The sequence below is a fragment of the Micromonospora sp. ZG13 genome (assembly GCF_059359355.1).
Window position 1 is genome coordinate 55,788 of sequence record NZ_JCADBQ010000016.1, and the last position, 86,369, is coordinate 142,156.

At 73.7% G+C, this 86,369-nt stretch carries 73 protein-coding genes, 1 pseudogene and 1 riboswitch (1 of these 75 only partly in view); of the genes and pseudogenes, 40 read left to right on the plus strand and 34 right to left on the minus strand.

All coding sequences use genetic code 11. The features are described 5' to 3' along the window. From AC5L34_RS25065 to AC5L34_RS25085, 5 genes are all read right to left on the minus strand, one after another. A protein-coding gene (locus AC5L34_RS25065) for an FAD/NAD(P)-dependent oxidoreductase (RefSeq protein ID WP_494827198.1) crosses the window boundary here: on the minus strand, window positions 1-477 show its 5' portion. Its footprint begins 990 nt before the window's first position; the window shows 477 of its 1,467 coding nt (coding positions 1-477); it begins with the start codon at window positions 475-477; its stop codon lies beyond the left edge, outside the window. After that, on the minus strand, window positions 474-734 hold the full coding sequence (locus AC5L34_RS25070) for a (2Fe-2S)-binding protein (protein ID WP_363626895.1): 261 nt from the start codon (window positions 732-734) through the stop codon (window positions 474-476). The genes AC5L34_RS25065 and AC5L34_RS25070 overlap by 4 nt, the downstream gene beginning before the upstream one ends. Before the next feature lie 43 nt (window positions 735-777). Then, window positions 778-1,965 (minus strand): NAD(P)/FAD-dependent oxidoreductase, encoded by a 1,188-nt coding sequence (locus AC5L34_RS25075; protein ID WP_441177172.1) that lies wholly within the window; start codon window positions 1,963-1,965, stop codon window positions 778-780. Continuing rightward, on the minus strand, window positions 1,962-2,882 hold the full coding sequence (locus AC5L34_RS25080) for a dihydrodipicolinate synthase family protein (RefSeq protein ID WP_441177173.1): 921 nt from the start codon (window positions 2,880-2,882) through the stop codon (window positions 1,962-1,964). The genes AC5L34_RS25075 and AC5L34_RS25080 overlap by 4 nt, the downstream gene beginning before the upstream one ends. 72 nt (window positions 2,883-2,954) lie before the next feature. After that, window positions 2,955-3,491 (minus strand): helix-turn-helix domain-containing protein, encoded by a 537-nt coding sequence (locus AC5L34_RS25085; protein WP_089000224.1) that lies wholly within the window; start codon window positions 3,489-3,491, stop codon window positions 2,955-2,957. Between the two features lie 303 nt (window positions 3,492-3,794). Between AC5L34_RS25085 and AC5L34_RS25090 the strand changes: the two genes are divergently transcribed. From AC5L34_RS25090 to AC5L34_RS25175, 18 genes are all read left to right on the plus strand, one after another. Beyond that, window positions 3,795-5,402 (plus strand): ABC transporter substrate-binding protein, encoded by a 1,608-nt coding sequence (locus AC5L34_RS25090; RefSeq protein ID WP_441177174.1) that lies wholly within the window; start codon window positions 3,795-3,797, stop codon window positions 5,400-5,402. A 7-nt stretch (window positions 5,403-5,409) separates the two neighbouring features. Then, window positions 5,410-6,498, plus strand: a complete 1,089-nt coding sequence (locus AC5L34_RS25095; RefSeq protein WP_197697838.1) for an ABC transporter permease — start codon at window positions 5,410-5,412, stop codon at window positions 6,496-6,498. After that, window positions 6,495-7,412 carry an ABC transporter permease gene (locus tag AC5L34_RS25100; RefSeq protein ID WP_441177175.1) on the plus strand — a complete coding sequence of 306 codons (918 nt, stop codon included), beginning with the start codon at window positions 6,495-6,497 and terminating at the stop codon, window positions 7,410-7,412. Before AC5L34_RS25095 ends, AC5L34_RS25100 begins: the two co-directional genes overlap by 4 nt. A gap of 3 nt (window positions 7,413-7,415) precedes the next feature. Further along, window positions 7,416-8,393 carry an ABC transporter ATP-binding protein gene (locus AC5L34_RS25105; RefSeq protein WP_494827202.1) on the plus strand — a complete coding sequence of 326 codons (978 nt, stop codon included), beginning with the start codon at window positions 7,416-7,418 and terminating at the stop codon, window positions 8,391-8,393. Next, window positions 8,390-9,373: an ABC transporter ATP-binding protein gene (locus tag AC5L34_RS25110; protein ID WP_441177177.1), complete on the plus strand. Its 984-nt coding sequence runs from the start codon at window positions 8,390-8,392 to the stop codon at window positions 9,371-9,373. The genes AC5L34_RS25105 and AC5L34_RS25110 overlap by 4 nt, the downstream gene beginning before the upstream one ends. 10 nt (window positions 9,374-9,383) lie before the next feature. Beyond that, on the plus strand, window positions 9,384-10,622 hold the full coding sequence (locus AC5L34_RS25115) for an amidohydrolase family protein (protein WP_494827204.1): 1,239 nt from the start codon (window positions 9,384-9,386) through the stop codon (window positions 10,620-10,622). Continuing rightward, a complete protein-coding gene (locus AC5L34_RS25120; RefSeq protein ID WP_494827206.1) occupies window positions 10,619-12,265 on the plus strand; it encodes a DUF885 domain-containing protein in 1,647 nt (548 codons plus the stop codon). Before AC5L34_RS25115 ends, AC5L34_RS25120 begins: the two co-directional genes overlap by 4 nt. A 36-nt stretch (window positions 12,266-12,301) precedes the next feature. After that, a complete protein-coding gene (locus tag AC5L34_RS25125; protein ID WP_441177180.1) occupies window positions 12,302-12,679 on the plus strand; it encodes a nuclear transport factor 2 family protein in 378 nt (125 codons plus the stop codon). Then, window positions 12,676-13,002 (plus strand): TIGR04076 family protein, encoded by a 327-nt coding sequence (locus AC5L34_RS25130; RefSeq protein ID WP_363902093.1) that lies wholly within the window; start codon window positions 12,676-12,678, stop codon window positions 13,000-13,002. The genes AC5L34_RS25125 and AC5L34_RS25130 overlap by 4 nt, the downstream gene beginning before the upstream one ends. Beyond that, window positions 12,999-14,003 carry an LLM class flavin-dependent oxidoreductase gene (locus tag AC5L34_RS25135; RefSeq protein WP_441177182.1) on the plus strand — a complete coding sequence of 335 codons (1,005 nt, stop codon included), beginning with the start codon at window positions 12,999-13,001 and terminating at the stop codon, window positions 14,001-14,003. Before AC5L34_RS25130 ends, AC5L34_RS25135 begins: the two co-directional genes overlap by 4 nt. Window positions 14,004-14,176: 173 nt before the next feature. Then, entirely contained in the window at window positions 14,177-16,561 is a 2,385-nt protein-coding gene (locus AC5L34_RS25140; protein WP_494827209.1) for a discoidin domain-containing protein, read from the plus strand. A gap of 57 nt (window positions 16,562-16,618) precedes the next feature. After that, complete coding sequence (locus AC5L34_RS25145) at window positions 16,619-18,664, plus strand: glycosyl hydrolase family 28-related protein (protein WP_494827210.1); 2,046 nt, start codon at window positions 16,619-16,621, stop codon at window positions 18,662-18,664. Window positions 18,665-18,938: 274 nt separating this feature from the next. Next, window positions 18,939-19,613 (plus strand): tryptophan 2,3-dioxygenase family protein, encoded by a 675-nt coding sequence (locus AC5L34_RS25150; protein ID WP_357723029.1) that lies wholly within the window; start codon window positions 18,939-18,941, stop codon window positions 19,611-19,613. A 109-nt stretch (window positions 19,614-19,722) separates the two neighbouring features. Beyond that, window positions 19,723-21,072, plus strand: a complete 1,350-nt coding sequence (locus AC5L34_RS25155; RefSeq protein ID WP_494827212.1) for a tryptophan 2,3-dioxygenase family protein — start codon at window positions 19,723-19,725, stop codon at window positions 21,070-21,072. Then, the gene (locus tag AC5L34_RS25160) at window positions 21,069-22,241 is read left to right on the plus strand and encodes an aminotransferase class V-fold PLP-dependent enzyme (RefSeq protein WP_494827214.1); all 1,173 of its coding nucleotides are present in this window, start codon (window positions 21,069-21,071) and stop codon (window positions 22,239-22,241) included. Before AC5L34_RS25155 ends, AC5L34_RS25160 begins: the two co-directional genes overlap by 4 nt. Next, window positions 22,238-23,269 carry a methyltransferase gene (locus AC5L34_RS25165; RefSeq protein ID WP_494827216.1) on the plus strand — a complete coding sequence of 344 codons (1,032 nt, stop codon included), beginning with the start codon at window positions 22,238-22,240 and terminating at the stop codon, window positions 23,267-23,269. Before AC5L34_RS25160 ends, AC5L34_RS25165 begins: the two co-directional genes overlap by 4 nt. Window positions 23,270-23,377: 108 nt before the next feature. Beyond that, complete coding sequence (locus tag AC5L34_RS25170) at window positions 23,378-23,749, plus strand: hypothetical protein (RefSeq protein WP_441177188.1); 372 nt, start codon at window positions 23,378-23,380, stop codon at window positions 23,747-23,749. A gap of 149 nt (window positions 23,750-23,898) precedes the next feature. Further along, a complete protein-coding gene (locus AC5L34_RS25175; RefSeq protein ID WP_494827218.1) occupies window positions 23,899-24,315 on the plus strand; it encodes a YchJ family protein in 417 nt (138 codons plus the stop codon). A gap of 123 nt (window positions 24,316-24,438) precedes the next feature. Here the strand turns inward: AC5L34_RS25175 and AC5L34_RS25180 are convergent, their stop codons facing one another. The 8 genes from AC5L34_RS25180 to AC5L34_RS25215 all read right to left on the minus strand — a co-directional run bounded on the left by AC5L34_RS25180 (window position 24,439) and on the right by AC5L34_RS25215 (window position 32,117). Further along, complete coding sequence (locus AC5L34_RS25180; protein WP_441177190.1) at window positions 24,439-24,984, minus strand: gluconokinase; 546 nt, start codon at window positions 24,982-24,984, stop codon at window positions 24,439-24,441. Next, window positions 24,974-26,308 carry a D-mannonate dehydratase ManD gene (gene manD, locus AC5L34_RS25185; protein ID WP_494827268.1) on the minus strand — a complete coding sequence of 445 codons (1,335 nt, stop codon included), beginning with the start codon at window positions 26,306-26,308 and terminating at the stop codon, window positions 24,974-24,976. The genes AC5L34_RS25180 and manD overlap by 11 nt, the downstream gene beginning before the upstream one ends. Continuing rightward, the gene (locus tag AC5L34_RS25190) at window positions 26,236-27,189 is read right to left on the minus strand and encodes a sugar kinase (protein WP_494827221.1); all 954 of its coding nucleotides are present in this window, start codon (window positions 27,187-27,189) and stop codon (window positions 26,236-26,238) included. The genes manD and AC5L34_RS25190 overlap by 73 nt, the downstream gene beginning before the upstream one ends. After that, the gene (locus tag AC5L34_RS25195; protein WP_494827223.1) at window positions 27,186-27,824 is read right to left on the minus strand and encodes a bifunctional 4-hydroxy-2-oxoglutarate aldolase/2-dehydro-3-deoxy-phosphogluconate aldolase; all 639 of its coding nucleotides are present in this window, start codon (window positions 27,822-27,824) and stop codon (window positions 27,186-27,188) included. Before AC5L34_RS25195 ends, AC5L34_RS25190 begins: the two co-directional genes overlap by 4 nt. A gap of 4 nt (window positions 27,825-27,828) precedes the next feature. Continuing rightward, window positions 27,829-28,977 (minus strand): galactonate dehydratase, encoded by a 1,149-nt coding sequence (gene dgoD, locus AC5L34_RS25200; protein WP_494827225.1) that lies wholly within the window; start codon window positions 28,975-28,977, stop codon window positions 27,829-27,831. Window positions 28,978-28,984: 7 nt separating this feature from the next. Next, window positions 28,985-29,800, minus strand: coding sequence for a carbohydrate ABC transporter permease (locus tag AC5L34_RS25205; RefSeq protein ID WP_089000204.1), 816 nt, complete (start codon window positions 29,798-29,800; stop codon window positions 28,985-28,987). Beyond that, a complete protein-coding gene (locus tag AC5L34_RS25210; protein WP_441177195.1) occupies window positions 29,797-30,747 on the minus strand; it encodes a carbohydrate ABC transporter permease in 951 nt (316 codons plus the stop codon). Before AC5L34_RS25210 ends, AC5L34_RS25205 begins: the two co-directional genes overlap by 4 nt. A gap of 80 nt (window positions 30,748-30,827) precedes the next feature. Next, window positions 30,828-32,117 carry an ABC transporter substrate-binding protein gene (locus AC5L34_RS25215; protein ID WP_441177196.1) on the minus strand — a complete coding sequence of 430 codons (1,290 nt, stop codon included), beginning with the start codon at window positions 32,115-32,117 and terminating at the stop codon, window positions 30,828-30,830. 145 nt (window positions 32,118-32,262) lie between these two features. Between AC5L34_RS25215 and AC5L34_RS25220 the strand changes: the two genes are divergently transcribed. Further along, complete coding sequence (locus AC5L34_RS25220) at window positions 32,263-33,024, plus strand: FadR/GntR family transcriptional regulator (protein WP_441177197.1); 762 nt, start codon at window positions 32,263-32,265, stop codon at window positions 33,022-33,024. Window positions 33,025-33,249: 225 nt separating this feature from the next. Then, window positions 33,250-33,966, plus strand: coding sequence for a hypothetical protein (locus tag AC5L34_RS25225; RefSeq protein WP_441177198.1), 717 nt, complete (start codon window positions 33,250-33,252; stop codon window positions 33,964-33,966). A 196-nt stretch (window positions 33,967-34,162) separates the two neighbouring features. Here AC5L34_RS25225 and AC5L34_RS25230 read toward each other — a convergent pair whose 3' ends face one another. The 4 genes from AC5L34_RS25230 to AC5L34_RS25245 form a co-directional block, all read right to left on the minus strand. Then, window positions 34,163-35,569 (minus strand): MFS transporter, encoded by a 1,407-nt coding sequence (locus tag AC5L34_RS25230; RefSeq protein ID WP_441177199.1) that lies wholly within the window; start codon window positions 35,567-35,569, stop codon window positions 34,163-34,165. Window positions 35,570-35,762: 193 nt separating this feature from the next. Next, on the minus strand, window positions 35,763-36,734 hold the full coding sequence (locus AC5L34_RS25235) for a mechanosensitive ion channel family protein (protein WP_494827229.1): 972 nt from the start codon (window positions 36,732-36,734) through the stop codon (window positions 35,763-35,765). Window positions 36,735-36,807: 73 nt separating this feature from the next. Further along, a complete protein-coding gene (locus tag AC5L34_RS25240) occupies window positions 36,808-37,728 on the minus strand; it encodes a hypothetical protein (protein ID WP_494827231.1) in 921 nt (306 codons plus the stop codon). Window positions 37,729-37,774: 46 nt separating this feature from the next. Beyond that, window positions 37,775-39,412 carry a serine/threonine-protein kinase gene (locus AC5L34_RS25245; protein WP_494827232.1) on the minus strand — a complete coding sequence of 546 codons (1,638 nt, stop codon included), beginning with the start codon at window positions 39,410-39,412 and terminating at the stop codon, window positions 37,775-37,777. Between the two features lie 303 nt (window positions 39,413-39,715). On the opposite strand from AC5L34_RS25245, the gene AC5L34_RS25250 reads away from it, so the two are divergent. Next, window positions 39,716-41,236 carry a sensor histidine kinase gene (locus AC5L34_RS25250; protein ID WP_441177203.1) on the plus strand — a complete coding sequence of 507 codons (1,521 nt, stop codon included), beginning with the start codon at window positions 39,716-39,718 and terminating at the stop codon, window positions 41,234-41,236. 34 nt (window positions 41,237-41,270) lie between these two features. Here AC5L34_RS25250 and AC5L34_RS25255 read toward each other — a convergent pair whose 3' ends face one another. Beyond that, a complete protein-coding gene (locus AC5L34_RS25255) occupies window positions 41,271-42,509 on the minus strand; it encodes an MFS transporter (protein WP_441177204.1) in 1,239 nt (412 codons plus the stop codon). Between the two features lie 270 nt (window positions 42,510-42,779). On the opposite strand from AC5L34_RS25255, the gene AC5L34_RS25260 reads away from it, so the two are divergent. From AC5L34_RS25260 to AC5L34_RS25275, 4 genes are all read left to right on the plus strand, one after another. Continuing rightward, complete coding sequence (locus tag AC5L34_RS25260; protein ID WP_494827235.1) at window positions 42,780-43,472, plus strand: RraA family protein; 693 nt, start codon at window positions 42,780-42,782, stop codon at window positions 43,470-43,472. Window positions 43,473-43,593: 121 nt separating this feature from the next. Then, window positions 43,594-43,705: riboswitch (SAM riboswitch) on the plus strand. 272 nt (window positions 43,706-43,977) lie between these two features. Then, complete coding sequence (locus AC5L34_RS25265) at window positions 43,978-44,832, plus strand: ABC transporter substrate-binding protein (RefSeq protein WP_494827237.1); 855 nt, start codon at window positions 43,978-43,980, stop codon at window positions 44,830-44,832. Window positions 44,833-44,872: 40 nt separating this feature from the next. After that, window positions 44,873-45,649, plus strand: a complete 777-nt coding sequence (locus AC5L34_RS25270) for an amino acid ABC transporter permease (RefSeq protein WP_101410064.1) — start codon at window positions 44,873-44,875, stop codon at window positions 45,647-45,649. A 2-nt stretch (window positions 45,650-45,651) separates the two neighbouring features. Next, entirely contained in the window at window positions 45,652-46,389 is a 738-nt protein-coding gene (locus AC5L34_RS25275; protein WP_357723034.1) for an amino acid ABC transporter ATP-binding protein, read from the plus strand. A gap of 23 nt (window positions 46,390-46,412) precedes the next feature. Here AC5L34_RS25275 and AC5L34_RS25280 read toward each other — a convergent pair. After that, a pseudogene (locus AC5L34_RS25280) lies at window positions 46,413-46,571 on the minus strand (hotdog domain-containing protein); the annotation flags it as partial. Between the two features lie 74 nt (window positions 46,572-46,645). Here AC5L34_RS25280 and AC5L34_RS25285 point away from each other — a divergent pair. The 6 genes from AC5L34_RS25285 to dinB all read left to right on the plus strand — a co-directional run bounded on the left by AC5L34_RS25285 (window position 46,646) and on the right by dinB (window position 53,331). After that, entirely contained in the window at window positions 46,646-47,776 is a 1,131-nt protein-coding gene (locus AC5L34_RS25285; protein WP_441177207.1) for a peptidoglycan recognition protein family protein, read from the plus strand. A 363-nt stretch (window positions 47,777-48,139) separates the two neighbouring features. Continuing rightward, window positions 48,140-48,481: a hypothetical protein gene (locus tag AC5L34_RS25290; protein ID WP_494827239.1), complete on the plus strand. Its 342-nt coding sequence runs from the start codon at window positions 48,140-48,142 to the stop codon at window positions 48,479-48,481. An 89-nt stretch (window positions 48,482-48,570) separates the two neighbouring features. Then, window positions 48,571-49,791 carry a PP2C family protein-serine/threonine phosphatase gene (locus tag AC5L34_RS25295; protein ID WP_441177209.1) on the plus strand — a complete coding sequence of 407 codons (1,221 nt, stop codon included), beginning with the start codon at window positions 48,571-48,573 and terminating at the stop codon, window positions 49,789-49,791. Between the two features lie 84 nt (window positions 49,792-49,875). Further along, a complete protein-coding gene (locus AC5L34_RS25300; protein WP_441177210.1) occupies window positions 49,876-51,450 on the plus strand; it encodes an FMN-binding glutamate synthase family protein in 1,575 nt (524 codons plus the stop codon). 107 nt (window positions 51,451-51,557) lie between these two features. Then, window positions 51,558-52,082: a GNAT family N-acetyltransferase gene (locus tag AC5L34_RS25305; protein WP_441177211.1), complete on the plus strand. Its 525-nt coding sequence runs from the start codon at window positions 51,558-51,560 to the stop codon at window positions 52,080-52,082. 61 nt (window positions 52,083-52,143) lie between these two features. Beyond that, window positions 52,144-53,331, plus strand: a complete 1,188-nt coding sequence (gene dinB / locus AC5L34_RS25310; protein ID WP_441177212.1) for a DNA polymerase IV — start codon at window positions 52,144-52,146, stop codon at window positions 53,329-53,331. Between the two features lie 70 nt (window positions 53,332-53,401). Here dinB and nhaA read toward each other — a convergent pair whose 3' ends face one another. Beyond that, window positions 53,402-54,721, minus strand: coding sequence for a Na+/H+ antiporter NhaA (gene nhaA / locus AC5L34_RS25315; protein ID WP_494827243.1), 1,320 nt, complete (start codon window positions 54,719-54,721; stop codon window positions 53,402-53,404). Window positions 54,722-55,022: 301 nt separating this feature from the next. Here nhaA and AC5L34_RS25320 point away from each other — a divergent pair, with 301 nt between their 5' ends. Further along, window positions 55,023-55,649: a universal stress protein gene (locus tag AC5L34_RS25320; protein WP_441177214.1), complete on the plus strand. Its 627-nt coding sequence runs from the start codon at window positions 55,023-55,025 to the stop codon at window positions 55,647-55,649. Between the two features lie 81 nt (window positions 55,650-55,730). Here AC5L34_RS25320 and AC5L34_RS25325 read toward each other — a convergent pair whose 3' ends face one another. After that, complete coding sequence (locus tag AC5L34_RS25325; protein WP_494827245.1) at window positions 55,731-58,163, minus strand: M14 family metallopeptidase; 2,433 nt, start codon at window positions 58,161-58,163, stop codon at window positions 55,731-55,733. A gap of 268 nt (window positions 58,164-58,431) precedes the next feature. On the opposite strand from AC5L34_RS25325, the gene AC5L34_RS25330 reads away from it, so the two are divergent. Both AC5L34_RS25330 and AC5L34_RS25335 read left to right on the plus strand, forming a co-directional pair. Further along, window positions 58,432-58,911, plus strand: coding sequence for a hypothetical protein (locus AC5L34_RS25330; protein WP_494827247.1), 480 nt, complete (start codon window positions 58,432-58,434; stop codon window positions 58,909-58,911). A 199-nt stretch (window positions 58,912-59,110) separates the two neighbouring features. After that, window positions 59,111-59,443, plus strand: coding sequence for a hypothetical protein (locus tag AC5L34_RS25335; protein ID WP_441177217.1), 333 nt, complete (start codon window positions 59,111-59,113; stop codon window positions 59,441-59,443). A 148-nt stretch (window positions 59,444-59,591) separates the two neighbouring features. On the opposite strand, the gene AC5L34_RS25340 is transcribed toward AC5L34_RS25335, so the two are convergent. Then, on the minus strand, window positions 59,592-60,152 hold the full coding sequence (locus AC5L34_RS25340) for a dihydrofolate reductase family protein (RefSeq protein WP_441177218.1): 561 nt from the start codon (window positions 60,150-60,152) through the stop codon (window positions 59,592-59,594). An 83-nt stretch (window positions 60,153-60,235) separates the two neighbouring features. After that, a complete protein-coding gene (locus tag AC5L34_RS25345; protein WP_441177219.1) occupies window positions 60,236-60,880 on the minus strand; it encodes a dihydrofolate reductase family protein in 645 nt (214 codons plus the stop codon). Window positions 60,881-61,115: 235 nt separating this feature from the next. On the opposite strand from AC5L34_RS25345, the gene AC5L34_RS25350 reads away from it, so the two are divergent. Continuing rightward, a complete protein-coding gene (locus AC5L34_RS25350; protein ID WP_441177220.1) occupies window positions 61,116-62,069 on the plus strand; it encodes a trypsin-like serine peptidase in 954 nt (317 codons plus the stop codon). 87 nt (window positions 62,070-62,156) lie between these two features. Here the strand turns inward: AC5L34_RS25350 and AC5L34_RS25355 are convergent, their stop codons facing one another. The 10 genes from AC5L34_RS25355 to AC5L34_RS25400 all read right to left on the minus strand — a co-directional run bounded on the left by AC5L34_RS25355 (window position 62,157) and on the right by AC5L34_RS25400 (window position 77,014). Then, entirely contained in the window at window positions 62,157-64,625 is a 2,469-nt protein-coding gene (locus AC5L34_RS25355; RefSeq protein WP_494827250.1) for an ATP-binding protein, read from the minus strand. A gap of 126 nt (window positions 64,626-64,751) precedes the next feature. After that, entirely contained in the window at window positions 64,752-67,172 is a 2,421-nt protein-coding gene (locus tag AC5L34_RS25360; RefSeq protein WP_494827251.1) for a carbohydrate-binding module family 20 domain-containing protein, read from the minus strand. Window positions 67,173-67,434: 262 nt separating this feature from the next. Then, the gene (locus tag AC5L34_RS25365) at window positions 67,435-68,364 is read right to left on the minus strand and encodes an ROK family protein (RefSeq protein WP_494827253.1); all 930 of its coding nucleotides are present in this window, start codon (window positions 68,362-68,364) and stop codon (window positions 67,435-67,437) included. A 40-nt stretch (window positions 68,365-68,404) separates the two neighbouring features. Further along, window positions 68,405-69,862, minus strand: coding sequence for an argininosuccinate lyase (locus AC5L34_RS25370; protein ID WP_494827255.1), 1,458 nt, complete (start codon window positions 69,860-69,862; stop codon window positions 68,405-68,407). Window positions 69,863-69,925: 63 nt separating this feature from the next. Further along, window positions 69,926-70,879 (minus strand): amidohydrolase family protein, encoded by a 954-nt coding sequence (locus AC5L34_RS25375; RefSeq protein WP_494827256.1) that lies wholly within the window; start codon window positions 70,877-70,879, stop codon window positions 69,926-69,928. Continuing rightward, the gene (locus AC5L34_RS25380; RefSeq protein ID WP_494827258.1) at window positions 70,876-71,808 is read right to left on the minus strand and encodes a creatininase family protein; all 933 of its coding nucleotides are present in this window, start codon (window positions 71,806-71,808) and stop codon (window positions 70,876-70,878) included. Before AC5L34_RS25380 ends, AC5L34_RS25375 begins: the two co-directional genes overlap by 4 nt. After that, window positions 71,796-73,586, minus strand: a complete 1,791-nt coding sequence (locus tag AC5L34_RS25385; RefSeq protein WP_494827260.1) for an ABC transporter permease — start codon at window positions 73,584-73,586, stop codon at window positions 71,796-71,798. The genes AC5L34_RS25380 and AC5L34_RS25385 overlap by 13 nt, the downstream gene beginning before the upstream one ends. Further along, window positions 73,583-74,656 carry an ABC transporter ATP-binding protein gene (locus AC5L34_RS25390; protein ID WP_494827262.1) on the minus strand — a complete coding sequence of 358 codons (1,074 nt, stop codon included), beginning with the start codon at window positions 74,654-74,656 and terminating at the stop codon, window positions 73,583-73,585. Before AC5L34_RS25390 ends, AC5L34_RS25385 begins: the two co-directional genes overlap by 4 nt. A gap of 92 nt (window positions 74,657-74,748) precedes the next feature. Continuing rightward, window positions 74,749-75,798, minus strand: a complete 1,050-nt coding sequence (locus AC5L34_RS25395) for an extracellular solute-binding protein (protein ID WP_089000181.1) — start codon at window positions 75,796-75,798, stop codon at window positions 74,749-74,751. Between the two features lie 52 nt (window positions 75,799-75,850). Beyond that, complete coding sequence (locus AC5L34_RS25400; RefSeq protein ID WP_441177230.1) at window positions 75,851-77,014, minus strand: ROK family protein; 1,164 nt, start codon at window positions 77,012-77,014, stop codon at window positions 75,851-75,853. A 417-nt stretch (window positions 77,015-77,431) separates the two neighbouring features. Between AC5L34_RS25400 and AC5L34_RS25405 the strand changes: the two genes are divergently transcribed. Continuing rightward, entirely contained in the window at window positions 77,432-80,128 is a 2,697-nt protein-coding gene (locus tag AC5L34_RS25405; RefSeq protein WP_441177231.1) for a sugar-binding protein, read from the plus strand. 100 nt (window positions 80,129-80,228) lie between these two features. On the opposite strand, the gene AC5L34_RS25410 is transcribed toward AC5L34_RS25405, so the two are convergent. Continuing rightward, entirely contained in the window at window positions 80,229-80,990 is a 762-nt protein-coding gene (locus tag AC5L34_RS25410) for a sulfite exporter TauE/SafE family protein (RefSeq protein ID WP_441177232.1), read from the minus strand. Between the two features lie 194 nt (window positions 80,991-81,184). On the opposite strand from AC5L34_RS25410, the gene AC5L34_RS25415 reads away from it, so the two are divergent. The 4 genes from AC5L34_RS25415 to AC5L34_RS25430 form a co-directional block, all read left to right on the plus strand. Continuing rightward, window positions 81,185-81,562: an SCP2 sterol-binding domain-containing protein gene (locus tag AC5L34_RS25415; protein WP_441177233.1), complete on the plus strand. Its 378-nt coding sequence runs from the start codon at window positions 81,185-81,187 to the stop codon at window positions 81,560-81,562. Continuing rightward, entirely contained in the window at window positions 81,555-83,639 is a 2,085-nt protein-coding gene (locus AC5L34_RS25420; RefSeq protein WP_441177234.1) for an amylo-alpha-1,6-glucosidase, read from the plus strand. The genes AC5L34_RS25415 and AC5L34_RS25420 overlap by 8 nt, the downstream gene beginning before the upstream one ends. Before the next feature lie 11 nt (window positions 83,640-83,650). Continuing rightward, window positions 83,651-84,253 carry a cysteine hydrolase family protein gene (locus tag AC5L34_RS25425; RefSeq protein ID WP_441177235.1) on the plus strand — a complete coding sequence of 201 codons (603 nt, stop codon included), beginning with the start codon at window positions 83,651-83,653 and terminating at the stop codon, window positions 84,251-84,253. A 182-nt stretch (window positions 84,254-84,435) separates the two neighbouring features. Then, the coding region (locus AC5L34_RS25430) for a non-ribosomal peptide synthetase (RefSeq protein WP_494827266.1) at window positions 84,436-86,369 on the plus strand (1,934 nt) is incomplete at its 3' end.

The following is an 86,369-nucleotide window of genomic DNA, read 5'->3' on the forward strand; positions in this document are numbered from 1 at the left end:
CAGCAGGCCCTGCGCCTTGACGAACGTCTGCACCCCGCCCGCGGTGAGCACCCCCGGCAGGGTCCAGCCGGGGAAGGGCACCGGCAGGTCGTACGCGCCGGCGGTCAGCAGCACCGCCCGGGGCTCGAGCAGGCGGACCCCGGCCGGGCCGTGCGTGGCGACCCGGTGGCGGCCCGGCGCGGGCTGCTGGCCCGCGTACCCGTCGAGACCCGCCCGGGTGCCGAGGACGCCCCACACGGTGGTGTCGGCGAGCCACCGGACGCCGGGGGCGGCGGCGGCCTCGGCCAGCAGCGCCCGACCGGCGGCGGCCGGTGCCTTCGGCGGGGTGAACCCCGCCGGCGGCTGGCGGTAGATCTGCCCGCCCGGCTGCTCCTGCTCGTCGACGACGGTGACGGCGGCGCCGTGCCGGCCGAGGACGGCGGCCGCGGCGAGCCCCGCCGGGCCCGCGCCGACCACCACCACGTCGGGGGCGCTCACCGGGGCACCGCCGTGCGGACCCGCATGCCGTCCCGCACCCGGACCAGGCAGGAACGCTGGCAGGGCACGTCGTCCACGGTGACCACGCACTCGAAGCAGATCCCCATGTTGCAGTACGGCCCCCGGCGGGCGCCGCCGCGCGTGGTGCCGACGGCCCGTTCCCCGGCGGCGAGCAGCGCGGTGGCCAGCGACTCGCCCGGGTGGGCGCACACGGGCCGCCCGTCGACCTCGATGGTGACCGGGGCGGGCCGGTCCATCGCGGTGCGCCTCGGCGCTGTCGCCGGCTCCGGCGGGCGGTGTTCAGACAAAGTTCAGCGCTCCGAAGCGGGCGGGTGAGTAGTCCCCGATCGACCGGTCGGCCTCGCCGGAGACGACCATGGCGGCGAGCAGGCGGGCGTACGTGAGGCCGAGGGTGAAGGCCGAGCCGCCGGTGGCGACGTAGAGCCCGGGCCGGCGCGGGACCGCGCCGAGCAGCGGCAGGTGGTCGGGGGTGAGCGTGGTCATACCCGTCCACGTCCGGATCAGCGGCAGGTCGCACACCGCCGGGACCACCCGGGCGGCGTCGGCGTTGCCGACCAGTGACTCGTAACGCAGCTCCGGGTTGGTCTCCAGGTCGACCCGTCCGGCCCGGCTGACCAGCTTGGCCGGCCACCCGCCGCCGATGAGCACGTTGCCGTCCTCGGTCTGCTTCATCGACAGCCGCCGGCCCACGTGTTGGATCAGGTGCGGCAGGAACGGCCGGCTGCGGGCGGTGGCGCTCATCGTCAGCCCGACCGGGAAGACCGGCAGCCGCACGTCGGCCATCGCGGCCAGCTCCGCGGTCCAGACCCCGCCCGCAAGCACCACCGTGTCGGCGAGGTGGGTCTCCCCGGCGGTGTCCCCCGGCCCGCTGCCGGTACGCAGCTCCCAGTGCCGGCCGCGCCGGTGCAGCCCGGTGACCCGGCAGCCGGTGCGCAGCACGGCGCCGTACCGGCCGGCGGCCCGGGCCAGCGCCGGGGTGACCAGCCGGGGGTTGGCCTTGCCCTCGCCGGGCACGTGGCCGGCGGCGAGCACGGTGTCCGCCAGGTACGGCGCGAACCGGCGCAGCTCGGCACCGGAGAGGACCGCGACGTCGAGGCCGTACTCGCGCTCCAGGGCCGCCTTGCGGTCGAGCACGGCGATCTCCGCCGGGGTCTCGGCGAGCATCAGTCCGCCGGTGCGCGAGACCCCGCACCGCTCGCCGAGTTCGTCCTCGATGCCGGCCCAGGCCCGCATGGCGTCGAGGTGCAGCGGGAGCGCGCGGGCCGCCGCGCGGGCCGCGTCGTCGCCGTGCTCGACCATCCGGAACTCCAGCTGGAAGTGCAGGCTGCCCGCGTTCTGCCCGGAGGCGTGCCGGTTGACCTGGTCCTTCTCCACGAGCAGGACCCGGTTGCCGGCACGGGCCAGGTGCCAGGCGGTCGCGCAGCCGAGCAGGCCGCCACCGATGACGGCGGTGTCGTACGCAGTCATGGGAGCAGGTCGAGCTGGGTCATGGTGGCCCGGACGCGGTCCTGCTCGGCGGGGGTCAGCGGGAGCAGCGGCGCGCGGACGTGCCCGGCCGGCACGCCGCGCAGGGTGAGCGCGTACTTCATGATCGCCTGTGCGTTGCCGAACCGGGCGCCGTAGTCCGGCCCGAACCAGTCCTCCATGATCACCCGGTCGCGCGCGCCGAGGACCCGGGCCCGGTCGAGGTCGCCGGCGCGCAGGGCGCGGAAGAAGTCGGGGTGGTCGGCGCCGAGCACGGCGCCGGCCCCCATCAGTCCGTCGCCGCCGATGGTGGTCATCAGCTCGATGCCCACCTCGTTGGTGGGGATGCCGAAGTAGCGCACGCGGTGGCGCAGGGCGACCAGGCCACGGACGAACCCGCCGAAGTCCGGGGTGGAGTTCTTGACCGCCACCACGGTGTCCAGCGCGCTCAGCTCCAGCAGCAGGTCGGCGTCCAGGTCGACGCCGGTGCCGCGGGGCCAGTTGTAGACGCAGAGCGGGATGTCGACCGCCTCGGAGACGGCCCGGTAGAAGGCCACCACCTCCGCCCGGGTGGGCACCACGTACGGCGGCGGGGTGAGCAGGATGCCGTGCAGGCCGGCGTCGCGGGCGGCCTCGGCGTGCCGGATGGCCTCCGCCGGGGTGTACGCGTTACAGCCGCCGAGCACGGTGAGCCGGTCGCCGACCCGCTCGGCGGCCGTCCGGAACAGCGTGGCCCGCTCCTGTTCGCTGAGACTGAACCACTCGCCCGTGGTCCCGCCGACGATCAGCCCGTGCAGCCGCTCGGCGGCGAGCCAGTCCAGTTGCCCGTCCCAGGCGGCGAGGTCCAGCTCGCCCGTGGCGGTGAACGGGGTGGTGACGGCCGGGAGGTAGCCGAACCAGTCGACGCTGTCACGGTCCACTGCGGGTCCTTTCGACGGGCGGCGTCGTACCGCCCACGTGCGCGACGCGGGCCGGGTGACGTGCCGGGTGGGTCAGGGGGTCGGCGGGGTGACCGCGATGATGAGCCGGGCCCGCTGGTCGCTGGCGTTGCGGTAGAGGTGGGGCAACCGGGAGTCGAAGGTGATCGCCTCGCCGGTCTTCAGCACGTACTTCTCGCCGCCGATCTCGGCCACCACCTCGCCGGTGACGGCGATGGCGCACTCGGTCGAGGGGTGCGCCCACGGCTCGGTGGAGCTGGCGTCGCCGGGCGCCAGCTCGGCTTCGAGCACCTCCAGGTCGCCCCGCCCCGGCGTGAGCCGGTCGTAGGCGATCTGCCCGGGAGGCGCGGCGAGCCGGGACCGCGAGCCGGGCCGGCTGATGTGCACCAGCGGGGCGTCCGGCTCGGAGAACAGCGCCGCTATGGAGGTGTCGAAGACCTTGGCGAGCTTACGCAGGGTGGCCAGGCTGGGGTCCGTGGCGCCGTTCTCGATCTGGCTGAGCAGGGCGGGCGACACGTCGGCCGCGGCCGCGAGCTGGCGCAGCGTGAGGGAGTGCTGCTGGCGCAGGTCGCGGAGCTGGTCACCGAGCATGCGTCTTTCCTCGTTCCAAAACAGTGTGGCTAGAAATGTTTGACGTGACTATACGCCGCTGTCTAGGGTGGTCAAACACAAGGTGAACGTGTTCGGCGCTACTAGACAAGCGGCGTCGAGGCACGAACCGGACACGAGTCCCGTCCGGGTACATCCAACCCCATGGCGGCACAACCGCGAAGACCCGCGACAGCCGCTGCGGTTGGCACCAGCGGCCCGGCCGCGGCGTCCCGGCGCCGCCGGGCCCGAACAGCCCCCAGAGCCCGTCCCGCCCGGGCCGGCCCATACGAAGGTAGGAACAGCATGTCGGTGTCCCCTCGCCGGCTCCGCGTCGGAGCGATCGCTCTGGCGGCGCTGGCCATAGCCTCCAGCACCGCGTGCAGCGCGGGCGGCAGCGGAGGAAGCGGTAACGGCGGTTCGGCCAAGACCCTCACCGTCAACACCTCGTTCGTCCTCAAGACCCTCGACCCCGGCCGGATCTACGAGGCGACCGGCCTGACCGCCGTGCACTCCCTCTACGACACCCTGCTGACCTTCGAGGGCTCGGACGTCAGCAAGCCGGTCCCGGCACTGGCCGAGTCGTACGAGGCGTCGCCCGACGCCAAGACCTTCACCTTCAAGCTGCGCGAGGGCGTGAAGTTCTCCGACGGCACCGCGCTCACCGCCGACGACGTGGTCTTCTCCCTCAACCGGCTGAAGAACGTCAAGGCCAGCCCGGCGGTCATGGTCAGCGGCCTCACGTTCGCCAAGACCGACGAGCGGACCGTGGTGGTCACCTCGGCCACCGCCGACCCGAACATCCCCGTGGTGCTCGCGATGCCGTCGACGGGCGTGGTCAACTCCAAGGTCGCCAAGGAGCACGGCGCGACGGACGCCGCCGACGCCGCGAAGAGCGACACCGCGCAGCAGTACCTCGACACGAACTCGGTCGGCAGCGGCCCGTACGTGCTCAAGTCGTACGACCCGTCGGCGCAGGTGGTGCTGGAGGCCAACCCCAACTACTGGGGCACCAAGCCCGAGTTCAGCCGCGTCGTGCTGCGCAACATGGACGTGCAGACGCAGAAGCTGACCATGCAGCGCTCCGGCGGTTCCGAGATCGCGCTGGACATCTCCGGCAAGCTGCTGGAGGGGCTGCCGGGCAGCCTGAAGACCTCCGGCGTGCAGGACACCGTCTACTTCCTCTTCCTCAACGCCGACCCGGCCGTGTCTCCGGTGACCTCGAACGCGAAGTTCAACCAGGCGCTGCGCGCCTCCCTGGACTACGAGGGTCTCGCCGCGCTGTACGGCCAGGGTGCCGCCCCCGGCGCCGGGCTGGTGGCCCCCGCCTTCCCGGGCGCGCTGCCGGCCGCCGAGCAGTCCAAGCGTGACGTGGCGAAGGCCAAGGCGTTGCTCACCGAGGCGGGGCTGAGCAACCCGACGGTCAAGTTCAACTACCCGGCCATCACCTACAAGGGGGTCGACCTGGGCACGGTCGCGACGAAGGTGCAGGGCGACGCCGCCGAGGCCGGCATCAAGCTGGAGCTGACCCCGCAGCCGCTGACCACCTTCCTCGACGAGATGCGTACGGGCAAGATGGCCCTCGGGTTCACCCCGCAGAGCCTGAACTACCCGGTCGCCGACTCGCTGATCAACAACATGTCCCCCGGCCAGGCCACCGCGCTGCGCTCGGGCTGGACCGTCGAGCGGGCCGACCCGGCCGTCGTGGCCGCCGGCAAGAAGGTCACCGAGACCCTCGACCTGGCCGCCCGGGCCGCCGCCATGCAGGAGTGGCAGCGGGCGATGAACGCCGCCAGCCCGTACGTGGTCCTGGCCAGCAACTCCTCCACCGTGGTGGCGAGCGGCGACCTGACCGGCACGGACTACACCGCCGCCGGCTGGCAGGTCGACCTGGCCGCGGTGGGCCGGGGGTAGTCACTCCATGACGACGACAGTCGACGACGCCGAGCCGGGCGCGGTCACCACGACCGTGTCCCGGCCCCGGCCGCACCGGGCCCTGCTGGTCTTCCTCCTCAAGCGGGTGGCCATCACCGCCGGCCTGCTGCTGGGCGTCACGATCGTGACGTTCGGCCTGGTCACCGTGGTTCCCGGCGACCCGGTCACGGCCAACCTCTCCGACCAGGCGCTCAACGATCCCGCGACGGTGGCCGCGTTCCGCGAGAAGTGGGGCCTGGACCAGCCGCTGTACGTGCAGTACCTGCAGTACCTGGGCAACCTGTTCCAGGGTGACCTCGGCATCTCGCAGCAGACCGGCCGGACCGTGGCCGACGACCTGTTGCAGTACGTGCCGGCGACCATGGAACTGGCCATCCCCACCATGGTGCTGGCGCTGCTCATCGGCACCGGGATCGGCATGCTCGCCGCCGTGCGCAACGGCCGGGTCACCGACCAGCTGATCCGCGTCGGCGCGCTGCTCGGCCTGTCCACCCCGCCGTTCTGGCTGTCGCTCGTCGTGCTCTACGTCTTCTTCTACCAACTCGGCCTGGCGCCCAGCGGCGGCCGGCTCTCGACCGACTTCAGCCCGCCGCCGACGGTGACCGGCATGTACACGGTCGACGCCGCCCTCGCCGGCCAGTGGGACGTCGCCTGGGACGCCGCCCAGCACCTGATCCTGCCGGTGCTCGTGCTGACCAGCCTGACGGTGGCGATGCTGGTCCGCTTCGTCCGCTCCTCCATGCTGGAGGTGCTCCAGCAGGACTACATCCGGGCCGCGTACGCCAAGGGCCTGCCCGCCCGGGTGGTGTTCCGCCGGCACCTGCTGCGCGCCGGCCTGGTCCCGGTGATCACCGTGTCCGGGCTGGCCTTCGCCTCACTGCTCTCCGGCACGGTGCTGGTGGAGAACATCTTCGGCTGGCCGGGCCTCGGCCAGTACGCGTACCGCAGCGCGACGGCGCTGGACCTGCCCGCGATCCTCGGCGTCAGCCTCTTCGTCGCGCTGGTCTACACGCTGGTCAACCTCACCGTCGACCTGCTGTACGGACTCATCGACCCGAGGATCCGCCTGTCATGACCACACTCGCACCCGACCCCGTGGCGCCCGACCCGAAGGCGACCGACGCGCTGGCCCGGCGTCGTCTCCTGGGCCGGCTGCGCGGGCGCCGGACCGGGCGGCCTATCTGGCGCCAGCCGATCGCCCTGGCGGCGCTGGTCATCCTCGGCGGGTGGCTGCTGGTGGCGCTGTTCGCCCCGCTCGTGGCACCGTACGACCCGTTGGCGCAGAGCCCCGACGCCTACGCGCCGCCGTCGGGCACGCACTGGTTCGGCACCGACTCCCTCGGCCGGGACGTGTTCAGCCGGGTGCTCCACGGCTCCCGCCTGTCGATCCCCCTCGCGCTCGCCATCGTCTCGCTCGCCCTGCTGATCGGCGGCCTGCTCGGCCTGGTCGCCGGCTACGTGGGCCGGTTCGTCGACGAGGCGCTCATGCGCCTGACGGACCTGGTCTTCGCGTTCCCGCAGATCATCCTGGCGATGGCGGTGACCGCCGCGTTCGGGCCCAGCACCCGCAACGCCGTCCTCGCGCTGGTCATCGTCTCCTGGCCGGTGTACGCCCGGGTCATCCGCAGCGCCGTGCTGACCATGCGCGGGGAGGACTACCTCAGCGCCGCCCGGCTGCTCGGCATCGGGCCGCTGCGCGCGCTGCGCCGCGACGTCCTGCCCAACAGCGTGGGCCCGGCCATCGTGCTGGCCACCCTGGAACTCGGCAACGCCGTGCTGCTGCTGTCGGCGCTGTCCTTCCTCGGCCTCGGCCCCCGCCCGCCGGCCGCCGAGTGGGGCTCGATGGTGGCGCTCGGCTCGCAGGACCTCTCCATGTGGTGGGTCAGCGTGTTCCCCGGTCTGGCCATCCTCACCGTGGTGATGGCCTTCAACGTGCTCGGCGACGCCCTGCGCGACCGGATCGACCCCCGCTACGCGAAGGGACGTTGAGAGATGGCACCCCTGCTCGAGGTCGACTCCCTGGCCGTCACCCTGCCCGGCCCCACGGGGCCGCTGCCGATCCTGCACGACGTGTCGTTCACCGTCGACGAGGGCGAGATGGTCGGCATCGCCGGGGAGAGTGGCTGCGGCAAGAGCCTCACCGCGCAGACCCTGCTCGGGCTGCTGCCCGCCGGCGCCAAGGTCACCGGGTCGGCCCGCTTCGCCGGCACCGAACTGCTCGGCCTGGACACGAAGCGCTGGCAGAAGGTACGCGGCGCCGGCATCGCGATGGTCTTCCAGGACCCCACCGCGGCGCTGCACCCGATGCTCACGATCGGCCGGCAGCTCACCGAGCACATGCAGGTCCACCTGGGCCTGGACCGGCGGGCGGCCGACCGGCGGGCGGTGGAGCTGCTCGAGCAGGTCCGCATCCCCGACCCGCAGCGGGCGGTGCGGGCGTACCCGCACCAGTTCTCCGGCGGCATGCGGCAGCGGGCCGCCATCGCGATCGCCCTCGCCGCCCGCCCCCGGCTGCTGATCGCCGACGAGCCGACCACCGCGCTCGACGTGACGGTGCAGGCCGGCATCCTGGCGCTGCTCGAGCAGTTGCGCGCCGAGACCGGGCTGGCCGTCGCCTTCATCACCCACGACCTCGGGGTGCTCAGCGCGCTGACCACCCGCGGCTACGTCTTCTACGCCGGGCGGGTGGTGGAGACCGGGCCCACCGGGGCGCTGCTCACCGCGCCGCGGCACCCGTACACGGCGGCGCTGCTCGGCGCCCGCCCGCACGGCACCCAGTCCGTCGGCACCCTACGGCCCATCCCGGGCGGTCCGCCGGCGCCGGGGCAGGCGCCGCCCGGGTGTCCGTTCCAGCCCCGGTGCGGATTCGCCGAGCCGTCCTGCCAGACAGCGCCGCCCCCGCTCTCCCCCGCCGGCGACGACCGGTCCGTGGCCTGCGTGGTCCGTCCGCACCTGGAGGTGGCGGCATGAACGAGCCGGTCGACTCGGGCAACCTGCTCGAGATCAGCGACGTCGAGGTCGAGTACAGGGCGCGTGGCCGGGGACCGGTCCGGGCCGTGGCCGGGGTGAGCCTCGACGTGGCGCCCGGGCAGATCGTCGGCCTGGTCGGCGAGTCTGGCTGCGGCAAGTCGTCGCTGGCCCGGGTGGCGGTCGGGCTGGCCGCCCCGAGCGCCGGGGCGATCCGGTTCGCCGGGCGCCCGGTCACCCCACTGGGCTGGCGTCGCCGGCCGGTGCCGCAGGTGGGGCTCCAGATGGTGTTCCAGAATCCGTACGCGTCGCTGAACCCCCGGCGCACCATCGGCGCGCAGCTGCTCGACGGGGTGCCGGACACGGTGACCGGCGCCGCCCGCCGGGCGCGGGTGGCCGAGCTGCTGGACCGCGTCGGCATGCCCGCCTCGGCGGCGGAGCGGTATCCGCACCAGTTCTCCGGCGGCCAGCGGCAGCGGCTCGCCATCGCGCGGGCGCTCGCACCGGAGCCCCGGATGATCATCGCGGACGAGCCGGTCACCGCGCTGGACGCCTCCTCCCAGGCGCAGGTGGTCAACCTGCTCGTCGGGCTGGTCCGCGACCTCGACATGGGCATGCTGTTCATCTCGCACGACCTCTCCCTGGTGCACGAGATCGCCGACGTCACGGCGGTGATGTACCTGGGCCGGATCGTCGAGACCGCGCCCACCCGCGAGCTGTGGCGCGCACCCCGGCACCCGTACAGCCGGGCGCTGATCGACGCGGTGCCGCAGATCGGTCCGCACCCGCAGCTGCCCAGGACCCTCGCCGGCGAGGTGCCCGACCCGGCGCAGGCGCCGACCGGGTGCCGGTTCCGGCCGCGCTGCCCGCACGCCTTCGCTCCGTGCGGCGAGCACCCACCCACGCTCGACCTCGGCGGCCGCAGCGCCGCCTGCTGGCTCAACGACCCCACGGTGGCGCCGACCACCGTGCCCGCCGCGTAGAGGACACCGCATGCACATCCCCACCGAACAGGTCCTGGTCAACCTCGCGCTCTACGACGGCGTACGCGACGACGCGCAGCGCGACAGCGGTGTCTGGATCGGCGCCGACGGCACGATCCGCGCGGTCGGGCCGGTCGACGACGTCCTCGCCGAGGCCGGCGACGCCCGGGTGGTCGACCTGCACGGCGACCACGTCATGCCCGGCCTGACCAACATGCACGTGCACCTCTCGCTCGGGCTGCCCGGCCACTTCGGCGACGAGGTGCACCGGTCGAACCTGGCCGAGCTGGTGCTGCTGATGGCCGACTCGGCGCGCCGGACCCTGCACTCCGGGGTCACCACCGCCCGGCTCGTCGGCGAGAGCCGCTACGCCGACTTCGCCCTGCGCAAGGGCATCGAGCGCGGCGCGGTGGACGGCCCGCGGATCTTCACCGCCGGGCACGCCCTCTGCTGCACCGGCGGGCACGGCTGGGAGGCCGACGCCCTGGAGGCCGACGGGGCGGACGGGTTCCGCCGGCTCACCCGGCAGCAGATCCGGGCCGGTGCCGACCTGATCAAGGTGTGCATCTCCGGCGGCATCGCCGGCGAGTTCGAGTCGATCGACACCCCCCAGCTGCTCGACGACGAGCTGGCGGCCGTGATCCGGGTGGCCCACGACTGGGGCCGCAAGGTGACCGCGCACGCCGGCCCGGCCGAGTCGGTGCGCCGCGCCGTCGAACTCGGCCTGGACTGCGTCGAGCACGGCTACGAGCTGACCGACGAGGTGACCCGGCTGATGGCCGAGCGCGGCGTCTGGTACGTCCCGACCATCGTGGTCAGCCGCTGCGAGCAGTTCTTCCGGGACGCCGGCGTGCCCGGCTGGCTGATGGACCGCGCCCTGTCGGCCGGGCCCCGGCACTGGGAGAGCCTCCAGCACGCCATCCGCAACGGCGTGCCGATCGCGCTGGGCAGCGACATGCCGCCGCACGCCGGCTACGACGAGACGACCGCCACCGTGCGGGAGCTGGAGTTCATGGTGGACGCCGGGATGCCCGTCGCCGACGCGCTGAAGTCCGCCACCATCCGCCCCGCGCAGTGGCTGGGTCAGGCCGACACGCTCGGCAGCGTCGAGGTCGGCAAGCACGCCGACCTGCTGGTCCTGCGCGACGACCCCACCCGTTCGGTGTCCGCGCTGCGCAGCCTGCACGCCGTGCTCAAGGGCGGGGTGTCGTACCGCGACGACCACGGCCGCCTGCGGGACGCGCGATGACCACGATCGTCGAGGTCGCCGACGGGTACCTCGACGCGCTCGCCGAACTGGATCCGGAGGCCGCCGAGGCGGCGGGGCGTACCCCCGACTCGCACTTCGCGGACCTCTCCCCCGACGGCTTCGCCGCCCGCGCGGAGCTGGCCCGCCGCACCGCCACGGCGGCGGCCGGCGCCAGCGCCGACGGCACCGCGCAGCGGGCCCTCGCGGGCGCGCTGACCGACCGGCTGGCCAGCGAGGTCGACCTGTACGACGCGGGCTTCACCACTCGGCTGCTGGCCCCGCTGGCGACGCCGGTGCACCTGGTCCGGCAGGTCTTCGACAACCTGCCGCGCGACAGCGAGCGGGACTGGGCGGTCGTGGCCGCGCACCTGCGCCGGGTGCCGACGGCACTCGGGCAGTACGCCGAGACGCTGCGCCGCTCGGCCGGGCGGGGGCAGCTCGTCGCGCGCCGGCAGGTGCTGGCGGTCGCCGACCAGTGCACCGCCTGGGTCACCTCCGACGACTTCTACGGCCGGCTGGTGGCCGGGTGTCCGGACGGGCCGATGGCCGGGGAGCTGGCCGTCGGGGCGCGGTCGGCCGCCGCCGCGACGGCGGACTTCGCCGCGTTCCTGCGTACCGAACTGGCGCCCCGGGCCACCGAGGTCGACGGCGTCGGCCGCGACCTGTACGCCGTCACCGCGCGCAGCTTCCTCGGCGCGAGCGTCGACCTGGACGAGCTGTACGCGTACGGCTGGGAGGAGCTGGCCCGCACCGCCGCCGAGCAGCGCGCGGTCGCCGCCGAGCTGGGCCACCCGGACGTGGCGTCGGCGCGGGCCGCGCTGGACGCCGACCCCGCCGGCCGGGTGCCGGTCGGGCCCGACCTGGAGCGCTGGCTGCGCGAGCGCACCGAGCGGCTCACCGACGCTCTCGACGGTGCGCACTTCGACATCCCGGCCGCCACCCGCCAGGTGGTGTGCCGGATCAGCCCCGCCGCCTCCGGCGTCATGTACTACACCCCGCCCGACGCCGGGCTGACCCGCCCGGGCGGGATCTGGTGGTCGACGCCCCCCGGCGAGTCGACGGTGCCGGTGTGGCGGCACGTCGGGACGCTCTGCCACGAGGGGCTGCCCGGGCACCACCTCCAGCACGCGATCACCCTCACGACCGCCGGCCTGCACCCGTGGCAGCGTTCGCTGTGCCAGGTGCACGGGTACGCCGAGGGCTGGGCGCACTACGCCGAACGCCTCGCCGACGAGGTGGGCCTCTACGCCGGCCCGGCCGAGCGGCTCGGGATGCTCGACGGGCAGATGTGGCGCGCCGCCCGGGTGGTCATCGACCTCGGCCTGCACCTGGACGTGCCGATCCCGACCGGGACCGGCTTCACCGACGCGCGGCGGTGGACCCCCGCGCTGGCCGTGGACTTCCTGGCCCGCGTCGCCGGGCTGGACCCGGCGACCGCACGCTTCGAGGTCGACCGCTACCTCGGCTGGCCGGCGCAGGCGCTGGCCTTCAAGGTCGGGGCGCGGCTGTGGCAGCAGGCCCGCCGGGAAACCGAACGACGGGAGGGCTCGGGGTTCGACCGCAAGCGGTTCCACCACCGCGCCCTGCGGCTCGGCCCGATGGGGCTCGATCCGTTGCGCGCCCGCCTCGCCGAACTCTCCTGATCCACCCCCGTCCGCCCCGACCGGAAGCGAGTCCCGATGACCGTTGACGATCTCACCGCCGCCATCACCGACATGTACCGGTCGTTGGGCGACCGCGCGGCGTTCGACGCCCGGCTGCACCCCGACCTGACGATCTGGGAGTCCGACGCGCCCGACCTGCTCGACGGTCTGGCCGCCCTCGACGACCTGCGGGACCGTCGGGCGTCCGCCCGGGCAGCGGCCGCGCCTCCGACCTCGGTCGCCCCCGAGCAGTTGCGCACCGAGGCGTGGGGCGACACCGGCCTGGTCCGCTACGTGCTGCGGGCCCGGTACGCGGCCGGGCAGCCGGACGAGTGCTTCCGGGTGACGGACGTGCTGCGCCGCGACGAGCGGGGCTGGCGGATCGTGCACCACCACGCGGAGGCGCTGCGATGAGCGCCGAGGAACCGGTCACCGACCTGTACGACCTGCGGGTCGTGGTGGAACGCATCGAGGGCCGCTCCGTCTGCGGCCTCCAGCCGGGGGACTACATCGACCTGACCGAGTCGAACCGGCTCCGCATCCCCACGGGCAAGCACTTCTGCCTGTACGCCCTGGCGGCGTGCCTGCCGCTGCTGCCGGCCAAGCAGCGACCGCTGCCGCCGGAGGACTGGCTGGCCCGCGACTGCCACGTGGCCTGCCCCGACCCGGACGAGCGGGTCATCATGCGCATCGAGCGGACCGCCCGGCGACGGATCCCGACGGAGGAACTGACGTGAGCACCGACGAGGGTCGCCGACTGGTCGGCATCGGACTCCAGTCCGACAAGAGCGCCGACGAGTACGCGGCGCTGGCCGAACTCGCCGAACGGCACGGCTTCGACGTGCTGTCGGTCTTCGGCGACCTGATGTACCAGCCGCCGTTCTTCCCCCTGCTGGTGGCCGCGCGGCACACCCGGCGGATCCGGCTCGGGTCGGCCTGCCTCAACCCGTTCACCATGCACCCGGTGGAGATCGCCGGGCAGGTCGCCGCCCTGGACCTGGCGTCGAACGGGCGGGCCTACCTCGGGCTGGCCCGGGGCACCTGGCTGGACCAGGTCGGGGTGGCACAGGCCCGGCCGCTGCGGCGGATCGCCGAGACCGTCGAGGTGGTGCGGCTGCTGCTGTCGCGCGACGACCGGGGCTTCGCGGGCCGGGAGTTCACGGTGGCCCCCGGCACGGCCCTGCGCTACGCCCCGGTCCGCGCCGACGTGCCCGTCCTGGTGGGTACGTGGGGGCAGCAGACCGCCCGGACGGCCGCCGCGTTCGCCTCGGAGATCAAGGTCGGCGGGTCGGCCAACCCCGCGATGGCCAAGACGATGCGGGCCTGGCTGGACGACGCCACGCCCGCCGGCCGGGACCAGGTGGGTGTGGTCATCGGGGCGGTGACCGTGGTGGACGAGGATGGCGCCCTGGCCCGCCGGGTGGCCCGTACGGAGGTCGCCATGTACCTGGCGGTCGTCGCCGCCCTCGACCCGAACGTCGACATCGACCCGGAGCTGCTGGCGCGCATCCAGCGGCACGTCGCCCGCCAGGAGCACGACGTGGCCGGCGCGCTGATCGGCGGGGACCTGCTGGACCTGTTCGCCTTCTCCGGCACTCCCGAGCACGTCGCGGCGCAGGCCGCGGCGGTGTTCGACGCCGGGGCGACCCGGGTGGAGTTCGGCACCCCACACGGGTTGACCCCGACCGGCGGGGTCGACCTGCTCGGCCGCCGGGTACTGCCGCTGCTGCGGGGATGACGCCGTGACGGGGGCGGGCGTGCACCGGCCCGCCCCCGGCACGGGCCCCGCCGCCCCACGCCGTTTGCATCTGCAGTCGATTTCTTTCGGCTTTGGATTCGACTCTTGCGTTCAAAAGTCCACTGCTGACACCATGCCCATCGATACCTTTCCGTATCGGAGGGAGCAGGGCCATGGCGGTGTCGCGCCGGAGACTGATCGGATCCCTCGCCGCGGGCTCGGCCCTCGCCGCCGTCGCCCCGACCGACCTGGTGGCGGCCCTGCGTGGCACGGCGTACGCGGCCAGCCCGCCGGGCGACGTCGTCGGCAAGATCTCGGTCGGCTACCAGGGCTGGTTCAGCTGCCCCGGTGACGGCGCGCCCATCGGCGGCTGGTGGCACTGGAGCCGCGACCGGTTCCAGTCGCCCTCCCCCGCCAACACCACCATCGTCTCCTGGCCCGACATGCGGGAGTACGCCCGCGCCTACACCACCGCCTACCCGCCGCTCGGCAGCGGCCAGCCGGCGCAGCTCTTCTCCTCCTACGACCAGCAGACCGTCGACACCCACTTCCGCTGGATGCGCGAACACGGCTGTGACACCGCCGCCCTGCAACGGTTCAACCCGTTCGGCGACGAGGGGCCGACGCGCGACGCCATGGCGGGCAAGGTCCGGGGCGCGGCCGAACGCCACGGCCGCAAGTTCTACCTCATGTACGACGTCACCGGCTGGACGGCGATGCAGTCCCAGATCAAGGAGGACTGGCTGAACCGGATGTCCGCGCACACCGCCTCCCCGGCGTACGCGCGGCAGAACGGCCGGCCCGTGGTCTGCGTCTGGGGCTTCGGCTTCAACGACGACGGCCGTCCCTTCGCCCCCGCCGCCTGCCTCGACGTCGTCAACTGGTTCAAGGCCCAGGGCTGCTACGTCATCGGCGGCGTGCCGACGTACTGGCGGCAGGGCGTCAACGACTCCCGGCCGGGCTTCTCCGAGGTCTACCACGCGTTCCACATGCTCTCGCCGTGGATGGTCGGCCGCACCGGCACCCTCGACGGGCTCGACTGGTTCCACACCAACGTCAACGTCCCCGACCTGGCCGACTGCGCCGCGCACGGCATCGACTACCAGCCCTGCGTGATGCCGGGCGACCTGTCGGCCGGGCACCGCCGCCACGGCGACTTCTACTGGCGGCACCTCTACAACATGACCCGGCTCGGCGCACAGGGCCTCTACGTGTCGATGTTCGACGAGTTCAACGAGGGCAACCAGATCGCCAAGACCAGCGAGACGCAGGCGGGCACCCCGGCGGGGGCGGGCATCCGCGCGCTGGACGAGGACGGCGTCGCCTGCTCCGCCGACTACTACCTGCGGATCACCGCCGACGGCGGCCGGATGTTCAAGGGCCAGCTCGCCCTGACCCCCGTACGGCCGACGCCGCCCGTCGTCGGCGGCGGCCCGGCGCCCGGGGGCGACCTCGCCGCCGGCCGGCCGGCGTCGGCGGGCACCCAGAACGGCCCGTTCGCCGCCGGCAACGCCGTCGACGCCGATCCGAACAGCTACTGGGAGTCCACCAACGGCGCCTTCCCCCAGTGGTGGCAGGTCGACCTCGGCGCGGCCCACACGGTGACCCGGATCGTGCTGGCCGTGCCGGCCGGCTGGGAGGCGCGCACCCAGACGCTGACGGTGCAGGGCAGCACCGACGGCGCGACCTTCCGCACGCTCGCCGGACCGGCCGGGGTCCGGTTCGACCCCGCCACCGGCAACACCGCGGCCCTCACCGTGCCGGCGGCCACCGCCCGGCACGTGCGGGTGACCGTCACCGCCAACACCGCCTGGCCGGCGGCCCAACTCGCCCGCGTCGGGGTGTACGCGGCGACCGGGACGCCCACCCCGCCCACGCCGCCGGGCGGCCTCACGGTGACCGGCCGCACCTCGACCAGCGTGTCGCTGGCCTGGACGGCGTCGACCGACGCCGACGGCGTGACCGGCTACCAGGTGCGCCGCGACGGGCAGACCGTGGCGTCCGTCCCGGGCACCTCCGCCACCGTGGGCGGGCTGACGCCCCGCACCGCGTACACCTTCACGGTCGTCGCCGTGGACGGGGGCGGCACCCTGTCGGCGCCGTCCACCGCGGTGTCGGTGACCACCGACCCGGCGCCCGGGGCCGACCTCGCCCGGGGCCGGCCGGTGACGGAGAGCAGCCACGTCCAGACCTACGGCTGCGCCAACACCGTCGACGGTGACGCCGACACCTACTGGGAGAGCGCCGGCAACGCCTTCCCGCAGTGGGTGCGGGTCGACCTCGGCACGGTCGTCGAAGTCGGACAGGTCGTGCTCCGGCTCCCGCCCGCCGCCGCCTGGCGGCGACGCACCCAGACGGTCGCGGTCGAGGTGAGCCCGGACGGCACCGCCTGGAGCACGCCCGTCGCGCCGGCCGGCCGGGTCTTCGATCCGGCCACCGGCAACCGGGTGACGCTCGCCGTCCCGGCGACGCCCGGCCGGTACGTGCGGATCCGCGTCACCGGCAACACCGGCTGGCCGGCGGCGCAGCTGTCCCAGCTTGAGGTGTACGCCGCATAGCGGCGGTCACTGCCGGCCGCGCGGCCGGACCCGTCCCACCACGAGAAGAGTCAGGTCATGCCCCTGAGCAGATATTCGCCGCCCGGACCGTCGTCGCGGCGACGGCCCCGGGCGGCGGTCGCCGCCACCGTCGCGCTCGCCACCGCCCTCGGCGTCCTGGCCGGCGCGCCCGGCCCGGCCACCGCCACCCCACCCGCCGGCACCGGGCCGGTCGTCACCAGGGTCGGCCTCGACCCGCACCTGGTCGCGGGGCGCGGCGCCGACGTCGACTTCGTCGAGCAGGAGGCGGAGAACGCGACCACGGACGGCGAGGTCATCGGCCCCGACCGCACCGCCTACACGCTGCCGGCCGAGGCCTCCGGGCGCAGCGCGGTCCGGCTGACCCCCGGCCGGTACGTCGAGTTCGTCCTGCCCCGCGCGGCCAACGCGATCACCGTGCGCTACAGCATCCCCGACGCCCCTCGGGGCGGCGGCATCACCGCCCCGCTGGACGTGGCGGTCAACGACCGGCGGGTCCGGACGATGACCCTCACCTCGCAGTACGCCTGGCTCTACAACCAGTATCCGTTCTCCAACGACCCGACCGCCGGGCTGCTGCACCCGGACTGGTGGATCACCGAGTGCTCGTGCGTGCCGGCGGCCACCACGCCGTACCCGAGCATCCCCACCCCGTTCCGCCCCAGCCACTTCTACGACGAGCAGCGGCTGCTGCTCGGCCGGACGTACCGGGCGGGCGATCGGATCCGGCTCACCGCCCCGGCGGGCAGCAACGCCGCGTGGACGGTGATCGACCTGCTCGACTCCGAACTCGTCGGTCCCCCGCGCGTGCGGCTGCGCGCCGCGAACGTCCTGGCCTTCGGCGCCGATCCGACCGGCCGCCGCGACTCCGCCGCCGCCCTGGACCGGGCCATCGCCTTCGCCCGGCGGGTAGACGTGCCGGTCTACCTGCCGCCCGGCACGTACCAGGTCAACCGGCACATCGTCGTCGACGACGTGACCATCGAGGGCGCCGGCAACTGGTACACGATCGTCAAGGGGCGCGAGGTCGCGCTGCCCACGCCCGCGCCGGACGGCTCGGTGCACACCGGCGTCGGCTTCTACGGCAGGAGCGCCGCCGAGGGCGGCAGCCGCAACGTGCACCTCTCAGGCTTCGCCATCGAGGGCGACGTTCGCGAGCGCATCGACACCGACCAGGTCAACGCGATCGGCGGCGCGATGAGCGACTCCACCATCGACGGCCTGCACCTGCGCCACACGAAGGTGGGCATCTGGTTCGACGGACCGATGACCAACGTACGGGTCACCGACACGATCATCGTCGACCAGATCGCGGACGGGCTCAACTTCCACACCGGCGTCACCGACTCGCTGGTCGCGCACACCTTCGTCCGCAACACCGGCGACGACGGGCTCGCCATGTGGTCGGAGAAGGTCGGCAACGCCCGCAACCGGTTCGACCACAACACCGTGCAGTCGCCGGTGCTGGCCAACGGCATCGCCCTCTACGGCGGCACCGACCTCACCGTGTCGCACAACCTGGTCGCCGATCCGGTACGCGAGGGCAGCGCGATCCAGGTCGGGTCCCGCTTCGGCGCGCAGCCCTTCACCGGGCGGCTGCTGATCACCGGCAACACCACCGCCCGCGCCGGCACGTACGAGCTGAACTGGAAGATCGGGCTGGGGGCCATCTGGTTCTACGCGCTCGACCGGGACATCGACGCGACCGTCGACGTGATCGGGGACAGCTACCTCGACAACACGTACAACGCCATCATGCTGGTCAGCGACTGGCCGGTGAAGGACCTGCACTCGATCACCGGTGTCCGGTTCCAGGACGTCCGGGTCGACGGCACGGGCACCTCCGTGCTGAGCGCCCGCGCGGCGGGCTCGGCCTCGTTGCGCAACGTCGACGCCCGCAACGTCGGCGCCGTCGGCGTCAACAACTGCGGGTCGTTCAACTTCCCGGCGACCGGCTCGGAGTTCGCCCTCACCGATCTCGGCGGCAACGACGGCGGCTGGCTGGCCCCGTGGCAGCTGCCGAACACCATCACCTGCGAAGACCGTCCGCCGGTCGTGTCGCCGCCACCACCGTCGCGCTGGTGAGACACGGCCGTCGGCGGCGCGCCGACGGGGCGCGCGCCGCCGACGGCCGTGTGACATGTCAGCCGCCCACCGCTATTGACCCGTGTTGATCTATGTGCTATTCCGCCGCCTTTATACATCGCAGAAAATGGCGGAAACCTCCCCTTTCCGGAGTCGGACACGGCCCGCGACGAAGGCGTGACACATTGCCTTTCGTCGTTGCATAATGGCCGCCGCACGCGCTGTCGGGCCAACGGTTCCCGACGCAGCGACGCTGACCGAAGGGGACAATTCCGTGAAGCGGGACCACTCACCTGTTCTTCCTGGCGACGGCGCCACGGACTACGCGCGCTACATGCGCACGGACGCGCTGCTCGACCTGCAACGGAGCCCGGCGGAGATGATCCACCGCGACGAGCTGCTCTTCCAGGTGGTGCACCAGTCCACCGAGCTGTGGCTCAAGCTCGCGGCGGCGGAGCTGACCGAGGCGGTCGCCCGGATCCGCGCCGGCGAGCCCGCGGCGGCCGAGCCGCTGCTGACCCGGGCGACCCTCGGGGTACGGCTGATCACCGACCAGCTGGAGATGTTCCGACACCTCTCCCCGGCCGCCTTCGAGGCCATGCAGCCCGCGCTGGGCAAGGGTTCCGGCGCCGAGTCGCCGGGCTGGCGGCGGGTCCAGGCGGCCAGCCGGCAGCTCGGCCTGGCGTTCACCGACCACCTCGCCGCGCACGGCACCGCCCTGGCCGAGCTGCGCCGGGCGGACCCGACCGACCCCGTCCACCTGCTCGCCGAGGCGATGATGGAGTGGGACGAGCGGGTGTCGCTGTGGCGGGTGCGGCACTACCAGGCCGCCCTGCGCGTCGGCGGGCACGCCCCCGACGGCGCCGAGGCGACCGTGCTCGCCAAGCTCATCGGGCACCGGTTCTTCCCGGAACTGTGGCAGGCCCGCGTGAAGACCCTGCACGGGTGAAAGCGACCGTTCCCGTGCCGAGCGGTCGCCGCAATCCCCACCCACCCCTCAATTTGTCAATTGTCTCCCCGTCCACGGTTGACACGAGCCGAATGTCGAGGTGCGGTTCGTGCGTGAACTGACGAGTTGGTTGTCGGGCGCCGCCGAGGCGGACGATTTTCCCTATTCTCCCGTGCTGGCCGAGTTCCACCGGGTCGGCAAACACTTCGTAGAAAAGGAACTCCTGGCGCTGCTGGACCACGTCCGGGCCCAGGTGAGCGCCCCGGTCCCCGGCCCGCCGACGCCCGCGGTCCGGCAGTTGCGCGACTTCCTCGACGTCGCGCTCGACAAGTGGGACGGCCGCTACGACTACCGCAGCTACCTGGGGCTGCGCCTGCTCCGGCTGCCCTGCGGGGCGGACGACGGACCGGACGACCGGCCGGGCGGCGCGGACGACGATCCCTACGGCGCGGACGACCGGCCGGGCAGCACGCAGGCGGTGCACGCCGGCGGGCCGGCCGCACACCCCGACCGCACCCGCCGCGACCGCGACCGGCTGCTCGTCCGCCTGGTCGCCGACGCGCTGGCGTTCGAGGCGGCCGCCGCGTCGGACGCGACCGACCTGCTGCCCGAGGACCGGCCGGGCCGGGAGGTGGTGGCCAAGCGTCACCGGCTCGGCGTACGGGCCGCGGCCCCCGCCCTCGCCCGCCTGGGCCTGGCCGGGGCGGCCCACCACCCGGAGCCGGCGGCCGTGCTGCGCGCCCTCGCCGCCGACCGCGCCCCCGCCGGGGAGCCGGCACTGTGGCTGAGCATGCTGCCGGTCTACGTCTCGCACGACGAGTACCTGTTCATCCGGGTGCTCCAGGCGTACGAGTGCCTCTTCGCGGGGCTGGTCGACGAACTGCGGGCCACGATCGCCGCCCTGGCCGCCGGTCGGGCGCGGGCGGCGGCCGACCGGCTGGCGTACGCCTGCCAGCAGCTCACCGCCGCCGGGCCGCTGTTCTCGCTGCTGGCCACCATGCAGCCGGCGGCGTTCCGGACGTTCCGTCAGTACACCGAGGGGGCCAGCGCCATCCAGTCCCGCTCCTACAAGCTGATGGAGTCGCTGTGCCGCACCCCGGAGGCGGCGCGGCTGGACTCGCCCGCCTACCAGCAGGTGCCGGAGGTACGCGAGCGGGTGCACGCCGGGCAGCCGTCGGTCGACGAGGCGTTCCGGGCCGCGGTGCGCGCGGGCCTGCTCACCGGGGCGGACGTCGACCTGGTGGCCCGGGCCATGGGCGCGTTCGCGGCGGCCGTGCTCCAGTGGCGGCGCACCCACCACCGGCTGGCCACCCGGATGCTCGGGCCGCGCCCCGGCACCGGCTACACCGAGGGCACGCCCTACCTGGCCGCCGTGCGGTCCATCCCGGTCTTCAGCTCCGTCACCCCCGACCCGGATCCCTCCTCAGGGACCGCACCGAGCGGAGGCAGCCCCGAATGATGTCGCCCGAACCGGCACCCGACACGTCCGGGTGCCTCGACGCCGGCGCCCAGGCCGCCCTGCGCGCCGAGTTCCCGCTGCTGTCGACCTGCGTCTACCTGAACAACAACTCCACCGGGGCGGCGCCGAGGGGCGCTGAGCACGTGCTCGCCGGCTACTGGGAGACGCTGCGCGGCTGGCGCGACGAGGTGTGGCAGGACTGGCACGTCGGCCTCGACCGGTACGCCGACTCGATCGCCGCCCTCATCGGCGCGCCACCGGGCAGCGTGGTCACCGACGCGAACCTGAGCACCCTGCTCGCCCGGGTCGCGTCCTGCTTCGACTACCGCGCCCCACGCGACCGGGTCGTCACCACCGACCTGGAGTACCCGACCGTGCCGTTCATCTTCACCGCGTTCCGCCGCTACGGCGCGCGCCTCGACGTCGTGGGGTCGGGCGGCCCGAGCTTCGACGAGGACGCCCTCGAGGCGCGGATCGACGAGCGGACGCTGCTCGTGTGCGTCCCGCACGCCAGCTTCTCCTCCGGCGCCACCATCGACCTGCCCCGACTGGTGCGCCGCGCACACGACGTCGGCGCCCTGGTGGTCGTCGACGCCTTCCAGACCGTGGGCGTCGTGCCGCTGGACGTGACGGCGCTCGGCGTCGACGTCGTGCTCGGCGGCGCGCACAAGTGGCTGTGCGGGGTCGGCACCGCCTTCCTGTACGTCCGCCCGGACCTGACGGCCCGGCTGGAACCGGCGGCGACCGGCTGGCAGGCCGGCGACCGGGCGCTGACCTTCCAGCCGTCGACGGGCTGGGCGCCCGGCGCCCGGCGCTTCGCCGGCGGGACGCCGTACCCCCTCACCTCGCTGGTCTCCCAGGTCGGACTGGACCTGCTGGCGGGGGTGGGCGTCCCCGCGATCCGGCGGCACTCGCTCGCCTGCACGTCCCGGGTCCTCCAGCGGGCGGCGGCGGCCGGCATCCGCGTGGTCAGCCCGGTCGAGCCGCACCGGCGCGGCGGCGTGGTCTGCCTCGACGTCGCCGACGGCGAGGCGGTCAAGCGGCGACTGCTCGCGCGGGACATGGTCTGCAGCTGGCGGGGCTACCTGCGCATCGGCCCGCACGTCTACAACACCCTCGAGGAGATCGACGCGTTCATGGACGCGCTGGAAGAGGAGCTGGACCGGTGAACGTCACCCTGTCACCGCGGGCGCTGATGAGCCTGCTCGCCAACGGGCCCAAGGCCATGGACGTCCTGGAGACCGCACTCGGCATGGGCCTGCTCGACGCCCTGGAGCCGGGGCCGGCCCGCCTCGGCGACCTCGCCGAGCGCTTCGACGTGCGGCCCCTGCGGCTCTACAAGTTCCTCGACTGCCTGGAGAGCCTCGGCTTCGTCGCGCGCAGCGAACCGGGCGACGACATCGCCTCGGCCACGTACCGGGCGGCGCCCGGGCTGCGCGACGCCGTGGCGGCGGTGGTCGGCCCGGACGCCATCGAACGGGACCGGGACCGCTACCCCTGGCGGCGGCTGCACGGCCGGCTGGGCGAGAGCCTGCGCGGCGAGGTCAGCATGGGCGACGACGATTTCGCCTGGCCGCCGAAGACCGACGAGCAGACCGCCGACTTCGAGCGCAGCATGGCCGTCGGTCTCGGCCCGGTGATCGAGGCGGTGCACCGCAACGCCGACCAGCTGTGGTCGGACCGGCGTCGCCTGCTGGACGTCGGCGGGGGCGACGGCACGCTCGCCGCGCACGTCCTCGACGACGCCTCGGGGCTGCGGGTCGACGTGTACAACCTGCCGGCCGTGGCGCCGCTGGTGGCGGCCACCCGGGTCCGCACGGGGCACGTGGACCGGCTGGGGTTCGTCGGCGGTGACTTCCTCGCCGAGCCGCTGCCGCCGGGCTACGACGCCATGGCGTTCGTCCGGGTGCTGCACGACTGGCCGAACGAGGTCGCCCGCCGGCTGGTGGAGAAGGCGTACGCGGCCCTGGAGCCGGGCGGGATGCTGCTGATCTGCGAGGAGTTCCGCACCCCGGACCGGCTGGCGATGCAGTTCTTCTGGAGCTACTTCCTCATCGGGGTCGACACCTGCGTGAGCCGGCTGCGGGAGGTCGAGTTCTACACGGGCCTGCTCAAGGAGGTCGGCTTCGAGCGGGTGACGGTGCTGCCCGGCGGCTGGGAACTGGTCTGCGCGTACAAGCCGGCGACCGGGACGTGACGCGCGGCGCGGGGGCCGGGCCGGCTCCCGCGCCACGTCGGCCCCGGCGTTTGACCACCGGGGCCGGGGGAAGACCGTGCGCCCAGGGCCGATTCCCGAGGAGCGACGATGGCGGACGCAGGACGGGCCAGGAAGGCCACCGGGGCGCGCAAGGCCCCGATGAAGCGGGCGGCGGCGGCGAAGAAGGTGGCGACGGCCACGAAGCGGGCCACCGGGGCGACCGCGGCCAGGTCCCCGGGGGAGAAGCCGACCCCGACGACCGCCCGCGTGGCCCGGAAGAAGGACACCTCGGCCACGGCGGCCCCGGCCCGCGCCCGCAAGGCGCCCGCCACGGCCGCGCCGGCGAAGAAGGCGCCCGCGAAGAAGGCGGCGAAGGCCGCGGCGACCCGCGCCGGCGCGGCCTCGAAGGCCCCCGCCCGCAAGGCGACGACCATGGAGTCGTTCGGCACCCGACGGGCGCCCCGGACGAGCGCCGGCTGAGCCGGGACCACGACGCCCGGGCGACGGTCGGCCCGGGGCCACGCCCCGTGCCGTCCCGGTCGGCCGCCCGCCGCACCGCACCGGCCCGCGCGCGGCCGGCGGCCGGGGTCCGGACGCCGGCCGCGCGGGCCGTCGGCCAGAATGGGCCGGTGGCGAAGCGACCCCGCCGGCGGACGGCCGACGACCCGGACCGGCCCTGCCCCTGCGGCTCCGGCCAGCCGTACGCGGGGTGTTGCGGGCGGCTGCACCGGGGCGAGGCGGAAGCGGCGACGGCCGAGGCGCTGATGCGGTCGCGCTACAGCGCCTTCATCGTCGGCGACACCGCGTACCTGCTGCGCAGCTGGCACTCCTCGACCCGACCGCGCCGGCTCGACCTCGATCCCGGCCAGCGCTGGACGGGCCTGGAGATCGTCGGCACCGACCGGGGCGGGCTGTTCGACGCCACCGGCACCGTCGAGTTCCGGGCCCACCACCGCGCCGGCGGCCGGCCGGGCACGCAGACCGAGCGCAGCCGGTTCGTCCGCGAGGAGGGCCGCTGGGTCTACCTCGACGGGTCGCCCGACTGACGGCGACCGGCCCACCCGCCCGGGACCGGTCTGCCGCCCGCTCGCGACTGCCAGCGGTCGGCGCACCCGCGCCGAGACCGGCTGCCCGGTCGCGGCGCCGGGGGCACCGCGACCGGGACACGCTCAGCCGGTGGCGGCGACGCCGCTCGCCAGGCCGAGCCGGTCGACCGCCGCCGAGACGAGCTCGTCCGGCGTGAGCGCCACGTCCAGCACCAGCACCGACTCGTCCGGGTGGGGCTGTTCCAGGGTGGCCAGCTGCGACGCCAGCAGGCTCGGCGGCATGTAGTGCCCGGCGCGGCGGGCCATCCGCTCCCGGATCACCTCGGCCGCGCCGTCCAGGTGGACGAACTCGACGCTCGGCGGCCCCTGGCGCAGCACGTCGCGGTAGGACCGCCGCAGCGCCGAGCAGGCCAGCACCGTCGACACGCCCTCGGCGGCGCGCGCGGCCATCCAGCCGGCGAGATCGCGCAGCCAGGGCAGGCGCGCGACGTCGTCCAGCGGCACGCCGGCCCGCATGCTCGCCACGTTGGCCGGCGGGTGGAACTCGTCGGCCTCGGCGAAGATCAGTCCGGTACGGGCGGCGATACCCCGGGCCACGGTCGTCTTCCCGGCCCCGGACACCCCCATGACGACCACGTGCCGCGTCGGGGGCGCGCCCTCACCAGTCATGGACCGTGCCGTCCTGGAGCCGGTTGAACGGCAGGTACGCCGGCACGTACGGGAACTTCGCGGCGGCCTCCTCGTCCAGCTCGACGCCGAGCCCGGGCTGCTCCCCCGGGTGCAGGTAGCCGTCGGCGAAGGTGAACGACTGCCGGAACACCTCGTTGGTGAGCGCCCCGTGCTGCATGTACTCCTGGATGCCGAAGTTGTGGATGGCCAGGTCCAGGTGCAGGGCGGCGGCCATGCCGACCGGCGAGATGTCGGTCGGGCCGTGGATGCCGGACTTGATCTGGTACTGGGCGGCGAAGTCGAGCAGCTTGCGCATGGCCGTGATGCCGCCGGTGTGCGTGACGGCGGAGCGGACGTAGTCGATGAGCTGCTCACGGATGAGCGTCTGGTAGTCCCAGACGGTGTTGAAGACCTCGCCGATCGCCAGCGGCGTGGTGGTGTGCTGGCGGACCAGCCGCAGCGCCTCCTGGTTCTCCGCCGGGGTGCAGTCCTCCAGCCAGAACAGGTCGTACGGCTCCAGCGCCTTGCCGAGCTTCGCGGCCTGGATGGGGGTCATCCGGTGGTGGCCGTCGTGCAGCAGCGGCAGCTCCGGGCCGAACTCGTTGCGGACGGCCTCGAACACCCCGGGCAGGTGGCGCAGGTAGGAGCGGGTGTCCCAGTCCTCCTCGGCCGGCAGCGGGGTGCGCTGCGCGGGCTCGTAGTCGTAGCGCTTGCCGTCGGCGCTGGGCTGGGCGGCGACGCCGTACACCGCGTTGATGCCCGGCACCGAGGTCTGCACCCGGATGGAGCGGTAGCCCTGCTCGAGGTGCCGGCGGATCGAGTCGAACAGCTCCGGCAGGTCCCGGCCGGAGGCGTGGCCGTACGCCATGATGCCGGTGCGCGACGCACCGCCCAGCAACTGGTAAAGCGGCATGCCGGCGACCTTGGCCTTGATGTCCCACAGGGCCACGTCGACGGCCGCGATGGCGGCCATGGTGACCGGACCGCGACGCCAGTACGCCGAGCGGTAGAGGAACTGCCAGGCGTCCTCGATGCGGTGCGCGTCGCGGCCGATCAGCAGCGGCACGACGTGGTCGCGCAGGTACGAGGCGACCGAGAGTTCCCGTCCGTTGAGGGTGCCGTCGCCCAGGCCGGTGACGCCGTCGTCGGTGGTGATCTTCAGGGTGACGAAGTTGCGGTCGGGGCTGGAGACGATGACGTCAGCGGCGACGATCTTCACGGGGTGCCTTTCTTCTTCGGGGTGCTCGGCGGCTAACGGAGGACGTCTCCGGCCTCGTGACCGTCGAGGAGGGACAGTTCGGCACGGCGCGGCAGACCTTCCCAGTCGCCGGGGCTGGAGACCGCGAAGGCGCCGAGGGTGGCGGCGCGGCGCAGCCGGCCGGCCAGGTCGAGCCCGTCGAACCAGCCGGAGAGGTAGCCGGCGGTGAACGCGTCCCCGGCGCCGACGGCGTCGACGGCGGTGACACTCAGCGCCCCGACGCGCTCGACGCCCTCGCGGGTGTGCGCACGGGCGCCGTCGCCACCCAGCTTGACCAGGACCGTGTCCACGCCGCGGTGCAGCAGGTCCGCCACGACGGTGGACTCGTCGGCCCCGGGGTCGCCGACGAGGTCCAGCTCGTCGGCGGAGGCCACGACGATCGAGGCGTACCCGGCCAGCGGGGTGAGCACCTCGCGGGCGGTGTCGCGGGACCAGAGGCGCTCGCGGTGGTTGACGTCGAGGCAGACCGGTACGCCCGCGGCGACGGCGGCCTCGGCCGCCCACCGGGTGGCCGAGCGGGCGGTGCCGGACAGTGCCGGGGTGATCCCGCTCAGGTGCAGCATCCGCGCGCCGACGGCCAGCGGCGCCCGCAGGTCGTCGACGTCGAGGGCGGACCCGGCCGATCCGGCCCGGTGGTACTGCACCCGGGTCAGGTCGGCGGTGCGCCGCTCCAGGAACATCAGGCCGGTCGGCCGGTCCGGGTCGCGGGTCACGCCGTCGACGGCGACGCCCTCGGCGCGCAGCTGCCGCAGCACGTACTCGCCGAACTCGTCGGCGCCGAGGCGGCCGACCCAGGCGGCGCGGTGGCCCAGCCGGGCCACCGCCACGGCCACGTTGGACTCGGCGCCGGCCAGGTGCGTGGTGAGCGACCCCCCGGCGGCGAGCGGGCCGGCCGAGCGCAGCGACACCAGGGCCTCGCCGACGGTGAGCAGGTCCGGTGCGGTCATGACGCGGTCGACTCCCGCACGGCGGCGAGGTAGGTGCGCGCCCGCGCCCGCAGGGCGTCCAGGTCGCCGCCGGAGGCGGCGTCGCCGACCAGGGGACCGCCGAGGCCGACCGCGATCGCGCCGGCCCGCAGGTAGCCGGGCACGTCGTCCAGGCCGACGCCGCCGACGGCGACGAACGGGATGTCCGGGAAGGGGTCGCGCACCGCCCTGAGGTACGCGGGGCCACCGACCGACGCCGGGAAGAGCTTGACCGCCGACGCACCCATCCGCACCGCCGTGTACGCCTCCGTCGGGGTGAGCGCCCCGGCGGCCACCGGGAGGCCGCGGCGCGCCGCCTCGGCGATCGACTCGACCACGGCCGGCGTCACCACGAACTGCGCGCCCGCGGCGGCCACGTCCGCGACGTCGGCGGTGGTCAGCACGGTACCGGCGCCGACCAGCGCTCCGGCGGGGGCAGCGGCGCGCAGCGCCTCGATCGCGCGCAGGGCGTCCGGGGTGGTCAGGGCCACCTCGACGAGGCGTACGCCCTCCTGGAGCAGGGCGGTGCCGGCGGCGATCGCGGCGGTGGTGTCGGTGCCGCGGATGATCGCGAGGATGCGGGCGTCGGTGAGGTCGGCGGTGAGGTTGACGGTCATGAGATCACCATTCCGCGTAGGAGCCGTCGCGGTGGCGCCACGTGGGGCTGCGCCACGCGTGGCCGCGCTTGTCCGCCGCCCGTACGGCGTCTTCGTCGATCTCGATGCCGAGGCCGGGTGCGGTGAGCCGCTCGACGTACCCGTCGACGAACGTCAGCGGGGTCTTGTCGAGGCAGTAGTCGAGCACCTCGGCGCCGAGGTTGTAGTGGATGCCGATGCTCTGCTCCTGGATCAGGTAGTTCGGCGTGGCGAAGCCGACCTGGAGGCAGGCGGCGAGCGCGATCGGCCCGAGCGGGCAGTGCGGGGCGAGCTGCGCGTCGTACACCTCGGCCAGCGCGGCGATCTTGCGGACCTCGGTGATGCCGCCGGCGTGCGACAGGTCCGGCTGGGCGACCGCGATGCCGGCCTGGAGCACCGGCAGGAACTCCTGCCGGTTGTAGAGCCGCTCCCCCGTCGACACCGGCGTGGTGGTGGAGCGGACGAACTCGCCGATGAGGTGCGAGTTCTCCGGCACCACCGGCTCCTCCAGGAAGAACGGCCGGTACGGCTCGAGCAGCGGGGCGACCCGGCGGGCCGTGGCGAGGCTGAACCGGCCGTGGAAGTCGACGGCCACGTCCCGCTCGTCGCCGAGCACCTCGCGGGCGGCGGCCACCCGCGCCACCACGGCGTCGAGTTCGGCGACGGACGCGACGGCGCTCATCCGGCCGGAGGCGTTCATCTTCACGGCGGTCAGGCCGGTGGCGACGGCGGCGCCGATCTGGTCGCGGACCTCGCCGGGTTCGTCGCCGCCGACCCAGCCGTAGACCCGGATCCGGTCGCGCACCGGGCCGCCGAGCAGCTGGTGCACCGGCGCGCCGAAGTGCTTGCCGGCGATGTCCCACAGCGCCTGGTCGAGCCCGGCCACCGCGCTGGCCAGGATCGGCCCGCCCCGGTAGAACGAACCCTTGGTCATGACCTGCCAGTGGTCCTCGATGCGCAGCGCGTCCTTGCCGATCAGCAGCTCGCTGAGCTGCTCGACGGCGGTGCGGACGGTCTCGGAGCGGCCCTCGCAGGTCGCCTCGCCCCAGCCGACGATCCCGCTGGAGGTCTCGACCCGGACGAACAGCCAGCGCGGGGCGACGAGGAAGGTCTCCACCCGTGCGATCGTGGTCATGGTGTCCTCAGCCCTTCGTGGCGCCGGCGGTGAGGCCGGAGACGACGTACTTCTGCACGAACAGGGCGATCAGCATGATCGGCAGGGTGACCACGGTCGCCGCCGCCATCAGGCCGCCCCAGTCGATGCTGGCGTAGCCGACGAAGTCGAAGATCGCCACCGGGAGCGTCTTGGTGTCGGCCCCGGACAGCACGAGGGCGAACATGAAGTTGTTCCAGGAGAAGATGAACGACAGGATGCCGGCGGTGGCGATGCCCGGCACCGACAGCGGCAGGGTGATCCGCCGGAACGCGCCGATGTGGGTCAGCCCGTCGACGAGCGCCGCCTCCTCGAGCTCGGTCGGCAGGCCGTCGAAGTAGCCCATCATGATGTAGACGATCAGCGGCAACGACACGAACATGTGGCTGAGGATCAGCACGGTGAACCCGCCGACCATCTGCAGGTTCGAGAAGACGTAGTACCAGGGCACCAGCAGTGAGACGCCGGGGATGACCCGCGCCATGAGCACGACCAGCGCCGACTTCTTCATGTTGAAGCGGCTCATCGAGTACGCGGCGGGCACCCCGAGCAGCAGCGACAGCACGGTGGCGGCGAGCGCCACCCAGAGGCTGTTGCCGATGAACTGGATGTAGTTGGCCTGCTGGAGGACGTTGGAGTAGTTGTCCAGCGTCGGGGAGAAGACGAACGCCTTCTCGGTGTCGTAGATGTCGACGTTCGTCTTCAACGACGCGGCGACCATCCAGACCAGCGGCGCGATCAGCGACAACACCACGAGGACGAGGGCAACCGTCCGGAAGACCTTGTACGGCCTGCGCAGCTTCATCGGTTCAGCCCCTTCTTGCGGTAGGTCAGGGCCCACATCACCCCGATGATGATCAGGAAGAAGATGATGAGGACGGTCGATGAGACGCCGTAGTCGTTGTAGTCGAAGCTGAGGCCGTAGGCGTAGACGTTGAGGGTCTCCACCTCGTGGAACGACCCGCCGCCGCGCCCCTTGGTGGCGTAGAGGATGTCGAAGGTCTTCAGCGCGTCGATGCCGCGCAGCAGGATCGCCACGATCACGGTGGGCATCAGCAGGGGCAGGGTGACGTGCCGGAACCGCTGCCACGTGCTGGCGCCGTCGATCAGTGCCGCCTCCTGCGGCTCGTCGGACAGCGACGTCAGGCCGGCGAGCAGGATCAGCACGACCATCGGCGTCCACTGCCAGATGTCGATGAACATCGTGGTCGGCAGCGCCGAGTTCTGCCCGGAGAGCCAGGGCTGCGGGCCGATGCCGACCCAGCCGAGCACCTGGTTCGCCATCCCGATGTTGGGGTCGAAGATCAGCCGCCACATCATGCCGACCGCGACCGGGGTGGCCACCAGCGGCAGGAGGATCGCGACGCGGACCCACTTCTCACCGCGGAAGGGCCGCCACAGCAGCAGGGCGATCGCCATGCCGAGGACGACCTCGAAGAAGAGCACGACGCCGGTGAAGAGCGCGGTGCGCCACACGGCCGGCCAGAACCGGTCGGTGTCGCCGAGCACGTCGAGGTAGTTCTGGAAGCCGATGAACTCGCTCTCGGCGCGGACCGAGCCCTCGGCGTCGGTCAGGCTGAGGTATCCGGTCCACGCCACCGGAAAGATGATCAGCACCGCGACGAAAATCATGGCGGGTGCCGCGAACAGCCACTTGCGGTGCTCGTTGGCCCAGCGCGACCAGGCCGGGGTCTCGGGGGACGGCGGGCGCGCCTCGGGCGATCGTGTGACGGGTGTGGTGACGGCTGACATGAGGTCTCCGGGTGGGGGTCAGGGCCAGCGTCCCGACGCGCGGTGGCGGAGCCGGTCGGCTCCGCCACCTGCGGTTCGGGCTACTTCGCCTCGTCGTCGAGGAACTTCTGGAACGCCTCGTTGGCCGCGTCCGCCGAGGCGGCCGCGTCCTTGCCGGTGATCGCGTCGACGATCGGCTGACCGACGATCTCCCGCGCCTGGGCGACCTTCTCGACCAGCGGACGGTCGTGACCCACGCCGTTGGCGGTGCTGACCGTGGTGGCCTCGGCCAGGTCCTTCGGGTAGGTCGCCGAGCCCTCCGGGTTCTCCCAGACGGAGGTCCGGGCGCTGGGCACGCCGGCCTTCTGCTGCGCCAGCGCCTGCTCCTTGCCGGCCGCCCACTGGATGAACTTCCAGGCGTTGTCCTGGTTCTTCGAGGCCTCGTTGACGCCGAGCGCCCAGGAGGGGATGTTGTACGGCTTCGAGCCGGCCGGGCCGGCCGGGAAGGCCGCGAACCCGACGGTGTCGGAGACCTTCGACTTGGCCGGGTCGGTGGCGTTCTTGTAGAGCGAGTTGGCCTCGGTGTAGAAGGCCGCCTTGCCCTGGGTGAAGATCGCCATCGCCTCGGACCAGCTCATGTCGGTGCTGATGTTCTCCGGGCCGTGCTCACGCAGCAGCCCGCCGTAGTAGGCGTACGCCTGCTTGGCCTGCTCGGTGTTGATCGAGGCCTTGCCGTTGGCGTCGACGAAGTCGCCGCCGAAGCTGTAGAGGAAGCTGGAGAACTGGGTGACGGCGGCGGCCTTGCCGGTACGCGACACGAAGCCCGCCACGCCCGGGTTGTCCGCCTCGACCTTCGCCGCCTGCGCCTTGAGCTCGTCGAGGGTCTTCGGCGGGGCGGTGAAGCCGGACTTCTCCAGCAGGTCCTTGCGGTAGTAGAGGACCTCCTGCTCGGTGATGATCGGCACGCCGACCACCTTGTCCTCGTACGTGGTCGCCTGCACCGGCCCGGACTGGAAGTCACCGACCTCGAACGCGCTGTCCGACTTGCTCTTCTCGGTCAGGTCGGCGAGGTACTTGTTCTTGGCGAACAGCTTCCCCTCCTGAAGCGGCCGGTACATCATCACGTCCAGGTCGGTGGACCCGGCGTTGAGCTTGACGTTGTACTGGTCGGAGAGCTGGTCCTCACCGAGCTGGGTGACCTCCACCTTCAGGCCCGACTGCTTCTCGAACTCCGGCAGCGCCTTCTTGATGTTCTCCGTCCAGACGTGGTTCACCAGCGTCACCCGGACGGTGTTCGAGCCGCCGGCGTCGTCCCCGCCGCCACCGCAGGCGGACAGGCCGAGGGCGACGACCATCGCCAGGGAAGTCCCGATAACTGATCGACGTCTCACGTCCATCTCTCCTTATGCCGTGGCCGTGGCCGCCGCCCCGACGGGTGGGCCGCCACCTCGCGGTTTACATCCGCTTAACTTCGGGATGCTAGGCCGAAAAAGCAGACTTATACAAGAGGTAGACCTAACTGATATGCTCCGTCGCGTGGAATCGTCCTCTCCGGGGGCTGTGGCCGCCCAGCTCGCCCCTGTCGAGGCTGGCCTGCACGCACGCGTCCTCGACCGCCTCGGCACGGCCATCTGCGACGGGGAACTGGCACCCGGGTCGGTCCTCAACATCGACGACCTGGTGGACCGCTACGCGGTGTCCCGCTCGGTCGTCCGCGAGGTGCTGCGCGTGCTCGCCTCGATCGGTTTCATCGAGACCCGCCGCCGCGTGGGGGTCATGATCCGCCCATCGGAAGACTGGAACGTCTTCGATCCGCAGGTGATCCGTTGGCGGCTCGCCTCGGCCGGGCGCATCGTGCAGCTGCGCTCGATCACCGAGTTGCGTACCGCCGTCGAGCCGCACGCCGCCTGGCTGGCCGCCAGCCGGGTCGGCCACGACGAGGCGAGCGACCTGGTCGGGCTGGCGGCGAAGATGTGGGCGGCCGGCAAGGCCGGCGACGAGGAGCGCTTCCTCCAGCTCGACATAGAATTCCACCGCCGGATCCTGGTGGCCTCGGGCAACGAGATGTTCGTCCGGTTGCAGGACCTGATCGCCGAGGTGCTCACCGGCCGGCACCAGCACCACCTCATGCCGCACCACCCGCACGAGCAGGCCCTCCAGTTGCACGCCGAGGTGGCCCAGGCGATCCAGCGGCGCGACGGCGACCGCGCCCGACGGGCCATGGTGCAGCTCATGGAGCAGGCCTTCGACGAGATGAGCTCGATCTGGGAGCAGACCGGCGAGACCGCCGGCGCCTGACCCGCCACCCGCCGACTCCCGGCCGACCCCACGCTGCCGCCGTAGCGGCGTAAGCTGGTGGCGGCGCCGTCCCGCGCCCCACCTCCTTCCCGGTGCCCACGCCACCGGCCTCGCGGAGGCAAAGGGAGCCCCGTGCTCCCGGGACGCCGTGCCACATGCCCTTCTCCGGCGCGGTCGACAGGAGCGTGGGTCCCTGCGACCCGTGCCGTCGACAGGGAGCATGTGATGACGCGTCACAAGTCGTTCAAGAACCGGGTCCGCGCCCGGATGGACAAGACCGGCGAGAGCTACACCGCCGCTCGCCGACAGTTGACCGCCCGGGCCTCCGGAGCCGGGCCCGAGCCGGGGGCCGCGACGCCGCAGCCTCTGTCGCCGCCCGCGGGCGCGACGGGGCAGACCGGGCGGATCTCCGACGCGCTGCTGCGCGAGCGCACCGGCCGCGGCTGGGACGAGTGGTTCGCCCTGCTCGACGCCTGGGGCGCCACCGGGCGTACGCACACCGAGATCGCCCGCTGGCTGGTCACCACACACGAGGTGGCGGGCTGGTGGGCGCAGAGCGTCACCGTCGGGTACGAGCAGACGCGCGGCCTGCGCGCGCCCGGGCAGCGGCGCGGGGGCGACTTCTCCGCCGCCGGCAGCCGGACGGTCGGCGTACCGGTGCAGCGGCTCTTCGACGCCTTCGCCGACGACGCGCTGCGCCGACGGTGGCTGCCCGACACGACGGTCCGCGTCCGCACGGCCACGCCGGCGCGGACGTTCCGGGCCGACTGGGGCGACGGGCCGACCCGGCTCGTGGTGGGCTTCGCGGTCGTCGGCGCGACGAAGTCCCGGGTGTCCGTGCAGCACGAGAAGCTGACCGGGGCGCAGCAGGCGGCGGAGCTGAAGGCGTACTGGCGGGAACGGCTCGCCGCGCTCAAGGTGTTCCTGGAGGAGGAGCGATGAGCACGACGTTCGTGAACCTGCCGGTGCGCAGCCTCGCCGTGGCTACGGAGTTCTTCCGTGCGCTGGGCTTCGCCGCCGACGAGCCGTCCCCGGACGGTTCCGCGACCTCGACGGTCATCAATGGTCGTTTCTGCACCTTCCCGGCTGACGGCGACGAGCCCGGCGGCGGTCGCTCCGGACCGCCGCCGGGCCCCGGTCAGCCGGCGCGCCCGGCGCTCGCCCGCTCCGGCCGGCGGCGCTGCTGCCGGCCGGAGCGGATCACCAGGAGCAGCGCCACGATGAGGTACGGCACCGCGGCCACCGCGAACGCGACCCCGTTGCCGGCCCCGGTGGCGAGCAGTCCGTAGCCGCCGTAGACCGCGATGATCGTGACGTCGGTGGCCATTCCGGCCAACGAGGTGACGGTGGCCCGGCTGGCCCCGGTGATCCGGGCCTGCAACCGGGCGTCGGCGAGCACGGTGGCGAGTTGGAAGCCGCAGAACGCGGCGGCCACCAGCACGAAGCCGAGCGGCCGGGCGAGCAGCGCCCCGGCGGCCAGGGCCACGGCCGACAGCGCCAGCAGGCCGGCGTACCCCCGGCCGGTCAGCCGCTCCCCCGCCGGGGCGAGCAGGCCGCCGACGGCCACCCCCACCCAGGTGAGCAGGAGCAGCAGCGGCACGGTCGCCTCGCCGACGCCGGTGTCGCGGGCCAGCAGCGGGGTGTACTCGTCCAGGGCGCCCCAGACCGCCGCGACGACCGCGACCAGCAGCACCGCCGCGCGCACGGCCCGGTCGGCGTGCACCTCGGCCAGCCCGGCGCGCAGGCTCGCCCACCAGCCGAGGTCCTCGTCGTCGTCCGCCCCGCCGTCGGACCCGGTCGGGTCGGCTCCCGAGCCGGCCACGACGTCGGCGGGCACCGCGTCGGCAGCGACAGCGCCGGCACCGGTGGACGGGCCGATGTTGACGGGCACGGCTTCGGTGGGCACGGCGTTGGCACCGGTGGACGGGCCAACGTCGGCGGGCACGGTCGTCGCGGGCCGGCGGTGCTCCGGCAGGCGGGTGGCGACGGCGGCGGCGAGCAGGCAGGCCAGCACGCTGGCCGCGCCGACGGCCGGGTAGCCGCCGAGGGCGAACGCGGGGCCCGCCAGCAGGATCGAGGCGAGCACGCCGAGCGTCTCGGCGGTCTTCGCCCGGCCGATGACGCGGGCGTAGCGGCCGGCGGCACCGAGGCGGTCCAGTTCCGTGAAGACCAGCGCCTCCAGCGCGCCCGAGGCGAGGGCCCCGCCGGCGCCCCAGAGCACGAACCCGACGGCGAAGGCCGGGTACGAGGGCACGAGCACCCAGAGGGCGAAGCCGGCGGCGGTGACCACCGGCGCGAGGGCGAGCAGCAGCCGCCGCGACACCGCGTCGGCGAACGCGCCGGAGGGCACCTCCAGCAGGATGCTGGCGGCCGACCAGATCACGAACAGCGACGAGATCTGCCAGACAGACAGGCCGGTGTCACTGAACAGCAGCGCGTACAGCGGATAGAGCAGGACGAGTTCGCTGAGGAACGCGTACCCGTAGAGGGTGGCCGCCAGCCGGCGGACGCGCGCGTCGGACACGCGCGGAGGGTGGACAGTCATGGGACCTTCCTGTGGGGACGAAGCGGACGCCGGACGTACGGCGACCGCGGCGGCCCACGGCAGTGGCCCCTAGCAGTGCATCAACATCGCCACGTCATGCCGGCGATCGTAGTCGCGCCGGCCCGCACGGGCATACCCTTCGCCGGACACACGCCGGGGCGGGACCCGGTCGGATCCCGCCCCGGCGTCGTGCTCAGCGGCGGCGTTGCTCGCCGTCCAGCGGCGGGATGACCATGGTGGCCTCGCTGTCCTCGGCGGCCGGACGGGCTGCGGCGGGCGAGGTGACCTGGGTGGTGTCCGCCTCGCCCTGCCGTGGCACCGGCACGGTCGGGTCGGCGTCGACGCGGGGGCCGGAGACCACCTGGGTGGCCTCCGGGTCCGCGGCGACACGGGGGCCGGACACCACCTGCGTGGCATCCGGGTCGCCGCTCGTGGCCGTGGCGGCGAGGTGCGCCTCGCTGTCGCGGCGCCCGGCCTGGTAGGCGCGGGCGTGCGTGGCGATCTGCCGCGACTCCTGCTCGGCCCGGCTCAGCCACGACTCCCAGCGGCTCTGCATGGGACGGACCAGCCCGCCGCCCACCCCGACGACGAGGATGCCGCCGACGGTGGCCAGCACCGCGATCAGCACGGGAGTGGTGACGGCGGTGGCGACGCCGATCTGGTTGAGCGCGGCGATGACGCCCAGCCCGAGGATGAACACGGAGCCGATGGTGGCGAGGAGCCGGCCGTACGACAGCCCGCCCAGGGCACCGCTGATGATGTCCTTCACCGCGTTGGCGATGGCGGCGGCCACCACGACGATGACGATCGCCACGAAGGCGCGGGGCAGCCAGGCGATCACGCCCGCGATCAGGTCGGAGATGGGGTTAGGACCCCAGATGCCGAAGGCCAGCTGGAGGGTCACCAGCAGCACCCCGTAGTAGGCGAGCTTGGCGACGATGTCGCTGGCGTCGTACCGGGAGCGGGCCAGGGCGCGCCGGATCCCGCCGCGTTCCACGGCACGGTCGAAGCCCACCCGCTCCAGCACCTTGTCCACGATCTTCAGTACGGCCTTGGCGATCAGCCAGCCGGCCACCAGGATCGCCACGAAGGCGACGGCCTTGGGCAGGAACAGCATCACCGACCGGAGGGCGTCCCCCACCGCGTCGCCGAAGTTGTCTCTCATCGGTAGTCCTCCACACGGCATCCGGGTTCGTCCGGCCCGACCTACCCGCGGCGACGACCCGGGAAACCCCCGCTCAGCGGCGCCGGCAGTCGTACGACACCGGGGTCTGGGCCTGCACGGGAGCAGGTGAGGTGATGTTGACCGTGGCCGTCTCGGTCGTGGTGCCCACGCCGCTGAAGGCCCAGCGCAGCGTCAGCTCGACGGTGCGCTGGCCGCGCCCGACCCGCTCGGTCAGCAGGCTGCCGGGCGCGCTGCCGGTGCGCAGCCACTGGTAGCGGATCTCCCCGGCCCGGCCGTTGGTCGACACGGTGGCGACCACGTCGATCGTGACGTCACACCGGTCGCCCGCCGGCTGGGCGACCGCCAGCGTCACCCCGGTCACCTCCAGGGGGCTGATCCGCTGCCAGAGGTAGAGGCCGACGGCGACGAGCAGCGCGACGGTCAGCAGGGTGGACAGCACCGAGGTCACCGTCCGCCACGCCGACCGCCGCCGCCGCGGCGGCGGCGACGACGACGGCCACGCGGGCGCCGGCGGCGGGGTCGTCGGCACGCCCGGCCCGAACCGCACCTCCCCGCCGGGCGGGGCGGCGGCGCCGGTGGGCCCGCCGAAGAGAGTCCCCTGACCGGGCCCGGTGCCGGTCACGGGCCCGCCTCCCACGGTCGTCGCCCGGGCGGTCCACTCCCCCGACGCGGGTCGCGCCGCCGGCCACGTCCCGGTCCCCCCGCCGACGGCGCGCTGCGGCATCGTCACCTCACCGTGGGCCGACGACCCGGTCGGCTCGCCGGCCGACAGGTGCACGGTCGCGTCACCCGATGGCAGGCGCGCCGTGGCCTCCCCGGCCGACAGGTGCACCGTCGCGTCGCCCGATGGCAGGCGCACCGTCGGCTCGGCCGGTGGCTGCGGCCGGTGGACCACGAGGCGGGTGGTTTCCGCGGCGTCCGCCGGCCGCCGATGGGTGGGCAGCGCCTCGGTGGGGTCGTTCGGCTGGGTCACGGCGGCCCGTCCTCCGTCGTCGTGGTCGGCATCGAGGTGTCCGGGCTCAGCCCGGCGTGCAGTACGGATGCAGCGTCACGTGGACCGGCGAACCCTCGGCCGAGGTGTTGCCGGCCTCGTCCACGGCGACGACCCGGACCGGGATCCGGGTGGTCTCCGCCGGCCGGGGCAGGTCGCCCAGGACGCCCCGGAACACCCCGCGCGCACCCGACGCCATGGGCACCTCGGTCGTACGACCATCCAACGTGTACCGGAGGCTGACCCTCAGCTCCCCCGCGGCCGTACGGTCGTCGGAGACGACAGCGGACACCGTGCTGGACGTGGGTCCGTACGGGCAGCCCCGGGGGTCGAGTTCGCTCGGGCTGGCCGCCACCCGCCCGACGGAGGGCGCGACGGTGTCCACCGGCGCGGCGCTGGCGCTGGTCGACGCGGTCGGTGCGGCGGGGCCGGGGGCGGAGGTCGCCGGGGCGCCCGTGTCGTCCGGCGCCGCCGTCGTCGCGGTCGGGGGAGGGGCAGTGGCCGTCGGGTCCGGCGTCGGCGTCGCCCCGACCGTCGGGGTGGCCGGCGCGGTGGCCGGGATGGACGGCGCGCCGGTGGGGGCCGCCGGCACGTCGGGTGGTGGGGTCGCGGCGGCGGGCAACGGCTCCTCGCGGCCGGCGTAGCTGAGCCCGGCGCCACCCAGCAGGAGCGCCGCCGCCAGCCCGCCGCCGACCAGCGCCACGCGGGCCCGGCCGGATCGTAGCCACGTCCACCGGCCCGACTCCTCGCCGAACGCGGTGCTGGCCAGGCTGGTGGCCCCGCCCGTGCCGTCCGGGAACGGCAGGAGGGCGGCGAGCAGGGCCGCCCTCCGGGCCAGTTCGCGCAGGCCGCGCTCCTCCCACCGCCGCCCGTACGCCTCGGCCGCCACCTGCTCCAACACAGCTAGGAAGACCTGGGCGGGTTGCGGTCGCTCGGCCGGTTGCTTCGCCATGCCGTGCCGCAGCAGGTCGTGCACCGGAACGGGAGCCGGGTCGGTGGGGATCGGCGCGCGGGCGTGCTGCTGGCGCAGGGTCGGCAGGTCCCGCCCGTCGAAGGGGGGCCGGCCGGTGAGGCACTCATAGAAGGTGGCGGTGGCCGCGTAGATGTCGCAGGCCGGGCTGGCCGGCGCGCCCGTCCACTGCTCGGGCGCCATGTAGCGGGGAGTGCCGGTGACGCTGATCCCCGAGCTCCCGCCCACCGGCATGGCGATGCCGAAGTCGGCCAGCTTGCTGGTGCCCTCGGCGGTGACCAGCACGTTCTCCGGCTTGTAGTCGCGGTGCACGACGCCCCTGGCGTGCGCCGCCCCGAGCCCGGCCAGCGAACCCTTGAGGACGCAGAGCGCCGACTCCGGCGTCGTCGGTCCGTGCGTGCGCAGCATCTGCCGCAGCGACACCCCGTTGACCAGCTCCATGACGATCGCCGCACCGCTGGGCGACTCGACGTACTCGTAGAGGCGGGAGACGTGCGGGTCGTCGATCTCGGCCAGCAGCCGCGCTTCCTCGCGGAACCCGGCACGGAACGTCGGATCGTCGCCGATCCCGCCGGTGAGGTACTTGATCGCGACCGGTGTGCCGGTCGCGTCGTGCACGGCGAGGTCCACCCGGCCGGACGCGCCGGCGCCGAGCTGCCGCACCGGACGGTAGCCGGAGACCTGCCAGCCGCTCACGCGTACACCTCCCCCGCGCCGGGGGCGGTGGGGCCGCCCCCGGTCGCCATTGTGGTCGCGGGAGCCGGCGCGGCCATCGGCGCAACGGCTGCTTCCGGCCCCCGGACGTCCGGGGCGTCCCGGCGGGCGGCGACATGGTCGGTTACGGACACACGCCACTGGTAGCACCCGACGGCAAGCACCCCGCGCCCGCGCCCCGTCGACTGCACTAAGGTGCAGGTCGTGGGCAGCGAGGCGACTCCCGAGGCAACGACCCGTCGTCCGATGACGACCCGCCGGTGGCTCACTGTCCTGTTGCTGACGATGACCGCCATCGTCCTGCTCGGCGGCGGGGCCGGCGCCGCCGCGCTGCGGCACACCGCCGGGGTCTCCAACCATCTCGCCGACCGGGTCGCCCCGGCCCGTACGGCCGTCGGCCAGCTCGACAGCGGCCTGCTCGTCCAGGCGGCGGCCGTACGCGGCCACGTCGTCACCGCCGACCCGCGTTTCGTCGACTCGTACCGGCAGGGCGTCGAGGACGAACGCGCCACCATGTCGCGGCTGCGCGTCCTGCTCGCCGACGAGCCGGAGGCGCTGGGTGACCTGGAGCGGGCGCGGCGGCTGGCCGACCGCTGGCGCACGGAGTTCGCCGAACGCCTGATCGCCTCCCGGCAGGCCGGCGCGACGCCGCAGGAGCTGGCGCCGCTGGTGACCGGGGACGCGCAGACCTTCGCGGCGGTGCGCGCCGAGCTGACCGGGCTGGTCGGTCGCCTGGACGGGATCCGCGACGCCGGCCGGGGCGACCTCGACGCCGCCCGGGCGCTGCGGGACCTGACCTTCGTGGCGATCCTCGCGGCCCTGCTGGTGTGCGGGATCGTCGGCTCCGTGCTGGTGCGTACGCGGGTGCTGCGGCCCCTGGACCGGCTGGGCGCCTCGGTGCGTCAGGTGGCCGGCGGCGACTTCCGGCACCGGCTGCGGCCCGACGGTCCGGCCGACATCGCCCGGCTGACCAGCGACGTGGAGACGATGCGCCGCGCGGTCGTGGAGGCGTGGGAACGCAGCCAGCACGACCGCAACGCCCTGGAACAGCAGGCGGACGAGCTGCGCCGCTCCAACGAGGACCTGGAGCAGTTCGCGTACGTCGCCTCGCACGACCTTCAGGAGCCGCTGCGCAAGGTGGCGTCGTTCTGCCAGATGCTGGAGCGCCGCTACGCCGACCAGCTCGACGACCGGGCCCGGCAGTACATCGGCTTCGCCGTCGACGGGGCGAGCCGCATGCAGGAGCTGATCAACGATCTGCTCACCTTCTCCCGGATCGGCCGGGTCTACGGCGACGAGCGGGAGGTGGACCTGGCCGAGGTGTTCGCGCAGGCCGAGGCGAACCTGTCGCGGGCCGTGGAGGAGTCGGGCGCGACGATCGACCGCGATCCGCTGCCCACCGTACGGGGCGAGCCGACCCTGCTGACCATGCTGTGGCAGAACCTGCTGGGCAACGCGGTCAAGTTCCGCAGCCCGGACCGGGCGCCGCGCATCCGGGTGACCGTGACGGACACCGCGCAGGGCTGGTCCTTCGCCGTCGAGGACAACGGCATCGGCATCGACCCCCGGTACGCGGAGAAGATCTTCGTCATCTTCCAGCGGCTGCACCCCCGGGGCGCGTACCCGGGCACCGGCATCGGGCTGGCGGTCTGCAAGAAGGTCGTCGAGTACCACGGCGGGACGTTGAGCCTGGACGAGGCGTACCGCGACGGGACCCGCTTCGTGTTCACGCTGCCGCGGGTGCCGGCGGCGGTCGTACCCGGGCAGCCGGGCCAGCCGGCCGAGGAGTCGGCGGCCGGGGTCTGAGCCCGCCCCGGCGCGCCGGGCACCGGCCCCGCGATCAGCTCGCCGACCGACCGCCGCCGGCGGCGCGGGTGGCGGCCAGCGCGATCCCGCACGCCGCGACGGCGCTCAGCGGGGCGATCAGGAAGCCGACGGTCACCTCCCCCGCCGCGTCCAGTACCGCGCCGGCCACCGCCGCGCCGCCCGCGCTGCCCACCGAGAACGCCGTCGCCGCCCACGCGAACGCCTCGGCCACCGTGCCGGTGGGAGCCACGTCGTCGATCGCGACGAAGGCGATGGTCAGCAGCGCCGGCAGCGCGAGCCCGCTGACCGCCATCAGGCCCAGCATCGCGGCCGGGGCCGGGGTGAGCAGCAACGGCAGGTAGCCGACGGCGAAGACGCCGACCGCGCGGGGCAGCGTGGCATGCCGGCGCAGCCCGCCGAAGCGTACGTAGAGCAGGCCGCCGACCAGCGCCCCGGTGGCCTGCGCGGCGAGCAACCAGCCCGCCCAGGACCGGGCTCCGGCCGCCTCGGCGTATCCGGTCGCGGCGACGGTCACGCTGCCCACCGCCGCGCCGACCAGCAGCAGCGCGCCGAGGACCAGGCGGAGCCGGCCGGCACGCAGCGGCCCGGCCCAGTGGCGTACGGCCGGCTCGCCCCGCCAGCGACGCACCGCGTCGGTCGTGGCGAACCACGCGGTACCGACGGCCTGCAGGAGCGCGGCGGCGGCCAGACCGCCGGGCGGGCCGGCCAGGCCCACGGCGGCGAGCGTGACCACCGGGCCGAGGATGAAGATCAGCTCCTGGACGGCGATGTCCAGGGTGTACGCGGTCTGCACGCGGTGCGCGGGGAGCAGGTCGCGCCAGAGCACCCGCAGGCACGACTCGAACGGCGGCGCGCCCGCCCCGGCCAGGGCGGCGGCGCACACCGTCACCGGCAGGTTCACGTGCGCGGCGGTGAGGGCGAAGCCGATCGTCGACGCCGTCACGGACAGCCAGAGCACCGGCGGCTGCCGCCAGCGCTGCGCCATCCGGGCGAGCATCGGCTGGCCCACGGCGGTGCCGGCGGTGAACGCGCCGACGAGCAGGCCCGCGACGGTCAGCGTCATCGTCTCGCGGGCGAACACCAGCAGGGCCAGCGGGGCCGCGCCGAGCGGGATCCGGCCGAGCAGGCTGGCCGCCAGGACCCGGGCGGCCCGTGGCGCCCGGAGCACCGCGACGGCGGAGGTGTCGGTGGGGTCGGCGGCGGGTGGCCGGTCGGCGGGCGGTACGACGCCGGTGTGGTCGGGTGTGGGCATGGCGGAACGCTCCCGGAGGTGTGGCGGAGGTGAACGGCGGGCGGCGTGGCACCGGGCCGGTCAGGGAGCGAAGTCGGAGCGGTCGTGCTCGTTGCCGTACAGCGGCAGGTCGGGGGTGATCCAGCGGCCGTAGGCGACGGCGACGGCCTCGATCGGAATCACGTGGACAGTCTAGGTCCGAGCCAGCGGCACCGGATTGGACCTCGCCGCGGCGGCACCCGTGCTCCCTACGATGACGACCCACGCACCACCACGTGCCAGGAGGACGTCATGCGGGAGCGCTTCGCCGAGCTGTCCACGCCGCTGATCGCCGACGCCTGCGTACGCCTCGGCGTGCCCCCGCGCGCGGCGCCGGCCGGGATCCGGGCGGTCGTGCCCGGGCACCGTCTCGTGGGCCGGGTGCTGCCGGTGCGCCACCACGGCAGCGTGGACGTGTTCCTGGAGGCGTACGGCGGCGCCGCCGCCGGTGACGTGCTCGTCATCGACAACGGCGGGCGGACCGACGAGGCGTGCGTCGGGGACCTGGCGGTGCTGGAGGGCGCCGCGGCCGGCGTCGCCGGGCTCGTCGTCTGGGGCCTGCACCGCGACACCCCGGAGCTGGTGGAGATCGGCCTGCCGGTCTTCAGCTACGGCAGCCTGCCGGCGGGGCCGGCCCGGCTCGATCCGAGGGAGCCGGAGACGCTCACCAGTGCCCGGGTCGGGCCGCACCTGGTGACCGCCGACGACCTCGTGGTCGCCGACGACGACGGGGTGCTGTTCCTGCCCGCCGCGCGGGCTGCGGAGCTGTTCGCGGCGGCGGAGCGCATCGGCACCGTCGAACGGCTCCAGGCGCGGCGCATCCGCGCCGGGGAGACGCTGCGGGAGCAGACCGCCTTCGCCGACTACCTGACCCGCCGCGCCGCCGAGCCCGGGCTCACCTTCCGGCAGCACCTGCGCCGCGTCGGCGGGGCGATCGAGGAGTGACCGGGGCGGACGTGGCGGGTGCCGAGGCGACGGGACGGGACGGACGCGCCGTCGGCGGGCGCGTGAGGGTGGTCATAACGGCTGGACGGCCCAGCGTGGCGGGCTGCTAGCCTCGTCGGCAGGTCATGAGCGCCAGCGTCAAGCCCCGGCTCGCTGGCCGGCAACCCTCGTCCGCGCAGGGGTGCCCCGGGTGAAGACCAGGCATCGGAGCGGCTCCGGTGCAAGCGCGGCCTGGTTCCCAGGTCGACACCGACCGAGGAGAGCCATGTCCCTGCGCACCTTCCCCCCACCGGCGGTTCCCGCCGTGGCACCGGCGTCGCCGGCGCTGACGCGGCGCCGCCACATCGACATGATGCGGGTCTGCGCCACCTCCTGTCGCCCCGGCGACGCGCGCTAGGCGCGCCACCCCCTCTTCCCTGAACCATCCCAGCGGTACGCCCATCGGGCGCACCGTCGGCGACGCACGCCCGTGCCCGTCGCCGGAGACACCTCATCGGAGACACCTGTGCGCATCCTCTCGTCCCTCACCCGGGCCGCCGCCCTCGGCGTGGCCGCCGTCCTCGTCGCCACCGCCCTGACCGGCTGCGGCGACGACGCGGCCGACGCGGCCGACAACCCGTACGGCCTGCTCCAGCCGGGCGTGCTGCGCGCCGGCACGCTCACCGACGCCCCGCCGAACGTCTACCTCAAGGACGGAAAGTTCACCGGCTTCGACAACGACCTGCTCGTCGCGGTCGCGGAAAAGGTCGGCCTGAAGGTGGAGTTCGTCGGCACCGACTTCTCCGCCCTGCTGTCGCAGGTCAACAACCGCAAGTTCGACGTCGGCAGCTCCTCGATCACGATCACCGAGGCGCGCAAGAAGACCGTCGACTTCGGCAACGGCTACGACTTCGGCCACTTCGGACTCGACGTGCCGGCCGGCTCGTCGATCACCGGCTTCGACCAGCTCGCCGGCAAGCGGGTGGTGGTCGTGCAGGGCACCGTCCAGGACGACTACGCCACCGGCGAGGGACTCGACCCGGTCCGGGTGCCCGACTACAACGGCGCGATCAACCAGCTCAAGGCCGGAACGGCCGACGCCTGGATCGCCCCGGCCGAGATCGGCGACAAGTCGGCCGCCGACAGCGCCGGCAAGATCACGGTTGCGGCCAAGCTGCTCAGCCCGGCCCCGACGGCGTACGCGGTCGCCAAGGGCAACGACAAGCTGCGCGAGGCGCTGAACAAGGGGCTCGACGAGGTGATCGCCGACGGCACGTGGAGCCGCCTGCAGGCCCAGTACTACCCGGGCCGCCCCATCCCGGCCGACTTCACGCCGGGCAGCGGCACGGTTCCGGTGCCGTCGGCGTCGGCCACCTCCTGAGACGTAGCGACGACGAGCAAGCGGGGCGGTGGGAGAGACGATGGATCCGTTGAGCACCCTGTGGGAGACCTTCTTCGACGCAGACTCCATGCGCGAGGCGCTGCCCGAGATGCTGACGGTGGGGCTGCCCAACACGCTGATCCTGGCGATCTCCGCCGCCCTGCTCGGCTCGGTGCTCGGCATGGCGCTGGCCGTCGCGGGCATCTCGCGTACGCGATGGTTGCGGTGGCCGGCGCGGGTCTACACCGACGTGTTCCGCGGCCTGCCGGCGGCGGCGACGATCCTGCTCATCGGGGTCGGCCTGGCGCCGCTGGGGATGCAGGTGTGGGGGCCCAACCCGTATCCCCTGGGCATCCTGGCCCTGTCGCTGATCGCGGCGGCCTACATCGGCGAGATCTTCCGCTCCGGCATCCAGTCGGTGGAGGCCGCGCAGTTGGAGGGCGCCCGGGCGCTGGGCCTGTCCTGGGGCGAGGCGATGCGCCTGGTGATCGTCCCGCAGGGGATCCGGCGGGTGCTGCCGGCCTGGGTGAACCAGCTCATCGCGCTGATCAAGGACTCCAGCCTGGTCTACTTCCTCGGCCTGCTGGCCAGCCAGCGTGAGCTGTTCCGCATCGGGCAGGACTACGCGGCCAACACCGGCAACCAGTCGGCGCTGCTGCTGGCCGGGCTGTTCTACCTGACGCTGACGGTCCCGCTGACGCACGCCGTCAACTGGATCGACCGGCGGCTGCGGCACGGCCGGCAGGCCACTCCCGGTGACGCCGACGACGACCTCGACCTGGCGCTGCCGGGCGCGGCGGGAGGGAACCAGCGATGAGCATCGACACGACGACCTCGGTGAGCCTGAGCGTCCGCGACGTGCACCTTGCCTTCGGGGCGAACCGGGTGCTGCGCGGGGTGGACCTGGACGTGGCGCGCGGAGCGACGGCCTGCGTGATCGGCCCGTCCGGGTCGGGCAAGTCCACCCTGCTGCGTACGATCAACCGGCTCATCGAGCCCGACCGCGGCGACGTGCTGCTCGACGGGCGCAGCGTGCGCGGCGACGACCCCGACGCCCTGCGGCAGCGGGTGGGCATGGTCTTCCAGCAGTTCAACCTCTTCCCGCACATGAGCGTGCTGCGCAACGTCACCCTCGCGCTGCGCCGCATCCGCAAGCTCGACGCGGACGAGGCGGCGGCCCTCGCCCGCGACCACCTGGAGCTGGTGGGGCTGGCGGCCAAGGCCGACGCCCGCCCGGCGCACCTGTCCGGCGGGCAGCAGCAGCGGGTCGCGATCGCCCGCGCGCTGGCGTTGCGCCCGCAGGTGATGCTCTTCGACGAGGCGACCTCCGCCCTGGACCCGGAGCTGGTCAAGGGCGTGCTGGGGCTGATGGCCGAGTTGTCCGCCGGTGGCATGACGATGGTGGTGGTGACCCACGAGATGGGCTTCGCCCGCGAGGTCGCCGACACGGTGGCGTTCATGGATCGCGGCGTGGTGCTGGAGGCCGGCGAGCCGGCCGCGATCTTCGAGCGGGCCGAGCACCCCCGGCTGCGCCGCTTCCTCTCCCAGGTGCTCTGACGGTCGGCTACCCTGCCGCGCTGCGTGACCCGCCCGCGACCCACCAGCCGCCCGGGGCGGGCCGGGCGGAGGAACTGCACGTGGAGATCGAGAGTCGGCGCGAACTGGCGCCCCGTCCGGGGAAGCTGGTCCGACCTCGGCCGGCCTCTGGCGCACTGCCACGCCTTGGCAATATCCTCCACTGCACACGCGAAGCCTGGAGTTCCTTTTCAGGGGCCGCCCCCGCCCCCACCTCCGGCCGCAGAGGAGAGACGCCATGCACGTCGAGGATTCCGCACTGGACCGCCGGACCCTGCTGCGCGCCGGCCTCGGCGCCGCCACGGTCGCGGTCGTCGGCAGCCAGCTCGCCCTCCCGGGCACCGCCCACGCGGACCCCGGCTCCGACCTGGACTGGATCTACAGCTGCGACGAGTGGGGCGCGCGCCCGCCGGCGGACCCGCTGTCGGTCAGCGCCATCCCCACCAACAAGATCATCGTGCACCACATGGCGTTCCCCAACGTCACCGACTACTCCGAGGCGCAGGCGGTCAAGCTGGCCCGCGACTGCCAGAACCTGCACATGGACGGCAACGGCTGGTCCGACACCGGCCAGCACTTCACCATCAGCCGCGGCGGCTACGTCATGGAGGGGCGCCGGGGCAGCCTGGAGCGGCTGCGGGCCGGCGACCGGCAGATGATCTCGGCGCACTGCCCGGGCGAGAACGGCCGCGCCATCGGCATCGAGAACGAGGGCACGTACGTCACCGAGACGCCGCCGGAGGCGCTGCTGGACTCGCTGGTCGCGCTCTGCGCGACCATCTGCCGGCGGTACGGGCTACACGCCCACGACATCTTCGGCCACTGGGACTTCCGTACCACGCTCTGCCCCGGGGCCGCGTTCTACCGGCAGTTCCCCACCCTGCGCCGCCGGGTCTTCGAGGAACTCGGCACCGACCTCGGCGACGTGCCGGCCCGCCGCTGGCCGGACCTGTGGCGCTTCGTCGGCTCCCCCTCCGTACGGGTGGTGCAGTACCTGCTCGCCCACCGGGGCTACGCCGTACCGGTCAACAGCGTCTTCGACGCCGCCACCGTCGCCGCCGTGCAGGACTGGCAGTACCGCAACGGCATCGGAGTCGACGTCGACGCCACCCTCACCGCGCCCACCTGGGAGACCCTGGTGCCGGAGCTGGGCAGGGACGCCACCGGCCTGCCGGTCACCGCCGTGCAGTTCCTGCTGAACTTCCGGGGCCACACCGAGGTCACCACCACCGGCGAGTACGACCACCCGACCAAGATGGCCGTCAAGGACCTCCAGCGCGTCCACGGCCTGCCGGCCCACGGCAAGCTGGACCTCGACACCTGGTGCGCGCTCGTCGGCGGCGTCGTACGCCGGTCGTTCCGCCACTGACCACCGCCGCCGGCCCGTGGGGGCGAACCCGCACGGGCCGGCGGGTGGACCTGCTCGTCGAGCCGGTCTTCGACGGGCAGCGCCTCGCCGCGCCGCCGCCGAGCTTCGCCGAGCCGGGCGACGCCGCCGCGCGCGCCCGGGCACCCTGGCCCGCGAGCTCGCGCGGCTGGGCAGCAGCAACTTCAAGGACTCGGACACCGCCATCGTCGACGAGCACGGCGAGGTGGTGCCGAACCCGCTCGCCACCAGCGAGTTGCAGGCGTACTGGTACGCCGCGCTGCGGCACGCCGGGGTGGCCTTCGCCGCGACCGGGCACCCCACGTACGGCGCCGGGCTGGTACGCCGGGCCGCCGCCTGCCGGAGGTGCTCAGCGGCCTGCCCCGCGACGACGCCCACCCGCACCCCGGCGTCTATCCGGACTCCTGCTCCCCGCAGGCCTGGTCTGCCAGCGCGGTGGTGGCGCTGATCCAGGCCCTGCTGGCGCTGTGCCCGGCCGCGCCGCTGCGCACGATCTTCGTTGATCCGCACCTGCCGGAGTGGCTGCCGGACCTCGTGCTGGAGGGCGTGCGGGTCGGCGGTCGCACCGTGGACCTGACCGTACGACGCGGACGCGGCGGGCGTACGTCGCTGCGCGCCCGTGGCGACCGCATCGCGGTGGTCCGCCGGCCCACCCTCCAGGCGTGGACGACCCGCCGCCGGGCCTGACCGGGCGGTCCCGCCGGTGACGGACGAGCCGCACCGGCACCGCACGCTCGCGGGACGGTCGGCCCGACCGACAGGGCTAGGATCCTGTGGTGGCCGATCAGAGGCTCATCGGGGACGACGAACGGTTGCGCCGCATCGAGGCCGTGACCGACGCGACGCTGTCCCGCCTCGACGCTGCCGACCTCTTCGACGAGCTGCTCGACCGGGTCCGGGACCTGCTCGACGTCGACACGGCGGCCATCCTCCTGCTGGACACGCACGCCCAGCAGCTCGTGGCCACCGCGGCCAAGGGGCTGGAGGAGGAGGTCCGGCAGGGCTTCCGCGTCTCCGTGGGCCGCGGGTTCGCCGGCCGCATCGCCCTGACCCGACGGCCGGTGATCGTCGAGGACGTCGTCCCCGGCAGCGTGGTCAACCCGGTCCTGGTGGCGATGGGGCTGCGGTCGCTGCTCGGCGTGCCGATGTTCGCCCGGGGCGAGCTGATCGGGGTCCTGCACGTCGGCACGCTGCACCGACGCCACTTCACCGACGACGACGTACGCCTGCTGGAGCTGGTCGCCGACCGGGCCAGCCTGGCCAGCCTCGCCCGGTCGCACAACCTCGACCACAGCGCCGCCCTCGCCCTGCAACGCAGCCTGCTGCCCACCCAGCTGCCCGGCGTGCCGGGCCTCGACCTGGCCGCCCGCTACGTGCCCGGGCACGTCGCCGGGATCGGCGGCGACTGGTACGACGTGTTCGTCCTGCCGTCGGGCTGGCTGGGCCTGGTCATCGGCGACGTGTCGGGCCACGGCCTTCAGTCGGCCGTGGTGATGGGGCGCATCCGCAGCGCGCTGCGCGCCTACGCGCTGGTCTGCGACGACCCGGCGGAGGCGTTGACGCTCCTCGACCGCAAGGTCGGCCACTTCGAGGCGGGCAACCTGACCACGGCGCTGTACGCCATGATCTCCCCCGACCGCACCCGCATCCGGCTTTCCGCCGCCGGGCACCTGCGTCCCGTCCTCGCCGCGCCGGGGCGGTCGGGCGAGCCCGTCGCGGTCCACGCCGACCCCCCGCTCGGCACGGGTCGCCGGCCGCCGGCCCGGCAGCGCACGGAGGTGCGGTTCCCGCCGGGAGCGGTGTTCGTCTGCTTCACCGACGGCCTCGTCGAACGCCGCCACGAGGTCATCGACGTCGGCCTCGGGCGGCTCGCCGAGGTGGTCCGGCCGGCGCCGGCCGAGCAGGTCTGCGCCACGGTGATGGGCGCGCTGGCCGCCGAGCAGCCGACCGACGACATCGCCATGCTGGTCGTCCACCGCCTGATGACGTCGCCCTGATCCGCGCGCCGTCCGGGTCGTCGACGTCGACCGCGCCTCCGCCGGTCCGTTTGGCGGGGGGCGATCGCGGAAAGAGTGGCGGGCATGAAGTGGGCAAGCCGAGCCGTACCCGCCGCCGTCGCCGCCGTCGCGGCCCTCGCCGCGCGTGACCTGATCCAGCGCGACCACGCGTTGCTGCGTACCTTCCCGGTCCTCGGCCGGGCCCGGTACCTGCTGGAGTCCATCGGGCCGGAGCTACGCCAGTACATCGTCGCGGGCAACAACGAGGAGCGGCCGTTCACCCGCGACCAGCGCCGCTGGGTGTACGCGTCGGCGAAGCAGCAGAACAACTACTTCGGCTTCGGCACCGACAACGACATCGAGTTCACCCCCGGATACCCGATCATCAAGCACCGCACCTTCGGTCGGGCCGTCCCGCCGTCGACGCCCGGCGCCGGGCACGACGTGCGGCTGCCGTGCGCCAAGGTGCTGGGCGCCGCCCGGGGCCGCGCCCACGCGTTCCGGCCCGAGTCGGTGGTGAACATCTCCGGAATGAGCTTCGGGTCGTTGTCCGGCAACGCCGTGGAGGCGCTCAACCGGGGCGCGGCCCTGGCCGGCTGTCTCCAGAACACCGGTGAGGGCGGGCTGTCGCCGTACCACCGCAAGGGCGGTGACCTGGTCTTCCAGATCGGCACCGCGTACTTCGGCTGCCGCGACGAACGCGGCCGGTTCAGCCTCGACCGGCTCAGGGACCTGGTCGCCGGCGCGCCGGTACGGGCGCTGGAGATCAAGCTCAGCCAGGGCGCGAAGCCCAGCCTCGGCGGGCTGCTGCCGGCGGCCAAGGTCTCCGCCGAGATCGCCGCGACCCGGGGCATCCCGCAGGGGCGCGACTGCGTCAGCCCGTCCCGGCACGCCGAGTTCTCCGACTGCGACAGCCTGCTCGACTGGGTGGAGCTGCTCGCCGCCGAGACCGGCCTGCCGGTCGGCATCAAGTCCGCGGTGGGTGACCTCGGCTTCTGGGAGGAGCTGACCACCCTGATGCGTGACACCGGCCGTGGCGTCGACTTCGTCACCGTCGACGGCGGCGAGGGCGGCACCGGCGCCGCGCCGCTGATCTTCACGGACTCCGTGTCACTGCCGTTCCAGCAGGGCTTCGCCCGGGTCTACAAGGTCTTCGCCGAGCGCGACCTGCACGAGCAGGTGGTCTTCGTCGGCGCCGGCAAGCTCGGTCTGCCCGACAACGCGGTGGTCGCGTTCGCGCTCGGCTGCGACATGGTCAACGTCGGCCGGGAGGCGATGCTGGCGATCGGCTGCATCCAGGCCCAGAAGTGCCACACCGACACTTGCCCCACCGGCGTCGCCACCCAGAACCCGTGGCTCGTCCGAGGTGTGGACCCGGGCTCCAAGTCGGTGCGCGCCGCCAACTACATCCGCACGCTGCGCCGGGACCTGGTCAAGGTCGCCGAGGCGTGCGGCGTCGAGCACCCGGGCCTCATCGACACCGACGCCATCGAGGTCCTCGACGGCCGGACCGCCTCGCACCCCCTGCACGAGGTGTACGGCTACCGCCCCGAGTGGGGCCTGCCGTCCGCCGCCGACCGGGCGGAGATCGTGCGGTTGATGACGGCGGAGGCCCCGCAGGGTGGCACCGCCCCGCCCTCGGCGACCGCGATGTCCTGACCTGCCGTCCGGCGCCGGGCCGTGGGGCGGCCCGGCGGCCTCCCACATGCTCCGGTGCGCACCATATTGGCGTGCACCGCGGGCCGCGCCCCGCCTATGGTGACGCGGTGTTGATCAGACGTGAGACCCCCGCCGACGTCGACGCGATCCGGGCGGTGCACCTGGCCGCCTTCGCCGATGCTGGGAAGCCGGACGCCGTACCCGTCGAGGCGGGGTTGGTGGACGCCCTGCGGGCCGACGACGGGTGGCTGCCGGCCCTCTCCCTCGTCGCGGCCGACGACGCCGGGCAGGTGGTCGGGCACGTCGTGTGCACCCGGGGCATGGTCGCCGGCGAGCCGGTCGCGCTGGGATTGGGCCCGCTCGGCGTGCTGCCGGCCTGGCAGCGGCGCGGCGTCGGCTCCGCGCTGATGCACGCGGTGCTCGGCGCGGCCGACGCGCTCGGGGAGGCCCTGGTGGTGCTGCTCGGGCATCCCGACTACTACCCGCGCTTCGGGTTCCGCCCGGCGGTCGACCTCGGCGTCACCCCGCCGCAGCAGTGGGGGCCGCGCTACTTCATGGCCCGCCCGCTGAGCGCCTGGCGGCCGTCGATCCAGGGCGGGTTCGCCTACGCCCGCCCCTTCGACGAGCTGTAGGCGGCGACGCGTTCGGGCAGGTCAGTACCGCTGCCGTCGGGTTCCATGCGAACATGTGTTCGTGTCGCGCGAGGCCAGCATCCTGCACGCCGACCTGGACGCGTTCTACGCGTCGGTCGAGCAGCGGGACGATCCGCGCCTGCGCGGGCGGCCGGTCATCGTCGGCGGCGGCGTCGTCCTCGCGTGCAGCTACGAGGCGAAGGCCCGCGGCGTCCGCAGCGCCATGGGCGGCCGGCAGGCCCGGCGGCTCTGCCCCGAGGCGATCGTCGTGCCGCCGAGGATGGCCGCCTACACGGCGGCGAGCCGCGCGGTGTTCGAGATCTTCCGGCACACCACCCCGATCGTCGAGGGGCTCTCCATCGACGAGGCGTTCCTCGACGTGGGCGGCCTGCGCCGGCTGGTCGGCCCGCCCGCCGACATCGCGGCCCGCCTGCGCCGGGACGTACGTGAGGGGGTCGGCCTGCCGATCACCGTGGGGGTGGCCCGCACGAAGTTCCTCGCCAAGGTAGCCAGCGGGGTCGCCAAGCCCGACGGCCTGCTGGTCGTCCCGCCCGACGGGGAGGTGGCGTTCCTGCACCCGCTGCCGGTGGAGCGGCTGTGGGGCGTCGGGCCGGTGACCGCCACGAAGCTGCGCGAGCGACGCATCCGTACGGTCGGACAGGTCGCCCGCCTCGGCGAGGCGACGCTGGTCTCGCTGCTCGGCGCGGGCGTCGGCCGGCACCTGCACGCCCTCGCGCACAACCGCGACCCACGGCCGGTGCAGGTCGGCCGCCGGCGCTCCTCGATGGGCGCGCAGCACGCCCTCGGCGCGGTCCCGCACTCCCCCGCCGAGCTGGAGGCGATCCTCGCCGGCCTGGTCGACCGGGTGACCCGGCGGATGCGGGCGGCGTCGCGGGCCGGCCGGACGGTGACGTTGCGCCTGCGCTTCGGCGACTACACCCGCGCGACGCGCTCCCGCACGGTGGCCAAGGCAACCGCCGACACGGTCCCGCTGCTCGGCGCGGCGCGCACGCTGCTGCGGGCCGCGCTGCCCGAGATCGAGCGGCGGGGCGTGACCCTGCTCGGCGTGTCCGTCGCGAACCTCGACGACTCCCCCGTCCAGCCGCCGCTGCCGTTCGAGCGCGACCCGGGGGCGGACCTGGACGCGGCCGTGGACGCGGTGCGCGACCGGTTCGGGTCGGGGGCGCTCACCCGGGCGGTGCTGCTCGGCCGTAACCCCGGCCTGGAGATGCCGCTGCTGCCGGACTGAGCGGGCGGGGCGTCCACCGGCGTCGGCTTCGTCGCGGCGTCCGCCACGGTGCTCGGTCCGGCGCGGGTGTTCAGTGCATGTCAGGCCGGTCGGGGTGCGCGTCGTACACGTCCGGCACGCCGTCCCGGTCGCGGTCGACGGCCTCCGCCTCGCGCACCTGCCGGTACAGCCGGCTACGGGCGCGCAGGATCACGGCGGCCAACAGGGCCGAGAGCAGGGAGCCGGTGAGCACGGCGACCTTGACGTGGTCGTCGCGCTCGCTGCCCAGACCGAAGGCCAACTCGCCGACGAGCAGGGAGACGGTGAAGCCGATGCCGCCGAGCAGCGCCAGACCAAGCACGTCGAGCCAGTTGAGGCCCTCGTCGGGGGTGGCGCGGGTGAACCGGGACACCAGCCAGGTGGCGCCCATGATGCCGACGGGTTTGCCGAGGACCAGGCCGACGACGATGCCGATCGCCACCCGATCGGTGAGCGCGCCGGCCAGGCCGGTCAGGCCACCCACCGCGACCCCCGCGGAGAAGAACGCGAAGATCGGCACCGCGACGCCGGCGGAGATCGGCCGGAACCGACGCTCGAAGTGCTCGGCCAGGCCCGGCCCGGCGCCCGGTCCCCCGGCCGCGTAGCTGCCGACGGCCGGAACGGTGAAGGCCAGCAGAACCCCCGCCACGGTCGCGTGCACTCCGGACTCGTGCACCAGCACCCAGGTCAGGGTCGCGAGTGGGAGCAGCAGCCACCAGGACCGGATCCGGCGCTGCACCAGCAGGCCGAAGATCGCCAGGGGGGCCAGGGCACCCAGCAGCGGCACGACCGACAGGCCGGTGGTGTAGAAGACGGCGATGATCACGATCGCGATCAGGTCGTCGACGACCGCGAGGGTGAGCAGGAAGGTCCGCAGCGCCGGAGGCAGGGACCGACCGACCACGGCGAGCACCGCCAGGGCGAAGGCGATGTCGGTCGCCGTCGGGATCGCCCAGCCCTTCGGCGCGTCGCCACCGGCGATCAGGTGGTAGAGCAGGGCCGGCACCAGCACTCCGCCGCAGGCCGCCGCCACCGGCACCGAAGCGCGCCGCGGATCCCGCAGGTCGCCCGCGACGAACTCACGTTTGAGTTCGAGCCCGGCGACGAAGAAGAAGACGGCCAGCAGGCCGTCGGCCGCCCACGTGGCCAGGCTGAGGTCGAGGTGCAGGAGGGCCGGACCGACACGGACGTCCCGCAGTGTCTGGTAGTGCTCGGTCCAGGGCGAGTTCGACCACGACAGTGCCAACAGCGCCCCGACGAGCAGAAGCACCCCACCCACCGTCTCCCGGCGCAGGAGGGCGGAGATTCGGCCGGTCTCCGCCCACGAACGTCGGGCGAACAGGCTGCCGCGGCGCCGGCCGGCGTCGGTCACGGGGTCTCCTCGTCGGCAGGGGACGGTTCGTCCATCGCCGACCGCACCCCCGTGCGCACCGGAACCAGCGGTCTCCGCCGTCCCGTCCGACGACGACGCCGGGTGCACTGGTACCCGGCTGTGGCTCGCCGAACCCGTCCCGCGCGCCTCATCACCGTACGCGAGCACCGGACCGGCGATCCGACCGACGGGTGCGGACGGCGAGGTCGGCGACCCGTCCCTGTTCGGACGCGGTGGCCTACCCGCGGCCACCGGGGGTAGTCATGCTGCCCGCCCGTACCGACCACGCCGGGAGGACGCCGTGGCTGAACTGGGACTGGCCCTGTTGGCGATCGTGGCCTGGCTGGTGGCCGGACTGGTCACCGCGGCCGTCTTCGTCACCCGCGGCGGGCACCGCAACCTGCTCTGGTATCTCGTCGGAGGGCTGCTCGGTCCGCTGTTCATTCCGATCGCCGCGGAGCGCGGTCGGGCCGAGCCACACCGCATCGACGTCCGGTCCCGGGCACCGGCGTCGACCGGGCCCGGCCTGCGCGTGCTGGTCGGTCTGGACGGTTCGCCCGACTCCGACCGGGCGCTGCGCGCCGTCGCCCACGCGCTGGGCGGAACCACCAGCGAGCTGGTGCTGGTCACCGTGACCGACCCGGACGTGGTCGATATCGAGGCGGACGAGGAGCACCGGCGGGCCCGGCGGATGCTGGACGAGGCCGCGCGCGTCCTGCCCGACGAACTGCCCGCCCCCAGTACGGAGGTCGTCGTCGGTCACCCGGCCGACGCTCTCCTGGCGGTCGCCGACGCGCGGGACGTGGACCTGTTGGTGATCGGGAGACGAGGGCACGGGCTCGACGAGAAGCTGCTGGGCAACGTGGCGGAGGATCTGGCACACCGAAGCTCCCGGGCGGTCCTGCTGGGCACGCTGCCCGGTCGCTGATCGCGTCGTTTCCCCGGCACCAGCCCGGCGAGCAGGGGGTGTGCAGGTCGACATCCCGCACACCCCACCGCGCGCGCCCGGTCAGCGCGCCCGCAGGACGGCGGTGCCCTTGCGGTAGTTGCGGCCGTTGCCGTCGGGGCGGTAGCCGTTCTCGACGTTGCCCGCCGAGTCCACCGAGAACCAGTGGATGCGGGTGCCCGCCGGGACGGTGAGCGTCTCCCCGCCCTCGCGGACGCCCGCCGAGCCGTAGAGCGTCGACGCGTACGTGGGGGCGGCCCGGTCGAGGGTGTAGAAGACGGCGGCCGGCTCGCTGGTGGAGAAGGTCACGTCCACCATGCCCGGCGTCGCGCTCGGCGCGACCGCGAGCGTGCTGCGCGGCCGGGTCCGGTCCTTGGCGTGGTCCCGGGCCACCCGCATCAGCTCGACCAGGCCGTTGGCGAACTCCAGCGTCTCGGCGTGCGCCTCGTCCCACTCGGGCTGGAACGAGGTGCCGACCTCGAAGTTCCAGGCGTAGATGCCGTACTTGTACCAGAGCATGTCCCCGGAGTTGCCGGCCGCCGAGTAGAGCACGTCGGAGATCGGGCCGGTGCGCGCCGGGGTGACCGCCATGTTGCGGTGCCGCTTGATGGCGGCCAGGATCCGCGCCGAGGCACCCCAGAAGGCCGACTCCTGGGCGAGCGTCGGGCGGGGCGCGGAGACGCGACCGGGCAGCGCGTACGCCCCCGGCGACCACATGAAGTAGTTGCCTGAGGAGTGCAGGTTCATCGAGAACCGGATGTTGGGGCGGGAGGCCAGCCAGTCGAGGTTGCGGTTCTCCGGCTCGGAGAGTTCGCTCGGGCCGGCGTACGTGCCGCTGGTGCAGCTCGCCGACGCCCCCGAGTAGCCGTCGAAGAGGCTGTACTCGGTGTAGTTGCGGTTGTTGTCCACGCCCCAGGAGTTGCGGGCCAGGAAGTCGGCCGCCCCGGTCGTCGGGCAGTGGTTGGTCATGTTCTTGCGCTGGGAGTTGAAGTCGTAGAAGGAGTAGTGGCCGCCGTCGGGGTTGATCGAGGGAGCGATCCAGATGTCGAGGTTGTCCAGCAGCTGCCGGGTCCGCCCGTCGTGGGCGTAGTTGCGCAGCAGCCGCTCGGCGGTCTCGACGGTCACCAGCGGCGGCACCCACTCGCGGGCGTGTTCCTGGGCGTACGCGAGCACGCCGAGCTTCGAGCCGTCCCGGTGCTTGCCGATGCGGATGGCGTACACCGGATGCGGGTCGCGCGAGACGGTCGCCGGCGCGCTCAGGCCGTCGCTGAGCGAGGTCCGCGCGGCCGGCGCGACCACTCCGGCGCCCGTGCTGCCCCGATAGGTGTACGCCCGCACGAGCGTCCCGGCCTCGGCGTTGAGCGCCGCGACGACCTGGGCGGCGGTGCTGCTCACCGCGCCGTCGCCGTCGGTGCCCAGCGTGACCCGGACGGCCGGGCCGGCGACGGTCACCGACAGCGGCACGTTCGCGGCACCCGGGTCGACGAGTTCCACGGAGACGTCGTTGCCGCCCTCGTGCCCCCAGGCGCGGGAGTCCACCGCGACGCGGCTGTCGGTGGCGGCGCCCAGCACCGCCTGGGCGTGCCGCCGGTAGCCGTTGGTCCGGTGCGGCAGTTCGACGATCTCGGCCAGCCGGGGAAACTCGGCGGCCAGTTGGTGGATCCGCGCGTACAGCTCGGTCGGTGTCAGGTAGCTGGTGACGAAGTCCTTCTGGTAGCCGGGTCCCTCGGGGCCGTCGCCGGGGGTGGGCAGCCACTCCCGCACCTGCGCGACGGCCACGTCGCCGGTGGGGCTGGTGATCCGGATCCGGTCGGGGCGGCTGGTCACCGGGGCGGCGCCCCGGTGGTAGAGGTAGACCCCGGCGTCGACGAAGCGGGAGATCGTCTGCGTCCCGCCGGAGCCGATCTCGGTGCCCGGCCCGCTGTCCCGCTCGACGGTGAGGGCGTCGGCGGCGCTCTGGCCCTGCGCCCACTTCGCCTCGACGGAGAGGACCTGCTCGGTGCCGGAGGTGTAGTAGTCCGCCCGGATGATCTTGACATCGGACACGGCGGACGCGGCCGGACCGAGCGTCGCGGCGGCGAATCGACGGTTCTGCGTGACGTGCCCGGCGATGGTCGCCTCGCGTTGCGCCACCCGGGCCCGGGCGTCGGCGGGGCGGTGCAGCACCTCACCGAGCGTGAACCCGGCCCTGGTCAGCGCCGCCGCCTCGGTGGCGGTGACGACCGCGTGCGCGACGACGCCGTCCTCGGCACGGGTGACGTGGTGGTCGAGGTCGACACCGGTGGCGACGAGGGCGTCCAGTTGGGCCGTGCCGGCGAGCAGCACCTCGACGACGTTCGCCTCCTCGTCGGCACCCCGGACCAGTTCGACGGGAGCTGCGGCGTCGGGCACGACGGCCGACGCCGGGCCGACCAGCAGCACCACCGCCGTGGCGGCGGCCAGCGCGGCCGGGACGGGTAGGCGGCGGCGCCACCGGGGGGCTAGGGGATCACGCATGGGTCCGCCCTTCTGGTGTCGGCAGGGCGGCCGGAACGGGATGGCCGTGGGGGCCGCCCGGGTGCGGCTCCGCCCGTCGGTCGCGCACCACGAGCTGAGGCCATCCTCAGTGCACGCGAACTCTCATGTCAATGCCCATCGATGTGTCGTGCGCGCCGACGGCCGACGTACGACCGGCGTTGAGTAGGAGTGCTCACGCCCCGCCCGGGGAGCACCCACATACTTACCCGAGCAACGTGGACAAGATCGCCGGGAGAAGGCAGCAGGCATGACGAAGCAGCACCGACCGACGTTTCCGATCACCGCACTCGTCCTGCTTCTCTGCACCCCCGTGGCGGCCTGGTGGCTCATCGGCGACCTGACCGGCGACGAGGCCCGGCGACTCGCCGCCGAGGGCGTCGAGTTGGACTACGCGATCCGGCCGGTGAGCCTCGGCGCGACCGGAGACCGCGTCGTCGGCGTGTTGGCATGCGTCGGCGTCGTCCTCGCGCTCGCCTGGCTGCTCCGGGCCACCGCACGCCGCAGTCTCGACCGCCGGTGGTGGTGGGTGCTGACGCCGCTCGTCGCGGCCGGCGTCCTCCTCGGCCTCGCCTGGCGGGTGCTGACCGCTGGCGGGATCGGCGCCAACATCGGAGCGGGGCTCATGGTCATCGCGGGTGGGCCCACCCTGGCGGTCCTGCTGATCGTCGCCGCGGTCGCGGCGCTGCGGATGCGCCGCAACCGGCCGCCGCACGCCCCGCACCACTGAGAGTGACGGGCCCGTTCCGCCGCAGGTGTCGCCGTGGCGGCCTCGTGCGGGCCGGCTGTCCGGTGATCTCGGCCACCCCGCCCCCGCCTGCGAGCCGCCCGGCGCCCTGTTGCGCAGCCTGGAAGGGGTGCCGAGGTTTCGCCGGGGTGGAAACTGGAGAAGGTTGCAGATCGCACCTGCGCTCAAGGGGGATCAACTCGTGTCCGACACCACCGCCCGGTCCGACCGTCAGGCAGACCGTCCCGCCGAGGTGACCGACCCGCTGCTGTGGAAGCTCGCCCTGGACGTGGCCGACGCCCACGAGCCGGACGGGGACGGCGGTTGCCGCAACCTGCTCTGCGCGGGCCAGGCCTGGCCCTGCCCGGCCTGGAACAACGCCCAGCGCGCACTGCGCATGGCCCGGACCGACTCCGGGCAGCCGTCGCCGCACGCGGCACGGCCGACCGGCGGCCAGGGCCGCTCCGACCGTTCGGCGCCCGGATTGGCGCAGCGCACCCGGCCGAACGACCCGCGGGCCGCGTCGGCGGCATAGGCCGTGTCGTAGAAGTGGTCGTGCCGGGGCCGCGAGCCCCTGGTCACCGGCGTCGCTCGGCCCAGGTCGGTCGGGTCCGGCTACTCGCCGGTCCTCGCCACCCTGAGGTACGGCGGCCGACCAGGGCGCTCCTGGCGGTGACGCCGGGTCAGCGGTCCACGCGGTAACGCGCGAAGATCGTGCCCTGCGAGAAGGTGTGCTGGTCGAGCAGGGTCAGGTTGCGCCGGACGCCGTCGGGCAGGGCGCGCGTGCCGCCACCGACGAGCACCGGGCAGATGACGAGGCAGATCTCGTCGACCAGGCCGGCCCGGTGGGCCTGGGCGGCCAGGTTGGCGCCGCCGATCGCCAGGTCGCGCGTGGCCGACTCCTTGAGCGCGCGGACCGCCGCCGGGTCGAACGTGCGCTCGATACGGGTGCGGGCGCTGCGCGGCGCCTCCAGCGTGGACGAATACACGATCTTGTCGGCGGAGCGCCAGATCTCGCTGTAGTCGAGGATGTAGTCGGGGTGCCCGGGCTCCTCGTGAGCGGTCTCCCAGTAGGACATCACATCGTAGAGCCGGCGGCCGTAGAGGTGGGTGCCGATGCCCCGGTCCAGGTCGTTGAGGAAGCGGTGCACCTCTTCGACCGGCTCGCTCCAGCCGAACTTGCCGTTCTCGTCGTTGATGAACCCGTCGAGGGACACGATGTCGGTGTTGATCAGCTTGGCCATCTCTCCGCCTGGGTGCGTGGTCGGGCTCGGGGTGCGGAAGGCGGCAGGCGCGGACCTGCCTGGCCCGCGCCTGCCTGAGAGTTTCAGTCGTCGCGTCCGGCACCGCGATCGGGTGCGCTCATGTCCCCCGTTGCGGGCGTGCCGTCGGCGAGCCCGTAGCGCAGGTAGACGGTGCCGCGCGGGTTGGCCACCGGCGGTTCGAGAAGGGTGACGTTCGTGGGCACCGCGCCACCGTCGAAGACCTTCTTCCCGACGCCGAGCACGATCGGGTGCACCCAGAGGTCGAGTCGGTCGAAGAGCTTCTCGCGCAGGAGGGTCTGCACCAGGTTCAGGCTCCCGACGACCTTCACGTGCTCGTGCCGGTCACGGACCTCGCGCACCGCGCCGACCAGATCCGGGCCGAGCTGGGTGGAGTTGGCCCACGAGAGGTCGGGCCTGCCCCGGGAGGCCACGTACTTCGGGACGCGGTTGAAGAGCGTGGCGATCTCGTTGTCCTCGCCGCCCTCCTGGTGCGGCCAGTGGGCGGCGAAGATGTCGTACGTCCGCCGGCCGAGCAGGAGGGCGTCGGTGCCCTCGTAGGCGGCAGCGACCTGCGCCCCGGAGACCGCGTCCAGCAGGGGCGCCTGCCAGCCGCCGAACGGGAACCCCGCCGGGTCCTCCTCGGGACCGCCGGGCGCCTGCCCGACGAGGTCGAGGGTTGCGAACAGCTCGATGTGGATCAGGCCCATGCCCTACCCCCGGTGAGTTGGTGTCGATCCGGCACTCGACACTCACGATAGATCACGGACCGTGTCCGGACGGGTGACCGCGCGCCCTGCGGCGTAGCGAGCCGGCGAGGACGCCGGTCGGTGTCCGGCCGGGAGGATCCGGTGTCCGGGAACCGGCCGGACGGCGCGGCGTGTCCGCAGCCTGGTCTGCGTAGGCGTGAGCGCGGGGAGAGCCCCGCCCGGCCAGAGGAGAGCCATGCTGAGAAAGAGATGGGCGATCGTAGCCCTCGCCGCCGTAGCCGTCGGCACCGCCGCACCTCCGGCCGCCCCGGCGGCTGCCGCGACGGCCGGGGACCGGCCCGCCGTCAGCGACGCCACGTCGTCCGGGCACCGGGTCACAAGCACCACGGTCCCGGCGACCGGCGCCGGCGCCGCAGCCGGCGCGGCTCCCACCGCCGGCATCAACGCGATCTTCGGTCCCGACACGCGGGTGCCGGTCACGCCGACCACCGCGTATCCCGCCAGCGCCACCGTCCGGCTGACGTTCACCGGCGGCCAGTGCACCGGCTTCATGATCAGCGAGCGTACGGTCGCGACCGCCGGCCACTGCGTGCACTCCGGCGGCTCCAACGGCAGTTGGCGCACCAACGTCGTCGCGTACCCGGGGCACGACGGCACGACGGCACCCTTCGGCTCGTGCGCGGCGGTCCGGCTCTTCGCCCCCTCGGGCTGGACCGGCTCGATCTACGCCCCCACCCCCGCCGACCCGGCCTACAACTACGGGGCGGTGCAGCTCAACTGCACGATCGGCGCCAGGACCGGCTGGCTCGGCCTCGGTTACCCGAGCCAGCCGGTGACCGGGTCCTGCACGACGACCCAGGGATACCCGCTCGACCGGCCCGGCCAGTGGGCCAGCAAGGACGTCATCCGTGCCGAGAGCACGAGCTTCTTCTACGTCCGGCATCCCTTCGTCGGCGGGCAGAACGGCAGCCCCGTCTTCTACACGCCCAACCCGGACGACTGGTGCCCGACGCGGCCGCCGCTGGTGATCCCGTGCCCGTGCCCGCCGCCACCGCCCTGCGTGTGTCCGGTCTCGACGGTGCTGGGGATCCTCGCGAGTGGCCCGTACGGCGCCGGGCCCGGAGCCACCAACAACATCGTCACCCGGATCACGGCCCCGGTCGTCAACAACTACCTGCAGTGGCGTTGACCCGTCCGGCAGCAGACTCCCGGGGCGCGTGGCGGCAGGCCATCGCCCCGGGAGCGCGCCGTGGCGGCTCTGGTGTCGACGCCGCCGTCAGGAGGACCGCGCGGGCGCGGAGCGCAGCCTGTCCCGGATCCGCTCGGCGTCGGTGTGGCCGAGTTGCTCCAGGATCTCCAGCGCACCGCGCCAGGCGCGGCAGGCGGGCTCCGGTGCTCCGGCGGCGCGGTGGCTGTCGCCGAGATGGGTGAGCGTCGTCGCCTCGTAGTAGCGCTCCGCCGCCTCCCGCCACAGCGCGAGCGCGTTGCCGTAGCAGCGGATCGCCTCCGCCTGCCGCTCCAGCCGGTAGTACACGTAGCCGAGGCTGTCCCAGGTGTGCGCCTGCCAGTACCGGTTGCCGACCTGCTGTTGCAGGACCAGCGCCTGCGTGCAGTGGCCGAGCGCCTGCTCGTAGTCGCCGAGCTGGCTGTGGTACCAGCCGATGTTGTTCAGCGCGTTGGCCTTCCCGTTGGTGTTTCCCGCCGCCGTGAACAGGCCGAGGGCCTGCTGCGCGTGGTGCAGCGCCCGCTCGTAGCGGCCCTGACGTTCGGCCACGATGCCGAGGTTGAGGTGGGCCCGGGCGCTGCCGATCGCGTCGCCGAGGTCGGTGTAGAGCCCGAGGGACCGGTGCAGGTGGGCCTGGGCCTGGTCGTGGTCCTCCAGCCGCAGGCAGGCCACGGCCCGGTTGCGGTGGGCCCGGGCCTCGCCGTCCCGGTCGGCCGCCCGTGAGGCGGCGAGCAGCGCCCGCTCCTGGACCGCCAGCTGTTCCTGCCAGGCCCCGAGACGATCGAGGTACGTGTTGACGGTCCAGGCGAGCTGCCAGGCGTGCGTGTCGAACCGGGCGTCCATGGCGAGGCCGACGACGGCCAGGAGCACCCGGTGCTCGCTGGTCAGCCAGCGCCACGCCGCCGTCCGGTCGGTGAGCGCGGTGACCGCCGTGCCCGTGCGCGCCGGGGCGGGGCTGATCGGGTCCCGCTGGTCGTAGAGGAGCACGTCCGCGGCGTACGCGGTGTGCAGGTAGTAGTCGAGCAGCCGCCCGACCGCCTCCCGGCGGGCCTCCTCGGGCTCGTGCCCGGCGACCAGCTCAGCCGCGTAGGCGCGCAGGAGGTCGTGCAGGACGTACCGTCCCGGGAGCGGCTCGGAGACCAGGTTCGCGCGGACGAGCGCCGCCATGCTCCGCCCCGCCCGCGCCACCGCCACGCCGGCGAGACTCGCCAGCGCCGGCACGCAGACCTCCGGCCCGGGGTGCAGCCCGAGCAGCCGGAACGCCCGGGCCGAGGTGGCGTCCAGGTTGCGGTACGACCATGAGAAGACCGTGCGGATGTCGGCGGCCGCGTCACCGTGGCTGAACCGGTCGAGACCGCCCGGGCCGGTCAGCTCGTCGGCGAGCCGGCCGAGGCCGAGGTTCGGCTGGGCGGCGGCCCGTCCCGCCACGATGGCGAGCGCGAGCGGCAGTCCCGCGGCCGTCCGGACGATCCGGTCCACCGCGTCCGGCTCGTCTCCCACCCGGTCCGCGCCGAGCCGCCGCGACAGCAGCTCGTACGCCTCGCTGCGCGACAGCGGGTCGAGCAGGAGCGGACGGGCCCCCTCGATGGTGAGCAGCCCCGGCAGGTGCCCCCGGCTGGTCACCACCACCAGGCACCCCGGCGAACCGGGCAGCAGCGGGCGGACCTGGTCGGCGTCGCCGGCGTTGTCGAGCAGCACGAGCACGCGCCGGCCCGTGAGCAGGCTACGGAACAGCCCGGCGCGGGCGGCCGGTCCCGCCGGGACGCGCTGCGCCGGCACGCCGAGGGCTTCGACGAACTCGCGCAGCACCTCCGCCGGGTCCGCCGGCCCGGTCGCGTCGAAGCCGCGGAGGTTGACGTAGAGCTGCCCGTCGGGAAAACGGTCGGCGACCTGGTGCCCCCAGCCGACCGCCAGGGTCGTCTTGCCGACGCCGGCCGTGCCGCTGATCAGGCAGATCGTCGTCACGCCCGGTACGCCTCCCTGGTGCGGCAGCAGGGCAGCCAGTGCGGCGAGCGCCGCCGTGCGACCCACGAAATGGGGTACGGCCGCCGGCAGTTGCCGAGGTGTCACCTGTCCGAGGACCTCGGCCGGCCGGCCTGCCGGTGCGGGCGGCTCGGGTTGGCCGGCCGGTGCGGCGCCCCCGCCGCCGCGGCGGCTGAGCTGGGCGTGGGCGGCGGAGCGCAGCCGATCCTCCGTACGGGCGGCGTCGGCGATCCTGAGCAGCCGCCAGTGCGCCGCGTCCCAGTGGCCCAGCTCCGCCAGCTCGGCCGGCAGCCGGACACCGACCCGGTCGGCGTGCGCCCGGCAGGCGGTGACGAAGGCGACGACGAACGACCACTCGGGCAGTGACTTGGCGTTGAGCTTGTCGCTCAACGTCGAGCGCGCCAGTGGCTGCCGCAGCGATGCCGAGATGGCGACCAGCGTGTTCAGCGAGGGGGCGCCGCAGAGCTGCCGCAGGCGCCGGAGTTCACCGACGAACCAGGCCAACGCCTCCTGCGCCTCCCGGCCCGGTTCGCTCATCCGTCTGCACCCCTCCGCGCCGGACGAGCGTACCAACGCATGGAAGGTTCCCGATGTCCTGCGCGCACCGCCACGTCGGCCGGACGGCAGGGTGGCCGGCCCCGGGCGGGCCGGCCACCCGGTGGCTCAGCGCCAGGTGTCGGTGCGGGTGCTGGTGCCGCCCGCCGGGGTGGTGAAGCTCCGGTTGCCGCCGGACTCCCAGGTGACGGAGCCGTCGGGGTTCTTCTTCAGGTACTTGTACTCGACGGCGGTGTTCGGCGGCAGGCTGACGGTGGCCCGCCAGACGGGGTAGTCGGCCGGGGAGAGCGCGACGGCGTTCGCGGGGTTCCAGCCGCCGAGGGCGGGCAGGTTGCCGACGACGTACACGTTCTGGCCGAAGGTGGTGGTGGCGGTCGCGTGGAAGGCCGTGGCGACCGGTCCGGCGGTGTCGCCGCGGAAGGTCTCGGTGACGGTGAGGCCGCCGCCCGACGGGGTGGTCAGGCTCCGGTTCGCGCCGGACTCCCAGGTGACGACCCCGGCCGCGGTCTTCTTGATGAACTTGTACTCCACCGTGGTGGACCGGGGCAGGTCGACCACGCCCCGGAAGACCCCACCGGCGGCGGGCAGCCGCACGGCGTTCGCCGGCGCCCAGGTGCCCAGCGCCGGGACGCTGCCGACGACGTAGACCTCCTGGCCGGCGGCCACCGAGGCCGTGACGGTGAACGTCGTGGCGACGGCGTCCCCCACGGGTCCCGGCACGTAGGTGTCGGTCCGGGTCGTCGTCCCGCCGGCGGGGGTGGTGAAGGTGCGGCTGGTGGCCTCCTGCTCGACCACCGTGGTTCCGCTCTTGACCAGGTACCGGTAGGAGACGGCGGTGGTCGCCGGCAGGTCGACCGTCGCCGTCCAGGTGCCGGTGGCGGTGCGGGTGAGCGGCACGGAGGTGCCCGCGTCGCCGTTGCCGAGCGCGGGGGCGTCACCCACCAGATGCAGCGTGCGGTCGGCGGGCAGCGAGGCGGTGGCGGTGAAGGTGGTGGCGACCTTGGCGGCGGGGCCACCGCGGGCGTTGGCGTGGATGGCGACCGCGCCGTTGGCGGGGATGGTGACGGTGGCCCGGCCGCCGGTCACGGTGACCGTGGCGCCGGTGCAGCCGGCGGCGGTGGCGGCGCCGGAGATGACGTCGCAGTACGCGCCGTCGGCGAGGCCGGTGACGAACTGGGCGGTGCTGGCGGCGGCGGAGTCGTTGATGCCGATCCACCCGCGGTCGCCCCGGTGGAAGCCGACGACGTTGCTGTTGACGACGGTGAAGTCCGAGATGGTCTTGACGTTGCGGGCGGTGTTGGCCCAGCCGACCATGCCCTTGATCCCGGTGGACCGGGTCAGGCAGGTCCAGGTGCCGCCGCAGACGGTGTCGGTCACGTGGCCGCTGCCGGTGGCCGGCGGCGACTGGTTGCGGTTCGACCAGGTGAAGCTGTCGTAGACCGAGGGCTTGCCGTGCGGGTAGGCCAGCGCGAAGTAGTTGGCCAGGGTGTAGTCGCTGCCGTTCTTGTAGGACAGCACCACCCCGTCGCGTTCCAGGTCGTGGTTGGTGACCATGGCGAAGACGTTCGCGCTGGGCGCGTCGAGGTTCCAGTTCGGAATGTTCGCGAGGTTCGCGATCGAGCCCTGGAAGCTGGAGCGCAGACCCTTGGCGTACGCGAAGTCGAGCACGTCGCCGTTGCCGATGAACGCCCGGGCCCTGAGCGCGTCGTTCGAGGCGCCGTCGAAGATCTCCTGGGCGACGTACGGGCGCTTGTTCTCCGCGACCGTGTTGTTGAGCTTGCCGATGATGGCCGCGAAGTCGGCCTTCTTGACGTGCTTGACGGCGTCGACGCGGAACCCGTCCACGCCCAGCCCGATCAGGTCGTTGAGGTAGGCGGCGATCTTGTTGCGGACCTGTTCCTTCTCGGTGTAGAGGTCCGACAGGGAGAGCAGTTCGCAGCTGGTCACCTGGGACTCGTTGTTCCAGTCGGTGATGCCGCCGGAGGTCGGGCAGTTGTCGCCGGGATGGTGGAAGTCGCCGTAGCCGTACGGGACCGTCGGGTAGTCGTAGCCGGTGAAGGTCGTGCCGGCGTAGCCGACGGTGCCGGCGGGGTTGTTGACGCCGGCCATGTGGTTGACGACCGCGTCGACGTAGACGCGTACGCCGGCGGCGTGGCACGCGGTGACCATGGCGGCGAACTGCTGCCGGTTGCCGAACCGGCTCTCCAGCTTGTAGGACACCGGCTGGTACACCTCGTACCAGGGGTGGACCCCGTCGGCGGTGTTGGGCAGGCTCACCGACTCCTGGGGCGGCGCGACCTGGACCGCGCCGTAGCCCGCGGGGCCGAGGTGGTCGGTGCAGGCCGCCGCGACGGAGTTCCAGTTCCATTCCCACAGGTTCGCCGTCACCTCGCTGTCGTTGAGGGCGACGGCGGCGCTCGCGGGCGCGGCGGTGCTCGCCACGAGCGGGGTGACGCCGGACGCGACGACGGCGGCGGCGAGGAGCAGGCGGGGGATGCGCACGCGCAGGGGCGGTTTCGATCGTGCCATGACAGAGAGACCTTCTTCCGGGGATGAAGAGGCACTGACAAGAGGGGACGCCGTCCGCGTAGCAAAGACAATGCTCGATCGTTGGCAAGCTCTGCAATACCTTGCAGCAGACTTCTCGAAATTTCATGGCAACATTGCTGACACCCGCCAGCGGCATTGGTCATAGACGTCGAAAGCCGTGAAGCCGGCGATCCATGGTGGATCGCCGACTTCACGGCTTGCAAGTGCTTGCAGCGCCGGGAGGTGTGCCCGGCCGGCACCCTCAGCGGGGCGTCGGCACCGCCTCGCGGGCGAGGATGACCGCGCCGAGCAACGCGGCGTCGTCGGCGAAGCGCGACAGCACCACCTCCGGCGGGTACGGCAGGACCGCCGCCATCCGCTCCCCCAGCAGGCTTCGGATCAGCGTGTTGCCGGCCACCCCGCCGACCAGCACCACCCGCTGCGGGTCCAGCAGCAGGCAGCAGGTGACCAGGTGCCGGGCCAGCTCCTCCGCCCGGGCCGTCAGCGCGTCCCGGGCCGCGCCGGGGCGCTCGGCGGCGGCGGCCAGGCCCCGCGCGCCGCCGGCCACGCCGAGCGACTCGGCGAGCCGGTCCAGCGCCCGCCCGGAGAAGCCCAGTTCCAGCATCGTGCCCGGCCACGGGCCGCCGGCCACCGCGTACCCGATCTCGCCGGCCGTCCCGTGGTGACCGGCCAGCACCGACCCGCGCACCGTGACCGCCGCCGCCACCCCGGTGCCCAGGCCCACCACCAGGCCGGGATCGGCGTCGCGGAGCGCGCCGAGCCGCAGCTCGGCCAGCGCAGCGGCGTTGAGGTCGTTGTCGACCGCCACCACCGGCACCGCCAGCCGGTCGTGCACCGCGTCGGCGAGGCGCAGCCCGTCCCACCCGGGCACGTTCGGGGCCAGGTCGATGCCGTCGGAACGGACCACACCGGGCGAGGCGATCCCGGCCGCCGTGACCGGGGCGCCGACCTCCCCCACCAGCTTCGCGGCCAGCTCCAGGGCGCGGTCCAGGGCCTGCGGGGCACCCCGCTCGGCGTACGTCGGGACCCGCTCGCGAACCAGCAGCCGGCCCTGCGCGTCGGCCACCCCGACCGCCATCTTGGTGCCGCCGAAGTCGATGCCGAGCAGCACGCCCGCGTCGCCGGCCGGCGGCGCGGGCTGGGCGGCCCGGCCGGCCAGTCGCACGCTCACCGGGCCGCCCCCGCCGTTCCGGCCGCCGCGTCGCGGGCCCTCATCGGGCCGCCCCCTGCGCGGCGAAGGCGTCCAGCGCCTCGTCGGCGGCGGCCAGCCGGGCGCGCACGCCGGCAAGCCGGGCGGCGACGGTGTCGAAGGTGCCGCGCAGCACCGCCACCTGGGCGCGCACCGCGTCCGCGCCGGGGCCGTCGACCTGGGCGCGGTCGAGCACCAGCTCGGGACGTACGGCGGCGGCGATCAGGTCGGCGACCGCCGCGTCGGTCAGCCCGTCGGCGATCCCGTCGGCCGCCGCCCGGACGCCCTGCGCGGTCCAGGTGCCCGGTGCCCCGTCCCGGACCAGCCGGCCGACCACCGAGTGGGCGGCCCGGAACGGCACCCCGTGCCGGGTCAGCGCGTCGGCCGCGGCCGTGGTGGTGGCGCCGGAGGCGACGATCTCCTCGGCCGACGGCGGCTCCAGCGGCTCGATCTCGGCGAGGAAGCCGCCGAGCAGGGCGAAGAACCGGTCGGTGCGGTCGTTGCTCTCCCACAGCCGCACCTGCACGTCGGTGGTGGCGTTGTTGGAGTCCTCCCACCAGGCAGCGCCCACGTTGTTGAGCACGCTGGCGGCGTCGGCGGCGGTCGCGCCGGCCATCGAGACGAGGTGCTCCAGCACCACCGGGTTGCGCTTCTGCGGCATGATGCTGCTGCCCTGGGTGAAGTCGCCGGGCGTGCTCACCCAGCGCCAGCTCAGCCAGTCCATCAGGGTGCGGGCCAGCCGGGCGCCGGTCGCGAGGGCCTGAGCGTTCAGGGTGCCGACCCGCACGAGGTGGTCGGCGCCGGCCACCGCCTCGTACGAGTTGGTGACCAGGCCGTCGAAGCCGAGCAGCTCCGCCACCCGGGCGGGGGCGATGTCCAGGTCCGTGCCCGCGAAGGCGCAGGAACCCAGCGGCGAGGTGTTGAGCTGGTCGATCAGCTCGGCGTAGGCGACGGCCTCACCGGCGAGGGCCTCGGCGTAGCCGGCGAGGGCGTGCCCGATGGTGGTGGGCTGCGCCGGCCGGCGGTGGGTGTAGCCGGTGATGACCACGTCGGCGTAGCGGTGCGCGGAGTCCAGGGCCGTCGCGCCGGCGGCGAGCACCCGGTCGAGGACCCCGAGGAGCTGGTCGCGCAGCAGCATCCGGAACACCCCGGCGTCGAGGTCGTTGCGGCTGCGGGCCATCTGCACGTCGAGCTCCGAGGTGGGGATGCCGCACGCCTGCGCCAGCCGCTTCTCCATGAGGTAGTAGGTGTCCTCGAAGGTGCCGTCGAACTCGGGCGCACCGGCGGTGTCGGCGCGCAGTTCGGCCAGCCCGCGCAGCAGCCGGGCGCCCCGCTCGGCGGGCACCAGCCCCTGCTCGACCAGCATCACCACGTGGGCCTGGCTGGCCCGCACCATCGCCGGGAAGAGGTACCCGACGTGGTGGTCGTAGGTCGGCCGCAGGTGGTGCCGCTGGTAGGTGGTCAGCGCGGGTGTGCTCATGACGGTCTCTACTTCCTTCCGTGCCGGGCGCGGCGGCACGCGCCGCGTCCGGGCGTCAGCCGGTCAGTCGTCCAGGCCGAGCAGGCGCTCGGCGTTCCCGGCGAAGATCGCGCGTAGGTGGTCGTCGGGCAGCCCCAGCTCGCGGCAGATCCGCAGCTGGTCGTCGAGGTAGCGGGTGACGTAACCGCGCGGGAACCACGACGAGTCGCTGCCGAACACGATCCGGTGCGGGCCGATGGTCTCGTAGCAGCGCCGGAACAGCTCCTCCAGCGTCAGCTTGTACGGCATCCAGCGCACCCACTGGTTCGACCCCGAGGTGTCGACGTGGATGTTCGGGCAGCCCCAGGCGGCGAAGAGCAGGTCCTGCACGTGCTGGACGCCGAAGTGCGGCACCACCACGGCCAGCTCCGGGAAGCGGCGGGCCATCCGGGCCAGCTCGTCCGGGCCGCCGTAGCGGCCGTGGGACAGGCCGCCGGCGCTGCCGTAGTGACCGATGTGGATCAACACCGGCACGCCGAGGCGCTGGGCGGCGCCCCAGAGCGGGTCGAGGGCCTCGTCGTCGAGCGGGCCACGCAGCAGCGGGGCGAACAGCTTCAGCCCGCGCAGGCCGCGCTCGACGACCGCGCGCTCCAGCTCGGCGGCGGCGTCCGCGCCGTACGGATCGTGGTGGGCGAAGCCGAGCAGCAGGTCGGGGTGGCGCTCGACCACGTCGGCGACGGTGTCGTTGCCGCCGCCGGTGACGAAGACCGCCCGGCGCACGTTCACCGCGCGCAGCTCCTCGGCCCAGCGGTCCGCCTCGTCCTGCCAGCGCGCGGCGGGCGGCTCCGGGTCGGGGAAGCCCCACGCCTGCCGCCACTGCCGCGCGTACGGGGCGGAGCCTGCGGCGCGTACGGCCCGCTCGTGCTCGCCGCCGGGGTGCATGTCGGCGGCGTGCTCGCAGGCCCGGATCGTCTCGTCGGCGCCGATGCGGAAGTGCAGGTGGAAGTCGACGACGTCCAGTCCGCGCTCGACGGTCACGGCGCCTCCTCGGGCTCGGGTCCACCGGCGGTCACGTCGGTGGGCAGCGGGGCGTCGGTGGGCGGGGCGGGCGGCGGGGCGGCCACCCAGGCGGCGACGACCTCGCGCAGGCGGACGGCGGCCAGGTGCCGGACGCGGCGGCCGACCTCCTCGCCGGCCAGCGAGATGTGCCCGGACCAGCCCTGCCACGGGTCGGGCCGGGACTCCACCAGCACGTACGGGTGGGTCACCGGCAGCTTCGGCTTCGGCGGCAGGTCGGCGACCGCGTCGAGGCGCACCGCGTCGGGGTCGAAGCCGAGCACCCCGGAGGTCTCGTACGCCCCGCCGTGCCCGCGCGCGGGCAGCGGCCCGTACAGCTCGGTTGTCTCGGCCGGCGTGACCAGCTGGAACCAGTTGACCAGCAGCAGGCTCGCCGTGCGCCGCCCGGAGACCCACTCCATGGCGGCCCGGACCGTCGACATGTTCGCGTCGTGTCCGTTGACGATCAGCAGCCGGGGGAACCCGGCGGCCACGATCCCCTCGATGACGTCGGCGAGGTAGCCGACCGCGATCTCGGGTCGGATCGCCACGGTGCCGGGCCACGGCCGGGTCTGGCCGGGGCAGGCGGCGTACGGCACGGCGGGAAAGAGGACCCCGCGCGGGCCCGCCGCCGTCGCGCGCCCGCCGGCCGGGGTGGTCGCGGTGCCGTCCGGGGTGCCGCCGTCGGACGGCGCCGCGCCGTCGCCGGGGATCGCGCTCTCGGCGGCGAAGCCCTCGGCGAGGATCAGGTCGGTGCCGAGCGGCAGGTGCGGGCCGTGCCACTCCACCGCGCCGACGGGCAGCACCGCGAAGTCCGCCGCCTCGGCGACCGCCGCCAGTTCCCCGCCGGGGATCCGGGCGGCGGGGACCAGCCCGCCGCCCGTCGGCCAGGCCGCGTTCACGCCGTCCACCGGGCCGCCTCCCGACTGGAGCGCCGGCCGCCTTCCAGCCGGCCGGAGACCACCATCACCACGAAGATCAGGACAACCTGGAGCATGCCGTACGCGGCGGCGGTGCCGACCTCGAACGAGTACATCCGGTTGTTGATCTCCACGGAGATCGGCGCCGTCTCGGAGGTGTAGATGAGCACGGAGGCGACGAACTCGCCGACGCCGTGCACGAAGGCGAGCAGCGCGCCGGCCACCACGCCGGGCAGCATCAGCCGCAGCGTGACGGTGCCGAACGCCCGCCACCAGGACGCGCCCAGGTTGCGGGCGGCCTCCTCCAGCGACGGGTCGATCTGCGCCAGGGTGGCCGAGCTGGAGCGGAAGACCAGCGGCAGGAACCGCACGAAGTACGCCAGCGGCATGATCCAGAAGGTACCGATCAGCACCTGCCCGAAGCTGAACGCGTTGCCCGTGCTGAACGCCGAGATCAGGTTGATCGCCACCACCGTGCCGGGCAGCGCCCAGGCCAGCATGACCGCCACGTCCAGCAGGCCCCGGCCCCGGAAGTCCAGCCGGCGCACCGCGTACGCGATGAGCACGCCGACGACGACGCAGGCGACGGTGGCGATGAGGCTCATCTGCAGCGAGTTGAGGATCGGCTGGAACGCCGCCGGATCGGAGAAGATCGTGACGAAGTTCTGCGTGGTGTACGCCGCCGGGATGACCTCGGTGGTCCAGGAGCCGTCCTGGGAGAAGGCCACCAGGGCGATGGTCGCCACCGGCGCGAGCAGGACCGCGGTGGCCAGGATCGAGGCGGCCAGGGCGAGCCACTTGCCCAGCGGGTTGGTGATCTCGCGGCGGTGCGCGGCGACGCCCTTGGACTGGGAGCGGTAGCTGCGCCGCCCCTCGTACCAGCGCATGCCGAGCAGGAACAGCACCGAGACCACGCCGAGCACCGAGGCGTACGTGGAGGCCATCGGCAGGTCGCCGTTGGTGCGGTTGATGTAGATCTGCATGGTCATCGTCTGGTCCACGCCGAACAGCAGCGGGGCGGTGTACGACGCCAGCGAGGTCATGAAGACCAGCAGCGAGGCGGAGACCAGCGCCGGGGTGAGCATCGGCAGCAGCACCGTGCGCCACACGCGGACCCGGCCGGCGCCGAGGTTGTACGCCGCCTCCTCCACCGACGGGTCCATCCCCGACAGCGCGGCCGAGGCCGAGAGGTAGAAGTACGGGTACATGGTGAAGGTGTGCACGACCAGCACCCCGGCGATGCCGCTGAACGGCAGCACCGGGTTCTCGGCGCCGAAGAGCTGCTGGAGGCCGCGCGGCAGGATGCCGGTCTCGCTGTAGAGCAGCTGGAATGAGATCGCCCCGATCAGCGGCGGCAGCGCCGCCGGCACCAGGATGATCGCCTCGATCAGCTTGCGGCCGGGGAACGAGAAGCGCTTGAGCAGGAAGGCCATCGCCACGCCGACGATGCCGCAGAGCAGCACGCTGGCAGCGGAGATGATCAGCGAGGTGACCAGGGAGGACCGGGCGACCCCGCCGCCGGTGACGAAGCTGCTGTAGTTCTCCACCCCGTCCACGCCGACGCTCTCGGCGAAGGTGGCGAACATCGGCTGCACCACGTACCCGAAGAGGATCAGGGCGAGCGGGAAGACCAGGACGTACGGGAACCAGCGCGAGCCGGTGCCGCCGGCGAAGCGGTCGGCGAGCCGGCGGCGCGGGCCGCGCGGCGTCGGCTCGCCGGTGATCGGGGCGACGGTGGCCGGGCTGGGCGTGGCGGGGATGGTGCTCACGGGCGCACCACCCACATCCGCTCCCGGTTGAGCCGCAGCCCGACCTGGTCACCGGCGGCGATCCCGGCCGGCACGTCGATGGCGGCGACCTGCACGGGCTCGCCGGCCACGTCGACCACGAGGTTGGTCGCCATGCCGGTGAACTCCACCTCGGTGACCCGGCCGGACAGCGCGCCCGCCTCGGTGGCCGAGGTCAGCCCGATGTGCTCGGGCCGGACGGACACCAGCGCGGTCTCGCCCTGGCGCAGGCCGTGGTCGGCCGGGGCGGGCGCGGCGATCTCGCCGCCGGCGGGCAGCCCCACGGTGACGCTCTGCGCGTCGGCGGCGACCACCGGCAGGGTGAGCACGTTGCTGCGGCCGATGAAGCGGGCCACGAAGCTGGTCGCCGGGCGGTGGTAGATCTCCTGCGGGGCGCCGATCTGCTGCACCCGACCGGACTGCATGACCGCGATCCGGTCCGACATGGCCATCGCCTCGGCCTGGTCGTGGGTGACGTAGATGGAGGTGGTGCCGGCCTCGCGCTGGATGCGGCGGATCTCGACCCGGGTCTCCTCGCGCAGCTTGGCGTCGAGGTTGGACAGCGGCTCGTCGAGCAGCAGGGTGCGCGGCCGGATCACCAGCGCCCGGGCCAGGGCGACGCGCTGCTGCTGACCGCCGGAGAGCTCGTCGATGCGCCGGTCGCCGTAGCCGGCGAGGTGCACCTGGCCGAGCGCCTCCTCGACCCGCCGCCGCGCCTCGACCCGCCCGACCTTGCGGATCTTCAGGCCGTACGCGACGTTCTGCGCGACGCTCATGTGCGGGAAGAGCGCGTAGTTCTGGAACACCATGCCGGTGTCGCGCTTGTTCGGCGGCCGGCGCGTGACGTCCTCGGTGCCGAACCGGATCCGCCCGGAGGTGGGGAAGTAGAACCCCGCCACCATCCGCAGGGTGGTGGTCTTGCCGCAGCCGCTCGGACCGAGCAGCGTGAAGAACTCCCCGGCGGCGATGGTGATGTCGACGTCGTCCACGGCCGCGGTGTCGCCGCCGCGCGCGAAGCGCTTGCTCACCGACTCCAGCGTGACATCGATCATGAGGTCCTCTCCTTCGTGCGGTACCGGACCTGGTCGGTCGTCAGGTGGGGGCGCGGGGGCGGGACGGGCCCGCCCCCGAAACGCCCGGGCGGTCAGCCCTTGTTCTTGATCTGGCTGTTCCAGTGGTTGATCCACTCGGTCTCGTTCTTGCCGATCACGTCCCAGTTGACGTCCAGCGGCTTGAGGCCGAGCTGGGCCAGCCACTCCGGCTTCTCGGCGATGTCCACGGCCGGGATCTGGTAGTAGTCCTTGGCCAGGTCGCCGCGCAGCTTGTCGTCGAAGAGGAACTCCATGAACTTCTGGGCGCCGGTGGTGTTGCCGCCCTTGACCGCGGCGATGCCGTCGACCAGCACCGGGGCGCCGGAGGCGGGCATCACGTAGCCGAACGGCATGTTCGACTGGTTGGCCTGCAGCAGGACGTCCTGGAGGTTCCAGGCACTGACCACGCCCTGCTGGCGGGAGAGCTTCAGGTAGAGGTCGGTCGGGTTGGCCGCGTACGCGCCGGTGTTGGCGTCGAGCTTCTTGAGCCAGTCGTAGCCGGGCTGCGGGTTGCTGCCGTCCGGGGACTGTCGCATGATCATCGACGCGTAGATCGACCGCATCGTGCCGGACGCGGCCACGTCGCGGATGATGATCTTGTCCTTCCACTCCGGCTTCAGCAGGTCGTCCCAGTCCTTCGGGGCCTGCTCCGGGGTGAGCGCCTTGTTGTTGTACATGATGACCTCGGGCAGCAGGATCTCCCCGAACCAGCGGCCCTCGGCGTCCTTGTACTTCGGGTCCATCTTCTCGGCGAACGCCGGCTGCCAGGACGTCAGCAGGTCCTCGCCGGCGCCGGCGGAGAGCCCCTGCTGGGTGCCGCCCCACCAGACGTCGGCCTGCGGGTTGGCCTTCTCGGCGCGGACCCGCTCCAGGATCTCCTGCGCGCCCAGGTTGAGGATCTCGACCTTGCCCTTGTACTCCGGGTACTTGGCGGTGAACTGGTCGACGACGTAGGTGGAGACCTTCTTGTCGCGGGCCGTGTAGATGGTCAGCTTCTCGGCGCTCGCGCCGCCGGCCGCGTCGTCACCACCGCCGCCACCGCAGGCGGTGCCGGCGGCGAGCACGGTGGCGAGCGCACCGGCGAGGAGAAGTCGACGTCTCATGGGGTGTACCTCCGAGGGGTGTGGGGGGAACTGCGGTGTGCGTGGTGTGTGGTCAAGGGGCCGGCAGCAGGGTCGGCATCCCGGCGGCGGCCGCGGAGAGGGCGTAGCTGACCGCCCCGTGCAGCACCGCCCGGTCGCCGAGCACCGCCCGGCGTACCTCGGTGGCGCTGGGCGCGGCGGCCGTGACCAGCGCCTGGAGCCGGTCCACGGCGGCGTCGTCGAGGTGGGCGGCGGCGCCGCTGAGCAGCACCCGCCCGGGATCGACGACGCAGACGCAGGAGACGATCAGCCGCGACCAGGCCGCGAGCACGTCGTCGAGGTAGGCGGCGGCCCGCTCGTCGGTGGCGGCCAGCGCCACCAGGTCGGCCACGGGCGAGTCCGGCCGCCGCCCGGGGGCCAGCGCCACCATCCGCTCGGCGATGGCGTTCTCCGACCAGCGGGCCTCGAACGGGCCGATCCCGTCGTGGCCGCGGTCGGTCGGGTCCAGCGGCAGGAAGCCGACCTCGCCGGCGGCCCCGCCGGCGCCCCGGCGGACCTGCCCGTCGAGCACCAGACCGGCGCCGATGCCGTCGGCCACGTGCAGCAGCAGCAGGTCGGCGACGTCGCTGCCGGCGCCGACGGCGTGCTCGCCGGCCGCCATCAGGTTCACGTCGTTGTCCACCACCACCGGCACCCCGAGGTGCCGCTGCACCGACTCCCCCACCGGCCGCCCTTCGACGAGGCCGACCGAGGGGGCCAGGCGCACCGCACCGCCGGTGGAGACGCCGGGCGCGGCGATGGCCACCCCGCGCAGCGCCGGCAGGCCGTCGCCGGCGAGTTCGGGCACCGAGCGGCAGATGGTGTCGACGATGTCGCCGGCGAGCCGGACGGCGCGGTGGGCGATCACCGTGCCGTCGCTGTCGGCGATCTCGCAGCTGATCCGGGACGGTTCCAGGGAGACGGCGGCGACCAGTTCGGCCCGGGGGTTGAACTCCAGCATCGCCCGGGGCCGCCCCGTGCGGGACGTCCCGGGGCCGCGCTCGATGAGGTAGCCCTCGGCGATCAGCTCCCGCACGAGCGGGGTGAGCGTGGCGGGGCTCAGCCCGGTGAGCTCCGTCAGCTCGGCGCGCGAGAGCAGCCGCACCTGGCGGGCGGTGGAGATCACGGACAACCGCTTGATCTCCTTCGACCGCTCCCGGCTCACCGGGCTCGTTGGTGGCGTCACCACGTCTGTCACACTTCCTTCCTACGGCGAACGAACTATCGAGTCAAGTAACGAAACCGTCTCGTTACCTTGCGGCCTCCTCCGTGAGCAGCAGAAACGCCCTTACTTCGCGCCCTCTCGGGGTCGACGGTCGGGCGACCTCACCGCCGGCATTCTCTCGCCTGGCGGGGAGTTAGTTTCTTTCGCAAATTAAGAAAGACCTTGCAAAGCATTGACGGGCCGCCGCGCCGGTCCCTAGCGTCACCGGGCGAAGGCCTTCCAGTGTGTACGGACCCCCGTGCCGCTGCGTACCTGAGGTGACGCCGGCGCTCCTCGGGCCCGGCGCCCCTGCCCGCCCTCTCACCGTCCGACCGCGACCCCCACGTCGACGCCCGTGCGTCCGATGTCGCCGGCCGCTGCGCGGACCTCGCTCCACGCGAAAGGATCTGCATGCGTCTCAAGGCGTTCCTGCTACCCACGGCGCTCGCCCTGGCCCTGTCCGGGACACCGGCCGTGGCCCTCGCCGCCCCCTCCGACGCCCGGCCGACCGACGCCGTCGACCTGGACGTCCTCTTCGTCAGCGCGCACCCCGACGACGAGGCCGGCAGCCTCGCCACCCTCGGCCAGTGGAAGGAGAAGCACGGCGCCAAGGCCGGCGTCGTCACCATCACCCGGGGCGAGGGCGGCGGCAACGCCGTCGGCCTCGAGGAGGGCCCGCCGCTGGGCATCATCCGCGAGCGCGAGGAGCGCACCGCGATCGGCCGCGCCGGGGTGGAGAACCTCTACAACCTCGACCGCGTCGACTTCTGGTACACCGCCTCCGCGCCCCTGTCCGAGCAGATCTGGGGGCACGACGACACGCTGGGCCAGATCGTCCGGGTGATCCGGCAGACCCGGCCCGAGATCGTCATGACGATGAACCCGTCGCCGACGCCCGGCAACCACGGCAACCACCAGCAGGCCGCCCGGTTCGCCGCCGAGGCGTTCCACGCCGCCGCCGACCCGAAGGCCTTCCCCGAGCAGATCACCAGGGAGGGGCTCACGCCCTTCCGGGCGGCGAAGTTCCTGCGTACCGGCGGCACCGGCAGCTCGTCGACCGGGCCGCAGTGCGCCGCCGGCTTCGTGCCGGCCGTCCCGACCGACCAGGTCTTCGGCGTCTGGGAGGGTGCGCGCAGCGCCGGCGGCAAGACCTGGGCCGAGGTCGAGGTCGACGCCCGCCGGGACTACGTCACCCAGGGCTGGGCCAACACCGCCTCCGCCCCCACCGACCCCGCGAAGATCCGCTGCGACTTCTACACCCTGGTCGACAGCCGCGTCCCGTACGACCCGGCGGACACCTCCCCCGAGGCGATCCTGCGCGGCTCGGTGCTGCCCCCGGCCGCTGGCGGGCTGCCCCGGGGCACCGAGCTCTACCTGACCGCCGACCGGTTCGACCTCGCCCCCGGGCAGAGCGTCGAGGTCACGGCCCACGTGCGGGCGCCGGGCAACCGGGCGCTCACCTCGCCCCGGGTCTCCCTGCGGCTGCCGCAGGGCTGGACGGCCACCGGCTCCGGCGCGGTGCGCGGCGCCGTACCGGCCGGCAAGGAGCGGACCGTCACCTTCACCGTGACCGTCCCCGCGGGCGCCGACACCAACGCCCAGCACCTCGTCGGCGCGTCCCTGACCACCGGGCAGGGCACCGGCCGCACGGACCGCGCGGTCCGGGTGGTCGCCGACGTACGCGGCACCCTGGAGCCGCTGCCCGAGGTGGGGCTGTTCCGCAGCTGGGCCGGTGACAGCGGCTACCCGCAGCTGGACACCCTGATCAAGCCGGTGCTGACCATCGGCTCCGGCAAGAGCCGGACCGTCCGGGTCGACCTGCGCAACCACGGCGAGACCGCCCAGAGCGGCACGGTCGCCCTCGGCCTGCCGGCCGGCTTCACCGCCGACGCGGCGACGAAGAGCTACGCCGCCCTCGCGCCGGGCGCGACCGGGGCGGTCACCTTCACCGTCACCAACAGCGACGCCAGCCTGCCGACCGCCAACGAGGGCGGCGACGGCGGCGACTACGGGATCACCATCACCACCACCAGCGGCGCGGGCAGCACCGTGGAGACCGGCGCCCTGGAGATCGTGCCGACCAGCGAGGTGCCGCACGCCGGGCACGACCACGCCGTCGACGGGGTGGCCTCCCCCGGCGAGTACCCCGGTGAGGAACTGGACCTGTCCCGCATCTGGGAGGGGCAGGCCACCACGCCACAGGACGCCTCGGCCACCGGCCGCATCGCCTATACCGAGGACGCGCTCGTCGTGTTCGTACAGGTCACCGACGACGTGCTCGGCAAGAAGGTGGTGCCGCAGGACTGCAAGCGGCAGCGGCGCACCGACAGCGTGGAGATCATCGTCGACCCGAAGGGGAACTCGACGGACACCTCCACCGTGTTCAAGGCGGGCATCTTCCCGGTCACCGACGACCCCGCCAACGGCGACCCGCCGTGCTGGCAGCGCGACGCCGACAACCGGCAGGGACCGGGCGCCACGACCGCCCCGGGGATGACCGTGGTCAGCAAGGTCACCGCGCCGTACACCGGCTACACGATCGAGGCGCGCATCCCGTTCGCGGTGCTGCCCGACGCGATCGATCCGGCGCGGATGGGCTTCAACGTGCTGGTGTACGACTCGGACACCCAGGACCTCAGCTCCCAGTCCCGGCTGGGCTGGTCCACCTTCACCGGCGTACGGGCCGACCCGTACCGCTACGGCCTGGTCACCCTGCCCGGCCTCACCCCGGCCCAGCGGCAGCCCAGCGCCCCGGTCTTCCCGGACACCGCCGCCCGCAGCGTGCACAGCCCGCAGACCATCGCGCAGTCGGCGGTGGACGGCGTCGCTCCGGCCGCCGTCACCCGGCTGCCCGAGCGGGCGCTGCGGCTGACCGACCAGCGGCAGGTGGCCGGTGGCGTGCAGGTGACCGTCCGGGCCGACCGCGCCGGCACGGTGTACCTGCACACCTGGGACGGCGACCGGTCGCTCGGTGAGCGCTCGGTGCAGGTGCGCTCCGGCCGCCCGGTGACCGTCGTGGTGCCGACGACCGGTGGCACGCCCACCTCCGTCCTGGCCGCCTTCGAGGCCGGCGGTGCCGCGCTCGCCCGCCAGGTCCCGCTGAGCTGACCGGCGCGGCACGGGCCCCTGTCATCCGAGCGGGTGGCAGGGGCCCGTCCCGTCGTCGGGGCCGGATCTCGCCAGCGTCGGTCGAGCGCGGCAGCGCGGTCTACAGGACGTTGCGCCCCAGCAGGAACAGCCCGAAGAGCACCCCGAACGCGACGACCACCGCCCTGAGCGGGCCGCCGGGGAGTCTGCGGAGCAGTCGGGCACCGACGTAGCCGCCGACGACCGTGGCCGGGGCGAGGATCGCCACCCCCGCCCAGTTGACGTTGCCGAACAGAACGTAGAGCACCACCGCCGTGAACGAGATGACGGCCGACAGCAGGTTCTTCAGGGCGATCGTCCTGGTGAGCGGTTCGTGCTGGAGGAGCGCCAGCCCGGCGACCAGGACGATGCCGAAGCCGGCGCCGATGTAGCCGCCGTAGACGCCGCCCAGGGCGACGGACACCTGCAGGGCCGCCGGGTGTTCCCGCCCATGCCGCAGGACGGAGCGCCGGACCAGCCCGTCCAGCCGGTCCTGGAGCCCGAGGACGGCCGACGCGGCGAGCACCAGGAACGGCACGATCGCGTCGAAGACGCGGTTGGGTGTCACCAGCAGCAGCACCGAGCCCGCGACGCCGCCGAGGACCGCCGCGGGCAGGACGCGCCGGACGTCTCCGCGGGGCGGCAGGTCCCGGTACCCTCCGGCGACGCTCGCCACGTTGCCGGGAAAGACGGCGACGGTGCTGGTCAGCTTGGCGGTGAGCGGCGGTATGCCGGCGGCGATCAGCGCCGAGAAGGCGATCAGGGAACCGCCGCCCGCGACCGCGTTGAAGGCACCCGTGGCGACACCGGCGGCGACGAGCAGCGTCGCCTGGATGGGATCCATCGGGTCCCAGGCTAGTGGCGATGCCGGGCGGCGGGGCGGGTGTCGGCCGGGCCGACCCACGCGCCACGGCGGGCGGTGCGGGGCCGGCCGGCAGCGAGCGCGGCCCGGTGGGTCCGCTTCGGCGAAGTTCACCCTCTGTGGGTGAGGCGGTAGCGGCGTTTCCGGGGAATCGTGGCCGGTGAGGAGGGGTCGCGATGGCGGATGTCACCCGGGATTTCTTCCACGGCCTTGCGCGCCGTGGGCACGACCGCCGGCTGAGGGCGATCGACGAGGGCAGCGTGCGCTTCGACATCAGCCGCGACGGCCGGACCGACCACTGGCTGGTCTCCATCGAGAAGGGCGACATCAGGGTCTCCGAGGAGGCCACGGCCACCGGCGGGGACGCGGTCGTCGAGGCGGACCGCGAGGTCTTCGACCGGATCGCCAGCGGGGAGGCCTACTTCCTGACCACCGTGCTGCGCGGCGAGGCGGCCGTGGCGGGCAGCCCTCGGCTCTTCGCGACCGTCCGGAAGCTGTTCCCGCCGCCGCCCGCCTCGGCCGACCCACGACGCCGGGGAGGTGGCCATGGATGACGAGCAGGTCGGCATCCTGGACGGCACGACCTTCATGGTCTGCGACCGCGCCGGCGACATCGTCCCGTCACCGGACACCCCCCTCGGGCTGTTCGCCCACGACACGCGCCTGCTGTCGAAGTGGGTGCTGACCATCGACGGGGAGCGGTTGAGCACCCTGGCGATCGACGACATCCACTACTTCGAGAACCGGTTCTACCTGGTCCCGGGCCGCCAGGACGTCTACGTCAACAGCACACTGTCGGTGCGTCGGATACACACGCTCGACTCCGGCCTGCACGAGGAGCTGTGCGTCATCAACCACGAGGACCGGCCGGTCGACGTGACCCTCCGGGTCGAGGTGGACGCCGACTTCGCCGACGTCTTCGAGGTCAAGGACGCGACGGCGCGGAAGAAGGGCCGGCACTACCGGCGCGTCGACGACGGCTGCCTCGTGCTCGGCTACCAGCGCGACCGCTTCCGGCGGGAGACGATCGTCTCCGCGGCGACGCCGGCGGAACTGGACGACGACGGGCTGACGCTCAGGGTCCACCTCGAACCGCACAGCCAGTGGCGGACGCGGCTGACCGCCAAGCCGGACCTGCCGATGCCGCGAGGACTGGAACGACTCACGATCCCCGCGCGGGCGACGCGCAGCCAGGACAAGGAGCGCCGGCTCAAGGACTGGCTGGCCGAGGCGCCCCGGCTGGAATCCGGCTGGGAGCCGCTGCGCGGCGCGTACCGGCGCAGCCTCATCGACCTGGCCGCGCTGCGGTTCAGCCCCTTCCTCGCCGAGGACCGCAGCGTGCCGGCGGCCGGCCTGCCCTGGTTCATGAGCCTGTTCGGCCGGGACAGCATCCTCACCAGCCTCCAGACGCTGCCGTTCGCGCCCGACCTCGCCGCCACCACGCTTCAGGTGCTCGCGTTCCGGCAGGGCAGCCGGGTCGACGACTTCCGGGAGGAGGAGCCCGGCCGGATCCTGCACGAGATGCGGTACGGGGAGATGAGCGTGTTCGAGGAGACGCCGCACACCCCGTACTTCGGCAGCGCCGACGCCACTCCCCTGTTCCTGGTGCTGCTCGACGAGTACGAGCGCTGGAGCGGCGACGTCGAGCTCGTCCGCTCAGTCGAACAGCAGGCGCGGGCGGCGGTCGACTGGATCGACCACTACGCCGACCTGACGGGCAGCGGCTACATCTCCTACCAGCGGCGCAACACCCGCAACGGCCTGGAGAACCAGTGCTGGAAGGACTCCTGGGACGGCATCTCGTACCGCGACGGGCGACTGCCCGGCTTCCCCAGGGCGACCTGCGAGTTGCAGGGGTACGCGTACGACGCGAAGATGCGCACCGCCCGGCTCGCCCGGGCCGTCTGGCACGACCCGGCGTACGCGGACCGGCTGGAGCGGGAGGCCGCCGACCTCAAGCGGCGGTTCAACCACGACTTCTGGGTCGCCGACGGCGAGTACATGGCCCTCGCGCTCGACGGCGACGGCCGCCAGGTCGACGCCCTGTCGTCCAACATCGGCCACCTGCTGTGGAGCGGCATCGTCGACGAGCCGAAGGCCGCCGCCCTGGTGCGCCACCTGATGTCGCCCGCGCTGTTCAGCGGCTGGGGGGTGCGTACGCTGGCCGAGGGCTCGGGCCGCTACAACCCGATCGGCTACCACGTCGGGACGATCTGGCCGTTCGACAACTCGTTCATCGCCTGGGGGCTGCGCCGCTACGGGTACGCCGACGAGGCGGCCCGGATCGCCGCCGGGATCCTCGACGCGGCGGTCTTCTACGACGGCCGCCTGCCCGAGGCCTTCGCCGGCTACCGCCGCGACGAGACCAAGTACCCGGTCAACTACCCGACCGCGTGCAGCCCGCAGGCGTGGTCCGCCGGTGCCACCCTGCTGCTGCTGCGCACGATGCTCGGACTCAACCCGGTCGGCGAAGACCTTGTGATCAGGCCCGCTCTGCCCGCTAGTCTCGACTTCGTGGCGCTGCTCGACATTCCCGGGCGGTGGGGGCGCCTCGACGCGTACGGCAGAGGGCCGGCCGGCGCGGGCGGACGGGGCTACCAGCCGACGCCGCAGCAGCTCTCCGCCCCGTGACGGGAGGGACGATGCGAGAACTCGACCCGATGCGGACGGCCGTCGTCGGCGTCCACTGGCAGCACGAGGTCGTCAGCCCCGACGGCGTGTTCGGCCCGTTCTTCGCCGAGCAGGTCACCCGGCACCGCGTCGCCTCGTACGCGGCACAGGTCGCCACGGCCGTACGGGCCAGCGGCGGGCTCGTCACCTACACGCGGGTCGCCCACCGGCCCGGCTACCCGGACCTGATCCCCAACACGCCCAGCTTCGCGATGGTCCGGGAGCGGCAGGCGTTCCTCGAAGGCGCGCCGAAGGCCCGGATCGTCGACGAACTCATGCCGGAGGCCGGCGACGTCGTCATCACCCACGTCCGCCTCACCGGCTTCTTCGGCACCGAACTCGACACGGTGCTGCGCCGCCGGGGCGTGGACACCCTCCTGTTCACCGGCGTCGCCACCAACCTCTCCGTCACCGGCACCGTGTTCGAGGCCGTCAACCACGGCTACCGGCCGGTGGTCGTCGCCGACGCCTGCACCGCCGCGACCGACGAGACGCACCGGGCGAGCCTGGAGACGCTGGGTCAGCTCGGCGAGGTGGTCACCGCCGCCGAGGTCGTCGACCGCCTGTCTAGGTGAGCCGCCCCGCCGTCGAGGCGGCTGCCGGCGGCCAGGCCCGCCGCGGGGCGGGTCCGGCCGGGTCCCGCCCGAACCAGCTCCCGCGAGAGGCCTGACCGGCCCCAACAATGGCCCGGAGAGCCCCTAGCCCGGCCCGATTCCATTGACGACGCGCGTGCCGCGCTGGCAGCATCCCGCGCATCATGATCAAGGAAAGCGGTTGGTCAGCGAACCCCGTCCCCGCCCGGTCGCCCGCCGAGGTCACGCCACGCCACGCGGACCTCGTCCATGAGGTGATCGCCCGGCATCCCGACGACGCGCCGGCGCTGGGCACGGACGACGCCCTGGTCACCTACGGGGAGCTGCGCGCCCGCAGCAACCGGCTGGCCCACCACCTGCGGGCCACGGGGGTACGCCGCGGCGACCTGGTCGCCGTCCTGCTGCCGCGCGGGGTCGACGGGATCGTCAGCGTACTGGCGGCGCTCACCGCCGGCGCCGCGTACCTGCCCATCGACGCCGGCTATCCCCCGCAGCGGGTCCGGCACATGCTCACCGACTCCCGGGCGCGGGTGCTCGTCACCGTACGGTCGCTGGTCCGGGCCGACCTGGTGGTCCCCGGAACCCCGGTCGTCCTGCTCGACGACGACCGGGCCACGCTCGCCGCGTACCCCGACGGCCCGCCCGCCGTTCCGGTCGGCCCGGGCGACCTCGCCTACGTGATCTACACCTCCGGCTCCACCGGCCTGCCGAAGGGGGTCATGGTGGAGCACGGCTCGCTGCGCGGGCTGGCCGGCTGGCGGGCCGACGCGGAGCGGCTCGGTCCCGACGACCGCTGCCTGCACCTCTTCTCGCCCGGCTTCGACGCCTCGGTGTGGGACATCTGGGCGCCACTGGTGGCCGGCGCCAGCCTCTGGCTGCCCGACGAGGAGACCCGGGTCGATCCCGACCGGCTGGTGGACTGGCTCACCGCGCACGCGATCACCTCGGCGACCCTGCCCACCCCGCTCGCCGAGGAGGTGCTGACCCGGCCGGCGCCGCCCGAATGGGCGCTGCGCATCCTCGGCGCGGGGGGCCAGCAGCTGCTGGCGCGTCCCCGGCCCGAGCACACGTTCACCACGGTCAACCTGTACGGGCCGACCGAGGCCACCGTGCTGGCGATGGCCGGGGAGGTGGCGGTCGAGGGCGACGGCCCGCCGTCGCTCGGGCTGCCGGCCGCGGGCGCCGTCATCCGGCTGCTCGCCGACGACCTGCGCCCGGTGCCGGCCGGCAGCCTCGGTGAGGTGTTCATCGGCGGGCCGGGCGTGGCGCGCGGGTACCACGACCGTCCCGCCCTGACCGCCGAACGCTTCCCGCCCGACCCGTACGGGCCGCCCGGCAGTCGCCTCTACCGCACCGGTGACCTGGCGCGTCAGCTCCCGGACGGCACCTACCACTTCGCCGGCCGGGTCGACGACCAGGTGAAGCTGCACGGTCACCGCATCGAGCTGGGCGAGATCGAGAGCGTGCTGCTGCGCCATCCGGACGTGCGGGCCGCCGCCGTCGGCCTGCACCAGGGCACGGCGGGCCCCCGGCTCGTCGGGTACGTCGTGCCCGAGGCCGGCCCGGACGACGCGGCGCTGGCCGAGCACGCGGCCCGGTACCTGCCGGCCACGATGGTTCCCGCCGCGTGGGTCCGGCTCGCCGCCCTGCCGCTCACGCCGCACGGCAAGCTGGACCGGGCCGCGCTGCCCGCACCGGCGGAGCGGGTCGGCGAGGCGCCGCGCGACGAGCTGGAGCGGCGGGTGGCGCAGGTGTGGACCGACGTGCTCGGCCAGTCGCCGAACCGGGACGACAACTTCTTCGCCCTGGGCGGGCACTCGCTGCGGGCCACGATGGTCGCCGTCCGGCTACGCGAGCGGTTCGGCCTGCCGGTCTCGGCGGCGATCGTGTTCGAGGCGCAGACCGTGGCCGCGATGGCCGAGCGCCTGCGGGCCGAGCTGGCCTCGGCGCCGGCCCCGGAGGAGGACGTCCGCACCGCAGCGGGGCCGGATCCGGTCCCGCGCGACGGCGGGCCTCCGGCACCGGGTCGGGTGTTGTCGTTCGCGCAGCAACGCCTGTGGTTCCTGCACACCCTCGACCCGAAATCCACCGCCTACAA

Bases quoted from the DNA above. Each gene is read 5' to 3' on its own strand.
- AC5L34_RS25285 (WP_441177207.1), top strand. From the start codon at position 46,646: ATGCACGTCGAGGATTCCGCACTGGACCGCCGGACCCTGCTGCGCGCC.
- AC5L34_RS25340 (WP_441177218.1), bottom strand. From the start codon at position 60,152: ATGGCCAAGCTGATCAACACCGACATCGTGTCCCTCGACGGGTTCATC.
- AC5L34_RS25355 (WP_494827250.1), bottom strand. From the start codon at position 64,625: ATGAGCGAACCGGGCCGGGAGGCGCAGGAGGCGTTGGCCTGGTTCGTC.
- AC5L34_RS25255 (WP_441177204.1), bottom strand. From the start codon at position 42,509: ATGCCCACACCCGACCACACCGGCGTCGTACCGCCCGCCGACCGGCCA.
- AC5L34_RS25345 (WP_441177219.1), bottom strand. From the start codon at position 60,880: ATGGGCCTGATCCACATCGAGCTGTTCGCAACCCTCGACCTCGTCGGG.
- AC5L34_RS25115 (WP_494827204.1), top strand. From the start codon at position 9,384: ATGCACATCCCCACCGAACAGGTCCTGGTCAACCTCGCGCTCTACGAC.
- AC5L34_RS25405 (WP_441177231.1), top strand. From the start codon at position 77,432: ATGCGTCTCAAGGCGTTCCTGCTACCCACGGCGCTCGCCCTGGCCCTG.
- AC5L34_RS25105 (WP_494827202.1), top strand. From the start codon at position 7,416: ATGGCACCCCTGCTCGAGGTCGACTCCCTGGCCGTCACCCTGCCCGGC.
- AC5L34_RS25160 (WP_494827214.1), top strand. From the start codon at position 21,069: ATGATGTCGCCCGAACCGGCACCCGACACGTCCGGGTGCCTCGACGCC.
- AC5L34_RS25325 (WP_494827245.1), bottom strand. From the start codon at position 58,163: ATGCGTGATCCCCTAGCCCCCCGGTGGCGCCGCCGCCTACCCGTCCCG.
- AC5L34_RS25395 (WP_089000181.1), bottom strand. From the start codon at position 75,798: ATGAGACGTCGACTTCTCCTCGCCGGTGCGCTCGCCACCGTGCTCGCC.
- AC5L34_RS25140 (WP_494827209.1), top strand. From the start codon at position 14,177: ATGGCGGTGTCGCGCCGGAGACTGATCGGATCCCTCGCCGCGGGCTCG.
- AC5L34_RS25210 (WP_441177195.1), bottom strand. From the start codon at position 30,747: ATGTCAGCCGTCACCACACCCGTCACACGATCGCCCGAGGCGCGCCCG.
- AC5L34_RS25370 (WP_494827255.1), bottom strand. From the start codon at position 69,862: ATGAGCACACCCGCGCTGACCACCTACCAGCGGCACCACCTGCGGCCG.
- AC5L34_RS25170 (WP_441177188.1), top strand. From the start codon at position 23,378: ATGGCGGACGCAGGACGGGCCAGGAAGGCCACCGGGGCGCGCAAGGCC.
- AC5L34_RS25090 (WP_441177174.1), top strand. From the start codon at position 3,795: ATGTCGGTGTCCCCTCGCCGGCTCCGCGTCGGAGCGATCGCTCTGGCG.
- AC5L34_RS25330 (WP_494827247.1), top strand. From the start codon at position 58,432: ATGACGAAGCAGCACCGACCGACGTTTCCGATCACCGCACTCGTCCTG.
- AC5L34_RS25130 (WP_363902093.1), top strand. From the start codon at position 12,676: ATGAGCGCCGAGGAACCGGTCACCGACCTGTACGACCTGCGGGTCGTG.
- AC5L34_RS25190 (WP_494827221.1), bottom strand. From the start codon at position 27,189: ATGACCGCACCGGACCTGCTCACCGTCGGCGAGGCCCTGGTGTCGCTG.
- AC5L34_RS25120 (WP_494827206.1), top strand. From the start codon at position 10,619: ATGACCACGATCGTCGAGGTCGCCGACGGGTACCTCGACGCGCTCGCC.
- AC5L34_RS25270 (WP_101410064.1), top strand. From the start codon at position 44,873: ATGGATCCGTTGAGCACCCTGTGGGAGACCTTCTTCGACGCAGACTCC.
- AC5L34_RS25230 (WP_441177199.1), bottom strand. From the start codon at position 35,569: ATGACTGTCCACCCTCCGCGCGTGTCCGACGCGCGCGTCCGCCGGCTG.
- AC5L34_RS25250 (WP_441177203.1), top strand. From the start codon at position 39,716: ATGACCGCCATCGTCCTGCTCGGCGGCGGGGCCGGCGCCGCCGCGCTG.
- AC5L34_RS25260 (WP_494827235.1), top strand. From the start codon at position 42,780: ATGCGGGAGCGCTTCGCCGAGCTGTCCACGCCGCTGATCGCCGACGCC.
- AC5L34_RS25070 (WP_363626895.1), bottom strand. From the start codon at position 734: ATGGACCGGCCCGCCCCGGTCACCATCGAGGTCGACGGGCGGCCCGTG.
- AC5L34_RS25100 (WP_441177175.1), top strand. From the start codon at position 6,495: ATGACCACACTCGCACCCGACCCCGTGGCGCCCGACCCGAAGGCGACC.
- dgoD (WP_494827225.1), bottom strand. From the start codon at position 28,977: ATGACCACGATCGCACGGGTGGAGACCTTCCTCGTCGCCCCGCGCTGG.
- AC5L34_RS25360 (WP_494827251.1), bottom strand. From the start codon at position 67,172: ATGGCACGATCGAAACCGCCCCTGCGCGTGCGCATCCCCCGCCTGCTC.
- AC5L34_RS25125 (WP_441177180.1), top strand. From the start codon at position 12,302: ATGACCGTTGACGATCTCACCGCCGCCATCACCGACATGTACCGGTCG.
- AC5L34_RS25420 (WP_441177234.1), top strand. From the start codon at position 81,555: ATGGATGACGAGCAGGTCGGCATCCTGGACGGCACGACCTTCATGGTC.
- AC5L34_RS25300 (WP_441177210.1), top strand. From the start codon at position 49,876: ATGAAGTGGGCAAGCCGAGCCGTACCCGCCGCCGTCGCCGCCGTCGCG.
- AC5L34_RS25390 (WP_494827262.1), bottom strand. From the start codon at position 74,656: ATGATCGATGTCACGCTGGAGTCGGTGAGCAAGCGCTTCGCGCGCGGC.
- AC5L34_RS25205 (WP_089000204.1), bottom strand. From the start codon at position 29,800: ATGAAGCTGCGCAGGCCGTACAAGGTCTTCCGGACGGTTGCCCTCGTC.
- AC5L34_RS25195 (WP_494827223.1), bottom strand. From the start codon at position 27,824: ATGACCGTCAACCTCACCGCCGACCTCACCGACGCCCGCATCCTCGCG.
- AC5L34_RS25415 (WP_441177233.1), top strand. From the start codon at position 81,185: ATGGCGGATGTCACCCGGGATTTCTTCCACGGCCTTGCGCGCCGTGGG.
- AC5L34_RS25410 (WP_441177232.1), bottom strand. From the start codon at position 80,990: ATGGATCCCATCCAGGCGACGCTGCTCGTCGCCGCCGGTGTCGCCACG.
- AC5L34_RS25425 (WP_441177235.1), top strand. From the start codon at position 83,651: ATGCGAGAACTCGACCCGATGCGGACGGCCGTCGTCGGCGTCCACTGG.
- AC5L34_RS25225 (WP_441177198.1), top strand. From the start codon at position 33,250: ATGACGCGTCACAAGTCGTTCAAGAACCGGGTCCGCGCCCGGATGGAC.
- AC5L34_RS25110 (WP_441177177.1), top strand. From the start codon at position 8,390: ATGAACGAGCCGGTCGACTCGGGCAACCTGCTCGAGATCAGCGACGTC.
- AC5L34_RS25075 (WP_441177172.1), bottom strand. From the start codon at position 1,965: ATGACTGCGTACGACACCGCCGTCATCGGTGGCGGCCTGCTCGGCTGC.
- AC5L34_RS25235 (WP_494827229.1), bottom strand. From the start codon at position 36,734: ATGAGAGACAACTTCGGCGACGCGGTGGGGGACGCCCTCCGGTCGGTG.
- AC5L34_RS25350 (WP_441177220.1), top strand. From the start codon at position 61,116: ATGCTGAGAAAGAGATGGGCGATCGTAGCCCTCGCCGCCGTAGCCGTC.
- AC5L34_RS25085 (WP_089000224.1), bottom strand. From the start codon at position 3,491: ATGCTCGGTGACCAGCTCCGCGACCTGCGCCAGCAGCACTCCCTCACG.
- AC5L34_RS25145 (WP_494827210.1), top strand. From the start codon at position 16,619: ATGCCCCTGAGCAGATATTCGCCGCCCGGACCGTCGTCGCGGCGACGG.
- AC5L34_RS25180 (WP_441177190.1), bottom strand. From the start codon at position 24,984: ATGACTGGTGAGGGCGCGCCCCCGACGCGGCACGTGGTCGTCATGGGG.
- AC5L34_RS25095 (WP_197697838.1), top strand. From the start codon at position 5,410: ATGACGACGACAGTCGACGACGCCGAGCCGGGCGCGGTCACCACGACC.